We start from the raw sequence: 111,909 nt of genomic DNA, 5'->3' as shown, positions 1-111,909 counted from the left end.
AGGCCGAACAGCAAGGCGTGGGCATCGAAATAATAGTTGTAGTCCGCCACCAGCACGTCGACCCAGCGCGCCATTTCCTGGCCCAGGTAGTACGGGCACACCTGGTGCGCCAGGGCCACGTCACGCAGCCGTGCGCGGTCGAGCAACGGCAACGCGGCCGCTGCTTCGCGGGCGGCGGGCAGGCGGTCGTAGAAACCCGCCGCCAACGGGCAGGACTCGCCGTGGCAGGCCTTTTCCGGGTATTCGCAGGCCTTGTCGCGGGCGATCAGCTCCAGCGTGCGCAGGGCCGGTTGCGGCGTGGCATCGGTGATCTGCTGCAGGGCATCGAGGGCCAGGGCCCGGCCCGGCGTCTTGGCCGTGAGGAAGAACAGCTTGTCCAGCTGCTGCGGCGCCATGGCCTTGAGCAGTGGGAACAAGGTGCCGAGGGTCTTGCCGATGCCGGTGCTGGCCTGGGCCATCAGGCAACGGCCGGTGCTCACCGCCTTGTACAGGGTTTCTGCCAGTTGGCGCTGGCCCTGGCGAAACGCAGGAAAAGGAAAGCCCAAGGCCTGCAGGCTGCGGTTACGCTCGGCCAGGCGCTGTTCCTGCCGTTGTGCCCAGGCCAGGAAGCGTTGGCACTGGGTTTCGAAGAAGGCCTGCAGTTCGGCGGCAGTGCACTGCTCGCTGAGCAGCGTCTGGCCGTCGGTGTCCACGTCCAGGTACACCAGCGCCACTTCGATGGCCGGCAGTTGCCGTGCCTGGCACAGCAACCAGCCGTAGACCTTGGCCTGCGCCCAGTGCAACTGGCGATGGTTGGGCGGCTGGCGCGCCAGGTCGCCACGGTGGGTCTTGATCTCCTCGAGGCGATTGCTGGCAGGGTCATACCCATCGGCGCGGCCACGTACCTTCAGGGTTTCGAACTGCCCTTCCAGGGCGATTTCCGACTCGTAGCCTGCAGCGCGCCGTGCCACAACCCGCCGATGCCCCTCGATTCCCTCCTGGGCGGTGGGTGATGGTGTGAAGCGCAGGTCCAGGTCGCCGACCTTGGCGCTGAATTCGCACAAGGCGCGCACCGCCACGCTGTAGCTCACGGCGTATCGCTCCAGCGCACATGGCACACCGCGACAGGCAGGCCGTGGGCCCGGCAGAACGCCAGCCAGCGCAACTGGTTGTCCTGCAGGCGGTCGCCGGGCCCCTTGACCTCGACCATGCGGTAGCGGCCCTGCCCGGGCCAGAACTGGATCAGGTCGGGCATGCCGGCGCGGTTGTTACGGATGTCCTGCAACAGGCGCAGGAAACACTGCTTCAGATGCGCTGCGGGCAGGCAGGCCAGCGCCTGTTCAAGCAGCGTCTCGCTGAGCATGGACCAGAACACGAAGGGCGACTGCAGGCCCTGCTTGGTGGCATAGCAGTCGAGAATGGCCTGGTGATGGCTACCGTCGTCAAGACGCCCCAGGCAACGTTCGAACAGTGCGCTGCGCCGTTCCTGGAAGTCGCTGTCATGCAGGTCCTGGGGCGCGGCCTGGAACGGGTGGAAGAACGCGCCAGGCACCGGGGCGAAGATTGCCTCCCAGCACAGCAGGCCGAACAGGCTGTTGAACAGTGTGTTCTCCACGTAATGCACCGGCCCGCCGTCCTCGGCCAGGTGCTGGCGTACGGCCTCCTCCACCCCCAGTGCGGCGTGCTCGCGCGGCAGTTCCAGCTCGATCAGTTCCAGGGCGGCCGTACGCTGGCGCGGTTGTGGCGGGCCGCCGAGCTTGCGGGCCAGGCGGGGCAACATGCGCTCCAGCGCCTGCACTTCCAGTGCGTTGGCCGGCGTCGCCGCCATGTGCAGCGCCAAGGCATGCGCCTCGGGCCATTGCTCGCTGCGCTCCAGCACCCGCACCTGGCGGATGCGCGCCTGGGCATGCTGGCATTGCGCGTAGACCGCCATGGCCTGCGCCCAGTCACCCTGGCGCTCGCACTGCTGGCCCAGGGCGAATTGCAGGCGCGCCTGCCGCCGGGCCAGCCACGGGTTGTCGCTGTGCAGGCCCTGCAGAGCCGTGAGGATCGCCCCCGGGTCGTCGCCCTGCTCCAGACGCTCTGCGCACTGGTGCAAGGCCATGGCCAGATCGACCTCGGCGCGTTTCTGCAAGGCTCGCGAATCGTTGCTGAATGGCACCTGCTCATAGCGCAACAGGCCCAGGTCGGCGAGGACGAAGTCAGACCAGTCCTGATAAAGGTTGCCGAAAAACAGCAGACGCATGCGGTCACACAAGGGCTGCTGACACCACTGGAGGATGCGCAGGCCACTGTCGGGGAACCACTCGGCCAGTGCTCGGGCCTGCAGGCCCAGCGGTTGCAGCTGTGCCAGCAGGTCATGCTTGGCAGCACGCGGACGGCTCAGGTAGCGGGTAAAACAGCGGGCAAGCTCGTCCTTGCGCAACAGGGCGAACAGCTGTTCCAGCGCCAGTTGCCCGGGCTCCTGCACCCAGCCGAGGGCCAGCAGCGGTTGCAGTGCCTGCCAGGTGTCGCCGATTTCGGCGTAGTCGAGGCGGTCACTGCGAAACAGCTCGCCCTTGCGCATGACCATGCGCACCATCAGGGCCTGCGCCGGCACGGCCAGCTGGCTGAAGGCGCGGATGAAACCCAGTTCCTGGTCGTCGAGCAGGTCTGCGTAGCGTTGTTCAACCCACTGCATTACCTGGCGGAAGTTGTGCAGGTAGTAGAACGGGTCATCGACGGAATGGGCGATCACTGGGCTGGGTCAGGCGGTTGAAATGGATACTGGTTATACATACAGATGAGCTGACTGACAAGTGCCGCAGGTCGTACCACGCCCAACCCTCGACGCGGCGGCTGTGCAACGCCCCGCTTAGTTCCATCCCTGCTCCTGCGGCCCTCAACCGGTCATCCCGGCGGGCCGCCCGCAGCGTAGATCCAGCGCCTGGGCCAGGCGTTCCACGGCCTGTTGCAGGGCATCCGCCTGCTCGCCGACCCACGCCAGTGCCAGGTACTGCTGATACCGCCCGTGCAGGCTGAACTGCCCGCCAGGAAGCGCATGCAGTGCCGAGCCAGCCAAGGCCGCGACAATGCCCTCCCAGACCAGCGGCTGGCGAAAACGCACCCATAGGGCCTGCCCGCCTTCGGGCATTTCCAGCACCACGCGCTGGCCGAACTGCAGCTCCAGCGCACGCGCCAGGCATTGCGCGCGCCTTTGCAGGTCCGTTCGCAAGCGGACCAGTTGGGTCTCGACCTCACCCCTGCCCAGCATTTGGGCAAGCGCCTGCAGGCGCAGCGGCGCAAGCCGGAACCCGCGTTCGGCGAACGCCCCGGCCAGCACCGCCCCCTGCCCCAGTACATAGGCATAGGGTGCTTCGGGCCCTATTACAGCTTCGAACGCCCCCATGACCAGCAACCACCGCGGATCGGCCCAATCACGCAGGCGCCTGGCCGGCGGCCCGCAGTAACAATGGTCACTGTCCAGATCGTTTTCCAGCAGCCACACCGGGTGCCGGGCCAACAGTTCGCCCAACTGCTGCTGGTAGTGTGGCGTGACCAGACGCCCCTGTGGCATGCCAAGGCACGACGGCATGACCACCATGCACACTGGCTCGCTTTCCAGCAGCCGGGCCAAGCCACGCAGGTCCGGGTTACCGCGTGGGTCTGCCGGCACCTCCAGTACCCGCATGCCGGTGCGCTCCAGGGCGCGCAGCACTTGCGGACAGCAGGGCGAGTGGACCAGTACGGTCTTCCCCTGCAAGGCCAGCGCTGCCAGCAACGTTTCCAGCAGCGCGGAAACATCCGGGGCCAGCTGTACATCCTCGGCACGCCAGTACTGGCCGGAGGAACGGGTATAACGCGCTGCCAGCGCATTGCGCAGGCGGACGCTGCCGAGTTCTGCCCAGGCCGTGGCACTGTGCGCGCGCTGGCGCGCCAGGCGCCTTTCATGGCTGAACAGGGCACGTTCGAGCGTTGGTTGTGCCGGCAATGGCACCTGGCGCGACATGGCCACAGTTGCATGCGTGGCAGCATCTTGTATGTAATAACCGGATCTCGGCAGGCATTGTACCCGGCCCTCCTCTTCCAGCAGGTTGTAGGCGCTCTGCACGGTGGCCAGCGATACCCTCAGCCTGCTCGACAGCGCGCGCAGCGACGGTAAGCGGCATGTGCCCGCAGCCGGCGCCTCGTCGATCAGCGCTATCAGGTAACGGTAAACCTTGCGATAGGCAAACTCGCCGCGAACAGCCCGCGCCATCAGGGCTGCCTCGCCGCATCACGCCGCTGCCCTGGCGCGCAGCGCGGCATCCAGCGCAGGTGGATATCGCGTTGCGCCAGGTTGCTCATCAGGCGCCAGGTCGTCAGGCGCAAGCGCCCGCCATAGATCGCCCGCAGCTGCCCCAGCGGCAAGCCGCTGGTGTTGACCAGCCAGTCCTTGACCGCCTCCGGGCAGCTTTTGCCCTGCAGGGCCCGGTGCAGATAGGGCAAGGCCACCAGCATGTCGGCATGCCGGCACTGCAGGAACCGCTCGAGATTCCTCCCCTGCCTGGCAAACGGCCTGAACAGTACGCACACCAGTTGGGTCTGGTTGATACCGTAGGCTTTGCCAAACTGCATCGGCTGCACACCGCCGTGGCGGCTGCCGCCAGGCTTGCCAGCCAGGCGCAAGGCAGGTCGACCGGCCTGGGGTTCCAGGCTGTGGTCGTACAGTTCGTGCAATTGCAGCAACGCCGACGGCTCGGTGAACGCCGCCAATGGCCAGGCGTCCCGGGCGCCCTCGAAGCGACAGCCGAGCATCACGTCGAGCTGTTGCACATCCAGCAGGTGTGGCAGCAGGTCGTCGATGGCAAACACCCGCACCGGCGCCTCTTCCGTGACAACGCTTGCGGCCGCTTCGCCCTGCACGTCCAGCGCCCCGTCGACGGTACCTTGCAACCAGCCCAACCCCTGGGCCAGCGTCGCCAGGCACTGATGCACCTGCTGCGAACCGTGCGCGCCTGCCAGGCGCAGGCTGCGCCGGGCCCAGGCCAGGTACTTGCGCCGCAGCCGCGCGGGTACAGCGGTGACCAGCACGTCGGCAGGCGCCTGGTCGCGCAGTGCAAGGCCCACGGCTTCGGCCAACTCGAGATGCAGGCGGCTACCCAACAAGGCTTCGGGCCTGGCATCGACCAGGTGGCCAAACACCAGCATGGCATCCCGCGCTTGCCGCCAACGTTCGCGTACAGCCGCAGGCCGACAGCTGAACGGCACCACCTCGCGCCCCTCGATCATCTCCAGCTGCACCCGCTGGTCATCCTGCAGGAACAGGGCGCTGAAGCAGCGTTCATGGCCTTCGAGCGTAGCGCGGTCCGCGCTCGGCAAGCTGACCACCAGCACCCGCAACTGGAAGGTGACCGGCGCCCGCAGGGCAATGCTCAACTGCGCGGCACGCAGCATGGCCAACAGCCGCGTACTGCGGCGGTCGCTGCCCTGCAGCACCAGCAGGCGGAATGTACCGATGTATTCGGGCCCGCCTGCGGCAACCAGCAACCGTTGTATCAGCAACTGCAAGGAGGCACGCTGGGCCTGGGACATGTTACTCAGCAAGCGATCAAGCACCTGCTGGTAGATATAGTGCATTGCCTGGTCGTGAATAGCAGTCACGAAATCACCTCATCAACTTCAAGCACCTCAAGCAAGCCGAACAGAAGTTTGCTCGAGCCAATGCCTCGGTGGTTCCAGAAGAAATTTCCTACAACTAAAAGGAAGTAATGACGTAACCATTCACTGTCGCCAAGCCATCGAGAAGAACGCACCAGCACGCCAGTCCACTACTGCCAAATGCCGCCCTGGCTCGGGCATAGCACTGCTCATCCCACGCTCCTTGCGCAAACTATCATCGGGCCATTATCGAGGGATGGAAAGCGAATAGAAGATACAGATCAGGGTATAAAAACCATTCAGATAAAACGGAAAAACACATTGACCGCAAGGCAGCGACAGTGCAACCCCACAAAACCTGGCAAGATATTTCGGTATCCCGAGGTATTCAGTTTGCAAGTAATCCGATTCGCTGGTTGCTGTAGGCATTTTCTGTTTTTAATAGTTGAAGTATTCTCCAGGCACAAAAAAACCCGGGACATTGCCCGGGTTTCCTGACCGTTCGAACAACCCTCAGTGATGCGCCATATCCAGCACCACACGCCCGCCGCACGGGCATTGGTCCATGTAGCGGTGCGCCTCCACCACCTGCTCGAAGGGGTACACCTTGATGATCTGCGGTGTCAGCAACTGGTCGGCAGTGAACTGGTTGATATCGCGCAGGGCACGCTGCAACGCCACCTGGTCCTGGCTGATACCCAGCTCCGGCTTGCCGGTGAAGTTTCCGATGCAATGCACATAGAACTGGATGTTCTTCTGGAACGCCGCGCACGCCGGGAACGGTGTCTGGTTGCCACCTTGCAGGCCATACAGCACCAGGCTGCCACGCGGCGCCAGGACATCGCCCAGCAGCGACATCTGCGGCCCGCCCATGCCGTCGAGGACCATGTCCACGCCACGGCCGTCGGTGTACTTGCCAACCTGCAGCAGCAAATCCTGCTCTTCGGTGACGATCACCTTGTCAGCCCCCAGGCCCAGCAGGTATTCACGCTGTTCCGCTTCCTTGGTAGCGGCGAACACTTTCAGCCCGAGAGCCTTGCCCAGTTGCACGAACGCCGGGCCGGCGCAATGGCTGGCGTCGGTGACCAGCGCAGTCTGCCCGGCCTTGGCCCGGGCCAGGTCGACGTAGGCGAAATAGGCGATCAGCAGCGGCGTGTAGTGCACGCTGGCCTCGATCGGTGTGAGTACATCCGGGTAGCGGGTAATGGCGGTACGTGGCAGTACGATCACGTCGCCGTAAACCGGGTGCTGGTTGGCACTGGTGGCCGGGAAACTCGCCACCCGGTCGCCTACCGCGATGTCCTCGACACCTTCGCCAACCGCAGTCACCACCCCGGCCATTTCGTGGCCGATGCCTGCCGGCAGGCGTGCCTGGGAGGGGGCCAGGTTCTGCCGCCAGAGCACGTCATACCAGCTGACGCCAACCGCTTCGACGCGGATTTGCACCTCGTCGACAGCGGGTGACGGTTCGGCCTGCTCCTCGCAACGGAGCACATCGGCAGCGCCGAACTTGTGGAACCGGATCATGCGGGACATCGCATACCTCGCCTTTGTGAACCTCTAATTACCCTGAACTCTATCCGGGCTTTACCGGTTAGACCATCAGTGGTCATTAATAGTCGACATGCTTGTCATCGATTGGGCACCTGACTTTCCTTGCGATTGGTCCCCGTAAACCCGTGCAGGGTACCAGCCTTTGGCCTTAAGATTCACCCCTGCCCCCTTTCAGGCGAAGCGCCCCGATGAATCGAAACGACCTGCGTCGCGTAGACCTCAACCTGCTGATCGTGTTCGAAACGCTGATGCACGAGCGTAGCGTGACCCGTGCCGCGGAGAAACTGTTCCTCGGCCAGCCGGCCATCAGCGCAGCCCTGTCGCGTCTGCGCAACCTGTTCGACGACCCGCTGTTCGTGCGCACCGGGCGCAGCATGGAGCCCTCGGCCAGGGCACATGAGATCTTCGCCTTGCTGTCCCCCGCGCTGGACTCGATTTCCACCGCCGTCAGCCGCGCCGCCGAATTCGACCCGGCCACCAGCAATGCGGTGTTCCGCATCGGCCTGTCGGACGATGCCGAATTCGCCCTGTTGCCGCAGTTGCTCAAGCGTATCCGTGCCGAAGCGCCGGGCATCGTGCTGGTGGTGCGCCGGGTCAACTACCTGCTGATGCCGACGCTGCTGGCCTCGGGCGAGATCTCGGTGGGGGTCAGCTACACCAGCGAACTGCCAGCCAACGCCAAGCGCAAGGTGCTGCGCCGCAGCATGCCGAAGCTGCTGCGCGCCGACAGCGTGCCTGGCACCATCAGCCTGGATGACTTCTGTGCACGGCCGCATGCACTCGTGTCGTTCGCCGGTGACCTGTCGGGGTTCATCGACGAAGCCCTGGAGGAAATCGGCCGCAAGCGCCATGTGGTGCTGGCGGTGCCGCAGTTCAACGGGCTGGGGAGCTTGCTGGCGGGCACCGATATCGTGGCCACGGTGCCGGACTACACGGCCGATGCACTGACCGCAGCGGGTGGGTTGCGGGCCGAGGATCTCCCGCTGGATGTGCGCAGTTTCGAATTGCACATGGCTTGGCGCGGGGCGCAGGACAATGACCCGGCTGAGCGCTGGTTGCGGTCGCGGATACAGATGTTCTTCGGCGATCCTGACAGTCTTTAGGCGTCATCTGGCAGGCTGTTCGGTTGATCATTACTGCCGTTCCACAAACCATGGAGCTCCATTCACTTCCAGCGGATTGCTACATTGGGGGCGCATCTGAGGGCATGCATTGGATGGTTTGAAAAGGATGCCCCCAGCCTGAGGCCAAGCAGGCTATTGATGAGGATGGGCGGACTGAGGGCGATATGAAACCTCGTCCCTACGCCGTATCAATGGCCGAGCCGTAGTGAGCGCACCACCCACCACGCTGAACAAATGCATGCAAATGTAAAAAATGATGATGGCATAATGCCTCGGCAACCTGCAAAATCCACACGTTTCCAACGGATTTGAAGGAACGGTTCCGATGCCATGGCCAGTCACGCTGAAACTCGACAGCGCTGCCTACCCGCTCAGCGTGGTGCAACGCGCCGCTTACTCCTTGGCCGACACTGTCGCGATTCAGGTCGGTATTGAAATCGATCAGATAAGCCTCACGGCCCACCCCGCTGAAGCAAGGCTAACGCTTTCCCCGGAGCAGGCTCACTCGCTGATCCTCCAGCATCTGAACGACTTCGCCCTACGTGACCATATCAACCGCGAAACAGTAGGGTTGCGCGAAGTCCTGGCCCGAGCCGCGCTCGCTGGATGTGGGATTTCCCAGTGACACTGATTGCGACAGACGCCAAGCACTACCGCTTGCTGCCTTTTCGATTCATGCGCACGAACACGGGAAATGACCGTGACATCCTGCTCACCTCCGATACCGGTGAGTACATGCACGTGACCGACGCGCAATTACGAGCCCTCAGTTACTTTGACGTTCAAGCAAGTACGCCTTTTTACAAGGACCTGCTGGCCCGCCACTTCATCTACGAACCAGGCCGCCACGATCCGTTCCCGGAAATGGCCGCGCAATATCGGAGCCGTAAGGACTTCCTCTTCCAGGGCCCTGCACTGCACTTGTTCGTGGTTACATTGCGCTGCAACCACACCTGCCAGTACTGCCAGGTATCGAGGGCCCCTCTGGGAGGATCCGGCCACGATCTATCGGAAACAGATGCACAGGCGGCGGTCGATCGCCTGTTCGAATCGAACGCTCCCGCCTTGACTGTGGAGTTCCAGGGTGGCGAGCCGCTACTGGCCTTCGAGCGCGTCCGCCAGATTGTCGAATGGGTCGTTGAACGGAACGTGGTCGAACAAAGGGATATCCAGTTCGTCATCACCACCACGCTGCACCACCTGACGGAGGGAATAGTCGACTTCGCAGAACAAAATCGCATCCAGTTTTCGACTTCGCTCGATGGGCCGGCGCCCTTACACAATGCCAACCGCCCTACCCCGTCACGAGACTCCTACGAACGCACTGTAAAAGGTATCCAGTGGGTCCGTGAGCGCCTTGGCCATGATGCAGTTTCCGCGCTGGCCACGCTGACTTCAAGAAGCCTCGAACAACCTGAAGCGATCATCGATGAGTATGTAAGCCAGGGCTTCTCCAGCATTTCGCTTCGGCCTCTGAGCCCTTATGGGTTTGCCACCAAGAGTGCCCATCGACTTGATTACCCTATTGAGCGATACTTGGCCTTCTACAAGAAGGCACTGGCCTATTTGCTGCATATCAACCAACAGGGCGTATACCTCTCAGAGAGTTATACGAGCCTGTTGCTGAAGAATATCCTGACACCCTTCTCCTCTGGCTATGTAGACCTGCGCTCCCCTGCTGGCACAGGCACTGCGGCGCTGGTTTACAACTATGACGGTTACGTCTATCCCTCAGACGAAGCCCGAATGTTGCTGGAGATGGGTGAAGACGGCTTGAGGCTCGGCACCGTACAGCAACCCTTGTCTGAATTACTCGCATCGCCCGTTATGAATGCGTTGCTCGCCAGTGCTGTAGCAGAAGCGCTGCCGGGCTGCTCCGACTGCGCACTTGTCCCGTACTGTGGTGCTGACCCCGTCGAACACTATGCCCGCCAAGCTGACCCGATCGGACACCGAGTGTTCAGCAGCTTCTGCAAGAAGAACATGGGGCTGCTGAAGCATCTTTTCGGCCTGCTTTGCGATGGCGACGACAACGTGCAGAGGGTGCTGCTGTCTTGGTTGAACAGGCGCTCTTACAACGATGTCCGGTTCCCGGGTTACAGGGGCTGATGGTGATGCTGCGCAAAGATACCCACTTCGAAATCCATCACCTGGATGAGCCGAAGCTACTCAAGGTCATCACTCTGGATGAGTTCATCGAACAAGGCCTGGCTGTTTGTGCCGGAAGCGCTGAGTTCGGTGACCTGCTGCTTTGGTTGCCAAACGAAGAACGGCTACGGAGCCCGCATCTGCTCTCATTACCAGTGGGTGGATTCCTGATCCCGGAGCCATTGATCGGCGACCTCGACAGCGCGCGGCCACATCTGCACACTCCCAAAGATGCGGATGTCGTGCAGCCCGGCGATGTCATTGCCATCACACCAGGCAACGCGTTGGTGCGAGTGCTCTATCGACGAGGCTCAGACAGCAACCTGCTGTTCATGACCGATCGTTGCAACAGCGTCTGTCTGATGTGCTCGCAGCCGCCCAAAGATATCGATGACCGTTGGCACATCGAGGAGAACCTACGGTTGATCGACCTGATGGACCCGGTCGAGGAAAATCTGGGAATTAGCGGCGGAGAACCAACGCTTTATCGCGACGGCCTGCTCGAAATCCTGGCCAAGTGCAAAGCCGTTTTGCCGCAGAAATCCATTCATGTGCTCAGCAACGGGCGTCTGTTCCAAGACCCGAGCTGGATCGCAGCGCTCTCTACCATCGGCCATCCTCAGTTGAGTTGGGGCATCCCGCTGTATGCCGACAATGCCGAAGACCATGACCATGTGGTGCAGGCTCCAGGCGCGTTCAGCGAAACCCTGCAAGGTCTTTACAACCTGGCGCGCGCCAACCAGATCATCGAGATACGCGTGGTGCTCAATCGCCTGACCACGCCACGCTTGCCCGAGCTCGCCCACTACGTGTTCAGGAACCTGCCCTTCGTGCGGCATGTTGCGCTGATGGGTATCGAGAGTACCGGCCTGGCCAGGAAGAACTACGAAGAACTATGGGTTGACCCGCTGGACTATCAAGAGTCGTTGAGTCACGCCGTGTATTTCCTGTTTAACCGCGGCGTGCCGGTTTCGATCTACAACCTACCCCTGTGCCTGATCCCGGCCCACCTCTCGCGTTTCGCCCGCCAGAGCATCTCGGACTGGAAGAACTTGTTTATCGATACCTGCCAGCAATGCGCTGCCGTCAAGCATTGCTCTGGCTTCTTCAAATCCCACACCGACCGATGGCAGAGCCGCGGCGTACAACTATTATCGACCGAGGCCTTTAGCGCCTATGCAAGGAGTGCACAGTGAAATTGCTCGACCGCTGGAAAGTCCTGATCAGTGGGATCAGCTTGCTGCCAATGGCAGGTACCACCCTGGCACAGGAGGGCCATCTGTCGCTCGCCGATGCGAACTGGCAACCCAACGACAAGCTACAGCCCCCGGTATTTTCCGATACGCTCAATGCGCCAGACACCGTCAACATCTATGCGGCACATCGCTCGCACAGTTCACACCGGTCCCACAGTTCGCACAGTTCTCACTACAGCGGCTCGGGTGGCTATAGCACCCCTCGCTACTACAGCCCACCCGCTACCAGTACCCGAAGCTACAGCGCGCCGAGTGCTTCGAGCAGTACGTCAAGCAGCAACAGCCTTTATCAGTCGCCTGGCACTACCAGTGGGACAAGTTCGAGCACTTCAAAGAGCCGCGCGACCAATGAGCAGAAAAGCAACCTGGTGACCCGTGTGCAGACCGCGCTGATGGTGCGCCAGTATTACCAAGGCACCATTGATGGGGTGATGGGCAAGGCGACACGTGGTGCGTTGATGGCCTTTCAGATGGACAGTGGGCTGACCGTGAATGGCCGGATGGATACGGCATCGCTGAATGCGTTGGGTATCAAGATTCCATAAGTCGCTTCAGGCTAAAGCTAGCATCCGTTCAGCAACGAAGGAATTATCCCATGCAGCACATCACTCAAGTCGACAACACTCTCTGGGCATTGATCAGCCGCCTGCAAGGCACGGAACTGCAAACACCGTCGCGTAGCGCCCGCTTCCGTATCGCGACTTGAATCGCCCCTGGTTTCCTAGACACCTTTCTTGCAAACGTGCAGGATCAAATCTCTAAGCCATCGATGAGCGGGATCTGCACTAAATCGTGGATGCCAAAGCAATGAAACGGTGAACTCCGGCATATGGAATGGAAGCGGGAAGCTATACATACCGTCGCGCAAACTCGCGGTATGGCGCTCTGGCACGGTTGCGATGAGGTCTGAACCCCGAGCCAATCCCAACGCGGTCGAAAAACCACCGACTATCGTTACTACTCTTCGTTGCAGCCCGAGCAACAGCAGCGCGTCATCCAAGGGACCTTTTTCTTGCCCTTCTCGTGATACGGAGATATGCATGCCAGCCGCATAGTTTTCCGAAGTGATTGTGCCGCGGCTCAGTGGATGCGTGTCTCGTACCACGCCAATGTAATTGTCCCTGAACAATGCCTGGCCTCTGAGCTCGGGGGCAGAGGCCAGATCTATGACGCCGGTTTCTAGATCCACGATTCCATCGCGTAACGGTTTACTGTCTTTGTCCGGCTTCTGCATAAAGAACAGTCTTACTCCAGGTGCCTGTTGCGCAACATGTGCGATAAGTGCCGGACCAAAATTCTCAGCAAACCCCTCACTGGCCCTGACTGCGAAGGTCCGCTCCAGTGTTTCGAGATCAAGGAGCTCCGCTGGGCGCAAAACTTCCTGTGCATCACGCACAAGCTGAGCGACATGCTCACGCAGCTCGATCGCCCTGGGAGTTGGTACGAGTTCTCGTCCCGCCCTGACTAAAAGCGGATCTCCAGTGGTTTCTCTAAGCCGCGCAAGTGCCCGGCTCATGGCTGAGGGGCTGAGTCGTAGGCGTTTGGCTGCACGCGTGACACTGCCTTCAGCAAGAACTGCGTCGAGGGTAATGAGCAGATTAAGGTCTGGATTTGACATAGCCTCATCTTAGCCCAATCCGCTGACATATAGCGTCCGGCGCAACTATAAAGTGCAATTATTGCGCCTTCCGCCATACGTATACGCTGAATACAGTTCTCTCCGGCACAACCGTGCCGAACTGAGTGTGGAGAGAATCTATGAGCTCGTTGAACAGATTTGTTGAGCGTGTCCAAGCAATCTGGGGACCGCTAAGTTCTGCAGTGGTCGCCGGCTGCCAGCAGCAGTTGGATGAACTCCTGAAGACACCAGCCACCGAGCCCTGGCTGGCTGAATTGCACCAGCGAGCACCGGCTCAACAAGAGATGCACCGAGATCCCGACAACGGATTTGTACTGCTGGCACATACCGAGCCTGAAGGGCTCTACCGGCCACCTCATGATCACGGTCGGAGCTGGGTCATTTACGCAGTGCAGCAGGGTGAAATAGAAATGGGCAGCTATGCCAAGGTTCAGGACTCGGATGGCAAGGTGAAACTGGTGAAGCGCGGATCCACAACGGTGAGCGCCGGTCAAACACTGGTCTTCTTACCTGGCGATATCCACGATACGCAGTGCATCAGCGGACCCGCGTTGCTCTTTCGCTTCACCGAGCGAGACTTGAGGAAGGAAGACCAAGAGGCCCGCAAGCTAACAAGGTTCGTCGAGCAGGATGGTGATTGGGTCCCGGCTACCAGTGTACCCTCGGATGGCTGAAGTCGTGAAACGCGATCCTGCTCCCGAAACCGGCGTCCGCGCCCCACAACCTGAGCATGCTGCTGCAACGGAGCATGCTTTGGATGCACGCCTACTGGGACCCGCACCGCAGCACCTCGCTGCCATCGTCTCAGTGCTGGCAGCTCTGGCGCTCGTGGTACTCAACACCGCAATAACCAATACGGCTCTGCCAACGATTGCCCAATCGCTGCAAGTGCCTCCAGCGTTATCAATCTGGATCATCACGACTAACCAGGCGGCCCTTTTGACCACATTGCTGCCCTGTGCGGCACTGGGGGAAAGTCTTGGTTACCGCAAGGTATTTCGCTGGGGCGTTGCGATTTTTCTGGCTGGTACGCTGATGTGCGCTCTGGCCCCGACGCTCTCCTGGCTGATTGCTGCGCGGTTGCTCCAGGGGGTGGGAGGTGCGGCAATTATGGCTCTCGCCATTGCCCTGTTGCGCCAAGTTGTACCGAGCCATCAGCTAGGCGCAGCGATAGGCTGGAATGCACTTGTTGTTGCTCTGTCATCAGCAGCAGGGCCCGCCTTGGGAGCAGCGATTCTCGGCGTGGTCGCCTGGCCATGGCTGTTTGCTGTTCTGCTCCCTTTCGGGCTCTGGGTAATGCTAGCGGCTGGCGCGCTACCGGCAGTGGACGGTACCGCGCGTAAAGCCGATCTGTTGAGCATGGCATTGAATGCCGGAACATTTGCATCACTGGTCATAGCCGCTGGCGTCATCACGGAACACCCGGTACTGGCTGCTGCATTACTGACTATTTCTGCTATTCAACTGGCGCTATTGGTCAAGCGTGAACGGCAGAAGGAAGCACCACTGATTCCGCTAGATCTACTCAGTTCCAGTTCATTCCGTATTTCGGTTATTGCATCTGTACTCTCCTTTGCCGGGCTAACTGCAGGCTTGATTGCGCTGCCCTTCTACCTGCAGCACGGCCTTGGACAAGGGGTGCTGGAGACAGGCCTCTATATGATTCCCTGGCCTTTAACAGTCGCCCTGTTCGCTCCGCTAGCGAGCCGCCTAGCAAACCGATGGTCGACTGTCTGGCTCTGCTCCGTGGGTGGCGTTTGTCTCGCCACAGGATTAACAGGGGCTGCACTTTGCCCTCTGCGGGAAAATCTCGTCATCCTTGTGCCACTGACCATGCTCTGCGGTCTCGGGTTCGGCCTCTTCAACGTGGCCAACAACCGCAGCATGTTCCTCGCGGCGCCAAAGAGTCGGAGTGGTGCGGCTGGGGGCATGCAGGGTACCGCTCGCCTACTCGGGCAAACGGCTGGTGCTGTCATCATGACACTGCTCTTTAACCTGCTTCCCGCCGACTCTGTGCCTCAGTTCGCTCTCTGCGCGGGAGCCTCATTGAACTTACTCGCTGCCCTTATAAGCACGCTACAAGGCAGGCCTAAAGCACCGGTTTCTGATTAATGCACCCAATCCCAAAACATCGATTTTCACCGTTAGCGTGTCATAGATGTAGTTCGACCCCAGACAACCTCGCCCATGCAGATTGCCAAAGGTATATTCATTTCAGCAGCCCATATCACCTGGTTCGCTGGCGTTGCGACATAACGACCAAGCGTCGAAATGTGGTCAATGCACAGAGGGCCGGTCCATAGCTGGCAGCTTAGGGTCGATGGAGGCCGCTTGTGGCAGACAAGCCAATGTTAATACAGACCCGCACTGCTTCCAGCCTCACAGCCATGGCGGAACACCGAAGTCCAGAGTGTTCCACTTCAATTACCATTGAAAATGGTCATTCTCGATCCCGCATTCTCCTAGGGGTGTCGAGGTTATTTTTGGGGGTATATCTGTGATTTTTCGAACCAGAACTACTGTTCTAGAGCCATACCCAGATGTTCTTTGGCGATGCGGATAGTCCTGCTCAAGTTCCGCCAAGAAAAACCCTTTAAATACATCTACCATTGGCAAATAACAAAGCTCCGTTCAGCCCTCATGCTTTGGACAGCTCGCCAATCTTCTCCAGCCGCGCCCGCACGATATTGCGGCTGATGTTCAGCAAACGCCCCGTCTGTAGCTGGTTGCCGTGGCAATACCGATACGCCGCCCTGAACACCGTCTCCTCGATGTGCTCATACAGATTCGGGACATTCTGCTCAAACAGCGCCAGCAAGGCACTTTCGAGGTCTGCCGGTGGCGCGCTTGGTGTCGGCAAATACCCCTGTGCAACCGGCGCCGCCATCTGCGGCCGCATGTCGACCAGGTGCAGGTCCGCCGGCGCCACCACCTGATACCGGCACACCAGCAACGCATGGTGAATGGCATTTTCCAGCTCGCGGATGTTGCCCGGCCAGCTATGCGCCAGCAATTTGCGTTCGGCATCCGGGCTCAACGAAGCACGCTCGTAACCGAGGCGCCGGCTGTGTTCCTCGATGAAGAATTGCGCCAGCGGCAAGATGTCCCCCGGGCGCTCGCGCAGCGGTGGCAAACGAATCGTCGCGACGTGCAGGCGGTAGAACAGGTCTTCACGAAAGTGCCCCGCCACCACTGCATCGGCCAGGTTGACGTTGGTCGCCGCCACCAGCCGCACATTGATCGGGATCGGCGTACGCGAGCCCAGGCGCACCACTTCACGTTCCTGCAGCACCCGCAGCAGCTTCACCTGCATGTTCAGCGGCAAGTCGCCAATTTCATCAAGGAACAACGTGCCGCCATTGGCCGCTTCGAACCAGCCGGCCTTGTTGGAGGTGGCACCGGTGAACGCCCCTTTCTCGTGGCCGAACAGCTCGCTCTCCACCAGGGTTTCGGCAAAGGCACCGCAGTTTACCGCCACGAATGGCTCACGGCCCCGGCGGCTGAGGTGGTGGATATGACGGGCAACCAACTCCTTGCCGGTGCCGGTTTCACCGATGATCAGGGTATTGGCCTCGCTGGGCGCCAGGCGCTCGATGCGACTGAGCAGCTCCTGGGAGCGCGGGTCCTTGAACACAAGCACGGTGGCACGTACCGACTTGGTCAGCTCGCGGGCATTGGGGTGGGTGATGAGCGACATAGGCATTCCTGGCAGTTGACGCGCAGCCCCATAGTGCATGAAACAAATTAGATCAAAAAATTATTAATTAATATTTAGATATTCGAATTGGAAATATTCGAGTTTTCCAACAATCGACTGCTGCTACAGCAGCAATCCGTCAGCACTGCCCTGCCCGCGGAACAGCAGCCGGTGCCCTCCAGGCCCATTCGCCTATGGCTGGAGGCCTTGTAACTAAAGGGCTGCAGCCACTTCGCAGCAGGCTGGCATGTATTTCGCTCCTGGCCGCTAGACCCTTTGCCTGGAGCTGCACATGAATAATCCCTGGCGTCATGCCCTCGCCCTGCTGGGCGGCCTGTTCCTCAGCCTGGCTGCGCTGGCAGCCGAGCCACCGGCGGCGGTGCGCATCGCCATCGTCGCCTTCACCCAGGGCGGCGCGCCAGTGTTCGGCGGCATCCCTGGCCGGGTGATCGAAGAAGGCTGGCTGGAACAGCAACTGGCCGCCCGCGGCGTGGAACTGCAATGGACCGCCCTGCCCCATGCTGGCGCCGGGCCGCAGATCAACGAAGGCTTCAGCAATGACAGCCTGGACTTTGCCGTACGCGGCGACCTGCCCTCGGTCATCGCCGGTGCCGGCCAGGTGCCGGGCAAGTTGGTGGTGCCGGGCGGCAGCGGTAACAACATCTACCTGGTGGTGCCGAGCAATTCCACGGCACGCAGCATCCACGACCTCAAGGGCAAACGCCTGGCGCTGCACCGCGGCCGGCCATGGGAATTCGCTTTCAGCAATTTCCTGCAGAGCCAGGGCCTGCAGTTGAGCGACTTCAAGATCGCCAACCTCAACCCGCAGGTCGGTGCCGCTGCGGTGTCTGCCGGCAAGGTGGATGCCGCCGTGCTGCTCAACGAAGCCTACGCCCTGGAAGACAAGGGCGTGGCGCGCATCCTCTGGTCGACCAAGCAAGGCGCCAACGACTGGCGGCTGGTCTCGGACCTGTGGGGCACCGACCGCTTCGTGCAGCAGCATGCCGACCTGACGCAATTGGTGGCCACTGCCTGGGTGCGCGCGGCCTGGTGGATCTCCCAGGAGCAGAACCGCGACGCCTACTACGCGCTGTCTTCGCGCGCTGGCGTCAGCGAAAGCGTGCTGCGCCGTGACGACCAGGACGACCCGGTAGCCTGGAAGGCGCGGTGGGCACCGAAGAGCGATGCCCAGCTCAAGGCCCACTACGACGCCCTTGGCCAATACGCCCTGGCCAACCGGCTGATCCGCACCCCCTACGACATTACCGGCGACCTGGCCACGGGCTTTACCCGCCAGGCGCTGATCGACCTGCAACTGACCGACTACTGGCCATCCCTCGACGCCCAGATCAGCCAACAACCTTGAGAGTCTTGCCCATGAAACTGCCTGCTTCGCTCATCTTCGGTCTCAGCGCCCTGGCCCTGTCCATCGGCGCCATGGCCGCCGAAACCTACGCCCCCAAAGCAGACCCGCAACAGGGCGATGGCCGGGTGTCGGCCTTCTACACCTGGACCAAGGCGATCCCCGCTACCCCCGGCAAACTGCTGCGCAGCGAACCGCTGGAGCAGGCGCTCAGCCTGCCCAATGCCGCCAGCGCGCAACGCATCCTGTACACCTCGCTCGATGGTATCGACGGCAAGACCCCCATCGTGGTTTCCGGTGCGCTGTTCATCCCCAAGGGCAAGGCACCGGCGGGCGGCTGGCCGGTCGCCAGCTGGGGCCATGGCACCGTCGGCGTGGCGGATATCTGCGCACCGTCCTGGGCCGGCCGCAGCTACCGCGACGTGCAATACCTCAATCGCTGGCTCGACGAAGGCTATGCCATTGTCGCCACTGACTACCAGGGCCTCGGTGTGCCGGGCGGCCACCCGCTGCTGAACAACCGCATGGCCGCCTACGGCATCCTCGATGCAGCCAGGGCCGTGGTCGCCGGCGTACCGGGGCTGGCCGACAAGGTGTTGATCATTGGCCAGTCGCAAGGCGGGGCCGGGGCCTTTGCCGCCGGGGCCTATGCAGCCACTTACGCGCCCAGGCTGGGGGTCAAGGGCAGTATCGGCACGGGTGTGATCTACACCGTGGGCGCGAAGAATGTTGGCGAACAGGACCAGGACAAGGTCGACCCAGCCCTGGCCTACGGCTTCTACACCCTGCTCGCCGCACAGCAGTATGACCCGAGCATCGACCCGCGCGACTTCTACACCGACAAGGCCCTGCCGCTGTTCGAGCAAGCGCGCAGCAGTTGCCTGTCGGCATTGGTCAGCGATGTGGTCGGTGCCGGCCTGACTCCGGCCAACGCCAAGAAAGACTACCAGGGCGACCAGCTCAAGCCATGGCTGGCGCAGGTGTCGTACCCGACCCTGAAGCTTGCCCAGCCGATCTTCATTGGCACCGGCGCCGAGGACAAGACCCCCGCTGCCGCCACTCAGGTCGCGCTGATGCAGGATGCCTGCAAAGCCGGCTCGGTCGTGCAGGGCCACCTCTACAAGGGCCTGGGCCATAGCGAAACGGTGAACGCGTCGCTGAAGGACTCCATCCCGTTCGCCCGTCAGGTCATCAGCGACCAGCCGGTCACCGCCAATTGCAGCCCAAGCGTCCAGTAAGGAGGCCAGCCCATGAGCATCGAATTCTTTACCCGCCTGCCCTTGCATGGCGAAACCCAGTTTCTTCCCGGCGACCCGCGCAACCGCGGCGACTGGCATGCGGGCGGGCCCAGCACCGGTGCGGTGTCGGGGTTTGCCGTGGGGGACCACTTCACCTACATCGACTACCTCGGCCAAATCGCCCGCGCCGCTGAAATAAACGGCTTTGGCGGCGCGCTGATGGTCAATGCGCCCACTGGCGAAGAGCCGTGGACGGTGTGCTCGCTACTGGCCCGGGAAACCCGCACGCTGAAGTTCGTCACCGCGTTCCAGCCCTATCACTACACCCCCTGGGTGGCCGTGCAGCAGGCCGCGACCTACCAGCGCGCCACCGGCAACCGCCTGGTGTGGAACATCATCAACGGCGGCTCGGATGCCATCCAGCGCCAGGTCGGCGACTTCGAAGACCACGACCAGCGCTATGCCCGCGCCACCGAGTTCATGGACGTGGTGCGCGGCTACTGGCAGCACGAGCAGTTCCATTACCAAGGCAGCTACTACCGCGCCGAAGGCGGCGGCCTGCGCGGCCCGCTGAAAAAGGCCGAGCTGCCGCTGATCTGCACGGCCGGTTCGTCGCTGGCAGCACGCGAGTTCGCTGCCAAGCACGCCGACTTCTACCTGATGCGCGCTGAACACCCGGACGAGATTGCCGCGCTGATTGCGGATATCCGCGCCCGCGCGCTGAAGTGGGGCCGCAGCGATATTCGTTTCGGCCTGTCCATCGACGTGATCGCCCGCGCAACCGAAAACGCAGCACTGGCCGAGGCCAAGCGGTTCTTCGACGAAGGGGTGGCCAAGGGCACGGCCAAGGCCCGCGCCGCCCACGCCGGCCTGCGCACGGCGCGCAAGCTGAGCTACGAGCATGACTACCACGACAAGGACGGGCAACAGGCGTTCGACGACTTCTTCATCCACCCCAACGTGTGGACTGGTTTCGGCTACATCGGCATCCCGCCGGGCTGCGCGCTGGTGGGCAGCTACGCCAACGTGGTGGCGCGTATCCGCGAGTACCACGGCATCGGTATCGATCTGTTCTTCCTTGCCGGCTACCCGCACCTGGAAGAAGCCTACCGCATCGGTGAGCACATCCTGCCGCACTTCCGTGAGCAACGCGCAGCCCTTGCCCGCCCGCCGGCCGAACCCGTGCCACTGCACGCCAGCAACGGAGCCTGATGCCATGGCCAGGGACAGTTACCCACTGAGCCGGCGCAGCTTCCTCGGCCACGCCGGCGTACTGGCCGGCGGGTTGCTGGCCGGCTGCGGCCCCGCCGACAGCCCGAACCCCGGCGTGGCCGACGCGCCCCGGCATGGCGGGCGCCTGCGCCTGGGCATCATCGACGGCAGCCAGAGCGGCAACCTCGACGCCCACAAGCCTGTCGGCAGTGGCATCGTGCGTGGCTTCGCCCTGTACAGCAAGCTGTGGGAATGGGACGAGCAGATGCAGCCGCGCCTGGCCTTGGCCGAGTTCGCCGAGCCCAATGCCAATGCCAGCAACTGGACCTTGCGCCTGAAGCCGGGGCTGGAGTTCCACCACGGCAAGACCATCGACGCCGACGACCTGATCTTCTCCATCCGCCGCCTCACCGACCCGCAGCTGGCCTCGCCCTACGCGGCGCTGCTGCACTGGGTAGACCGCGACAACCTGGTCAAGCTGGATGAGCGGACCGTGCGCCTGGGCTTCCGCGAGGGGCGCAGCTACCTGCCACTGCCGGAAACCTGGGTCAACTTCGGCGGCATCGTGCCGGTGGACTACCACCCGGTCAGCAACCCGGTCGGCGCCGGGCCGTACAAACTGAAAAGCTTCACCCCAGGCCAGCGCTCACTGTTCACCCGCTTCGACAATTACTACAAGCCTGGCAAGCCGTACGCCGACGAACTGGAGATCATCGACTTCAAGGACCAGACCAGCCGCCTGGCGGCGCTGCGCGCCGGGCAGATCGACATGGCCAACGTCATGTCCACCGAACACCTGCAGGTCCTGCAAGGCGACCCACGGCTGCGCCTGCTGAAGTCGGTGAGCGGCAACTGGCTGTCGTTCGACATGAACACCACCAAGGCGCCGTTCGACGACCCACGGGTGCGCGAGGCGTTCCGCCTGCTGGCCGACCGTGAAGAGCTGGTGCGCCGTGCGCTGAATGGCCAGGGCCGGGTGGCCAGCGACCTGTATGCACCGTTCGACCCAACCTTCGACCACAGCATCGGCCCGCGCCCCCATGACCCGCAGCGCGCAGCGCAGTTGCTGCGCGAAGCCGGCCATGAACAGTTGCAAGTGGAGCTGGTCACCACCCCAGGGCCGGGGTTGGCTTCGGCCCTGGTACTGGCCGAACAGGCCCGGCGCGTCGGCGTGACACTCAACGTGCGCCAGGTCGACCTGGCCACCTTCCAGGGGCCGCAGCGAGACGAATGGACCTTGAGTACCGGTGGCAGCATCGGTGCACCGTTCCTGGCCAGCGCCATCCACACCGACGCGCCGTTCGCGGTGGCCAACAAGACCCACTTCCACGACCGAGAATTCAGCGAGGCCTTCCTCGCCGCCATGGCCCAACCGGACCTGGAGCGACGCAAGGCACTGGTGCACCGGGCGCAACGCGTCCAGTACGAGCGCGGCGGCATGCTGATCTGGGGCTTTGCCGACCTGCTCGACAGCGTCAGTACCCGTGTGGGTGGCGCGCAGGCGGAGCAGTCACTGTTCAGTACCTGGCGGTTCGAAAACGTGTGGCTCAGAAGCTGATCGCCAGGGCAGCACGGCCATCTGTGGCAGCGGGCTTGCCCGTTCCCACTCCGATCGATCACGCACCACACCCTCCATAACCGCAGGCGCGGCTGCGCCCTCGCTTCTCCCACATGCCCACTTTCGAACGAGGCCCAGCCAATGTCCCGCGTTACCTTGCTGCACCCAAAATTCCCGCCCAGCGCCCTGGCGCTGGCGCTCCTGGCCGCCAGCTCGCCGCTGGCCCACGCCGAAGACACCCAGCTACAAACCGTCACCGTGCAGGCCGAGCAGAGCGACGACGACGCCCTGCCCACCCGTCCGCCTGCCTCGATCTACGGTGGCCTGGAAGCCAAAGTGCTCGACACTCCGCGTTCGGTCACCCAGATCAACGCCGAGCAACTGGCCAACGACCCGATCCGTAGCTCCGACGACCTGGTCAAGTACGCCCCCGGCATCACCCGCGGCGGTGGTCAGAACGCCGGCATCGCCCCGCAGATGCGCGGGCAGAACACCGAGGTATTCCAGGATGGCCAACGCGCCTACGGCGTTCGCCACCCTGCCAACTTCAACGCCTACGAGGGCGCCGACATCGTCGCCGGGCCGTCTTCGGTGTCCTACGGTTCGGTCAGCGGCAGCGGCGGCTACGTCAACTACCTGAGCAAGAAGCCCGACTTCAACCGTTTCCGTACCAGGCTCAGCGGTGAGATCGGCAGCTGGATCCCCGACGGCGAATCACGCGATGCCAGCAAGTTCAGCATCGACAACACCGGCCCGCTGACCGATGACCTGGCCTACCGGGTAAGCATCACCCGCCAGCGCCAGGATGACTTCTACGACAACGTCGAGAACAACTTCGACGCCTTCTACGGTGCGCTGGCCTGGCGCAATGACAACCTGCGGGTGGACTGGAACGCCGCCTACGACGACTACTACGACTACAACATCACCCACGGCTGGAACCGAGCCAGCCAGAGCCTGGTCGACCACGGCAAGTACTACGCCGGCCGCGCCACGCCGATCATTCAGAATGGCAACACGTTGTGGTCACCCGTGTTGTCGTCCGGCGCTGCAGACGCCCAGGTGCTTGGCTGGGTGCAGCGACAGCGCAATGCCCAGGGCCAGTATCAGGTTGTCGACGGCAGCTTCCAGGGCGCGTCACCCAACACCCAGGCCAACCCCGGCTCCCTGCGGGGCTGGGTCTACGACCCGTCGCTTGCCGGTAATGGCCTGACATCGCTGTCATCGCAGACCGGCCAGCGCGCGCAGGATGAAAACCGCTCGCGGCGCTTTACCACGCAATTGCGTGTCGAAGGTGACCTGAGCGCTTCGATCACCCTGGCCAACAGTACGTTCTACCAACACTCCACCGACACCACCGACGCCGTGGGCGCGTTCCAGGTGCAGGGCAAGGACGACATCTTCGACAACCGCTTCGAGTTCCGCGCGCGGGGCCAATGGCAACTGGGCGACCTGACCCTGACCGACGACAGCAACAGCGGGCTGATCTACCGCCGCGAGCGCAACGAGTCGATCGCCGCCAACAACAGCTTCGGCAGCACCATCAACGCCTACGACCTGACCCTCGACCCGGCCTTGAAGAACCCCGGCGTCCTGCTCGGCCTGAGCGGCCGCAACCCCGCCGGTGGCAACGCGGCATGGATCGGCCAAGCGGGTGTGCCACAGTTCTCCAGCTACTACGGCTGGCTCAACCTGCCCGCAATGTACCCGGCCGGGCACGGCCTGTATGCCGAATCAGTGGCGCCGTACACCGCCGACAGCACCTGGTCCACCAGGACCCTGTTCAGCCAGCACAACCTGCGCCTGGGCGAGCGCCTGGGCCTGAACGTCGGCGCCAGCCGCAGCTGGATCGACGCGCGCATCGAAAACCCCTTCGTGCTGCCCGGCGGCAACCCGCGCAAGGACTCGAACAACTACCGGTTGTTCTCGGTGCAAGTCAGCCCCTACTTCAAACCCACGGAAAACAGCACGCTGTATTACACCTTCGACCGCTCGCTGGCGGTGAACACCGGCTTCTTCACCAACGGCCTGGGTTGGGGCAGTGGCAGCGGGGCCAACCGGCTCAACCCGCTGGCCTTCGAGAGCCTGAGCGTGTTGCACGAGGCAGGTTTGAAGGTGGAGGCGCTACCCGACCAGCTGTTCCTGACCCTGGCGGCCTACCGGCAGGCCCGCGACCAGTCGCCGGACAGCAACAACAACATTGCCCGGCTGATCGTCAAAGGCTGGGAAGCGACCCTGCGCTACCAGGACCCGCACCTGCGCGGCGGCCTCAACCTCAGCCGCATCAGCGCCTACAACGAGTTCACCAGCCAGGCCGGGTTTGCCTCGGCCGGGTTCATTCCCGACAACGGCACCGTATTCGGCGACAACAACAGCCTCAACCAGCGCCCGTCCGGCAAGTTCGATGCCGTGCAGATTCCTGAATACAACGCCGGTGGCTATATCGATTACCGCTTCGACTCGGGGTTTGGCGCCGAGCTTTCCGGCTGGTGGACCAGCAGCTGGTACCTGAACCTGAGCAAGACGGTGAAAGTGCCGGACGAATACAACCTCGACCTTGCCGTGTACTACCGCCAGCCGCAGTGGGGTGTGACGTTGCGCATGCTCAACGTTACCGACGAGCTGAATTTCGTCAGTGGCCTGGCCGGTTCGACCAACACCTTCCTGCAACCGATGCCGGGCCGCACGCTGCTGGCCCAGGTCGATTACCAGTTCTGATCACCCTCAACCTGAAAGGCCTCAGCCATGTCCATTGAATTTGTCGGCATGATCTTCCCCCGCCAGTGGTCCGAGACCCGCGGCATCCGAACAGCGGACTTCGACCTGCCGTTCATCCGCCACCACGCCCGCGCCCATGAGCATGCCGGGTTCGACCGGGTGCTGATCGCCAGCGGCCCAGGCAGCGCCGACAGCCTGCAGATTGCCGCCTATGCTGCCGCGCACACCGAACGCCTTGGTTTCATGATCGCCCACCGCCCGGCCCTGACCGCGCCGACGGTGGCTGCGCGGGCATTCGCCACCCTCGACCACACCACCGGCGGCGGGCGCATCCGCCTGCATGCAATCACCGGTATCACCGCCGAGCCGCAAGAGGGGGACACGCTGCTGGACAAGACCGAGCGCTACCGGCGTGCCGACGAATACCTCGAGATTGTCCGCCGCACCTGGACGGCCGAGGCGCCGTTCGACTACGAGGGCCGCTATTTCACCATCAAGGGTGGCTTCTCGCCGGTGAAACCGCTGCAGCAGCCACATATCCCGATTTCCTTCGGTGGCTCGTCCGACATCGCCTACCAGATCGCGGTCAAGCATGCCGACTTGTATGCCTTGTGGGGTGAGCCGCTGAGCGGAGTCGCCGAACAGATCGGCAAGCTCAAGGCTGCCGCGAACGCCGCAGGCGTGACGGCGCCAAGGGTGAGCCTGTCGGTGCGGCTGATCCTGGGTGCCACAGAGGAGCTGGCCTGGCAGCGTGCCGAACAGATCCTCGCACAGATCAAGGCCAACCCGCAGTTCGCGGCAGGCAGCCCATGGCAGAAGCGCATCAAGGGCACCGGTTCCGAACGCCTGCTCGCCGCCGCCGCCCGCGCCGACCGGCATGATCGGGCGTTGTGGATGCCGACGGCGACTGCGGTGGGTGCCTATGGCGATACCACCGCGCTGGTGGGCACGCCGGAAACCGTCGCCCAGGCCTTGCTCGACTATGTCGACCTTGGGGTGAGCACCTTTCTCAACCGAGGCTATGACCCTCTGTATGACACGGTGGACTATGGCCGTTGGGTGATCCCGGCAGTGCGCGAGGAGGTTCGCCGGCGCCAGGCACGGTTTGTAAGGTAATTGCGCTGCAGGGGCACGGGCATTGCCCAGGTTCGCGGCTTCAGCCGCAAACCCCGGCAATGCCGCTGCCCAGGCTCGGCGCATGCGCCAGCAGCCCTTGGGTGTAGGCATCAGCCGGCCGATCCAGGACCTGCTCGGCACTGCCCTGCTCCACCATTCGCCCCTGACGCAGCACCAGCACCCGATCGGCAATCGCCCGCACCACCCCCAGGTCATGGGTGACGAACAACAAAGTCAGCCCCTGCGCCTGCAAACGCTGCAGCAAGGCCAGAATCGACGCCTGCACCGACACATCCAGCGCGGAGGTGATCTCGTCACACACCAGCAGTTTCGGCTCGCAGATCAGCGCCCGGGCAATCGCCACCCGCTGGCGTTCGCCGCCAGACAAGCTGTGCGGGTACAAATCGGCCACGCGCGCCGGCAGCGACACCCGCTCCAGCACCGCCTCGACCCGACGACGCGCTTCACCCCCCCTAACCCGGAAAAAGTGCGCCAACGGCGCGCTGAGGGTTTGCGCGATCGTCTGCCTAGGGTTCAAGGCGCGATACGGGTTCTGGAACACATACTGGATCTGGTGGCGCAACCGGGCCGCACGATGGCGCGCGGTTGCCGCCAATGGCTCGCCGGCGTAACGCATTTGCCCCTGGATGTTCTCGCCCAGCCCGGCAATGGCCCTGGCCAGGCTGGTCTTGCCCGAGCCCGACTCCCCCACCAGTGCCAGGCACTCGCCTTGCTTCACAGACAATGAGACGTCGAACAGCACCTGGCGATCATAAGCGACATCCAGCCCGAGAACCTCCAGCAACACCGCTTCGTTCGGTACCGACACCGGCTCGACAGCCGCCCCCGCGAGGTGCCGCGGTTCCTGGTCCGGCAACAGGCAGGCGACCTGGTGCTTGCCGTCGAGCGTGAGCAACGGCAGCTCGATCACCGAACACTCGGCACGACGCCTGTCGCAGCGCGGCGCAAACGCACAGCCATGCGGGCGTTGCCCGGGTGCCGGCGCTTGCCCGGCGATGGCCTGCAGCGGCTGGCGGCTGGCAACATCCGGGATAGCCGCGAGCAAGGCACGGGTGTACGGGTGCGCGGGTTTGGCAAACAGCGCCTCGCGCCCGGCCAGTTCCACCAGCCGCCCGGCGTACATCACCATGACCCGGTCGACCAGTTCACGCACCACCGCCAGGTCGTGGGTGACGTACAGCGCCGCCACACCGTGTTCACGGCACAACCGCCTGAGCGTCTGCAACACATGGGCCTGGGTGGTAACGTCCAGTGCGGTGGTAGGCTCGTCGAGCACGATCAGCCTGGGCCGCAAGACAAACGCCAAGGCCAGCATTATCCGCTGTTGCTGCCCACCCGACAGCTGGTGCGGAAAACAGCGCAGGAAGGCATCGTCAGCAGGCAGGCCCACCTCCACCAGGGTTTCGCCGATGCGCTGGCGCAGCGCCTGACGCGACAGCCTGGGCTGGTGCGCCAGCAGGGTTTCACGCAGCAAGGTCCCCAGACGCAACGCCGGGTTCAGCGCCGTGGCCGGGTCCTGGGCCACGTAACCGACCAGCCCGCCACGGGCCAGGCGCAAGGCCTCGCCTTCCAGTTCCAGCAGCGATTGCCCGGCCACCCTCACGTGCCCGCCGACGATACGCGCGCCCTGTCGGGCATGGCGCAGCAAGGCAGTTGCCAAGGTGGTCTTGCCTGAACCGGACTCGCCCACCAGGCCCACGATCTCGCCCGCCGCCAGGCTGAAGGAAACCTCGGCCAGCACCTCCACCTGCCCGGCCAGCTCTACCCGCAGGTTGCTGACCTGCAATACCTCGTCCACAACATTCAGCGGCATGTTCATGGCTGTTTCTCCGCAACCCGTGCACTGGCCCGGCCTATGCCTTCGGCCAGGATGTTGGTGCCATAGGCAAACACCCCGATCAGCAGCGCCGGCGCCAGCACGGCCCAGGGCTGCACCAGCAGGCCGGCCTGGTTTTCGTTGATCATCAGGCCCCAGTCGGCAGCTGGCGGGGCTACCCCGTAACCGAGGAAGCTCAGGCCCGAAAGCATGCCCACCGCCCAGGTCAGCATGTTGCCGAAGTGCACCAGCAGCGGCGTGAGGATGTTTGGCAGGATTTCCTGGAAGAGGATGCGCCATCGTGGGTAGCCCATCATCTGCGCGGCCTCGACAAACTCCTGTCCGGCCACCGCCAGCGTGCTGCCACGGGCCAGGCGAACGACCCCGGGCGTGAAGGCAATGGCTACGGTCAGCACGATCAGCCATGGCGCCCGGCCAAGCATGGATACGATCAGCAGCACCAGGATCAGGTCCGGGAACGCCAGCGACACATCGGCCGCCCAGCTGATCGCCTGGTCCAGGCGCCTGCGCGAAAACCCGGCCAGCAGGCCCAGGCTGGCGCCGACCAGCAATGCCAGGGTGGCCGCAGCCACCGACATCCACAGTATCGACAGGCCGCCATTGAGCAACCGCGACAGCAAGTCGTGGCCAAGAAAGTCGTGCCCAAGCGGCGCACCAGCGGCCGGCGCGCCATACACCGGCCCGACCATGGCCGTGGGCGCATGCGGCGCCAGCCAGGGGCCGATCGCTGCCAGCAGCGTTATCAACAAGGTGATCACAGCGCCGCGGCGCACCTGCGGGTCGGCCAGCCAACGGGGATCAGTCATGGCTCGCCTCCTGGGCCGGGATGCTGCGCGCACGGCGCCACCACGGGCGGATGCCACGCCGTACCCGGCGGATCATCCGCACCCGGCGCGCGGTGCGCAGCTTGGGCGTGAGCAATACCGTCAACAGGTCGGCGAGCAGATTGATCAGCACGATCGCCAGGGTGATGACCAGCACCACGCCCTGGATCATCGGCAGGTCACGCAGCTGGATTGCCGCGTTCAGCGCGGTGCCGATGCCCGGGAAACTGAAGATCACTTCGGCCAGCAACGCACCACCGACCAGCGTACGCAAGGTCAGCGCCACTCCCTGGATCGCCGGTGTGAGGGCGTTGGGCAAGGTATGCCGCCAGACGATGCGCCGTTCGGCAATGCCACGCAGGCGTGCGGCGATCACATAGTCGGATTCCAGCGCCTCGATCATCGAAGCCCGCACCATCCGCGTCAGGTACGGCAGGGCCGTCAGGCTCAAGGCCAGCACCGGCAGCACCAGCGACGGCCACTGGCGCCACAACGGCAGTTGCGGGTCGAGGATCGACACCGCCGGCAACCAGCCCATGCCCGGCATGGAGAACAACAGCACCAGGCCGATAGCCAGCAGGAAACCCGGCGTGGCCTTGAGCAGGATCAACGCGGAAAGGCCCCAGCGGTCCACCCGGCTGTCGCGCCGCAGCGCCAGGCTCACGCCCAGCAGCAAGGCCACCGGCACCACCAGCGCCAGCACTCCGGCCAACAACGCCAGGGTGTGGCCCAGGCGGGCCAACAACAGCTGCGCCACCGGCACCTGGGAGTCCAGCGAAATGCCCAGGTCACCGCGTAGCGCCGCGCCCAGCCAGCGCAGGTACTGCACCAGGATCGGCTGGTCGAGCCCCAGTTGCCGTTGCAGCGTGAGGATGCTCTGCAGCGGCGCATCCGGGCCAAGAATCACCCGCGCCGGATCCGAGGGCAGAGCCTGGGTGGCAAGGAACACCACCAGGCTGATCACCCAGGCGGTCAGCAGCCCGTAACCGAGGCGGCCGATGAACCAGGCCAGCCAGGCCGGCGTGCGGGGCGTGTGTCGTGTATCAGGCATTGGGGTTCAACCAGAGTTCGTCGAAGCGCCAGGAGGCGAAAGTGGTCTGTTCCGGGGTGAGCCCGCCGACCTTGGCCGACGCGGCATCGAGCACGTCGCAGAAGCCCCAGACCAGCAAGCCGCCCCGTTCGTGCTGGATGGCCTGGGCTTCGTGCACCAGGGCTTTGCGCAGGGCCAGGTCGGGCTGCGCCAATGCCTGCCGGAACAGTTCGGTGAAGCGAGGGTCGTGGAAATTGCTGCGGTTATAGATGGCTTGCGGCGCATCGTTGTGCAGTGCCGAAGCAAGAAAGCCGCGCGCCGGGGTCGAGCCGGGCGACAATTGCCATTGCTCACGCTGCGGGCCGTTGAAGACTGCCGCGTCCACCTGCTTGACCTTCACCTGCACCCCGGCCTTCAAAGCCTGCTGGGCAAACACCAGCGCGGCGTTGACGCCAGGCCCTGGGGTGGTGGTCAGCTCGACGCGTAAATCGTCCTGCCCCGCCTGACGCAACAGCGAACGGGCCTGGTCCAGGTCGTATGGGCGCTGGGCAATGGCGTGGTTGTAGGTGGGGTCGTGGGGCGAATACAGGTCATTGGCCACGCGGCCAAAACCATTCAGGCCACGCGTTACCAGTTCCTGGCGGTCGGCCAGCAGGCGGAACGCCTGGCGCACGCGCACATCCTGGAACGGCGCCTTGGCCAGGTTCAGGTTGAAACCGCTGAACGAGGTGGTTGGCGAGGCATACAGGCGCAGCCGTGGGTCAGCCTTGAGCAACGCACTGTGCTCGGCCTGCACACCGCTGGCCACATCGATCTGCCCGGCGCGCAAGGCCGTGGCGCGCGACACCTGGTCCTTGAACTCGATGATCTCCAGCTCGTCCGCATAGGGGCGGTCGGGCTTGTAGTAGTTTTCGAAACGGGTGTAGAGCGAGCGCTGGCCGGGTATGAAGCTTTTCAGCCGGTACGGCCCCGCGCCCACCGGGTTGGTCAGCGGATGGTAGTCGGTGGGCACGATGCCACCGAAGCTGATCAGCGTTTCGTCCAGCGGGTAGAAGCTCTGCCCCTGCTTGAAACGGATCTCTATCGTGCGTTGGTCCAGCTTGCGCAGGGCCTGGCGGTCGATCGCACCGACCAGCCCGGCGAAGGGCGAGGCCAGTTGCGGGTCGGTCAGGCGCAGGATCGAGAACAGCATGTCGTCGGCAGTGATGCGCTTGCCGTGGTGGAACTCCAGCCCCGGCTTGAGGCGGATGGTCCAGGCACTGGCATCGGCATTCGGCTCGGCGAACTCGGCCAGCGCCAGGCGCGTGCTGACATCGGCGTTCCATTCCCACAACTTGGCGTACAGCGCCCAGCCACGGATGATGCCGCCACCTACCGGCTTGTGTGCATCGAGGTTACCGGCCTGGTCGCCGTCGATAATGCCCACCCGCAGGCGCCCGCCACGCACCGGAATACCCGGCAGCAGCGCCGTGGCGGCTGCCGGCGCGCCGCTGTCGCAGCCGCTGAGCAAACCGCCACCGAGCAGCAGGCCGCCACCGACGGCCAGGCTATTGCCGAGAAACACCCGGCGCGAAAACAGCTCGCTCATGACCCACTCCTCACGCCGGTAGCGCCACGCCGGGTTTGCTGGCCGCACCCAGGCGCGGTACGTCGAAGCCATGGTCCAGGTCCAGCAACGGGAACAACAGGTCGGCCACCCGGTGGGCCTCGTCGATCAGCGGGAAGCCCGAGAGGATGAAGGCCGATGTGCCCTGGGCTTCGTATTCGCGAATGCGCTCGGCCACCTGCTCGGCACTGCCGACCAGGTAGGTGCCGGCCGCCGGGCCGAGAATGTTGAAGCCGAACAGGCTGGGGCCCAGCCAGACGTTGGGGTAGATTTCCAGCTCACGGGCAGTGGGCAAGCGCCCGGCGCGGATGCTGTCGAGGTTGCGCTGGATACGCGGGTCGGCGCTGACGTAACTGTCGATGTCTTGCCCGGGAGGCAACTGGCGTTCGATGGCGGCCCGGGCAGTGGCCAGCGAGGTGCGCTGCAGCAAGCGCTCGGCATGGGCCCAGGCTTCTTCCTCGGTCTCGCGCACGATCACTTGCAGGCGTGTGCCGTAGGTCAGCTCGCGGCCGATCTTGGCCGCTTCGGCCGCCACACGACGGAACTTGTCACCGAGCTTTTGCGGGGTGTCGGCGAAGCTCAGGTAGACATCCAGCAACTGCACGGAATGGGCAACGCCCGGTGCCGAAGTGCCGGCGCCCCACAGCGGGATGCCAGGCTTCTGCTTCGGTGGGTGCCAGCCGCCCAGCGGGTGGGAGGCAGCCGCCGGCGAGCGCGGCGACAGCTTGACGTAGCGGCCGTCGTAGCCGGCGGTGTCGCCGGCGTAGAAGCGTTGGAAGGCGCGCCAGTATTCCAGGCTGAAGTCGTAGCGTTCATCGTGCGGGTAATGCACGCCCAAGGTGGCCAAGCCAGCGTCGTTGCCATTGACCACGTTGAACAGCAGGCGGCCGTTGGAGAACTGGTCGAAGGTGAGCGCCCATTTGGCCAACACGGCTGGCGACAGCTCGCCCGGGTGTTGGGCGACCAGGAAGCGCAGGCGCTTGGTCGCGTCGATCAGCGCCGCCGCCACGGCCAGGCTTTCATTGGGGCTGGAGCCGAGCAGCGAGCCGTAGAAGCCCAGGCGGTCAGCCGCGATGGCCAGTTGCTTGAGGTGCTCGAAGTCAGTGTGCCAGCGGCCTTCAGGCTCCCAGGGGTGCGGGCCGTCCGGCGTGGTGAGGTACCAGAGTATCTTTACTGCCATGGGGTGCGTCCTTTTCTGCAAGGGGGCGCGCAGCGCCCCAGCGTTGACATCAGCTACGCCGGTCAATACCCGGCACCAGGCCCAGCTCGTCAGCCCGCTCATACAACCCGCTCATTTTCCACTGCTGGGTCAGCACCCCCGGTCCATACGGCCGCGACCCACCCAGGGCATCGGCCAACAATTGAATCTGTGCGCCCTCCTCCAGCAACAGGATGAACTCCGCCGTGGCCCGCAGCCCCTGCTTGCCCCACACCGTGGCGCCGCCGTTGGCTTCCAGGATCGCCAGGTTGAACGGGTTCTCGGCGATCTTGTCGAGGATGAAGTCCACCTCGGCCTGGCGCCGGTCGATGTACACCGGCAGCTCGCGGGCCAGCTGGTAGCGCTGCACTGGCACATAGTGGAACGGCAAGGTCCGGTGGGTTTGCGCCCAGGCCCCCAGGTACGGGCTGTGCACATGTGACACGGTGGTGATGTCGGCGTGGGTCTGGAACAGCTTGGTGTAACGGCCCAGGCCTCCTTTGCCCTTGCCGACGATGACGTTGCCGGAAAAATCGCTCACCGTGGCCTGCAGCGGCTTGCGCTGGTTCCAGGGGCCGCCATAGTTGACCGCTACCAGCAGTTCTTCGCCGGGTACGCGTTCGATAAAGCCGACCGTGCCATTGGCCGTGATGGTGTTGGTTTCGCGGAATACGCCGAAGGCCGCTTCGGCTTCGGCCAGCACCTGGTCGATGAAGGCTTGCAGTTCGGCAGTGACGGGGCGTTCGTTGATCAGTACGGTCATGGTCAATCTCCAGTCAGGTCAGGCGCGGCGCTGGGCCAGCAGTTCATGGGCAGCTTGCAGGGGCCGCGGGTCGACCCAGTCGGCGATGGCGAAGTCGGCCTCGAGGAAGCCGTGCAGGTACAGGAAGTCCTTTTGCGTGCCGAGGAAGGCCAGGCGCTGCTCGGACAGGTCTGGCGCCAGGGTGGTGTGGAAGTCACCCCGGTAGGCCTCCGCCACGCCTTGGCTGCCGGCACGGGTTTCTTCTTCAAGGATGCGCTTGAGCGCGTCGCGGTTGTTGGCTGCCCAGTCCGCGGCACGCAAGGTCTGGGCGAGGAAGCGCACCACCAGATCGAAGTGCTCGTCGAGCAGGCGCTGGTGCACGGTGATCGGTCGCGGCGTGCCGTTGTTGATGCGGTGGCGCGGGTCGGCCAGCAGGTCGAGATCGACGCCGACCACCAGGCCCAGCCGACGTGCCGCATCAGCCGCTGCCGCGCCTTTCACGTACACCGCATCGACTTCACCGCGCGCCAGGTACTCCAGCCCCGACCACAGTCGTTGCAGGCCCAGCTGCGGGGTTGCAGCGTTGGCCTGGTCGAGCAGGGCCACTTCCACCAGTTGCACGTCACCCAGCTGCAGGCCAGCCGACGCCAGGGCGCCTTTGTAGCCGTGCAGGCTCATGGCCCGGGCGATGCTGCCGGGGCGGCTATCGCCCCAGGCTGGCAGGGCCAGGCGCTTGCCGCGCAGGTCGGCGGCGCTGCGGATGCCGGAGTCCGGGCGGACCAGAATGGTTTGCCATTCTTCGATCCAGGTCAGGCCGATCAGCCGGCTGGGCGAGCCGGCAGCGCGCGCGGCCAATGCCGGTACGTTGCCGCCTTCGCGGAACAGCCCGGGCAGCTGGTGATCGTAGTGGTGATGGCCAAGCTGGCGGGCCTCCTGCAGGGTCGAGACCGGCAAGCCGTCGACGGCGAACTCCTGCTCCAGCCAGCCAAGCTTGTAAGCGATGCCAGAGGCGGTCGGTACCGGGCAGCGGGTGAACCAGATGCGCTCCAGGGCAGGCAGGTCGTCTGCGGGGCGTATTGCGGTAGGGCTTGCGAGGGTCATGGGGTGGCTCCTTGGGCGTCGTGCAAGCACCATTGCAGTGTGCGTGCCAACCGCTGGAGGCCTTGATTTCACTGGGGATGGATGGTTTGACCGGGCGCTTGCTGCTGGAGGGGGAGCAGGATTGCGGGCGGGCTGCTGCCAGATCAGCAGAGTGGCTGCTGCTGTGCCAGCAAAAGGTTGCGCAAGCCGCGTAGCACGGGGCCTGAAGAGCGGTGGCAAAGATATTGCTCAAGCGCTTGAGGCCGCGCCGTGGCCAATCGCGGGTTCACCCGCGAAACAGGCGCACTGGCCCCTTCAGACCTAGCCGAGACCTCTCCATGAGTGCCATACAACCCTCCCCTGCCCGCCGCCTCACCAGCGAAGCCGAAGCCATCGAAACCGCCCGCCAGGTCGCGGTAAAAATCGCCGAGCTGGCCGCCGACCCGCGTAACAACGGCCAGCTCCCCCGCCGCCAGGCCGAGCTGTTGTCCAGTAGCGGCCTGACCGCCATCGCTGTGCCGGCCGAATTCGGCGGCCTTGGTGCCTCGGTGCAGACCGTGGTCGAAACCGTGCGCCTGGTGTCCACTGCCGATGGTGGCGTCGGCCAGTTGCTGCAGATTCACAACGTGATGCTGCGCGGTATCTTTAGCGGCTACCCGGATGAAGTGCGCGACCGGCTGATCGCCGATGTACTGGCCGGCAAGCGCTTCGGCAATGCCCTGGCCGAGGTCGGCGGCAAGAACAAGTTCGCCCTGAAGACCCGCGTCGAACGCAACGCCGATGGCCAGTGGCTGCTCAATGGCAGCAAGTTCTACTCCACGGGCTCGTACCTGGCCGAGTGGATCTCGCTCACCGCCGCCAGCGAAGACGGCGGTGTTGGCGTGCTGCTGCACCGTGACACCCCCGGGCTGACCCTGGTCGATGACTGGCAAGCCTTCGGCCAGCAGAACTCGGTGAGCGGTACGGTGAATTTCGACAATATCGTGCTCGACGAGCGCTACCTGACCCGGCGCAACGGGCCGCTGAAGCGCACCGGCCTGACCTTCCCGCAGATCCTTCATGCGGCCATCGACACCGGCATCGCCGCTGGCGCCTTGCAGGCCGCCATCGAGTACCTGCGCGAGCATGCCCGCGCCTGGGTAGAGAGCGGCGTCGAGCGCGCCAGTGACGAGCCCCATGTGATCCGCCAGGTTGGCGAGTATGCCGTGGCCCTGCGCGGTGCCGAGTCGGTGCTGCGCGAGGCCGCGCGGGTGTTTGACGATCACGAGCGCGACCCGGAAAACAAGGCTCTGCAGGATGAGCTGATTGTTTCGGTGGCCACCGCCCGTGCGCATTCCGATGCGGCGTCACTGAAGATTTCCAGCGACCTGTTCTCGCTGCTGGGCGCCAGCGCGTCGCTGAGCAAGTGGAACCTTGATCGCTTCTGGCGCAATGCCCGGGTGCACACCACCCACGACCCGATCCGCTGGCGGCTGCACAACGTCGGCAACTACTACCTCAATGGGGCCGACCCTGGGGAGTACACGGCGGTGCTCAATGCCAAGGAAAACCAGGGCGCTACCCGCCGTTGAAACCAGGTTTGCGGGGGGGGCGTTGCCCCCTGTCGCGACACCAGGCCGCTCCTGGCAGGGGCGGCGTCGAATTCTGATCGAGCATTTACATGAACCACCCTCTACTTCGGGCCTTGGCGATTTATCGCGAAATGCCCTGGCGCTTCGCCCTGGTCACAGCCTTGTACATGGCCGGCAATCTCGGCCTGGCCTGGCAACAGTGGCTGATCGGCCACGCGGTCGACGATGTCAGCGCCGGGCGCGCCGTGTTGCGCCTGGCTGATGGCAGCCTGGACGCCAGCATCGCCTGGCACTGGTTGTGGCTGCTGTTGGCCATCGCCTCGGGCCGCGGCCTGCTGCAATACGCTGCCGCCGTGCTGTCGCTGGTGCTCAGTCAGGCCCTGCTGACGCGCCTGCGCGAACGTATCCTCAACCAGGTGCAGCGCCTGCACCTTGGCTACCACTGGCGCCACGGCATGGGTGAACTGGTCACCCGCACCACACGCGACGCCGACAAGGTGCGCGATGCATTGATCACCTTCTGGCGGCAGATCATCGAAACACCGCTGGTGGTGATCGCCGCCGTCGGCCTGTTGAGCGGGTACGACCCGCTGCTGGGCCTGGTGCCCTTGCTGCTGACTGGCGCCGGGCTGTGGCTGTTGGTGCTACAGACCGATCGCCTGGTCACCCTGGACCGCGCCGTGGGCAGCGCCTATGACCAGGTCAGCCAGGACCTGGCCGAAGGCATCGGCGGCGTGCGGGTGATCAAGGCTTTCGGCCTGGAAAGCCAGCGTATCGCCCGATTCGCCAGCCAGGTCGAGGTGTTCACCCATCACGCCCGCGCTGCCCTCGCCTACGCCAGTTCGCGCATTCCGCTACCGCAGGCAGTGGTGGCGCTGGGGCATGTGTGGATCCTGGTCTACGGCGCCCATCGCGTGGCGGCCGGTGCACTGGGCATCGGCGAACTGGTCACCTCGCTGCTGGTGGCGACCACGCTGGTGTTCCGTATCGAAGGCATCGGCCGGGTAATGCAGACCTTCGCCGATGCCCGCGCCAGCGCCGAACGCATCTGGCAGTTGCTGGACGAACGCCCGGCCATCCTCGGCGGCCATGCCACGCTGCCTGCCGGGCCGCTGGGGCTGAAGCTCAACCAGGTACAGGCCAGTGCAGTGGAGGCGGGTCGGCCTGTCTTGCAGGACTGCTCGCTGACCCTGCTACCCGGTGAGGTAGTGGCGCTGGTCGGCGCCACCGGTACCGGCAAAAGCCTGCTGGCGAGCCTGCTGCCGCGCCTTGCCGATGTAGAGCACGGCAGCGTGCAGGTCGGCAGTGATGCCGGCGGTTGGCATGACGTACGCAACCTGGACCTGGCCGAGCTGCGCCGCCGCGTTCACGTACTGCCGCAGGAGAGCTTCCTGTTCTCCGACAGCCTGGCCGCCAACCTGCGCCTGGCGGCGCCGCAAGCCAGCCATGCCCAGTTGTGCGAAGCCTTGCGCCTGGCCGCCGCCGAGGATGTGCTGGCGCGCCTGCCCCACGGCCTGGATACGCCGCTGGGTGACCGTGGCGTTACCTTGTCTGGCGGCCAGCGGCAGCGTCTGTGCCTGGCGCGGGCACTGCTTGGCGCACCCGACATCCTCTGCCTGGACGACGCCACCAGCGCCCTGGATGCCCTGGGCGAACGCCAGGTGCTGCACAACATCCGCCACCGGCACGGTGTACACGGCCAACGCCCGACCTTGCTCCTGATCACCAGCCGCCTCTCCACCCTGCTGCAGGCCGACCGCGTGCTGATGCTGGAAAACGGCCGTATCAGCGCCAGCGGCAGCCATGCCGAACTGAGCGCGAACAATGCCCATTACCGCGATTTGCTGGGGGTCGAGCATGACTGACGTGCAACACACGCCCGCCAACGATATCGACATCGAGCAGCGCCTGGCCCGCCAGGCACTGGACCGGGGTATGTTCCACCGCCTGCTGCCCCTGTTGCAGCCCGTTCGGGGGCAGATCCTGGCGGTGATCGGCATCGAGCTGCTGCTGGTGTTCACCGTGTTCCTGCGCCCATGGTTCGTGCGCGAACTGCTGGACCAGGGCCTGGTACACAGCGCCGACCATTGGCTGCTCGATGAACGCCTGCTGCTGTGGCTGGGCCTCGGCCTGGCGGCGAGCTGGCTGGGGCGCTTTCTGCTGGCCGGGCTATCGCAGTTCATTGCCGGGCGCGCGGCGATCGGCGTGCTCAACGACCTGCGGGTCAAGGTGTTCGCCCATGTGCAGGCGCTGTCGCTGAACTACTTCGACCAGACCCGGGCCGGGCGCATCATGTCCCGCGTTGACCGTGATGTCGATGCACTGGAACCACTGCTGGTGCAAGGCCCACCAGAGCTCCTCGGCGCCCTGCTGCGCTGCGGGCTGGCTGCGGTGATGCTGTGGCGCATAGAGCCCAGCTTCTTCTACAGCCTGGCCGCCACCGTACCGTTGCTGGCCTTGGCCACCTGGCGCTTCAAGCGGGTGTCGCAGCGCAACTGGGCCAAGGTGGCCGAGCAACGCAGCCGCTTTACCGCACACCTGGTGGAAAGCGTGAGCGGGGTGCGGCTGATCCAGCAGTGCGGGCAAGCGCAGAGCAACCAGGCCCGCTACCGACGCCTGCTGGAAGACTTCAACCAGGCGCTGATCCGCGGCAGCCTGCGCGCTGGCTGGTTCGCCCCGTTCACCGCGTTGCTCAGCACCGCCGGCATGGCCGTGCTGTTGCTGGTCGGCGCCCACGGCCTGGCCGAGGGCAAGGTCAGCGTTGGCCAGGTGGCAGAAAGCCTGTTCTACGTGTTTCTGTTCCTCGGCCCGCTGCAGGAATTGTCGGACCTGTTCGAGCGTTATGCCACCGGCAGTGCCTCGGCCCAGCGCATCTTCCTGTTGCTCGACACCCGCCCGCAGGTACTCGACCCACCTGCGCCACAAGCGCTGGCCAGGGCACACGGCCAGGTGGATTTCGAAAAGGTCGGGTTTGCCTATCTGCCAAACAGCCCACGGCCAGTGATTGACCGGCTCGACCTGCATATTCGTGCGGGTGAAGTGATCGCCATCGTCGGCCCCTCGGGGCATGGCAAAAGCACCTTGGTACAGCTGCTGACGCGCTTCTACGAAGTGCAGGATGGCGCCGTGAAGCTGGATGGCATCGACCTGCGTGCCCTGGCCCAGCAGGACGTGCGGCGCAACGTGGGCGTGGTGCTGCAGGACAACGTGCTGTTCAGCGGCAGCATCCTCGACAACCTGCGCCTGGCTTCGCCAGCTGCCAGTGATGCGCAGCTGATTGCCGCCGCCCGCGAACTGGGCGCCGACGAAGTGCTGGAGCGCCTGCCGCAGCGCTACCACACCGAAGTCGGCCCGCTGGGCGCGCACCTGAGCCATGGCCAGCGCCAGTTGGTGTGCCTGGTGCGGGCCTACCTCGCCGACCCGGCGGTGCTGGTGCTGGACGAAGCCACCTCGGCGGTGGACGTGCACACCGAACGGCGCATCCAGCGCGCCCTACGCCGGCTGTGCCACGGGCGCACGGCGATCGTCATTGCCCACCGCTTGGCGACCATTCGTGATGCTGACCGGATTGCAGTGGTGAAGCATGGGCGGGTGGTTGAGCAAGGCGCGCATGCCGAGCTGATCAGGCGCAGGGGCGCCTATGCAGCGCTTCATGACGCGTATCTGCGCAGTGCCGGTGAAGTTGCCATGGGGGAAATCGAGGCCTGACGGGTCGGCCTGTTCGCGGGCAAACCCGCTCCCACAGGTTCGGCGCTGCCGGTAATCCCGGCGCTGTACCGGTGAGGACGGGTCTATCGAGGCGTCGAACCGCCGCGAAGGGGCCGAAACTGCCCATGCTGCTGCCTCAGCATTCACTGCTGCCCGGCTGCTGCCACAGCAGCAGCGCATCTCGTAGCAACCCCGCCAGGCCCCGCCCGACAAGCCCTGCAGCGCCCATGGCACAGCCGTTGCACCACCCTTCCCACTTGCACACCCTGCCCCTTCAGGAGTCCCCATGACCACCGAATTCTTCTGGCGCCTGCCCTTGGGTACCGATGGCCCGCAGCTGTCCACCGATCGCCATAACCGTGGCAACCCTGTACACCGCGCCGGCAACATCGCCCCCGGCCGCCTGCCCGATGGCCAGGCCGACGGTTTCACCTACATCGACTACATCGCCCAGGTGGCCAAGGCCGCCGAGCTGGCCGGCTTCGAGGGCGCGTTGCTGCCCACCGGCCCGGAGCCATGGATAGCCGCCGCCGCGCTCGCCCGCGAAACCCGGCGCATCCGCTTCCTGATCGCTTTCCAGGCCACCTGGACCCTGCCCGCCTATGCCGCCCAGCAGGCGGCAATCCTGCAGAATCTCAGCGGTGGCCGGCTGGACTGGAACATCATCACCGGAGGTAACCCGGCCAGCCAACGCGCCAATGGCGATTTCCTGGAACATGACCTGCGCTACAAGCGCACCGGCGAATTCCTCGACGTGATCCAGGGCCTGTGGGCGCAGGACCGGTTCTCCTACGACGGTGACATCTACCGCCTGGAAAACGGCAGCCTGCCGCCAGGCCTGCAGCACGAACGCAAACCGGGCGTGTACTTCTCCGGATTTTCCGATGCCGCGCTGGCGGTGGCCGCGCGCCATGCCGACGTCTACCTGAACTGGGCCGAGCCGCTCGACAAGCTCAAGCCGCATATCGAGCGGGTGCGCGAGCTGGCCGACAAGCAAGGCCGCACGGTGCGCTTCGGTCTGCGCGTCGACCTGTTCGCCCGCGAAACCGAAGAGCAGGCCTGGCGCGAGCTGCGCCAGCAGTTCGAGCGCCTGGAAGGCAAAGCCAGCGCCAGCGCCAAGGGCTTCGTGACCGGTTCGGACTCTGTCGGCGGCGCACGGCAAGCGGCCTATCACCAAGGCTTGCAGGGCTTCGACGAACTGATCCTGGCGCGCAACCTGTGGGCCGGCTTCGCCAAGGCCAAGCCCGGCCCTACCGTGGGCCTGGTGGGCAGCCACCAGCACATCGCCGAGCGCCTGGCCGAATACCGCGATGCCGGTTTCAGCACCTTCATCCTCGCCGCCAACCCGCACCTGGAAGAGGCCCTGCGCATCGGTCAGGAGGTGCTGCCGCTGGTGCAACAGGCGAGCACTCCCCCTTTGCAGGCCAGCGCCTGATCCCGAACGGAGGCCCGAACATGAGCCAACCCCTCGATACCCTGTGGTACACCCGCTGTCCGGTGCCTACCGGCCTGGGCATTGCCGTGCAGCAAGGCTGGTTGCAGGACGACCTGGCCAGCCTGGGCACCCAGGTGCAATCGCTGCGCGAGGCCGACCAGCAGGCGGTACGCGAATCGCACTTCGACCACAGCCTGCTCAACTCGGTGCGCCATGGCGGCAGCATCCCGGCCATCTGGGCCCGCGCCCAGGGCCGCGAAACCCGCGTGATCGGCCTGTCGTGGGCCGATGAGACGCAGTTGATCCTGACCCGGCCAGACAGCGGCATCCACGGCGTGAAAGGCCTCAAGGGCCGGCGCTTCGGCCTGCCTGACTGGGCTGCCGCGCAGATCGACTTCACCCGCGCCCAGGCCCTGCGCGGGCTGGAAAACGCCTTGAAGCTCGAAGGGCTGCAAGTGAGCGACGTGGCGCTGGTCAACTACCGATACGACGGCACCTTCAGCGACCGCCCGGTGCGCAACGTGGCTGGCACACCGGTGTCCAGTACCGAGAGCGAAGGCCGCAACCTGGAGCTGGCTGGCCTGCTGCGCGGCGAAGTGGACGCCATCTTCCTCAAGGGCGCCAGCGCCGTACAACTGGCCCACGCCTTTGCCCTGCGCACGGTGATCGACACCGGCAGCCACCCCGACCCACTGATCCGCAGCAACAACGGGACGCCACGCACCCTGGCGGTGGACAGCCACCTGCTGACGCAGCACCCGCAGGTGGTACGCACCCTGCTCGGTTCGGTGCTGCGTGCCGAGCGCTGGGCGCACCAGCACCCGGATGAAACCCGCCGCTACCTGGCGCGAGAAACCAACAGCAGCGAGTACTGGGTGCAAGTGGCCTACGGCAATGACGCCCACTTGCGCCTGCGCACCCGCCTGGACGAACAGGCCATCGTGGCCTTGCAGGATTTTGTCGAGTTCCTCGAACGCTGGCGCTTCATCCCGGCGCGCTTCGCGGTGCGCGATTGGATCGCTCGCCAACCCCTGGACCAGCTACTGGCCCCTACCCCCATGGACAGGAAACCCGTTGCCCCATGACCAAGCCCCTGGAAACCCTTTGGTACACCCACAGCCCGGTGCCCACCGGTCTCGGCATTGCCGTGCAGTCGGGGCGCCTGGCCGAGGCCTTTGCGCCATTCGGCACCAATATCCAGTCGCTGCGCGAGTCCAGCGAACGCGAGGTGCGCGAGGCCCACTACGACCACCACCTGCAGAACTCGGTGCGCCACGGCGGCAACATCCCGGCGATATGGGCCTACGCCAGCGGCGTCGAGACCCGCGTGCTGGGGCTGTCGTGGAGCGATGAGGTGCAGTTGATCCTCACCACCGAAGAAAGCGGTGTGCGCAGCATCCGCGACTTGAAGAACCGCCGCTTCGGCTTGCCCAAGTGGGCCAATGTGCAGATCGACTTCACCCGTGCCCAAGCCCTGCGCGGGCTGGAAAACGCCCTGAAGCTCGAAGGCCTGGCGGTGGCCGATGTGGAGCTGGTCGACTACCCCTACGGCGGCACTTACAGCGACGATGCCAAGCAGCACTTGTATGGCGCCGAAGTGAGCCTGGACACCAGCCGCTTCAGCCGCCGCAACAACGAGCTGATCGGCCTGCTGCGTGGCGACATCGACGCCATTTTCCTCAAGGGCGCCCATGCGGTCCACCTGGCCCATGAGTTCGGCCTGCGCGTGGTGGTGGACACCGGCAGCCACCCCGACCCGCTGATCCGCAGCAACAACGGCACGCCGCGCACGCTGACCGTCGACCGGCACTTGCTGGAGAACCACTTCGAGGCCAGCCGCACGCTGGTCGACACGGTGCTGCGCACTGAGCAATGGGCCTGGGCCAACCCCGAAGAAACTCGGCGCTTCCTCGCGCATGAGCTGAACACCAGCGAGTACTGGGTGGCGGCGGCCTATGGCGACGACGCGCACCGGCGGTTGCGGACGACGCTGGACAGCCGCTCGATCGAGGCACTGCAGGACTTTACCGAATTCCTGTTCAGGTGGGGGTTCATCCCACGGCGCTTCGATGTGCGGGAATGGATTGATTTTCGCGTGCTGGAGAGTGTGATCGGCTCGACTTCGCGCTTGGCTGTTTGAGAGCCTGGGGCTGCTGTGCAGCAGCCCCAGGCAATTTCTGCCACCCCATTGCTGCCCCAGCAGCACCCGCCCAGCACCCCACTGCTGCCCAACCTGCAAAACCTCCCCAGCACAGCATTAAAAACCTTATGAATCATTCAGTTACCAACATGGCACAGTCCCTGCTCTAGCCCTCCCCAACAACGCTTTACATACGGGGAGATCCACCATGCACCAACGTCATCCACTCGCCCGCCAGATCAGCCTTGCGCTGCTGCTGGCCGGCACCGGCAACCAGGCCATCGCCGCCAACGACGAGCAAAAGAACGAAGCGGCCCTGGAAACCGTTACCGTGACCGCCCAGCACCGCGAACAGACCTTGCAGGAAGTCCCGGTCGCCGTGTCGGCCATCAAGGGCACCAGCATCACCGCCGACGGTGTGCGCTCGATGGGCGACATCACCACCTTCGTGCCCAACGCCGCGGCCAAGAACCCCGACGGCGACGGCCGCCCGCGCTGGTACATCCGCGGCCTGGGTACCGGCGACACCGGCGCGGCGACGGTCTACCCGGTGGGCATCTACGCCGATGACGTGTACCTCAACGCGCCCATCGCCGGTGGTGGGCCGCTGTTCGACCTGGAACGCATCGAAATCCTGCGTGGGCCGCAAGGCACCTTGTATGGCAAGAACACCACGGCCGGCGCGGTCAACGTGATCTCGAAAAAGCCGACCTTCGACACCGACGGCTACGGCACGGTCGGATTCGGTACCAAGAACGAGCGGATTGTCACCGGCGCCGTCGGGGGTGCGCTGGTGGATGAAAAACTGGCTGGGCGGGTAGCGCTGTACTCCGAGGAGCGCGACGGTTTCCAGAACAACGACTTCGATGGCAACAGTTACGGCGACGTGAATAAGAAGGCCATCCGCCTGCAGTTCCTGGCTCAGCTCAACCCCGACCTGGACGCCCTGCTCAAGCTGCACAGCCGCCAGTTCAAGGGCGACGGCAGCAACGGCTCGCTACCGGTAGGCCGCTACTACAACGTCGGCTACGAACGCCCGCACGGGCGCGATATCTCGTTGAACGTCAATGAAGACTATCGCCTGGACCACGACGGAGCCTCGCTGACCTTCAACTGGTACCTGGGCGACTACACCTTGACCTCGATCAGCGCCTACGACTACATCCGCAACCGCTCGACCACCGATGCCGACTACACCCCCTACGAGGTCAACGGCGCGGCCATCACCGACAACAGCTACCGCCAGTGGTCGCAGGAGCTGCGCCTGGCCTCGCCGGAAGACCGCCCATTGCATTGGCTGGTAGGCACCCACTACTTCCATGAAGACCTCGACAGCTCTGCGCAGCGTATCGTCACCCCCGGGCCGACCCCCAACGGTACCGGCTCGAACCAGGTGGGCACCACCGCGTTCCGCGACCTGGGCTACGATCACCGCACCGACAGCTACGCCCTGTTCGGCAACCTGACATACGACTTCACCGATGACTTCAGCGTCACCGGCGGCCTGCGCTGGACCCAGGAGGAAAAGGACATCGACCTGGACCTGGTGCAGCTGACCCGTGCCACGGCCAGTGGCCCGCTGATCCCGTTGGCCGGAGCAGGCACCAACGGCAACCGCCAGGAAGACAAGACCTGGGAAGCCTGGACTTACGACCTGACACCTGAATACCGCATCAACGACAACCTGCGGGTGTTCTTCCGCTACGCCCATGGCTTCCGCTCGGGCGGCTTCAACACCGGGCTGTCGACCAGCCTCGCGCAGTTGACCACGGTCGACCCGGAAGAGCTGGACGCCTACGAGCTGGGGCTGAAGTCGGAATGGTTCGACCGCCGCCTGACGGTCAACGCCAACATCTTCTACTACGACTACTCCGACATCCAGGTGAACCTGCTGACGGTGAACAACGGCGTGCTCACCACCGCACTGACCAACGGCGCCAAAGGCAAGGTCAAGGGCGCGGAACTGGAGATCGAGGGCCAGCCGACCGACCGCCTGCACCTGCGCGCGGCGGTATCGTTCCTGGACACCGAGTACACCGACTTCAAGAACACCAACCCCACCACCGGCGCAGTGACCGGCGACTACAGCGGCAACAGCTTCGTGCGTTCGCCGCGCAACGTGGTGTCGCTGGGTGCGGACTACACCATCCCGCTGGAAGTGGGCGGCAGGCTGGTGGCTGGCGGCGACGTGAGCTTCCGCGACAAAGAGTACTTCCTGGCCGACCGTCAGAGCAGCGTCGACGCCACCCTCAGCCAACCCCACTACACCTTGGCCAACGCCCGCCTGAGCTGGTTCAGCCATGACGACAAGCTGAGCGTGACGGGCTTCGTCAACAACCTCACCGACCGCCGCTACCAGGTGCACGGCCGGCCCAACGGCACCGCCGGGCAGTACGTGATCACCTACGGCGACCCGCGCACCGTCGGGCTCAGCGTTACCAGCCGGTTCTGATTCTCAAGCCATTGGGGCTGCTGTGCTGCAGCCCCAAAGCATCACGCTGCACAAAAGGATTACGCCATGCCCCACCCCACCGCCTTGGCCAGCGCCATCGCCCTGGCCATCGCCGGCCTTGCCGTGCCCGCATTCGCCGCCGAACCCGACGACCGCCTCGACACCGTTGTCGTGGTCGGCACCCATCGCAGCGACGTCACCGCCCTGCAAAGCGCCGCCCCGGTCGATGTACTGAGCAGCGAAGAACTCCAGCAAACCGGTGCCAGCGACCTGTCTGCCGCGCTCACCGCGCTGTCGCCCTCATTCAGCTTCCCGCAGTCGCCGCAAGGTGCGTTTGCCGGCTCCATCGCCCAGGGCGCCTCGCTGCGCGGCCTGGCTTCGGACCAGGTACTGGTGCTGGTCAACGGCAAACGCCGCCATACCAGCGCCAACGTCACCCGCCAGGGCCTGGTCAACGCCAGGGGCGCGGCCGCAGTGGACCTCAGCCTGATCCCGCTGTCGGCCATCGAACGGGTGGAGATCCTGCGCGATGGCGCCGCCGCCCAGTACGGCTCGGACGCCATTGCCGGGGTGATCAACATCGTGCTCAAGGAGCGCGACGAAGGCGGCAACGCCGGCTACCGCTTCGGAGGCTACACGAAAGGTGATGGCCTGCAGCGCAAGCTCAGCGGCTGGAAGGGCTTTGCCCTGCCCAACGACGGCTTCCTGACCCTGGCTTTCGATGCCGGCAGCCAGGACCCCGCCAGCGATACCCGCGACGACAACCGCCTCTTCTACCCCGGCTCCACCAGCATCGACACACCGCGCGAGCAGAACAACCGCTACCGCAACTGGCGCTGGGGCTCGGGCAATGTCTCGGACCAGTACAACTTCACCGCCAACGCCGAAATGGGCTTGAGCGAGGGCCTGAGCGCCTATGGTTTCGCGACCTACGCCCACAAGAACACCGACGCCGAGAACTTCTTCGACCCACCCACCACCCTGCGCAGCAACTATGGCAGCGTAGCCCTGGCGCGCTACCCGGGCGGCCGCCTGCCGGTCACCCGCTATGGCCTGGAAGACTACGCCGTCACCGGTGGCCTGCGCTTTGAACACGACACCCTGGGCAACTTCGACCTGGCACTGAACTACGGTAACAACCGCGTCGACTCCACCGACCGTAACGCCATCAACCCCAGCTGGGGCTCCAGCAGCCCGTCGACCATCTACACCGGCCGCCGCGAAGCAGACCAGACCAACCTGACCTTGGACTGGACCCGCGACTTCGCCAACGCCTGGCTGTTCAAGCCATTGACCGTGTCCGCCGGGCTGGCCTGGCGCCAGGAAAACTACGACCTCAGCGAGGGCGACGCTGCCGGCTGGTCCAACGGGCCGCTGTTCAACACGATCGACCCCATTACCGGCCGACGTATTCCGGGCTACTACTCGGGGATCACCCAGGTCGATGCGGTGTCGCTGGACCGCCGCGTGATCGGTGCCTACTTCGATGTCGAAGCCCAGCTGACCGAGAAATTCCAGGCCGGCGTGGCGGTGCGCAGCGAGCATTACTCGGACTTTGGCGACACCACCAACGGCAAGCTGTCGCTGCGTTACGACTTCACCCCGCAAATTGCCGCGCGGGCCAGCGCCAGCACCGGCTACCGCGCGCCCTCACTGGTGCAGAGCGGGTTGTCGTCGTTCAGCGTGCAGGTGGTGGAGCAGCCGCCGGGCAGTGGCAACTGGGTCGAGGTGCAGCAGCGCACCCTGCGCGCCGACAGCCCGGAAGCAGCCTTGCTGGGCGGCAAGGCGCTGAAACCGGAAGAGTCGACCAACTTCTCCGTGGGCCTGGTCTGGCAGCCACTGCCTAACGCCTCGCTCACACTCGACGCCTACCGCATCGATATCGACAACCGCATCACCCTGTCCGACCAGTTGCCCGCGGCGGTGGTCGGCCCGATCTTCGCCGGCACGCCCTACGCCAACATCCAGAGCGCGGCGTTCTACACCAACATCGCCGACACCCGCACCGACGGCTTCGAACTGGCCGGCCATTACCAGCTGGAGGTGGGCCGCTGGGGCCGTGTGGACTTCAATGGCGGCTATGCACGCAACAACACCCGCATTACCGGCCTGGACGACGTGGGCAAGATTCCCGGCAACCAGATCATAGGCCGCAACACCCAGGGCCTGATCGAAGACGGCACGCCCAAGGACAAGCTGACCCTCAGCGCCAACTGGCTGTATGACGGCTGGAGCGTCACCGTGGCCCAGCGCCGCTATGGCGAATGGCAGAACCGCAACGCCGCCAACCCCACCCTGGACCAGACCTTCAGCCCGCAGTGGGTAACCGACCTGGACGTGTCGTACCGCTTCGACCTGGGCCTGACCTTGTCGGCGGGCGCGATCAACCTGTTCGACAACCACCCGGACAAGCTCAAGGGCGCGCAGCTGTATGGCGTGCCGAAGTACTCCATTACCAGCCCGGAGGGGGCGCAGGGGGCGTTCTACTACACCAGCGTGAGTTACGATTTCTGATCTGCAACCGAGTGGGCGGCTTCTCGGGCAACTCCGCGCAGCCGCCAACACCGCTGCTGCTGACCGACTGCTGCTGCAGCAACACCGCGCTGCTTCCCCAGCACCATCCGCCGCCGTGCAGCCCCGTAATCCAGGGCCTGCGCTGCCTGGCACAGCTCTTGCGACAAGCCGTTACCCTCTGCTCTCCCAAGGCCAGCCATGCGCGTGCTCTCGTCCCTTACCTGGTTCATCTCACCCCTGGCCCTGCTCACGCTCTGGGCCGTGGTGGCCAATGCCGGACTGTTTCCGGCCAACCTGCTGGTCCCGCCGCTGGAAGTGTGGCGCAGCCTCACCGACCTGCTGGCCAGCGGCGAGCTGCAAGAGCACCTGGCCGGCAGCCTGTCGCGGCTGGCCCTGGGCTTTACCGGTGGCGCACTGGCCGGCCTGGCCTTTGGCGCAGCGCTGGCCCTGTCGAAAACCGTGGCGGCTTACTGCGCCCCGCTGTTCCACACCCTGCGCCAGGTGCCGAGCATCGCGCTGATCCCAATGTTCGTGCTGCTGTTCGGCGTCGACGAAACCTTCAAGGTGGTCATCGTCGCCAAGACCGCGTTCTTCCCGGTGGCGCTGGCCACCTGCGAAGGCATCCGCGCCATCCCGCGCAGCCATTTCGAAGTGGCAGCGGTGTACCGCCTGCGCTGGCCCACGCTGGTAGGCCGGGTGGCCCTGCCCGCCGCAGTCCCGGCCATTGTCACCGGGATCCGCGTGGCCCTCACCCGCGCCTGGGTGGTGCTGGTGGCCTGCGAACTGCTGGCAGCCGACAGCGGCCTGGGACAGATGATCGAGATGGGCCGGCAGATGCTGCGCATCGATGTCGTGATGGTTGGCGTGGTGCTGACCGGGCTGATCGGTTTTTGCCTGGATTTCACCCTGCGCCGTGTCGAACGGCGCCTGTCTGCCTGGCAAAGCCGCTGAGGAGAATGCGATGAAACTGCAGAATGTGCGTGCCCTGGTGTTACCGCTGTTGCTGCTCGGTGCCTGGGAATACGCCTCGCGCCAGGGTGCGACTGGCGCCTATGCCTTCGTACCGCTGGCGCAGGTCGGTAGCGCACTGGCCGAACTGCTGGTAAGCGGCGAGTTGCTGGTCAACCTGTGGGCAAGCCTGTTGCGCACCTGCAGCGGCCTCGCCATCGGCATCATCGGCGGTGTCGGCCTGGGGGCACTGATGGCCCTGTGCGTGCCGGCCAACCGCCTGATCGCGCCGCTGTTCCATGCCCTGCGCCAGGTGCCGATGCTGGGCTGGATCCCGTTGATTGCCCTGTGGCTGGGTAACGGTGAAGGCGCCAAGCTGCTGATCGTCAGCCTGGCGGCATTGTACCCGATGGTGCTGAACACCTTTGAAAGCCTGCACCAGGTCGCCGGCCCGCACCGTGAAGCGGCGCGGGTATTGATGCTCGGCCGTTGGCAGCAACTGTGGCTGATCCTGCTGCCGGCAGCCTTGCCAGGCATTGCCGCCGGCGTCTTGCAAGCGCTGGCCATCGCCTGGGTGACCTCGGTAGGCAGCGAGTTGTTTCTCTCCGCCGGGGCTGGCCTGGGCAGCCTGATGATGAACGCCGAGGCTGCGGCGCGCATGGAGATCATCGTGGTCTGCGTGCTGTGTATCGGCCTGTGCGGCTACCTGATGTCCTGGCTGTGTTCCCTGCTTGCCCGCCGCCTGCTGCGCTGGCAGCCCACCCGTTGAAAGGTCCTATCATGAACGCTATCGCCCATGCCTTACCCACCAGCGCCAGCCCTGGCGCCCTCCACATCCGCGGCCTGAGCAAGGCCTACCCGCTCAAGGGCAAGGCGGTGCCGGTACTCGAAGGCATCGACCTGGACATCCGCCCCGGCGAGTTCGTCAGCATCCTCGGCGCCAGCGGCTGCGGCAAGTCGACCCTGCTACGACTGATTGTCGGCCTTGATCAGGATTACCAGGGGCAGATCCTGCTGGACCAGCAGGCGGTTCACGGGCCGGGCCTGGAGCGCGGCATCGTGTTCCAGGACCACCGCCTGTTCCCGTGGATGACCCTGCAGCAGAACATAGCCCTGGCCTTGAAGAACCACAGGTTACCGGCAGCTGAAAAGCATCGGCTGGTGGCCGAGCACATCGAACGGGTGGGCCTGGGCGGTTACGAGCAGGCCTACCCGCACCAGCTGTCCGGCGGCATGGCCCAGCGCGCGGCGATTGCCCGGGCACTGGTGAACAAACCCAAGGTGTTGTTGCTGGACGAACCGCTCGGTGCACTGGATGCCTTGACCCGGGTGCGTTTGCAAGAGGAGCTGCAACGCATCTGGGTGCAGGAGCGCTGCACCGTGATCATGGTGACCCACGACATCGAAGAGGCTCTGTACCTGGGCGACCGGGTGATCGTGATGGATGCGCAGCCTGGCAGGATAAAGGAAGACATCAGCATCGCCCTGCCCCATCCACGCCGACGAGACAGCGCACGCCTGCACGATCTCAAACAGCGTTTGTTGCAGGAATTGGCCGGTGCTTGAGCCCAGCGTTACACCGCATGCCGCATAGTCTGCTGACACTGGCGGCACGAATGCTCATCGAGCAGCGTCGCACACCGTGTTGACGGTGTTCGCCTACAGCATGATGGCGACCGTTCAAGCCGCCTACCCTGCCACCCTGTCAAAGGCGTAATCCTTGAACACCCATCACCCGATCCCATGGAAACACTGTACATGCCTATCGACTTCAGGCCCGCCCAAGCCTCGGACGCGCACGATATCGCGCGCTTCTTTCAACTGACATCGGAGGGCATGGCCGATTACATATGGAGCAAGCTTGCCGCACCTGGAGAAGCTTTGCTGAGTGTCGGTGCGTCTCGCTATGCCAGGGAACAGGGCGACTTTTCCTACAAGAACTGCCTGATGGCGACTTTCGAAGGGCGCGTCATCGGCATGATGCATAGCTATGCCTTGCGCGAGCCCCCTGACAGGCCTGTCGAGACAGACCCGGTCCTCGCACCTTATTCCGACATGGAAATACCCGACACCCTGTACATATCCAGCCTGGCTCTGGATGAGGCCTGGCGCAGCCAGGGGCTGGGCGCCGAGTTTCTGCGCCTCGCCCAGCAGCGCGCCGAGGACTCTGGCCTGGGTGGGCTATGCCTGATCGACTATGCAGAAAACCACGGTGCCCGCCGCTTCTACGAACGTCACGGCTTTCAGATCGTGAAAACCTGCCAGATCGTTCCGCACCCGATGCTGGGCGTAACCGGTGAAGCCTATTTGATGTATCGCCCTACCCACAACGTGCTCGAGAAATAACCATGACCCAGAAACTGACCGTGTTCCGCGAACTGGATATCCAACCGGTGCGCGACCTCCCCTTCTTTGAAGAGGTCGTGGAAGGCACCCCGCACACGCTGACGTCGAAGTACTATCACGATGAACAGCAAGGCCGCATTTCCGGCGAATGGGAAGCCAGCAGCGGAGCGTGGCGCATCGACTACAAGGTCTGGGAGTTCTGCCATGTCCTGAGTGGACGCTGCGTCATCGAGCTCGAGGGTAGCGCCCCCATTACCCTGGCTGCTGGCGACACGTTCATCATCGAACCGGGCGCCAAGGGCAAATGGACGGTGCTGGAGGACATGAAAAAGAACTTCGTGATCCTGTTGCCCGCAAACTAGGCACGAGGTCGCGTTTCATCGAGCGCAGCGCAAGGAGTGATAGCTGCGCTGTCGCGCATGGAGCCGAGCCTTGGTGGGAGCCGCCTGATGTCGCGAAAGCGGCGCAGCACGACTCTACGATCTTGAAGCCGCCTGGTCAGGCTGTGTGCCCACACTTGCCAGAAAAATCTCGGTATCCCGATTGCTCCGCAGGCAGACCACGCGACAACCCGACGGGGCCATCGCCACCAATCGCTTCATGGCCTCCCGAGACGAGATTCTCGTTTGCCACATGAACCTGAAAAACGCTGGCAGGTTGGCCAGCAGTTCCGGGCAGTTGTGCGGCAAGTCCGGTCGGGTTCGACCGCGGTTCAGCACCGTCCTGAGGAGCACGCGCCAGAATCGAAGCGGCGCCAGGCGATCAATCCAGATCAACATGTCGGCACGCGCCAGGCGGTTGTGCCACGTGGTCGAATGCCCGCCTTCGAAGATCCAGCGCTCACCGGCCTCGACCTCATGGCAAAGACGCGTCTTCTCCTCCCGGCTGCGTTCGACCCAGCCGGGCTGCCAATGAATCGTGTCGATATGCACGACCGGCAAGCCCGTGCGCTCGCCAAGCCTGCGTGCCAGGGTACTTTTCCCGGACCCTGGCTGACCAATGACCATCACCCGCTGCATGAAACGCCCTCTCGACATGCCTGCTGAATATCGGGCCAGCGATTGTACGCAACAGGTTACCGAGCCGCTTGCTGATCCGGCGATGAAGCCTTGAAACCCAGGCTTCGCATCAGGTCGCGCGCCGCTTCGAAGAACATCTCCCTCAGGCTTTCCGCATACTCTTCGGTCAGACGGCTCACGGGCCCTGAAATGACCAGGGCGCCCATCAGTTCCTGCTGTGCCCCGTAGATAGGCAATGCCAGCGAAGCGGCGTGCGGGTCGGTGGCGCCTTTGGAATAGTAAGGTTTCTGCAACGCGATGCCGACCTGGTAAGGCGCCCGCAGCGCCTGAGCACTCGCCGCTTCGTCCATTGGCCGCATGTCGCCGGGTTGCAGGTTCATGCGCAGCCGATGGGAAGAGTTGACCCGGTACTGACACATCCGGTACGCGCCATGGCGCACGTAGAATGAAGCGGTCTCACCGGACTGTTCGGCCAGATGATGCAGCCGTGGCATCACATGCTTTTCCAGGTCGAGCGCCTCTTGATACACGGCATTCAAGCGCATGACTTCGCTGGCCAGCTGATAGCGCCCATCGGCCATGCGGGTGATGAAGCCGTAATTTTCCAGGGATACCATCAAGCGCATGATCGTGCTCTTGATCAGCCCGGTACGTTCAACCAGTTCGACAAGGCTCAGCGCAGTATCGCCTATCTGGAACGCGGTCAGCACGGTCAGGACACGATCCGCCGATGCCACACCATTCACCGCTGGACGCGGCCGCGCTTTCACCATTTGCAAAACCTCATAGGATTGATGCCCTCCAGCGTGCGCAGGGACGGAAAACCCGCATTATCCGCCAACCTTCGGTCCTCGCCAACGGCGCATGTGCATCGCCTGGCAAAAAAGCGGCGCTCAGGTTGCACCTGGGTTCTTATAGAATGCCGTTTCCTTTTTACAACAATCAAAGCGAAGACAAGCCGCATCCAAGCGATCAATCTGCAAAAAATCGGTCGCGTTTCTTCACGTCATGATTTATTTTGAAACGGCATTGCAATAACAACCATAACGGACGCCTACGCGTCCCATTGCCGCCTGGAGCGTCCATGAGTTATTTCGCTGCCCCGCCGACCGTTGAAACCACGGTCTTCACGCGCCTGCCTGATCACTTCCGTGACCCGCGACCCACTGCCTGGGCCAACGCCAATCGCCAAGGCCGGGCAATCGATTCGTTCCTCGAAGGCCCGTCGTTCGATCGCCAAGGGCGCCTGTATGTAACCGACATCCCCAATGGGCGGATCTTCCGCATCTCGCCTCAAGGCGAATGGGAGCTGGTGTGCCAGTACGATGGCTGGCCCAACGGCCTGAAGATTCACCAGGACGGGCGTATCTTCATCACTGACTACAAGCGCGGGCTGATGCTGCTCGACCCGCACACCGGCGCCATCGAAGCGCTGCTCGATTCGGCCGGCTCGGAAGGTTTCAAAGGCGTCAACGACCTGGTCTTCGCGCCCAATGGTGACCTGTACTTCACCGACCAGGGCCAGACCGGACTGCAGGATCCCAGCGGCCGCGTATACAAGCTCGACACCGGCGGCAACCTCACCTGCCTGCTGGCCACCATTCCCAGCCCCAACGGCATCGTCTACGACCCGCATCTCAACCACCTGCTGGTGGCAGTGACCCGCGCGCAACAGGTCTGGCGCATCCCGTTGGGCAATGGCGCAATCGTCGGCAAGGTCGGCGTGTTCGCTCAATTGCATGGCGGCCTTGGCGGGCCAGACGGCCTGGCCCTCGACGCGCAGAGCAACCTGTACATCGCCCATACCGGTTTCGGCTCGGTCTGGAAACTGTCGAAGGTCGCCGAACCGCTGCAGCGTATCGTCTCCTGCGCGGGCATCAGCAACACCAACCTGGCGTTCGGTGGCGAAGACGGCCAGACCTTGTTCATCACCGAATCCGAAACCGCCAGCATCCTGCAGGTACGCACCACCACACCCGGGCTGCAACTGTATTCCCACAGCTGAAACAGCCCTGTCAGGGCACACAACAATTACAACAGAGTGACGACATGACCCACGACCCCCTCACCGCCCAGGCGCCGCTCAGCGATGCCGAGGGCGAACGGCTGATGCGCCGCGTTCTCTGGCGCCTGGTACCGTTCATCTTCATCTGCTATGTGATCAGCTACCTGGACCGCACCAATGTCGGCTTTGCAGCCATCAGCATGAACCAGGACCTGGGGCTGACCGCCACGATGTTCGGCTGGGCGGCCGGCCTGTTCTTCTTTGGCTATTTCCTCTTCGAGATCCCCAGCAACCTGCTGATGCAACGCTTCGGCGCCCGCGTGTGGATTGCGCGGATCATGATCACCTGGGGGCTGATTTCCATGGCCACGGCATTCGCCACCGGGCCGATCAGCTTCAGCATTGCGCGCTTCCTGCTAGGGCTTGCCGAAGCAGGTTTCACCCCCGGGGTGTACCTGTACTTCACCTACTGGTTCCCCGGTAAATGGCGGGCGAAAGCCACCGCCGCCTTCCTGCTGGGCATTCCGGTGGCCAACATCGTCGGCTCGCCCCTGTCCGGCTGGCTCATGGAGCAGCATGGTGTGTGGGGCCTGAAGAACTGGCAGCTGTTACTGGTCACCGAATCGATGCCGGCCGTGCTGCTGGGCATCGCCTGCCTGTTCATCCTGGTCGACTCCCCGGCGAAGGCAAAATGGCTCGATCCGCGAGAGAAAGCCTGGCTGACCCAGCGCCTGGCCGCGGAACAACAAGCCATTGGTGCCTCCCACGGCAATACCCTGCGCGCCGCATTGACCAACCCCAAGGTGTTCACCCTGGCCGCCATCAACTTCTGCTGCATCGTCGGCTCGATCGGCATTGGCATGTGGCTGCCGCAGATCATCAAGGGCCTGGGCATCGACAGTGGCGTGGTCGGGTTCGTGGTAGCCATGCCGTACCTGCTGGGCGCGCTTGCCATGACGCTGTGGGCACGCCTGGCCAACCGCAGCCGCCAGCGCCTGCCCTATGTGGTCAGCGCGCTGGCATTGGCTGCAATGGCGCTGGTGGCGGCTGCCCTGACAGACCAGCCAATGCTGAAGATCGCCAGCCTGTGCGTGGCGGTGGCGAGCATTCTGTCATTCCAGGCCACCTTCTGGGCGATCCCGTCGACCTTCCTGACAGGACGCGCCGCCGCAGGTGGCCTGGCGATGATCGTCTCGATCGGCAACCTGGGCGGGTTCACCGGCCCGTTCCTGATCGGCCTGATCAAGGATGCTACGCAGAGTTTCAGCATGCCGTTCTTTGCCGTTGCGTCGGTCCTGCTGATCGGCACCTGCCTGATGCTGTGGCTTGGCGACCCAGCCAAACAGCAGGCGCCTGGCCATCAAGGCCAAACTGCCTGACAGATCAGCCGCAGCGGCGCATGCCGTGTTGACCCAGCAGCCCGATCACCAGGATCACGCCGGCGATCCCCAAGGTCGCCGGCGCCCCCCAGCGGGCCGCGATCAGGCCAGCCGCCATACCGCCCAGTGCCTCGAAACCGAAGCGCATGGCGATATAGAAGGCAATCACCCGGCCACGCAAATGGCTGGGTGCAGCGCTTTGCAGCTGCATGTTGGTGCTCACATTGCTGAGCGTGATGCCGAAACCGAGAACCCCCAGCGCCACGAGCGCCAGTGGCAGTGCCCCCGCCCCCCACAGGCCGACCAGGGCAGCCGCGCACAGCAGTGCACCGGCATCGGTGAACTGGCGCAGCCGTGGTAATGCACCGCCCACTGCCAGCACCAGGGTTGCCACGAACGCGCCCGCGCCCGCCGCCCCCCACAACCAGCCAAGCAGGCGCGCGTCGCCGGCGAACACCGACTTGGCGAGGATCGGCAGCAGTGCTGCATAACAGGATGCCAGCAGGTTGACCATGATCACGTTGACCAGCAACTGGCGCATATTGCGCGTCTGCCACATGTACGCCAGGCCCTCGCGGAACACCTGGGCGGTTGAGCCACTGGCCTTTGGCCCAGCGCTGCCAGGCACCTTGAGCAGGCCACCGAGCAAAGCCAGGAAGGCCACTGCAGTCAGGGCGAAACAGGCTGCCTCGCCGGCCAGGGCGATCAGCCCACCGGCCAACGGCGGGCCGACGAATCTGGCGGCATTGATCAACATGGCATTGAGCGCCAGCGCATTCGGCAGGTCTGCCGGGTCGTCGACGAAACTGCCGATCAGCGCTTGGCGCAGAGGCGTCTCCAAGGCATTGAGCAAGCCAAGCAGCAACGCCATCACGGCGATGAACGGGCCATCGACCCAGTCCTGCCAGGTCGCCAGCGCCAGCACCAGCGACTGCACGATCAGCAGCAGTTGCACGTGGATCAGCAAGCGGCGCTTGTCGTGCCGGTCGATCCAGGCGCCTGCCAATGGACCGATGAACAGTTGCGGCGCCAGCGAAAGAAAGGTGATCAGCCCCAGCAGCACGGCGGAGCCGGTCAAGTGGTAGGCCAGCCAGGCCAGTGCAACCTGCTGTACCCATTTGCCTAGCGTGGAGACACCCTGGCCAGCGAAATAGATCTGGAAATTGCGGTGGGCAAGTGCGCGCACGGCGGTTGGCCAGCGCCTGCGATGGGGTGATGACGAATCGGACAAGTCTGTGAACTCTCAATAGGCCTACGGCCGACACCGATCCATCAGCCGCTGCGCACCCCATCGCAAGGTGCGCAGCTGGTGCTGGATCAGGCTGGCAGCAGGCAGCCTTTGTTCTTCAAGGACTCCAGGACCCAGGAGCGGTCATTGGTGCCTTGGGCAATTTTTTCCATCTGCGCGGTTTCGGCAGCGTGCTTGGCCGTCGCGCGCGCATAGACCTCGGCGACGTGCTCGTAAGGCACGCACAACAGGCCATCGTCATCACCCATCACCAGGTCGCCTGGCTCGATCACCATACCATCGATGGCGATCGGCACGTTGATCTCGCCCGGGCCGTCCTTGTATGGGCCACGGTGCGAAACACCGGCAGCGAACAGCGGGAAGTCGCCCGAGCCGATGTTGGCCGCATCGCGAATCGCGCCGTTGATGACGATACCGGCCACGCCGCGCTTGACCGCGTAGGCCACCATCATTTCGCCGATCAGGGCGTTGGTCAGGTCGCCGCCGGCGTCGACCACGATCACATCGCCCGGCTGCGCGATGTCGATCGCGTAGTGCAGCATGAGGTTGTCACCTGGGCGCGCCTTGACCGTCAGGGCCGGGCCGCACAGCCCGCCTTCGCGGTGCATGGGGCGCAGACGGGCACCACCCGCAGTCATGCGGTTCATCGAGTCACTGACATTGGCCACCGGAACCTCACGGTAACGTGCAACCCACTCATCCCCGACTTTACGTGCGCGCTCAAGCACTTGGAAGCCAATGCTCATGTGACATACCTCTCTTGGTGTTATTCGATGTCATCGGTTGTAGCCGAATCTGTTTTTAGAATGTCATTTCATCTTAGGCGATGCAATCCCTATTTACACGCAAAGAATGCGCTTCAAGCGGGACTGTTTTTATTTTCTTGCAACGTCGTTTCATTATGATAGGGTTTAGACCTGTGCCGCAGATGAGCGGCAGACTGCCCTGAAACGCATCCGACAAGAACAAGGTATCCATGATGTCCCGAACCCTCCTGCTGACCGGCCCCGAGCTTGCCGCCGAGGCCATGCACCTTGCCGCCGAACAGGGCGTCAGAGTCGTCCCCACCACGCCTTACCTGCCGGCCGAAGAGCTGGAAGCCATCATTCGCAAGGAACAGCCCGACGCCATCGTGGTGCGCCAGGGCAGCCTGACCCGCGCCATGATCGAGGCATCGCCGAAGCTGAAAGTGATCGCCAAGCACGGCGTGGGCTACAACACCATCGATATCCAGGCCGCCGCGGACCGCGGCATCCCGGTATCGATCGCCGTGGGCGCAAATGCCCAGTCAGTGGCCGAGCTGGCCTTCGCCCTGATGTTCAGCGTGGCTCGGCAAACGGCCTTGCTGGATGCGCGCATGCGTGACGGGCATTGGGACAAGGCCTCGGCCAACGGCATCGAGCTGGCGGGCAAGACCCTGGGCCTGGTTGGCCTGGGCTCGATCGGCGGTATCCTGATGGACCTGGTGGCGCCGTTGCGCATGCAGGTCAAGGTGTACGACCCCTATCTCAAGCAGTTGCCGACGCGCCCGCACGTCGAACGTGAAGAAGACTTCGATCGCCTGCTGGCGGAAAGCGATATCATCAGCCTGCATTGCCCACTGACCGAGACCAACCGCAACCTGATCGGCGCTGCGCAGTTCGCGCGCATGCGCCCAGGCGCGATCCTGATCAACACCGCCCGGGGCGAGCTGATCGACACCCAGGCACTGGTCGCGGCGCTCAGCGAAAGGCGAATCGCCGGTGCCGGCCTGGACACCTTCAGCCCCGAGCCGCCGCCCGCCGACAGCCCGCTGTGGGGTCTGCCGACCCTTGTCGCCACGCCGCATGTCGGCGCCAACACCGCCGAAGCCCGTGACCGCGTAGGCCAGGTAGCGCTGCAACAGGTTCTCGATGTCTGGGCGGGCAAGGCGCTGGATCCGCGCTGCGTGGTCAACCGTCACCTGTTCGCCAGCTGATCGCGAGCCCCGCGCGCTGCTTCGCAGGAAGGGGCGCGCTCACCACGCATCACTCCAGAAAAAAAACAATCGGAGAGCACCATGACTTCAGCACCATCCCGCCCGGATGAACTCGAACGCAGCACCATGCGGCGTGTCGCCTGGCGCCTGCTGCCCTTCCTGATCGTCTGCTACCTGATCGCAATCATCGATCGGGGCAACATCGGCATGGCTTCCCTGCAGATGAACGAAGACCTGCAGCTCACGGCCAAGGTGTTCGGCTTCGCCAGCAGCCTGTTCTTCTTTGCCTACTTCCTGGTCGAAGTGCCCAGCAACCTGGCCATGCAACGCTACGGCGCACGCATCTGGATCGCCCGCATCATGATCACCTGGGGCCTGATCTCGGCTGGCACGGCGTTCGTCCAGGGCGCCAACTCGCTGTACGTGATGCGTTTCCTGCTCGGTGCTGCCGAGGCCGGGTTCTTCCCGGGCGTGTTGCTGTACCTCACCTACTGGCTGCCCTCGGCCTACCGTGCGCGCATGGTAGCGCTGTTCATGGTGGCGATCCCTGCCGCCAATTTCATCGGTTCGCCGCTGTCGGGCCTGCTGTTGAGCCTGGATGGCTGGCTGGGCATGCGTGGCTGGCACTGGCTGTTCATTCTCGAGGGCATCCCCGCCGTACTGCTGGGCATTGCCTGCCTGTTCGTGCTAACCGACCGCCCCGAACAGGCCTCGTGGCTCAATGACGAGCAGCGTGGCTGGCTCACCGGCCGCCTGGCTGCAGAAGCCGCGAAAAAGACTGCCATCGGCCATATCTCGTTGTGGAAGCTGCTGCGCCACCAAGACATCTGGCTGCTGGCGCTGATCTACTCGGGCGCCTCCGCCGCGGGCAGCACCATGAGTGTGTGGGCCCCGCAGCTGCTGAAAACCTTCGGCCTCAGCGCCATGGAAATCGGCCTGGTCAATGCCATCCCTTATGGCATTGCCTCGGTGCTGATGATCATCTGGGGGCGCAGCTCCGACCGCACCGGCGAGCGCCGCTGGCATACCGCGATGACCATGCTGCTGATCGCGGCGGGCCTGCTGATGACGCTGTTCACCTCGTCCCTGCCGGCGACCGTGGTGATGCTGACCATGGTCCTGGTGGGCGCCTACTCGATGAAGGGGCCGTTCTGGGCACTGGTCTCGGGCTGGTTGTCCTCGTCGACCGCTGCGGCGGGGCTGGCAGCCGTGGGCGCCATGGCCAACCTGATCGGCGGAGGCCTGATGGTCAATGCCTACGGTGCCATCCACGATGCCACCGGCAGCTACTCACTGGCCCTGATGCCGTTGGCCGCGCTGTGCACCGTGGCCGGTATCGCGGTGCTGGTCATCGGCCGCAAGCGCCAGCGCGAGCAAGCCGAGGCAGCCAGCGCCATCAGCGTCAAGTAAGCCACACCTGGGCGACGAGTTGTACCTGAGGACAGGGTCGACAGTGGCCTTGAGCGCATCCGTGCCGCGCAAGGCTTCGTCGATCACCGCAGTAGCAACAGCAGGCAGAAAAGGCGCCTCGACATGAAATGCCTGGCCCCCCTGTGACCAATGGCATGCGCACATCGGCCGCCAGCCCGCGTCGCGCAAAGATGCTGACGAGTCCGATCTTGCACCTCGGCGCAGCTACTGCATTTCAAACTCCCCCACGGTATGATTGGCCCACGCCAGGATTGGCGATGTGCCATGGCCTTCAGCAGGATCGCCAGCGCGGAAAATCGGATTTTCATCAAGTTCTATCGTGAAACGTGACATTTTCCTCGTTGTCCCACTGCCCTCGGCCATCCATCGTTCACCCGCTTCGCTACCCCATCGCGAAACGCCCCTGCCGTTCGGCTGAATCCGGCACGCGCAGCTACCGCTAGCGCTCCCCCATGGCTTTCACGAGACCACCTCCTTGGCAAATTCAAGGCCCCTCGCTTCCCATCACCGTGCCCTCGACTGGCTGAACTTCTTCCTCGCCGACGTACGCGATGGCCTCGGCCCCTACCTGGCCATCTACCTGCTCGCCGTGCACCAGTGGCAGCCGGCCAACATCGGCCTGCTGATGAGCCTGGCCGGTATCGTCGCGCTGCTGGCGCAGACGCCGGCCGGGGCCTTGATCGACCGTACCCCGGCCAAGCGCGCGGTGCTGGTGCTTGCTGCCGTGCTGGTGACCGGCAGTTGCCTGTTGCTGCCGCTGCTATCGTCGTTCGGCTGGGTGGCCTTGACCCAGACGATCAGTGCCCTGGCAGGCTCGGTGTTCGCCCCGGCGATTGCCGCGATTTCGCTGGGTATCACCGGCCCTCGGGCGTTCACCCGGCGGGTCGGGCGCAACGAAACCTTCAACCACGCCGGCAACGCCTGCTCGGCGCTGCTGGCCGGCGGCCTGGCCTACCTGTTCGGCCCGGTGGTGGTGTTCTACCTGATGGCGGTCATGACCGTGGCCAGCATCGTCGCCGTCGCGCGCGTGCCCGCCGCAGCGATCGACCACCAGCTGGCGCGCGGCCTGGCCCATGGCCCAGGCGGTGATGACCACCCTGCCGGGTTCAAGCTGCTGCTGCACAACCGCACCCTGCTGGTCTTCGCGGTGTGCTGCGCGTTGTTCCACCTGGCCAATGCGGCGATGCTGCCGCTGGTGAGCCAGAAGCTGTCGCAGGTCGACCTGCGCCTGGCCACCCCGCTGACCTCCGCCTGCATCGTCGCGGCGCAACTGGTGATGGTCCCCATGGCGCTGCTGGTGGGGGCCAAGGCCGAGCACTGGGGGCGCAAGCCGTTCCTGCTGGCCGGTTTTCTCATCCTGCCCCTGCGCGGGGCCTTGTATGTGGTGTCCGACAACCCGTTCTGGCTGGTGGCCGTGCAACTGCTCGACGGTGTCGGCGCGGGTATCTTCGGCGCGCTGTTCCCGATCGTGGTCAAGGACTTGACCGACGGCACCGGGCGCTTCAATGTCAGCCTCGGTGCGCTGGCGGCGGTATTCGGCCTGGGTGCCGCGCTCAGCCCGGGCATCGCCGGGCTGGTGCTGCAGGCCGCTGGCTATGATGCGGCATTCCTGACCTTGGCCGCGATTGCCCTCGCCGCCTTCGTGCTGGTGCTGGTCGCGCTGCCCGAGACCCAGCCCGACGCTTCGCGATCACCCTCCTTGACTACCCTTGCCGGAAACTGAACAGCCCATGCCCGTCAGCGAACACGCATCGATCATCTGGGCGATAGCCGCCCTGGCCACCGCTGGCGTCATCTTGCGCCCGTGGCGCATCCCGGAATACGTCTGGGCCATGGGCGGCGCCTTGCTGCTGGTCGGCCTGGGCCTGATCACAGCGCACAGCGCCCTGGCCGCGGTGGCCGAGGGCAGCGACGTCTACCTGTTCCTGGTCGGCATGATGGTGCTGGCCGAGCTGGCCCGCCAGGAGGGGCTGTTCGACTGGCTGGCGCGCTACGCCGTGCAGCACGCGCAAGGCTCAGGGCAACGGCTGTTCGACCTGGTGTTCCTGGTCGGTACGCTGGTCACCGTGTTCCTCTCCAACGATGCCACGGCGGTGGTCCTCACGCCGGCAGTGTATGCGGCGTGCAAGGCGGCCAAAGCCGAGCCTTTGCCGTACCTGTTCATCTGCGCGTTCATCGCCAACGCGGCCAGCTTCGTGCTGCCGATTTCCAACCCGGCCAACCTGGTGGTGTTCGGCAGCCACATGCCACCGCTGCCAGACTGGCTCCGGCAGTTCACCCTGCCATCGCTGGCAGCCATCGCCCTGACCTACCTGACGCTGCGCCTGGCCCAGCGCCGCAAGATCAACCAGCCGCTGGCCTTGAGCGTGCACACCCAGCCGCTGTCGGCTGGCGCCCGCCTGTGCGCGCTGGGCATCGTGCTGACTGCCGCCTTGCTGCTGGGCGCCTCGGCACTGGACATGGCGCTGGGCCTGCCGACATTCGCTGCCGGCGTGGCGATCACAGCGTTGATCCACCTGCGCCAGCGGCGCAGCCCGATGCCGGTGCTGCGGCATGTCGCGTGGGGTGTACTGCCGCTGGTGGCGGGCTTGTTCGTGCTGGTCGAAGCGGTCGCCCAGACCGGCTTGGTCGTGCGCCTGGCCCAGGCGCTGGCCACGCTGGCAGAGGCTGCGCCGGGCCAGGCCAGCTGGCTGGCGGGCGTGGCTGTGGCCATTGCCAGCAACCTGATGAACAACCTGCCCACCGGGTTGATGGCCGGGTCCATGGGTTCCCTGGTGCAACTGCCGCAACAGACCACGGCTGCGCTGCTGATCGGTGTCGACTTGGGGCCGAACCTGTCGATTACCGGCTCGCTGGCGACGCTGCTGTGGCTGGTCGCGATCCGTCGCGAAGGCGAGCATGTCAGTGCCTGGCAGTTCCTGCGCCTGGGGCTGCTGGTGATGCCCCCGGCCCTGGTGGCGGCGCTGCTGGCGTTGCAGGTGTGATCGGCGGCGTCATGGCAGCCAGGCTGCAGCCGCGCTAGCGCTTACACATCCAGAGCGCCTCTGAGCAAGGCGTTGAGCACCGTTGCCACGTCACCGCCCTGGGTATCGAGCAGGCACACGGGCGCGCCGTCGAGTAGCGCCTGCGACAGCACCGGCCCCTCGCCGGCCAGGGCCAGCGGGCAGGCGATCTCCATCTGCAGCCAGCGCAGGCGCTTGGCCAGCGCGGCATTCAGCGGCCCTTGCATCGCCATCACGAGCGCCGCAGGTTGCACCGCCGCACACACCAGCGCCAGCTCCTCCAATGGTAGCGACCCACCCAGCACCTCGATGCGTTGCTGCTCGCCACTGAGCAGCAGCGCAGTGCCCAGCAATGCCAGCTCAGGCTGTTCATCGCCAGCCACCAGCAGCACCCGCGGGGCATCGGCCTGGTTCAGCTGCAGGCGCAGCAGTAGCCGCGCGCGCAGGAAATAATCGAGAAACAGCCATTGGCTGCGCGCTCCCAGCGCGTCGCTGCCGCGCAGTTCCTGCCACACCGGCAGCAACACTTGCCAGAACACCACCGCTTTCGGCAACAGGGTGAACAGCTGCCCGTGCAACGCCTCCAGCGCCTGCACATCGTAGCTTGCAGCCGCCCGTGCCAGCGATGCCCGCCAATCGGCAAAGTGTGCGTCGCCCTGCCGTTGCTCGACAGGCTGCCGGTTCAGCAACGGGCCGACCTTGCTGATCGGCAGGCCATTGGCGGTCCAGCGCAGGATGTCGCGGATACGCTGTACGTCGCTGGCCGTGTACAGGCGATGCCCGCCTTCGGTGCGATGCGGCTGGATCAGGCCATGGCGGCGCTCCCAGGCACGCAGGGTAACCGGGTTGATGCCGGTGAGGCTGACCACGTCGCGCATGGGCAGCAAATCGGTGGGGGTCGTTTCAGTCATACCGGGATTCGTCCGCAAGGTGCGCTCATTCTAGCCCCATCCACCCCTTCTGCGGCGAGCCGGTATGGGCCATCATGGGCAAAACGCGTCGCCTGGCCTGGTCGGCCAGGCTGCGCATACGACAGACAGACTCCCGGGTGGGCTTGAATGATCAACGCAAAGCTCCTGCAACTGATGGTCGACAACTCCAACGACGGCATCGTCGTGGCCGAACAGGAAGGCACCGACAGCATTCTCATCTATGCCAACCCCGCGTTCGAACGCCTGACCGGTTATCGCAGCGATGACATCCTGTACCAGGATTGCCGCTTTCTCCAAGGCGATGACCACGATCAGGTGGCGCTGGAACGCATCCGCGAAGCAATCCGTGAGGGCCGCCCTTGCTGCCAGGTGCTGCGCAATTATCGCAAGGACGGCAGCCTGTTCTGGAACGAGCTGTCCATCACACCGGTGCACAACGACGCCGACGAACTCACGTATTACATCGGCATCCAGCGTGATGTCACGGCGCAGGTGCATGCCGAACAGCGGGTACGCGAGCTGGAGGCGGAAGTCGCGGAGTTGCGTCGGCAGCTCGCCGTACAGAAATCCTGAAGAAATAATTGTACAAGACCGTTGCGCTTGTACAATTTTCGCCATAGGCTTCAGTCATACCTGTACAAGTTATGTGACTTGTACAGATTTAACTGGAGCTGCACATGTCCGTCTACCTTCAGCAGTTCGCCGAGCGGTTTGCCTGCCTTCAGCGCGACAACCTGCACCTTCTCGGCGAGTTATATGACGATTCGGTCACCTTTCGCGATCCCCTGCACCATATCGAGGGGCTCGAAGCGTTGCACAGTTATTTCAGCCAGCTGTACGCCAACGCCCGCAATATCAGCTACAACTTCGCCGGCCACGACGAGGTGCGCCCAGGCCAGGGCTACCTGCGCTGGCACTTGCGCTTCTGCCACCCGCGGCTGAAAGGCGGCGAGCCGGTCAGCCTGCAAGGTTGCAGCTTCCTGCAATGGCGCGAACGGGTGTTCAGCCACCAGGACTACTTCGACGCCGGCGCGCTGTTGTATGAACACGTTCCGGTCCTCGGCGGCGCAGTGCGCTGGCTCAAGGGGCGGCTGGCGTGAGCCGCTGCTGGTTGACCGGCGCAAGCAGCGGTATCGGCGCCGCGCTTGCCGAGCAACTGCTCGAACAGGGCCACCAGGTAGCCGTGGGCGGGCGCCAGGCCGAGCGCCTGGCGCCCTTGGCGCAACGCTTCCCCGACCAGGTACTGCTGGCCGTCGGCGATCTCGACGACCCGCACCAGGTCAAGCAGATCGCCGCCCTCATCAGGCAGGCCTGGGGCGGCCTCGACATCGCCATCCTCAATGCCGGCACCTGCGAATACCTGGAGCCGGGGCATTTCGACCCGGCGCTGGTCGAGCGGGTGCTGCGCACCAATCTGCTGGCCACCAGCCAATGCCTGGCGGCCGCCCTGCCCCTGCTACGCGCCGGCAGCCGTCCCCATCTGGTGGTGGTGGGCAGCTCGGTCACCTGGCTGGCGCTGCCCCGGGCCGGTGCCTATGGTGCGTCCAAGGCGGCCGTGCGCTACCTGGTGGAATCACTGCGTATCGACCTGCTCAATGAAGGCATCGACGTCACCCTGGTCAGCCCGGGGTTCGTCGATACGCCATTGACCCGGCGCAACGACTTCCCGATGCCGCAAATGTGGACAGCCTCCCGCGCGGCACGCTTCATCGTCAGCCGCCTGCCGCAGCGGCCGTTGGAAATCAGTTTCCCGTGCGCCTTCATCCTGGTGCTGCGGTTGCTCGGCAGTTTGCCGGCGCGCCTGCGCCTGGCCATCGGGCTGCGCCTGGCACGCAGGCAGGAAGGGTGAGCCTATGCGTATCGCGATCATTGGCAGCGGCATTTCCGGCCTGACCTGCGCCTACCTGCTGTCGCGCCGGCATCAGGTCACGGTGTTCGAGGCCGACAGCTGGATCGGCGGGCATACCCACACGGTCGATGTCAGCTGTGGCGGTAGAACCTATGCCATCGACACCGGTTTCATCGTCTTCAATGACTGGACCTACCCGCAGTTCATCCGCCTGCTCGACCGGCTCGGGGTCGCCTCGCAGCCAACCGAAATGAGCTTCTCGGTGCACGACCCGGCGAGCGGCCTGGCCTACAACGGGCACAACCTGAACACCTTGTTCGCGCAACGGCGCAACCTGCTGTCGGTGGGCTTCTGGGGCATGCTGAGGGATATCCTGCGCTTCAACCGCGAAGCACTGGCCGACCTCGACAGCCAGCGCCAGCAGGCAGACACCACCCTCGGCGAGTACCTGCGCGCCGGGGGCTACGGCCAGCGCTTCATCGACCACTACATCATTCCCATGGGCTCAGCGATCTGGTCGATGTCGCGCGCCGACATGCTCGCTTTTCCGCTGGCGTTTTTCGTGCGCTTCTGCCGCAACCACGGGTTGCTGTCGATCAACCAGCGCCCGCAGTGGCGGGTCATCCAAGGGGGCTCGCGCAGTTACGTGGAACCGCTGTGCAAACCCTTCGCCGACCAGCTACGCCTGGCGTGCAAGGTCTACCGGGTGGTACGCGACGACGGCGGGGTCACCCTGCACAGTGCCGCCGGCACCGAGCGCTTCGACAGTGTCGTGTTCGCCTGCCACAGCGACCAGGCGCTGGCTTTGCTGGAAGCACCAAGCATCGTCGAGCGCAAGGTGCTCTCGGCTATCGGCTATGCCAGCAACGACGTGGTGCTGCATACCGACACTCGCCTGTTGCCACCCATCAAGGCAGCCTGGGCCAGTTGGAACTATCGCCTCGGCGGGCCCGCCCAGGCGCCGGCGGCGCTGACCTACAACATGAACATCCTGCAAGGCCTGCAGGCGCCGGAAACCTTCTGCGTCAGCCTCAACCAGACCGCGCTGATAGACCCCATGCAGATCCTTGCGCGCTTCCAGTATGCCCACCCGCAATACAGCCTGGCGGCGACCGCGGCGCAGGCACGCCACGCCGAGCTGCAGGGCCATCTGCACAGCTACTACTGCGGCGCCTACTGGGGCAACGGCTTCCACGAAGACGGCGTGGCCAGCGCCTTGGCAGTCGCCGAACGGTTCGGAGAAACATTGTGAACAGCAGGCTTTGCCAGGGCTGGGTCAGCCATCGCCGGTTGCTGCCACGCGCGCATGCGTTTCGCTACCGCATCGGCATGTTCGACCTCGACCTCGACGACAGCGCCAGGCTGCCGGCCCTCTCGCCCTGGCTCGGGCGCTGGCGCCTGGCCCCGCTGTGCTGGCGCGAGACCGATTACCTGCCAAGCCTGACCCGCCAGGGGCTGAGCCTGGCCGATGCCGCCCGCTACCTGGTCGGCCAGGCCACCGGGCAGGCACCAACCGGCCCGGTTCGCCTGCTGACCCAGCTGCGCTGCTGGGGGCTGTCGTTCAACCCGGTGAGTTTCTACTTCTGCCACGATGCCGAGGCACACCTCGCGGCCATCCTGCTGGAAGTGCGCAACACGCCCTGGCGCGAACGCTTCCATTACGTACTGCCGGTGCAGGCTGGCCTCGACCGGCCCTACCGCATGGCCAAGGCGTTCCACGTATCACCGTTCATGCCGCTGGCCATGGACTACCGCCTGCGCTTCCACCTGGATGCCGAACGGGTACGCCTGCACATGGAGAACTGGCACGCCGGGCACAAGGTGTTCGAGGCCGACCTGGCGCTGCGACGGCAGCCACTCGAAAGCCGGGCGTTGCACCGGCACATCCTGGCATTCCCGTGGATGAGCCTGCGCACCCTGTCGGCCATCTACTGGCAGGCATTGCGCCTGCTGTTCAAGCGGACCCCTGTCCATGACCACGCTGCCAGCCAGGGCAACCTGGCGGTCGGCCAACCTTGTGAGGATACTGAGCATGCACAATCCCAGCGTGAGCGTTAGCAAGTCCGCCGGACAGGTCCCGTGGCTGGGCGGCCTGGTGCTCGCTCAGCTCGGCAAGCTGCGCCACGGCTACCTGCGGGTGAGCCACGGTGGCCAGCAGTGGTGTTTCGGCAATGCCGACAGCCCCCTGCAGGCCGAACTGGAAATTGTCGACGACAAAGCCTGGCGCCTGATCGCCTGCAATGGCTCGATCGGTGCCGGCGAGGCTTACATCCACGGCTACTGGCGCAGCCCTGACCTGGCCGCCGTGACGCGCCTGTTCGTGGCCAACCTCGAGGTCCTCGACGCCATGGAAAGCGGGCTGGCCCGCTTGGGGCGGCCGGCGCTGAGGCTGCTGCATTGGTTGAACCGCAACAGCCGACGCGGGGCCAGGCGCAATATCCTGGCGCATTACGACCTGGGCAACGCTCTGTTCGAACAGCTGCTCGACCCGACCATGATGTACTCGGCAGCGATGTTCGAGCACGACGGGCAAAGCCTCGAACAGGCCCAGCTGAACAAGCTGGAGCACATCTGCCAGAAGCTCCGCCTGCACCCCGGCGACCACCTGCTCGAGATCGGTTGTGGCTGGGGCAGCCTGGCCATTCATGCCGCCACCCGGCATGGCTGCCGGGTGACCACCACGACGCTGTCGGAAGCCCAGTATGCACATACCTGCCAGCGCGTGGAGGCGCTGGGCCTGGCGCAGCGCGTGACCGTGCTGCGCGAAGACTACCGCGACCTGCGCGGCACGTTCGACAAACTGGTGTCGATCGAAATGATCGAGGCCGTCGGCCACCGCTACCTGCCCGACTACTTCAACCAATGTGCCCGGCTGCTCAAGCCGGACGGCCTGATGCTGCTGCAGGCCATCACCATCCGCGATCAACGCTACCACCAGGCCCGCCGCTCGGTGGACTTCATCCAGCGCTATATCTTCCCCGGCGGTGCCTTGCCCTCGTTGACCGTGCTGCTGCAAAACGTCACCCGGCATACACCGCTGAACCTGGTGCACCTGCAGGATTTCGGCCTGGACTACGCGCGCACGCTACGGCATTGGCACGACAACCTGCGCCAGTCCCGCAACGCTCTGAGTGCGCTGGGCTATGACGACGCGTTCCAGCGGCTCTGGGAGTTCTACCTGTGTTATTGCCAGGGCGGTTTCGAGGAGCGTGCGATCGGCGTGGCGCAACTGTTGCTGGCCGCGCCCCAAGCATTGCGCGCCCCGCTGCCCGAGCGTTGAGCATGACCAGGCGCGGGCTGCTGGCCAACGCCGTGTGGCTGCAGGCAGGCTGGTGGCTATGTGTGTACGGGGCCCATCAGCCCTGGTTGCTTTGGCTGATCCCCATCGGCCTGGCCTGGCACTTCGGCTGCTGCCCGGACCGCCAGGGCGAGTTGCACGCGGTGTTGCGCTGCACACTCGCCGGCTGCGTGCTCGACAGCCTGCTGGGTATGTTGGGGGTGTTTCGCTTCGACAGCTGGCCGCTGCCTGTGTGGCTGGCATTGCTGTGGACCGTGCTGTGCTGTGGCCTGCGCCACAGCCTGGCATGGCTGGGCCGGCACACCTGGCGCGCTGCCCTGTTCGGCGCGGCAGGTGGCCCGCTGGCTTATGTGGGCGGGGCCAGGCTGGCCCAGGTCGAACTACCGCTGGGTACGCTGGCCACCGCTACGCTGCTGGCGGCAGTCTGGGCACTGGCCCTGCCCTTGCTATTGCGCCTTGCCACGTGGCGCTGAACCTCGGCAGCGCTCCGAACAGTAGCGCACCTGCTCCCAGCAACGCGCCCAGCGCTTGCGCCAGCTGAAGGGCCGGTTGCACACCACGCAGAGCTTGCTTGGCAGGTGCTGCTTGTTCACAGCGTCGCCCCTGCATCGAGCTGCGCCAGCAACTGCTCACCACGCGCCCACACCGCTTCCCGGCGCGCCGCCGGCATACCGTCGAGGCTGCGGTACACCAGCTGCAGCCGCGGGTTGCCGGCCAATTGCCGGCGATGGCGGATCAGGAAGTGCCAGTACAGCGCGTTGAACGGGCATGCCTGCGCTTCCGTCACCTGCTTGACGTTGTAGGCGCAGGCCTTGCAATGATCGGACATGCGCTGGATATAGCGGCCACTGGCGCAGTACGGTTTGGAGCCGAGAAAACCCCCGTCGGCGTGCATGACCATGCCCAGGGTATTGGGCAGTTCCACCCAGTCGAACGCATCCAGGTACACCGCCAGGTACCATTCGCAGATGGCTGCGGGCAGCACCCCGGCGAGCAAGGCGAAGTTGCCAGTCACCATCAGCCGCTGGATATGGTGGGCATATCCCAGGCGCAGCGTCTGGCCGATGGCTTGCGCCATGCAGCGCATGCGCGTGCGCCCGGTCCAGTAGAACGCCGGCAGCGCGCGCTGGTTGCCCAGATGGTTGAGCGCGGCATATTCAGGCATGCGCAGCCAGTAGATACCGTGGACGTACTCGCGCCAGCCGATCAGCTGGCGGATGAACCCTTCGGCGGCATTGAGCGGCACCCGGCCGTCGCGCCAGGCGTGTTCGACATCCTGGCACAGGCGGCGCACGTCCAGCAGGCCGATGTTCAGGGCGGCGCTGATACGCGCATGAAACAGGTACGGTTCGTCTTCGGCCATGGCGTCCTGATAGTCACCGAACGCAGCCAGGCCAAAGTCCAGGAAATGCTGCCACAGCAGTTCGGCCTGGGCGTGGGTAACGGGGTAGGAAAAGCCTTCCAGCGCACCGTAGTGGCCAGTGAAGCGCCGGCTTACCAGGCTGATCACCGCCGCCGTGATGTCATCCACGGCAAACTGCAGCGCAAACGGCCCGCGCAGCCCACGTGGCAGGGCCTTGCGGTTGTCGCTGTCGAAGTTCCAGGCACCACCGGCAGGGCCGCCATCGGCTGCCAGCAACAGCCCGCAGCGTTTGCGCATGCCGCGGTAGAAATGCTCCATGCGCAGCTGCCTGCGCCCCTGCGCCCAGCGGGCGAAGGCCGCACGCGAGCACAGGAAGCGCGTGTCCGGGTGCCATACCAGCGGCAGCCCGGCCTCGCGCAAGGCCTGTTCCAGCCGCCACTCGCCACATTCGGTCAGGTGGATCTCGGCGCAGCCCAGCGCCTGCTGCCAGCGGCGCAGTTCGCCGACGATAGAGCCGCTATTGCCGGGCGCCTCCAGCTCGACGTACTGCACCCGCCAGCCCTGCTCGCGCAGGGCCTGGGCAAAGTGGCGCATGGCACTGAAGATCAGCACGATCTTCTGCGGATGGTGCGGCACGTAGGTGGCCTCGTCGTGCACCTCGGCCATCAGCAGCGTGTCGCGGGCCGGGTCCAGCGCTGCCAGGCTGGCCAGGTCGAACGATAGCTGGTCGCCCAGCACCAGGCCCAGGCGTGGCGGGCGCGCTACCATTGCGTACCCAGCGACACGGGCACCCGCAGCGGCGCGATGGGGCCGTCGCGCTGGCCACACATTTCGTCATGCACCACTTGCTGCACCAGCATGCAGGGCACTGCCGGCCAGCCGGCGAGCAGCTGGCGCACCTCGGTTGTCGAGCGCAGGCGCGTGGCCTGCCCGTGCTCATCGCTCAGGGTCACCGGGCCAGCACCGGTCAGGGCCCGCAGCACGTAGAAACCACCCTCCAGGGACAGCAGCTCGAGTTCGTTGACGGCGCCGGCGGCGGCCAGCTCGGTAAGGCGTTGCAGGTTCATGGTGTGACCTCCGGCATGCGGCGAAAGAACAAGGTAACCTGGCCAACCTCCACACCCAGCTTGCTCATGCTGGAGCGGTTGATCAGCGTGTCTTCATCCATCAGGTACATCCAGTCGTCCAGCTCCACTTCCCAGTGCCTGCCGTCTACCGGCAGGTCCAGGCGGTAGCGCCAGCGCAACGCGTTGCCCGCCACCTGCCCGCGAGCCTCACCGATCACGTCGCCCGCCGTGCCCCTCCAGTGGCCGCGGCCGTCCGGCACCAAGGTCCAGGTGCGCTGCTGCCGGGTGCCATCGCTGTAGGTGAAGTGCTCGTCGAGGATCAGCCGCTCACCGTCGCGTCGGCTGTCGATACGCACATGAAAGCGCTTGACCACTTCGCCGGAACGCTTCTGGAACATGCCCCAGGCTTGTACCGGCCGCGAGAAGAAGGCCGCCAGGTCGAGGGCCGGCGATTCCCGGGCGTAGTGATCCACGTCGACATTGCCGCAGCTGGCCAGCAGCAGGCAGGCGGTCATCAGCAGCACCTTGTACATGTTCACCCCCATGGTCAACGGCCCAGCAGGCGGGCGCGCAATTGCTGGTCCCTGGCACCCTCGCCCAGCCAGATGGCGAAAAATGCCTTGGCGAAGGCGATATCGCTGATGTCGCGGCGCAACTGGTCATCCACGTAGAAGCGGCAGCCCACGCCCGGCAGATACACACCGGTGATCCGTTGGCCTGGCCCCACATCGACAAAGGTCGCTTCCATCAAGCCGCGCCAGGCAGCCAGTTGTTGCGGCGCGGCGCCGAGCCTGCGCATTTCCTTCAGGCTGGCCTGAACCAGGGTGTCGCGGGACAGTGCGACGTGGTAGCGCAGTTCGAGCGCGAACGGTACCTGCCAACCCTGCACAGGCCCGCCGGACCAGAGCCGGGCCGTGTACAGGCGCAGCCCGAACCACGTGAAATCACCGCTGCCGGACAGCTGCGCCGCAGGCATTGCCGAACGCCAGTCGGCGGGGGCCGGCCCGGCGAGCAGGAGCAACAGGGCCAGCCAGGCCCAACGCGCTGCAGTTGACGTCGCCATCGCTTCGACTCAAATACTATACAAAATAAACTTATTGTACAGGTATAGTCGAATTTCTATACAGCGCGAGTGCCATCGGTCCCAATTGCTGCGCTTGACGAGTAGCGTCACCAGTTGTGCGTATAGCTGGCGGTCACCACCGCGCCTGGGGCTGGCAAGTGGCTGGTATTGTTGTTGTTGCGCAACAACTGGCTGTAGAGCGGGTAGTAGTCCCGGTTGAACAGGTTCTGGATGCCGACGCTGACCTTGTCGTCAGCAGAGAGCTGATACTGGCTGATCAGATCGACGGTCGTATAGCTGCTCACCTGATGTCGGCCAAAGCTGTCCAGCCCATCGAGCCGGTAGTCCTTGCCGTCGAAGAACGTGGCTTGCAGGCGGTTGCTCCAGTCCAGGGTCGGCTTGTACTGCACATAGGCGGTCAGTTTCAGCGGTGGCACTCGGTAGCCCGTCATGTCCTGCCAGCCTTTGCCGTCCGGCTTCTCGCGCCCGCGCATCCAGCTGGCACTGCTGCCGGCCCCCCACACGGCATCGTCCGACAGCCAGTCGGCGCTGGCTTCGACACCGTAGATGCGCTCCTTGGTGCGGGTGAGGATCAGGCCATTGTTGAAGCTCTGCACGTCGCCCAGCTTGGAGGTGGTATAGAACAGTGCCAGAGTGCCGAGCGTGTTGCCGCCCAGCTCACCGCGCCAGCCGAGTTCGTAGTTGTTGGTCTTGACCGGCTCCAGGTTCGAGGCGCCGAGGTCGAAGCCACGCCGTGCATTGCGCAACTGGATGCCCACGTCTGGCAGCTGGAAGCCCTGGCTGAAGGAGGCGTAGAGCTCCTGGCCAAGCACCGGCGAATAGACGATGCCGAGGTTCGACAGCAGTGCATCGTAATGGACCTGTCCGCCCTCCACCGCCACCGGCGAAGCCGCCCTGGATTCGGACAACGGCACGAAGTCATCGAATTCGGCAGTGGAATATTCGTAGCGCAAGCCGCCGTCCACCGACCAATGCTCGTCGAAGCGATGCTGCAGCTGGGCGAACGCACCGGCGCTGTGGGTCTTGAGCGGTGGCATGTAGGTGAGCCTGCCGATCTTGTCGAAGACCAGGCCGCCGCTGGCATCGTAGGCCGCCGGGTCGAACACATCGATCGGCATGTCGCTGCGTTCCTGGTTGTAGTCGCCGCCCCATACCAGTTCGGTATTGCCGCTGTTGCCAAGCGGTGTGCGCACGGTCAGGCGGCTGCCGAACACTTCGCTGTTCTGCATGATCTGGTCGACATTGCCGCCACGGGTGGCGACGGCGCGGGCATCAAAGGGCGTGAAGCGGGTGAAGTAGTCCCGGTAGTACAGCTGGGCAGACAGTTTGCTGCCGAGGATGTCGAGGTGCTCGTACTCGAGGTTCAGCAGGGTGTTGCGAATATGGTTCTGCTCGTCCAGGTCCAGGCCTTTGATCGCGTTGGCCGGCAGCGAACCGGCCGGGTACCTGGCGACGCTGGGGTCGGTGGCGTAATCGGTATCCTGGCGTGCCTCGTAGTGGCTGGCCGCGAGCTGGATACGCTGGTTGTCGTCGAGGTGCAGCCCCAGCTTGCCGCCGACGTTGTAGATGTTCGAATCGAACAGGTCGCCCTGGCTGGGCTCCGGGGCGATGCGCTCGCCGTGTGCGTCGTACGAGGCACCGATATGCCGGGTACCGAAATCGAAGGCATAGTCCACCGCGCCCTGCGAGCCTGCGAAGTACTGCTGGAATTGCCCGCCCAGTCCATCACTGCCCAGGCGGGTCAACGGCGAGGTGGCGCTGAGGCTGGTTTCGGCCCGGTTTTCACCACCGGCAGGCCGGGTGGTGATGGAGATGATGCCCCCCGTGGCGCCGCTGCCATAGATAGCGCTGCTGCCACGGATGACCTCAACCCGTTCGATCAGTGCCGGGTCGATGTTGGCCAGGTTGCGCGACGAGTCGCGGTTGGTATTGAGCGGCACGCCGTCGACCATGACCAACAGGCTGCGCCCGCGCAGAGTCTGCCCGTACTCGGTGACGGTGCGGCTGGAGTCGGACATGCCCGGCACCGCCTTGGCCAGTACCGTGGCGAGGCTCTCCGAGCCCTGGCGCAGCGCCTGCAATTGCTCATGCTCGATGACGGTAGACTGCCGCGTGGCGGAAACCAGGCTGCTGCTGGTACGCGAAGCGGTGATTTCCATCTGCGCCATTTCCACCGGCGCAACCTGGGCTGCCGGCTCGGCTGTGGGTGCCCGCTGCGCAACGACGACGAAGGTGCGGTCATCCCTGGCCTGGGCTTGCAAGCCGCTGCCCTCGAGCAGGGTCTGAAGTGCTTCCTCGGCGGTGAAGCGGCCCTTCAGCGCCGGGGTCTGGCGCCCGGCACCGAGGTCGCTGGCGAACAGGATCTGTACCGAAGACTGCTGCGCCAGGGCATTGATGGCCTCACCCAATGGGGCAGCAGGCAGGTCGACGTTGACTCTTTCCCGGCCTTCGGCCGAGATGGCGACAAGCAAGCTGCTGGCCAGCAGTGACAGGCGGAGTTGACGACTGCGGAGCGGAAAATGCACTTCTCGAATTCCTTTGTGGCTGGGCTTTTTTCAGTAGCCGCCACGGGCATCGAGAAACCCTACCTGCGCCTGGGAATTATTTTCGCAGCGGTTTGCGCCGGATCTGCACGCTGCCATCCGCCTGCTGTTGCACGGCAACGGGCAGGATGCTGGGTAACAGCGCCAGCAGCCGGTCGACATTGTGCGCGTCGAACACCCCGTTCAGCTTGAGCGCGGCCAGGCTTGGGTCGTCCAGGCGAATGGCTGCCTTGCGATAGTGGCGCAACAGGGAAACCGCTTCATCCAGCGGCGTCTGCTCGAACACGATGCGGTCCTCCTTCCAGGCCATCGCCCTGGCGACGTCGACCTTGGCCACCGGCTGCAGTTGCCCGCCAATCGCATCGACCTGCTGCCCTGGCCTGAGGCTGACAGGCGCATGCCCCGCAGCGGCGACCTGCACGCGCCCGCGCGCCAAGGTCACACGCACCCTGTCGTCATCCAGACGGCGCACATTGAACAGCGTGCCAAGCACCTCGACGTGCGTCTGCCCCGCCGATACCACGAACGGCCGGTACACCGCCGGGGACACATCAAACAGGACCTGCCCGGCGTGCAGGCCGGCTTCGCGGCTGCGCAGCCGCCAGCGGACATCGACACGGGTGCCGCTGTCGAGCAGCAGCTGGCTGCCGTCGCCCAGCAGCACAGTGCGTCGCTCGCCAATGGCGGTGGCGAACCGCTCGGTCTTGTACACGGGGTTCCACCAGGCCAGGGCCGCGAAGGCAAGCGCCACAACTAGCGCGATACCTGCCGACCTTGCCGGTTTCGAAGGCGCGGGCCTGGAAGGCGGCACCGGGAACAGCTGCTTGAGCTGATCACGATGTCGCCCCAAGGCATCGTCCAGCGGCGCCGGTTCGGGCCTGTTGCTCATGCAGGCACCTCGTCCCGCCCAAGCCGCTCCCTGCAGGCCGCCACGCCCAGGCGCAGGTGCTTCTCTACGGTCTTGATGGAAATACCAAGGTGTTCGGCGACTTCGGCCTGGGGCATCTGGTGAACCTTGTGCATGATGAAAACGGCCTGGCAGCGAGGCGGAAGGCTTGCGATGGCAGTGGCCAGCAGCCGCAATTCGCGCTCGGCATCATACCGGCTGGCTGGCGTCGGGGCCGGGCAAGCCGCCTCTGGCAGCTCGGCGAACGCCTGCACCCAGGCGCCGCGACGACGCTCGCTGCGGTAGCGACTGACAGCGGTGTCGCTGGAGATCTTGCGCAGCAGCGCCAGTGGCGCCCGCACGTGGTCTTTCTCGCCGCGCTCGAGCAGCTGCACGCACACGTCGTGTACCACGTCGCGGGCCATGCCTCGGTCGCCGAAGCGTCGGCGGATGTGGTCCACCAGTTCGTCGTAGTGACGGACCAAGGTAGACAGCAGCGTCGGTTTGGCGGGCTCGAACGACACGATACATCCTGCATGAGCGCTAGGCTGCGAAGAGAGGCGCCAAGTGTAAATGAGAAATAATCGCGAATAAACACCCGCCGCGCTTTTGCCAACCTAGGCAGGCGGCCCAGGCCGATTGCGCGCGGCCAACTGCTGGATGACCAGGCACGCGCAAGCGCCGACCAGCGCCAGGGCCATGTCCTTTTGCGCCTCCCAAGGGTCTTTCTGAGTTGCCAGGAATGCTTGCGCCCGGTCGTCGCCCAAGTACTGGCCACCTACCCATTCGAACAGTTCATACAGGGCCGACGTCGCCAGTACCATCGCCACCGCGCACAGCGCCAGCCAAGCGCCGTTCAGGCGTGCCCGGCGTTGCAGCAGTTCCCTGATCGGCCAGACGAACAGCAGGCCATAACTCAGGTGTACCAGGCGATCGAACTGGTTGCGTTGCCAGCCCATCGCGGTATTCAGCGAATGGCCGGTAAGCGCACCCAGCCAAGCGTCGTAAGGCACCTTGGCGTAAGTGAAGTGCGCCCCCAGTTCATGAATCGCCAACAACATGACGATGGCCAGATAGGCCAGTGGCGAAAACCGCCAGCGGCGACCGGTCAACGCCAGTGTCAGTAACAACGCTACCGGTAGGACGTTTTCCACCAGCCAGTCTGCCCGGTCCAGCGGCGCCAGCCCGGAGGCCAGCACCATCATCGTGGCCAGGGCCAGAAAAGCTGCGGTCTGCCGGGGTGTGCTCACCTTCTCGTGCATGCCGATCACCCGTGCGCCACGGCCATCGCAAGATCAGCCCTTGGTGCGCCTCGGGTCGGCGGCACGCGGATAGGTACGCTCTTCTTCAATGCTGCCGTCGGCCTTGTGGATCTTTACCGAGGCGGTCTTGCCGGCAAAGTAATCCGGCAGCAGACCCAGCATCTCGGCTTTGCTCGCACTGCGCCTGGAAGCGCGGTCGGCCCCCGTCTTCCTGAGCTCCCAGCCGTCACCCGCCCGGCTCACATGGTAAGTGTCCATCGCGCTGCTCCTGTTCAAAGTGCCTCGCCGTCATCATCGATGTCCTGCTCGGACTCGGCTGCGTCCGTGGCATCGGCATCGTTCAGCGGTGGGGAGGTGGGCTTGAGTGGGTCGTTGATGAACGGGACCTTGCCCGGCCCCTGCTGTTCAAGTCCTTCGGTTTCTGGCTGCATTGAGAATCCTCCAGGTCACCTGCCATTGGAGGATGCACGCGCGGCAATGTTCAGTTTTACCCGCTTCACCTCGGCCGCTGTGCCGCCCGCGCCCGGCACGCTGCGCCGAATGCCTGGAAAATCGCCAGGTACTGCGGGTAGAACAGCACCTGCCATTCCGGGTGCCATTGCACGCCCAGGGCAAACGCCCGGCTGCCTTCCACGGAAAGCGCCTCGACCAGCCCGTCCTCGGCCACGGCTTCGATACGCAGGCCTTGGCCGACCCGCTCGATCCCTTGGCCGTGCACCGAATTCACTTCGATCTGCTCCGGGAACCCCAGCCGTTGCAGCATGCCGCCAGGCCGGACCGCCAGCCGATGGGCCGGTGCGTACTGGTCTTCGACCGGCTCATTGGCGGGCGGCTCGTGTTCAGCACCGGGCTGATGAAGTTGTTGCACCAGGCTACCGCCAAAGGCCACGTTCATTTCCTGGAAACCCCGGCAGATACCCAGCACCGGCAAGCCCGCCGCGACGGCTGCCCGCCACAGGGGCAGCGCAAGGTGGTCACGTGCGGCGTCGTGCTGGGTTCCGGGTGGGCTGGGCGGCCCATCGTAGTGGTGCGGTTCGATGTTCGAAGGCGAGCCGGTGAACAACAACCCGTCCAGGCTAGCGATGATGTCGGCGGGGTCGAGCAGTTCCGGGAACATCGGCACGATCACGGGCAACCCCTTGGCCGCAGAGGCCACCGCCCGCGCGTTCTTGTCGTCATTCAGTTGCACCGCATGCGGGCCTACCGTGTAGGAACAGGCCGTTACCCCAATGATCGGAAGACGTGACATTGCAACCCCCCGGCAGACGTTCACGGTACATTCGGCAATGCCGTGGGCGCTGCGGTTCCGGGAAAGTCATGGAACGCTTTGCTGCGCCAACCCTCCCACAGTAATGCAGGGCGAGCCGCGCACTGCCCATTGACGTTCGGAGGACATGCTTGCATGAAAAACATTTTGATGGTCCTGACCTCGCATGACCAGTTGGGCGACACCGGCAAGAAAACCGGTTTCTGGCTGGAGGAATTCGCCGCGCCTTACTATGTGTTCATCGATGCCGGTGTCGATGTCACCCTCGCCTCGCCCAAGGGCGGCCAGCCGCCGCTGGACCCGAAAAGCGATGAGGCCGACGCCCAGACCGAGGCAACCCGGCGCTTCGCCCACGACACCGAAGGGCAGATGGCCCTGGCCGACAGCGTACCGCTCGCGGAAATAGACCCCTACCATTTCGATGCGGTGTTCTACCCCGGCGGGCACGGGCCGTTGTGGGACCTGGCCGAGGACGCCAGCTCCCGGACCTTGCTCGAAGCGTTCTATGCCTCGAACAAACCGATTGCAGCGGTGTGCCATGCACCCGGTGTGCTGAAGGAGGTGAAGGCACCCGACGGGCACCCAGTGGTCAAGGGCAAGCGGGTGACCGGCTTCGCCAACAGCGAAGAACAGGCGGTCGGGCTGAGCGAGGTGGTGCCGTTCCTGGTGGAGGACATGCTCAAGGCCAACGGTGGTGAATACTCCAAGGCTGCCGACTGGGCCAGCCATGTGGTCGAGGACGGCCATTTGATCACTGGCCAGAACCCCGCGTCTTCCGAGGCGGTGGCCAGGGCCCTGCTCAAGCGCCTGGGCCAGGAACCCGGCGCCTGAGCTGGCCGGTAACGCCGGGCACCCCCAACGTGTGGCGCTGCCCGGTCTGCATCACTGCACAAAACCTGTCAGCAAAAATGAATTTTTGGCAACCAGCCGCTGTCGCAGTGATAGCGCACTGCCACCGTCTGAATTGATCATCGCAAGCTGATCCGGACGTCCCTTCTTTCCACCCGTGCGCGATGTTTGAGTATTGCCATGAACACCTACGAGCCATCCGCTGTTCACCCAACCATCCTGCTGGTGGAGGACGAGCCGATCCTGCGTGAACTGCTGACCTGCGCACTGGAAGACCTGGGTGCCGCAGTCTTCCCGGTGGGTACCGCCGAAGAAGGCCGGCGCCTCTCGCTGCAGCAGAGGTTTTCGCTGCTGCTGACCGACGTCAGAACGCCCGGCCCGTTGAACGGGCTGGCGCTTGCGCAGGAAATTCATGAGCGTCAACCGGCGACTCGGATCATCGTCATGAGTGGTTACCACGACGCGGCCAGCAACCGGTTACCGCCGGGTGCAGTGTTCTTGCCCAAGCCCTGGGCGCTTGACCAGTTGCTCGCGGTCATTGGCGAGCAGTTGGGGGAGATCAAACCGCCGGTCGTCAGGCCTGCGGCCTGACCCCGGCAGCTGCCCCTCCAGCGCATGCCGGAGGGGTGGTGCTGGAAACACAACAGGTTCAGGAATTGAAGCCCAGGCCTGATGACAGGTCAGAGCCGTCCGCGTTGCGGCCTGGCTGCACCGGCGGTGTGTCGGCGCCTTGGGCAAGGGTCTGCGTGACCGTGGCCTTCACCTCGCTGCCTTTGCTCTTGAGCGTGTCTGCCAGCCGATCACTGCTGGCGCCCATGAGCTGATCCTCCTTGTGGGTACCAGGTAGCGCCGCGCCCAATGCAGCCCCCAGGGCAATGCCCAGCGCGGCCAACACCAGCGGCTGCTCTTGCAATAGATGGTCGAACTGGCCTTTCAATGCCGTTGCCTGGTCGCCAACCTTGTGTGCGGAACCGCGCAGGGTATCGGCAGATGCACCCATCGATTCACGCGCACCGCTGCCCAGCTCACTGGCGCGGTCGCGCATGTCGTGCGCTTTCATGCGGACTTTCTGGCTGGCGTCGTGCATCGTCTCGCCTGCCGAGGCGAAGGCGCCCTTCACGGTGTCCACCGCCTCGCCAAGCTTTTCGCCAAGCCCTGGCCCATGGTGCGCCGGCCCCGGGTTGAACGGCCGGTTCTGGTTGAGCCCGAGCCACGCCAGGCCCAACACGGTCAGGGTGGCCGGCACGGGGTTGTTCTTCAGGGTGGTGCCCAGGTTGGTGAAAAACTCACCGCCATTGCCCTTGGCGTAGGCCAGCACCCGGTCCACCATCTGCCCCGGGCTCAGCCGCTGCTCCAAGGCATCGACCAGGTCGCTGATATGCTCGCGCTTGGCATTGATTTCCTGCTCGAGTTGCTCCGGGTCCTTGTGCGCCTCGTGTTCGAAGGAAGTGGTCATGGCAGTTTCCTCGTCAGCGTGTCCTTGTCCTGTTGCATGGCATGCAAGGTACGGTCAGGGGCCAGGTGGCCAGGCTCGAACTGCTTCTTGCCCGACTGCAGCATGATGAAGCCGATCACCAGCGTGACCGCACCCACGATCAGCGCCGCCAGCCATGGCTGGACCACCAGGGCCAGTGCGTAGACCGCGGCCAGCAACAGCATGATGAACCCCGCCAGGATCACGATCGCCCCGGCCGCCACGGCTGCAGTGCCAGCCTTCAGGGTGGCCAGGTTGTGCTGCAGCTCGGCCTTGGCCAGGGCCAGTTCCTTGGTGAACAGCTCAGGCACCTCACGCATCAGCTGACGCAGCAAGCCACCGATGCCGACAGGGTCGTCAGCCGCTGCATGCAACCCAGGGGTAGTGTGTAAAGAGTCCTTGTTCATCATTCGCCTCCTTTGAGCGGGTCACGTTCGAACGGGCTGCCACTGACCGGCGTGCCGGCACCGGGCCCGATCGGGTCGACCGGTGTATAGGGTTCACGGGTGGATACGTCACTGCCCCGGTCGGGCATGACTGGCTGCGCTGGCCGCGGCTCGGTGAAGCCATGCTCTGCTACCGAAGGTGTACCCGCATGGGAATCGCTGGCACGCATGAAGCGTGAAATGGCAAAGCCGACGGCCACGCTGCCGGCGAGGAACAAGGCCGGGTTGCTCCGCGCCAGCTGCGCACCGCGTTGCAACAGGCTTTCGGCGCTTTCGTGGCGCACCTGTTCGGCAAAGTCGCCCATGCACTCCGCTGCCTGAGTCAGGTACCGCGACAGGCCAAGGCTGTCATTGCCTTCCAGGGCCGCTGCGGCCGACCGTGCGCCTTCCTGCAGGGAGTCGAGCTGGTCGGCTGCACTGTCGCGGTAGTGCTCCAGCTGCTCGCTGCCTTTCTGCCTGGCCTCACCCAGCAAGGCCCCGGCTTCTTCGCCAATGGCATGTACGTGGTCCGCGTTGCGGTCGGGCGGAGAGGTCGAGCTTTGATCGGTCTTTTCCATCATTACGTCCTCGAAGCGGATTGTTGGACAAATGCCGGATTTGTGCAGGCATTCCATTCGAGGGACGTAGCCATGCGTCGATGAGTTCACTCGTGATGATCTGTGACATTTGCCCGGCGGACCAATGAACCGCGCGCCTGTAATCCGGGGCCCGTGCATTGGTGCAAGCGCTTCATTGGCCGTGGTAATCAGCGCCGGCGATAGCCTTGAGGAAGGCACGGTCCGCCAGCCGCCGCAGGTCACGGCACTGCTCCCAGGACACCAGGCCAAGGCGGTCCATCTCTTCGGCCTGACGGAGCAGTTCCTCGTGATGGCTGCTGGGGCAGTCACGCCTTCGCTCGACATCGTCGAACAGGCAGAACCAGCGGTTGATCGCCTCGAGCCGGCGCTGCTCCACGCTGATCTGCCCGCTAAGCGCATTCATGTCGGCCGCCCTCCACTGTTTGTCAGTCGAGCCCTGACGACGAAACAAGGTTCATTCGAACGCGCTCACCGAGGCGCCGGGTTCGCCACTGAATGATCCCACCTGAACTTTCCCTCTCCCCCTGGCTTCCCCTGCATAGAGCAGCCTCAACACCACCCGCCATTGCAGGAGCTGAACCCATGAGAGCATTGACATACCACGGGGCCCAGGACGTCCGGGTCGACAATGTCCCTGACCCGGCCATCCAGGACGAGGACGACATCATCCTGCGGGTCACCGCCACCGCCATCTGCGGCTCCGACCTGCACCTGTACCACGGCAAGATTCCGCAGACCGAGCCCGGCGATATCTTCGGTCACGAGTTCATGGGCATCGTCGAGGAGACCGGCCGCGGCGTCACCAACCTGCAGGTTGGCGACCGTGTGGTGATCCCCTTCGTGATTGCCTGTGGCAGTTGCTTTTTCTGCCAGCTCGAGCAGTTCGCCGCTTGCGAAACCACCAACACCGGGCGTGGCGCGATCCTCAACAAGAAGAGCATCCCGCCAGGTGCGGCGCTGTTCGGCTACAGCCACCTGTACGGCGGCGTACCCGGCGGCCAGGCCGATTTCGTGCGGGTACCCAAGGCCAACGTCGGCCCGTTCAAGGTGCCCAGCGCCCTGCCCGACGACAAGGTGCTGTTCCTCTCGGACATCCTGCCGACGGCGTGGCAGGCCGTGACCAATGCCCAGGTCGGCCAAGGTTCGAGCGTGGCGATTTATGGCGCCGGGCCGGTCGGCCTGCTGAGCGCGGCCTGCGCACGCATGCTCGGCGCCCAGACGATCTTCATGGTCGATGACAACGACTACCGCCTGGCATTCGCCCGCGACGCCTACGGTGTGGTACCGATCAACTTCGAGCAGGATGACGATCCGGCCGACAGCATCATCCGCCTGACCCCGGGCATGCGCGGCGTGGATGCAGTGATCGATGCGGTCGGCTTCGAGGCCAAGGGCAGCACCACCGAAACGGTGCTGACTACGCTGAAGCTCGAGGGCAGCAGTGGCAAGGCGTTGCGCCAGAGCATCGCCGCCGTGCGCCGTGGCGGTGTGGTCAGCGTGCCGGGGGTGTACGCCGGTTTCATCCACGCCTTCATGTTTGGCGATGCTTTCGACAAGGGCCTGACCTTCAAGATGGGCCAGACCCATGTGCAGAAGTTTCTACCCGAACTGCTCGAACATATCGAGGCCGGGCGCCTGTCGCCTGAGCTGATCGTCACCCATCGCCTGGCCCTGGAAGAAGCGGCCATGGGCTACCGGATGTTCGACCAGAAGCAGGACGACTGCCGCAAGGTCATCCTCGTGCCGGGCGCTGCTGCCGGCACTTTGGGGCCTGACCATGCATTCGCCGGGAGCCAGCCATGATCGATCCGGTAACCGGCATGCGGCCGGGCGAGCGGTACAGTGTGGAAAGCCTGGAGCGGGCGCATCAGTTTCCCGGGTTCTTCCTTGACGGCAAATACTACCTGGGGCCCGAACTGCTGACCGCGGTCGGCTGGCTCGAAGGGCAACGGTTCATCTACGACGCACTCGATGCCACCGGCGAACCGGTGTTCCCGGGGCGTGCGGCTGGCGATATCAAGGACCTGACCTTGACCCTGGTCGACGGCACGCGTCTGCAGTTGACCCCCATCGAGGCCTGGGCAACCGAGGGCGATCGGCGCAGCCTGCCGGGCGGGCGCCCCAAGCGGCCCGACAAACCAGGCTTGCTGGCGATTACGGCCATGCTGCTGTTGGCTGGCTGCGCACTGGCCGCACTGCGCCGTAGCCGGCACTGAGCCAATACGGGGCCTTCTCGCCCAAGGCCCCTGCGCCCAGAGCGGGCAGCTCCTCAAGCCAGCTGAATGAACACCGCGTAACCACCCAGCACGATCCAGAACACCAGGAATATCCACGGTGTGCGCAGCGAAAACAGCAATGACTTGCGGTGCCCCGCCTGCGAGGTTTCGGCCTCGCTGAACAGTGGCGACTCATCATAGGCCAGGCCCATCAACGGCTCGCTGCGCAGCAAGTGGCTCTGTTTCAGTTGCCAGTGCTCGATGATCTTGTAGGCGGCCCGGATGCCCGGCCAGGCATTGAGAGAACTGAGCACCCCGAGCAAGGCGAGAAACGGCGGCACGATCAGGGTGAACATCTCGCCCCAGCTCTGGTTCAGGTTGCCCATCGACGATACGAAGGCAATCACCAGAAAGGACTGTGCCGTGAGGTAGGCATCGGTACGATTGGCAAGGATGCTGGTTTCGTACTGGATCTCATGGCGGTAGAAATCCAGCCGCTCCTTTGGCGAGCCGAACATGCGCGCGTTGTGTTCGTCGATTTCGTGCTCGGGGGTAGCGGGGGTGATGATGCGTGGCACAGTGGCTCCTGGTAGGTAAGCGTGACGTGGACTGCACAGGATTCATTGATCGGGTACGCCCGTGTGGGGGCAGGTTGACCCCGCGAACACCGGCACAGCCGGTGCCATGCAGCACCTCCCCACTACGAGCGTATTGCCGCCCCGCCGTCCTATCCCTTGCTGTGTTCAGGTGAAGATGGCCCAGTGCCGCGCTTGATGCCGCGTGGCCCGAGTACCCCCCAGATGGCCAGGCCGACAACCGGCAGGGCCAGCAACAGCAGTGCCCACATGGCCTTGGTTACGTCGCGCTTGTCGCTACGGAACACGCTGACGATGGCCCACAGGTCGACCAACAGAATGATCGCCGCCACGGCGATCCAGAAATACGTTACAGGCTCGGTCATGATCGCCTCTCCTCTGGTTAGACCGGCAGCGGTGCCATGCTGCGCACCACCACCCTCCTATTAAGAGGAAGCCACCAGGCCGGGCAAAGTTCAGCAGGCTTTACCCCGCGTTGATGGGCGGCTTACCTGCACTGAACCAACCGTGCAGGAAACACGTCCACCACAAAACAACGCATGAGTGACCTGCCATGGCGACCGACCCCGTACTCGAGGCCATCGATTACCTGAAAACCCACAAGCTGGTGCTGACCACTGCAGAATCCTGCACCGCCGGCGCCATGGTTGCGCTGCTGGCGGCAGTCCCCGGCACCGGCGAGGTGCTGGAAAGCGGCTACGTGGTATACGCGCCCAGCGCCAAGAAACGCCTGCTCGGCGTCAACCCACAAACCATCGAACGCTACGGCCTGACCAGCGAAGCAGTGGCCTGGGAGATGGCACTGGGCGCCCTCAAAGACAGCGATGCCACGGTGGCCATCGCCTGCACCGGTGTCGCCGGGCCAGAGCCGCAGGACGCCATCGCCCCTGGCACCCTGTGTTTCGCCTGGGCATTCACCGGTGAACCGTTGGCCGTGTTCACGCGTACCCAGCGCTTTTTTGGCGAGCGGGCAGATGTCATGCGCCAGGGTGCGCTGTATGGCTTGTCGCACCTGGCCCATTACCACCAGCGCTGGTTGCGCGGCGAGCGCGCCTGAGGGCTACGTACATGAGCGACGACGAGCTGGTTTCAAGACATCACCCGGTCGAGGAAGACATGCGCATGCAGCAGCGGGTATGGCGCTTCGAACGGGTGGGCTGGTACGTGCTGGTAGCGATCGTGCTGCTGGCCCTGGCCGGGCTGTTTGGCAACGGCCCGCTCAGTGACGCCCAGGTGGTCAGTGACGATGGTCGCGTGCAGGTCGAATATCAGCGGCTCAGCCGCAGCGGCACCACCGACAACCTGCGCATCACGGTACGCGGCAAGCCAGCGGAGCCGGTGGTGGTGGTGCTCGGTGGCAGCCTGCTGCGCGAAGCCAGCATCGAAACCATGCAGCCCGAGCCGCAAGTGTCACGATCCCATGGCCAGTCGCTGCAGTTGCAGCTTGGCACCAGCGAAGACGGCGTCGCCACCCTGTACCTGACCTTGCGCAGCGAACATGTCGGCAGGCTCGAAGGTGTGGTCAGGGCCGAGCCGGGCAGCGCCGTGCATTTAGCCACCTTCCTCTACCCCTAGGAGCTCGACGACATGGATTCGATCCTGCGCGCCGCCGCCATGTACATCGCCCTGATGCTGCTGTTTCGCGTGGCCGGCAGGCGCTCGCTGGCCGACCTGACCACCTTCGACTTCGTCCTCCTGCTGATCATCGGCGAGGCAACCCAGCAGGCCTTGCTCGGCGAGGATTTCTCCTTCGTCAACGCCATCCTGGTGATCGCCACGCTGATCGTGCTGGATGTCGGCCTGTCACTGGCCAAGCTCAATTCGCGGCGCCTGGCACGCCTGCTCGACGGCCACGCCACCCTGGTGGTGGAACAGGGGCGTTTCCTCCATCAGCGCATGCGGCGGGCGCGGCTGACCGAAGACGACATCCTCGAGTCGGCCCGCGACAGCCAGGGCCTCGAACGCGTCGAGCAGATCAAGTTCGCCATCGTCGAACGCAACGGCAAGATCTCGATCATTGCGCAGGAGTGACCGCGCCGTCCGGTTGCAGCACATATTCCAGCAGGCTGGCAGCACAGGCGCTGATGCCCTCGCGCAGTACCATCTCGAAACCGTGGGTGTTCTCGGTCGGGATGGCAATGCACCCGGCGCGGGCATCGGTCCCGGTGCTGAGCACTGCGCTCGCGTCCGAGGCGAAATCCACCAGCAGGGCCGGCTGCGGCGTGTACCCTGCCCTGCGCGTGGCGGCCATCAGGGCCTGCACCACGCTGCGGCTGTAATAGCCTTTCTGGTCGCCGGTATTGATGATCGGGTCGGCTGACAGGCGGGTGCCATATTCCTCCAGCACCGGCCCGACCTCCACCGCAATCGTCGTGTCGCCCGGCAGCCTGGAGGCGGCATACATGGCGCCGGCATTGGACTCTTCTTCATGGGTAGTCAGCACGAACCAGACATCCTGGCGCAGTTCGCTGCGCCGTTGTTGCAGCAGGTGCGCGCAATGAATCACCGCCGCCAGCGGTGCGCGGTCATCGAGAAAATGCGCGGCAATGCAGTCCTCGACCTGGTACGGCTGCCGCCAATGCTGGCTCAGCACCACTCGCGTGCCCGGACGCACACCGGCCTGCTCGAGTGCCTGTGGGGTCAAGCGGGTGACCACATAGACATCCTTCCATTGCACGGCGCCGGACAACACGTCGCGCCCGCTCCCCGACTGCCCGCTGTTGTGCATCGACCCATAGGACAGGACCCCGGGAAGCACCTGCTGATCGGCCATGATGTCGACCGGGCACACGCCGAAACTGATGGGCTGCGCGCCACCAAGCGCCAGCACCTCGAGGTTGCCGTCGGGCCTGACTTTCTTGACGATCATGGCGATTTCATCGAGGTGGGCCATGACCCGTATCGCCGCTGCGGGGTCGGCGGGGCCCGCCGAGCGGATCACACCGATAACGTTGCCGGCGCTGTCGTCATGCACCTCCTCGCAACAGGCGACCAGCGCTTGCCGGGCTACGGCCCGGACCTCATCTTCCTGGCCGCCCGGGCCACGCGCCAGCAACAAGGTATTGAGTAACGGCAGAATCTCCACAAACCTTCCTCTCCGATCAAGGGCCGCGGCTGCGGCCCTGATTTACAACGCAATGGCCAGCAAAGCACTTCACGCCCCGCCGGAAGATCCGCTCGAGAACTTCTTCACATCGATGGGCGGTGCGACGAACTCAGGCCCCTGGCCCGACGGCCGCCAACGCACATTGGCCAACCCGTAACGTTCGGCCATCGGCCGGCTGACCTTCTTGATCTTGTGCTGGCCAAACCTGGGGATGATCCCCACGCCAGCATCGCAACTTGCCCAGTGCCAGGCTTCGGCATTGTCCATGCGTTCCTGACGGATGATGAACGTCCGAAATTCCCCATGAAGCTCGTACTCGATCACAAACAACTGCTGTCCTGCCATTGGGCTCTCCTCCGTTGATTCAGGCTAATTGAGCCCGCGACTGACAAAAAGATTCATTTATTCTGACTCGCTGGTCATCGCCCCCCGTGCCGCTGCGCCCCGGTGCGTTGATCAACCGCTTTGAACCTTGCACCCAGCGCTTCACTCCATCGAAGGCAACCGTGATTTTTTCCGAGCCCGAAGAGGTGATTCATGAACGCAATCGATCTGCTGGTCCAGGACCATGAACTGGTGAAGAAGCTGCTGGAGGAGCTGTCCTCCACCACCGAGCGTGCAGTGAAAAAACGCAGCGAGCTGCTCGAACGCATCAAGCAGGAGGTGACCATCCATACGGCCCTTGAAGAGGAAATCCTCTACCCGGCGATCAAGCAGGCCGGTGGCAAGGAAGAGGCGAAGATGTACTACGAGGCCAAGGAAGAGCACCGTGCCGTCGACTCCCTGGTGCTGCCGGACCTGCTGCAGACCGACACCGGCACGCTCGAGTTCGCCGGCCGGGTCAAGGTCATGAAAGAGCTGCTGGAGCACCATATCGAAGAAGAGGAAAGCGAGCTGTTCCCGACCGCGCGCAAGCTGCTGGGCAACCAGGCGCTGGAAGAGATGGGCCAGGCCATGCAAGCCCAGAAGAAACTGCTCAAGGGCGAGCAGAACGCCGCCTGATAACGGCCTGCGCGCCCCGCCGGGCGCGCAGGCGCGCCGTGGAAGCGTGTGATGGAATATTGGATCGACTTGTTGCAATGGCCCGCCATGGCCCTGACCGTGCTGGCCGCCTGGTGCATTGGCTCGCGCCGCCCTGGCCGGCGCAAGCTGGGTTTCTGCTGTTTCATTGCCAGTAACCTGCTGTGGGCGATCTGGGGCTGGCAAGTCCAGGCCTGGGCCCTGATCACGCTGCAGGTTTGCCTGTGCGCAATGAACCTGCGTGGCTGGAAAAAGAACACCGCCATGGAAGCGGGCTGAACGCCCGCTTTGCCGCTTCGCCTGATTCAGCGCAAGTAGCGCTGCAACCGCAAGGCATCCCCCACTGCAGCACCGGAGGCCGTGTTGTCGAAGATGCACCAGGTCGGCACGCCAGCGGCATGGCTGCGCTGCAGCTGCTCGGCCAGGCATCGAAGATAGGCGTCGGTGTAGGCGCTGTGATAGATGCGCGGTTCGCCATGCAAGCGCCAGTAGACCAGGCCGGGCCAGCCACCTGGCTGGGCATCGGTGTCGAAGCGCGACGGGCTGGCTGCCACCTGGGCGATCTGCAAGTCGGTCAGCATCGACTGTGCGGCCTGCCAGCTGTCATGCCTGGGCTCCAACGCTACCGGCCCGGCATAGCGGGCACGCAAGTCGGCAAAGAATGGCCAGGCGGTCTCTCGGTGGTAATCCAGCGAAGGGGGCAATTGCACCAGCAGGCAGCCCAGGTGCTCGCCCAACCGGCCGCACTGGGCAAGGAATGTTTCCAACGCTGGCATGGCCCCGCGCAGGCGCAGCTCGTGGGTGATGTGCTTCGGCAACTTCACGGCAAAGCGAAAATCCGCCGTCACCGACGCTGCCCAGCGGGCATAGGTTTCGGGCCGATGCGGCCGGTAGAACGAACTGTTGATCTCGACCGCGTTCAAGCCCGTGGCGTAGCGCTGCAGGTGGCTGCCGGGCGCTGGAAACGCATCGGCGTACTGGCGAGGCAGGCTCCAACCTGCGCAACCCAGATGAATCATTACCTATCACTCCCTGATCGTTCCCCGGTGACGGGCTTCCTCAATGGAACGCCCCTGAGGCGCGACGTTCCATTGGCGACATCCAGTTGAACAGCTGGCGAACCAGGGCGACCTAAGCCAGGTAACCAACCTGCAAGGAGACACGCCATGATCGACCCCAACCACCCCGACCCGTATGTCGACGAGGTGCCGCACAATCCCGGCGAGCCTGTTCCCAAGCCTGAACCGGAACAGGAAGCCCCCGACTGGCCGGACGGCCAGGTGCCACCCGAGGAACAGTCCGACGGTTGAGCTTTAGCCGCCAAGTGACTCGACACTGGACGCCCGGCGCTCGGCCGCCATCCGCCGGGCGCGCCCCACCCCCCACACCAGAGCCCGGCTCATGGTTTCGCCGGGTCGTCGGGCATAGGCCCGTTCGTACAAGGCCGTGCCATCGGCCAGATACACCCCGATGAACAGCTGGGTTGCCCCAGTGCGTGACAGGCGCGTCTGCACCTCCAGGCTGGTGCCGTCGTCGAGGGTTTCCTCGTGGACCTGATGGTGCAGGATCGGATCGCACCAGTTGCGATACGTCTCGCCTCTCTTTTTCATGGGACAGCCCTCGTTGGTGTTGTCTTCCGTAGATCGCGGGGTTGAACCGCCCGCTGCAAAACAATCTGAACCATCGGACAGCCGGGCTAGCTGGACACTCGACAACCCCTGCACATCACCACTCGTCGCCTATGCGCAGATTCCATACAACCTTCCCCCACCTGCCCTTCTTCTAACTCAACAAGCCTGAACATTCGGTAACACAATACGGGACTAGAACATGGCAAAGGCATATACGGAAGCCGCCAGGCTGCTCGGCCTGCTGGTGCTGGGGGGCATCGCGCTGCAGTTGTCCGGGTGCGACATGGTGCTGTTCAACCCCAAGGGCCAGGTCGGCCTGGAGCAGCGCAACCTGATCATCCTCGCCACGTTGCTGATGCTGATCGTGGTGCTGCCGGTGATGGTCATGGCGCTGGTGTTCTCGGTGCATTACCGGGCCTCCAACGTCAAAGCGCGGTACACACCGGAGTGGAGCCACTCGCGGGCCATCGAGCTGGTGGTCTGGGGCGTGCCGCTGGTCATCATCATCGTCCTCGGCATCGTCACCTGGCGCTCCACCCATGCGCTGGACCCCTACCGCCCGCTGCAATCCGACGCCCGCCCGATCAAGGTGCAGGTGATTGCCACCGACTGGAAGTGGCTGTTCGTCTACCCCGAGCTGGGCATTGCCTCGGTCAACGAACTGGCCATGCCGGTGGATACGCCGGTGGACTTCCGGGTGACCTCGGACGGGGCCATCACCTCGTTCTTCATCCCCGCCCTGGGCGGGCAGATCTACGCCATGGCCGGCATGCAGACGCAGCTGCACCTGATCGCCAACCATGCCGGCAGCTATACCGGCATCGCCGCCAACTACAACGGCCCCGGTTTTTCCGACATGCACTTCAAGGTCCTCGCCCTCGACCCGGCCGGCTTCGACGCCTGGGTGGCCAAGGTCCGTGGTTCGCAGCGGCGCCTCGACCAGGCCAGCTACACGCAGCTGGCCAAGCCCAGCGTCGCCCACCCGGTGGTGCACTACGCCGCGGTCGATGCACACCTGTTCCAGTCACTGATCGACAAGTACCAGGGCGTCAAGCGCTCGCGCGAGGTCGAGCGGCGCCTGAGCGACCCACAAGCTGATGCAGCGCAACCCGGCAAGGAGTAACGCACATGTTCGGAAAACTGACCTGGGATGCCATCCCCCTCGGCGAGCCCATCATCATGTACACGCTGGCGGTGGTCGGGCTGATCGGCATCGGCGGCGTTGGCGCGATCAGCTACAAGCGCAAGTGGACGTACCTGTGGCAGGAATGGTTCACCTCGGTCGACCACAAGCGCATCGGTGTGATGTACATCGTGGTCGCCTTGGTGATGCTGCTGCGCGGCTTCGCCGATGCGCTGATGATGCGCACCCAGCAGGCCATGGCCGCCGATGGCTCGCCGGGCTACCTGCCACCGGAGCATTACGACCAGATCTTCACCGCCCACGGGGTGATCATGATCTTCTTCATGGCCATGCCGTTCGTGGTCGGCCTGATGAACATCGTGGTGCCGTTGCAGATCGGCGCCCGCGACGTGGCTTATCCGTTCCTCAACGCAGTCAGCTTCTGGCTGTTCGTTGCCGGTGCCCTGCTAGTCAACATTTCCCTCGGCATCGGCGAGTTCGCCCGTACCGGCTGGGTCGCCTACCCGCCGTTGTCCGGCATCGGCTACAGCCCGGGCGTCGGCGTGGACTACTACATCTGGTCGCTACAGATATCCGGCATCGGCACCTTGCTCACCGGCCTGAACTTCTTCGTCACCATCCTCAAGATGCGCACCACCGGCATGACCCTGTTCCGCATGCCGGTGTTCACCTGGACCGTGCTGTGCACCTCGATCCTGATCCTGGCGGCCTTCCCCATCCTCACCGCGACGTTGTTCATGCTCACCCTGGACCGCTACCTGGGCATGCACTTCTTTACCAACGAGCTGGGCGGCAACCCGATGATGTACATCAACCTCATCTGGGCCTGGGGCCACCCGGAGGTGTACATCCTGATCCTGCCGGCCTTCGGCATCTTTTCCGAAGTGGCATCGACCTTCTCGCGCAAGCGCCTGTTCGGCTACTACTCGCTGGTGTGGGCGACCATCGTCATTACCGTGCTGTCGTTCATCGTCTGGGTGCACCACTTCTTCACCATGGGCGCCGGGCCCAATGTCAACGCGTTCTTCGGCATCATGACCATGATCATCGCCGTGCCGACCGGGGTGAAGATCTTCACCTGGCTGTTCACCATGTACCGGGGGCGGGTGCGCTTCGAAACGCCGATGCTGTGGACCGTGGGTTTCATCGTCACCTTCAGCATCGGCGGCATGACCGGCGTACTGCTCGCCGTGCCGGGTGCCGACTTCCTGCTGCACAACAGCCTGTTCCTGATCGCGCACTTCCATAACGTGATCATTGGCGGCGCAGTGTTCGGCTACCTGTGCGGCCTCACCTACTGGTTCCCCAAGGCCTTCGGCTTCAAGCTCTACGACCCGCTGGGCCGCGCTGCGTTCTGGTGCTGGCTGGTCGGCTTCTATTGCGCCTTCATGCCGTCCTACTTCCTTGGCTTCATGGGCATGACCCGGCGCCTGAACCACTTCGACGTACCGGAGTGGCGGCCGTTGCTGCTGCTGGAGATGCTCGGCGTGCTGATCATCCTGTGCGGCGTGGCCTGCCAGGTCATGCAGCTGGTGGTAAGCATCCGCAAGCGCCACGAAAACCGCGACCACACCGGCGACCCGTGGGACGGGCGGACCCTGGAATGGGCCACCGCCTCGCCGCCGCCGTTCTACAACTTCGCCGAGCAGCCCGTGGTACATGGTATCGATGCCTACTGGGGGATGAAGGAAAAAGGCGTGAAGACCCTGGTGGAGGCGGACTTCCGCAAGATCCACATGCCTTGCAACACCAGCCTGGGTGTGGTGCTTGGGGCACTCTCCACGGTGATGGGCTTTGCCCTGGTCTGGCACATCTGGTGGCTGGTGATCGCCAGCCTGCTGGCCACGGTGGCGACGCTGGTGGTGCGCAGCTATGACCAGCACACCGAGTACTACGTGTCGGCCGAGGAAGTCGAGCGCGTGGAAACCGAACGGCGCCAACTGCTGGCGGAGGCCTGAGCCATGTCCCATATCGTGCTGAACGAAACCGCCCATCAGCAAGAGCAAGGCTACGAGGATGCTGGTTCCCTGAGCCTGTTCGGCTTCTGGATCTACCTGATGACCGACTGCATCCTCTTCGCCACGCTGTTCGCCACCTATGCCGTGCTGGGCCAGGCGGTGGCCGGCGGACCAAGCGCAGCGGACATCTTCGAGCTGCCGTATGTACTGGTCGAAACCTTCCTGCTGCTGTTCAGCAGCATCAGCTACGGCTACGCCATGCTGGCCAACCACCGCAAGGACAAACGCCGCGTGCTGCAGTGGCTGGGAGTGACCTTCCTGCTCGGCCTGGGCTTCATCGCCATGGAGTTCAACGAGTTCCACCACCTGATCGCCGAAGGCGCCGGTCCGCAGCGTAGTGCATTCCTGACCGGCTTCTTCACCCTGGTTGGCACCCATGGCCTGCATGTGCTGGTCGGCCTGGTGTGGATGGCCTTGCTGATGATCCAGGTGCAGCAACGCGGCCTGTGCTGCGTCAATTCCACACGCCTGAGCTGCCTGAGCCTGTTCTGGCACTTCCTCGACATCGTGTGGGTGTGCGTGTTTACCGTCGTCTACCTGTTCGGGGTGATCTGATGTCCAGTGAAAGCCAGGTCCACAGCAGTGCCGGTGCCAGCCAGAGCAGCCACCAATCCTACAACGTGGGTTTCCTGCTGGCCGCCATCCTCACCCTCGTGCCCTTCGGGCTGGCCATGTACCCGAGCCTGCCGCGCCACCTCACCTTTCTCCTGGTGCTGGTCTGCGCCGTGGTGCAGATCCTCGTGCACATGCTGTTCTTCCTGCACCTGACCACGGCACGGGAACAACGCTGGAGCCTGGTGGCGCTGGTGTTCACGGTGGTGATCATCGTGCTGCTGGTGGGGCTGTCGTTGTGGATCATGTACTACGTGCACGCCAACATGCTGGGCCTGTAGGCCCGGCCCCTGTCACCCGACCCTGACGGAAGGAGGCAAGCCCTCATGAATGATCGCATCATCGCATTGTTCGCCGAGACCACGCTGTTCGGCATTTCCATCCTCAACCTGTTGCTGGCATTGACCGTTTCCATCGTCACCTTCCTGGTCGCGCGGGCGGCCATCAGCTTCGTGCTGCGCCGTGTCAGGCGCTGGTCCGAACACGACGGCGTGCTGAGTCAGGTGCTGGCCAAGGTGCTCGCGGGCACCAGCAATTTCCTCCTGTTGCTGGCCTCGCTGCTGGTCGGCCTGAGCATGCTCGACCTGCCCGAGCGTTGGCTGACGCGGGTCGGCAGCCTGTGGTTCGTGGTCGCGGCGTTGCAGATCGGGTTGTGGGCCAACCGCGCCATTGGCCTGGGCCTGAGCCGCTACTTCGCGCGACACAGCAGCAGTGGGCTGAACCAGGGCAGCGCGCTGGCCACGTTGTCGGCCTGGGGCGCGCGAGTATTGCTGTGGTCCGTGGTACTGCTGGCAATGCTGTCCAACCTGGGCGTGAACATCACCGCCTTCGTCGCCAGCCTGGGTGTCGGCGGCATCGCCGTCGCGCTGGCGGTACAGAATATCCTCGGTGACCTGTTCGCCTCGTTGTCGATCGCCGTGGACAAGCCCTTCGAAGTGGGCGACTTCATCGTCATCGGCCCGCTGGCCGGCACGGTGGAACACGTCGGGCTGAAGACCACGCGCATTCGCAGCCTGGGTGGCGAGCAGATCGTGATGGCCAACGCCAGCATGATCAGCAGCACCATCCAGAACTACAAGCGCCTGCAGGAGCGACGCATCGTGTTCGAGTTCGGCCTGTCGTACGACACGCCCACCGAGGCGGTGAAGAAAGCGCCGGCGATCGTCGAGGAAGCTATCAAGGCGCAGGACCAGGTGCGCTTCGATCGCGCTCACCTGCGCGGTTTCGGCAAGGAAGCGCTGGAGTTCGAGTGCGTGTACATCGTCGAGGACCCGGGCTACAACCTGTACATGGACATCCAGCAGGCCATCAATTTCCGCCTGCTCGAGCGCTTCTCGAAGATCGGCGCCCAGTTTGCCGTACCGGTGCGCGCCATCAAGGTCACTGCCCTGCCGGAAGAAGCCCGTGCCCAGGGGCAAGGCCGCGGCAGCCTGGGTATCCGTGGCGCATGAAGGGGCGTCCTGCCCCGTTCATGCAGTTGGAGGTTCAGGGCTGCTGGTAATGGCCCGGCGAGGTGCCGGGCTGGTGCTCGTGTTCCAGGCGCTGGACCTGCACATCGGTGAAAGAAGTCGCCTCGTTGCGGTGCAGGCCTTGCAGGTAATCACGCGCAGCCTCCCTGCTCAGGTCTTCTTCGTCACTGCGCAACTCGCAGGTGCCCGGTTGGTTGTCGAGAATGTAGCTGATCAGGTACAGGTACTTGGCCATCGAAAAGCTCCTACTTGGCTGAATGGAAACGGACGACGCAGTGGGTTGATCCGGGTGCGGGCGATTCCGTTCAACAGCGATGACGGCTGGCTGCAGAGCATCCATTGCGGTGGAGAAAGGCACCGGCTGCGCCGGTGATCGCGGCTGAAGCCGCTCCTACCCGTGCAGCGTCAACCCGAAGCCGACGCGGCTCATACCTGTGGGAGCGGATTTATCCGCGATGCAGGCGACGCGGTAAATATCACGGTCATGCCAGCTGCCATCCGTCGAGTGGTTCGACCGTTCCAGCCCTTACGGGCCTCACAACAGTACCCATCACTGGAACGGAGAGGTACTTGAAATGGCAACCGTACAAGACAACCTGCTGGACTGGCTGCGCGACGCCCATGCCATGGAGCAACAGGCCGAAAGCATGCTCAAGGGCCAGGCCGAGCGCCTCGAGCACTACCCGCAGCTCAAGGGCCGTATCGTCCAGCACATCGAAGAAACCCAGGGCCAGCAACGCCTGCTGCTGGAATGCATCGAACGGCTGGGCGGCAGCACCTCCACCCTCAAGGACCTGGCCGGCAAGCTCATGGCGTTCGGCCAGGCTGTCGGGGGCATGGTCATGAGTGATGAAGTGGTCAAGGGCGCCATGTCCGGCTACGTGTTCGAGAACATGGAGATTGCCTCGTACACGGTACTGATCGAAGCCGCCGAGGCGGCTGGCGACAGCGCCACGGCCGAGGCGTGCAGGTCAATTCTGAAGGAAGAGGAAGCCATGGCCCAGTGGCTGAAGGAGCACCTGCCGGAAATCACCCGGGCGTTCCTGGCTCGCTCCGCTGACCCGGATGCCGAAGCCAAACGCTAAAAAGGGCCCGCAGCGGATCGCCTGATCCGTTGCGGGGTTTCATTACAGCGGCTCGTCGCCGTTGACCTTGCCCAGTTCTGCCCCGGTCAGGGGCTGCAACTCGGGGTTGGACAGGGTCCTGGCCTTCATCGCTTCGGCCGCAGCCGCCGACTGCTCGTCGAGCTGCACCGTCGCCATGCCGTCACCACCGTCTACCGCTGGTTCAGGCTGGTCGACATAGATCCAATCCTGGCCCTCGTTCCAGGAGCCACGCATCTCGCCGCCATGGGACATGTTGAAGTAGGTACGGTTGACTTCCGGGTCGCCCGGCAGCTTGCCTTGCGGGAAGTTCGGCTGAATCGAGTGCAAGGCTTTTTCGAACGACAGCTGGTGAGCGATTTCACGGCTCATCAGGAACCCCAGCGCATCCTTGATACCCGGGTCGTCGGTGACGTTGATCAAGCGTTCATAGACGATCTTCGCCCTGGCCTCTGCGGCAATATTCGAACGCAGGTCCGCCGTCGGCTCGCCGATGGTGTCGATATAGGCTGCGGTCCAGGGTATGCCACCGGAATTGACCAGCGCTGCACCACCGCCATACAACAGGCTGGTGACATGCGAATCGTTGCCGGCCCCAGTCAACGACCGGTACAACTCGCCTTCGGCCTCTACCCCTTCGGCCAGGCGCCCCTTGGCGCCCTTGTTCAGCATCACCACGATCGAGCCGATGATCTCCAGGTGGCTCAGTTCTTCGGTGGCAATGTCGAACAGCATGTCCTTGCGCCCCGGGTCATCCTCGGTCACTGCCTGGGTGAAGTAGCGCATCGCTGCGGCCAGTTCGCCCTGCGGGCCGCCGAACTGTTCCAGCAGCAGGTTCGCCAGGCCGGGGTTCGGCTGGGCGACGCGCACCGTATACTGCAGTCGCTTGTTGTGCATGAACATTGGCAAATCCTCATCAGCGTGCCGAGGCGGCCATGGCCGCCCCGGTCGGTTCAACGGTGATCAGCGGTTGTCATCGCTGTTGCGGCCACCGCCATGGCTGTGCTGGCCGCCTTTGCGACCGGCTTCGGAGGCTTTCTCGCGGTCGTTGGCAAAGTTGCCGCCGGAGGCCTGCCCGCCCTTCTGGCCTGCCTCGGAGGCACGTTCAGGATCGTTCTTGAAATTGCCGCCGGACATCTGCCCGCCTTTGTGGCCGGCCTCCGAAGCGCGCTCAGGATCGTTCTTGAAATTGCCACCGGACATCTGCCCGCCTTTGTGGCCGGCTTCAGCCGCGCGTTCAGGGTCGTTCTTGAAATTGCCACCCGACGCCTGTCCGCCCTTGTGACCCGCTTCCGATGCCTTCTCGCGGTCGTTGGCGAAATTGCCAGGGTTGGTGTTGGCGCTACCGCCCTGGTTGCTGCGTTTGTCGTCGTTGCTAGCCATGATGGTTCACCTCATGTGGTTAACACAGGTTGGTCTGTGTTCACTAATGACCGAAGGCAAACGCTGCAGGCTGAAAGTGTTTTCGCTATCGCTGACGAAATGCTTTAAGCACTTGGACACAAGATATTCGGGTTAACAAACCCCCTGCGAGGTATTGCTGCGGGTCTGCATCCGAGGTGCCAATTGCCTGCAAGCGGCCTTGCCTTGCACAAGGCCGCCGTGGGTTCAAGCCTGCCCGATACGGCAAACCGCTTCGATGGCTTCGACCAGCTCGTCGTACTGCACGGGTTTGGTCAGCCGCCGATCGAACAGCGTAACCTCGTTCGGCCGCTTGGCCTGGTTGCTACCGTAGCCGCTCAGGGCGATGGTGGGCGTGAGCTGGTGCTGCTTTTTCTCACGCAATGCACTGACGAACTCATGCCCGTCCATTTCCGGCATGCCGATATCCGTCAGGATGACATCGAAGCGTTTTTCACCGGCCTCCTGCAGCGCCTGACGTGGGTCGAGGTAACTGCTGACCAGCGCGTCTTCCATTTCCAGCAACATGCGCATCACATCGACCACTTCCGGCGAATCATCCACCAGCAGCACTCTCAGCCCTTTCAATCGGCCGTCAGCCTCCTTTGATGCGTCAGCCTGTGGCAGCTCGGGCTTGTCCCGGTTCGACAGCGGCAACTCGACGCTGAACGTCGAGCCATGCCCCAACCCGGCCGACCGGGCCACCACGCTACCGCCGTGGGCTTCGACCAACTGCCTGACCAAGGCCAGGCCAATACCCAGGCCGTCGCGGCGGTGGCTGGCATGTCTGGCCTGTTTGAACAGGTCGAAGATGCTGGACAGATCGGCAGCGGACAACCCCGGCCCGTTGTCGCTTATGTCCAGACGCGCGCAGTTTTCCGTGCGGCTCAGCATCACCCGTACCCGGGCTCTCTCGCCACTGAACTTCAAGGCATTGTTGAGCAGGTTCCACACCACCTGTTCGATCCGCGTCGGGTCAACATCGACAATCAGCGAGGAGCCCGGCTCGGGCAGTTCGAGGGTGATACGCGCCGACGGGTACTCCTCTGCAGCGATGGCGTGAATCGACTTGACCAGGCCGGCCAGGTCCAGCAACTGCTTTTTCAGTTTCAGCTTGCCAGTGCGCAGCCGGGCCGTGTCCAGCAGGTCGTCGATGATACGCGCCTGGCTGGTTACCGCGTCATTGATGGTAGCGATGGCCTTGCTCGCCTGAACGGTGTTGCGAACCGCCGGTAGCCGACGAAGGATTTCGGCGTTGAGCTGAATCAGGTTGAGCGGATGCTTCAGTTCATGCGACATCACTGCGAAGAACTCGTCCTTGAGCATGCTGTCGCTCTGCGTCTCGGCCAGCTGTTTGCTTTGCTCGTCCTGCAGGCGCTTGTGCCCGGTCAGGTCGCGGGCAATCTTGACGAAGCCTGCGGTTTCGCCGCGCAAGCGGGCTGTTTCGCCACTGCAATAGAAGCGGCTGCCATCCTTGTGCACATGCCAGCGCTCATCCTCCGCCCGGCCATGCTCCTGGGCGCGGCGCAATTCTGCTTCGGGCACGTCGGCGGCCTGGTCCTCGGCGGTGAACAGCAGGCTGAAGTGGCTGCCGGCAACCTCCTCGGCGCTGTAGCCGAAAATGTACTCGGCGCCCCGGTTCCAGTCAGTGATCAGGCCGTTGCCATCGAGGATGATGATGGCGAAATCCTGCGTGCTCTCTGCCACCAGGCGCATGCGTTCCTGGCCCAGGCGCAGGTCTTCTTCCGCTTCACGGCGCTTGGTGATGTCGATGAAGGTCAACACCGTGCCGTCGATATGGTCTTCGCTGGAGCGGTAAGGCAGCAGCCGGGCAATGTACCAGCGCTGGTCGCTGCTGCTGACCTCGCGTTCCATCATGGTCAGCGACTCGTAGACGGCGGTGGCATCGTCAGCCAGTTGCGGGTAGTCGAGCCGGTGCGTGATGTCCAGCAGCGAACGGCCGGTGTCCACCGGCAGCATGCTGAAAATATCCTTGGCCCGCGGAGTGAACCAGCGGATGTGCATGTTGCGGTCGACGAACACCGTGGCGATATCGGTGGAGGCGATCAGGTTGGCCAGGTAATCGTTGATCTTGTCGGTTTCCTCGACCTTGCTCTTGAGTTCGTAGTTGACCGTCAGCAGCTCTTCGTTGATCGACTGCAGTTCTTCCTTGCTGGTTTCCAGCTCTTCGGTGGCGGAACGCAGCTCTTCGTTGATCGCCTGCATCTCTTCGTTCGAAGCCTTCAGCTCTTCGCTGGAAACCTCCGACTGCTCGATGGTTTCCTGCAAGTGCAGTTTGGTCCGCTGCAGCTCGTTCTCGAGGCTGGCCATCACCTTGTTCTCGGTGAGCTGGTCGAACTCCAGCATCTGCTCACCGACACTCACCGGCGCCGCGTTGAACACGATGGTGCAGACTTCCTGCGCCGTCACATCGTCCTTGTAGGGCCGTGCGGCGATGTCGAGCCAGTAGTCGACATCACCCTCACTGAAACGCACCTTGCGCGACAGGGTGGCCTTGCCGCTCTGCTGCGCCTGGAACAGCGTGGTGCGCAACTCGAGCCGCAACTCGGGCATGATCAGGACCATCACGTTGCGCGCGACTTCGCCGGTCACGTAGCGCAGGAAACGCCCTGCCCCTTCGTTCATGTGCAGGATGTCGCCGTTGCTGTCGACAATCATGCTGGGTGGCATCTGCTGGGCCATGGCCCGGTTATGGATATCGGCGTAGGAAAACTTGCGCTGCACCTGCACCAGCGGTGCGGGCATGGCCAGGTTGGACAGGGTGAAACCGCCGCGGGGCATGGTCGGGGTGCGGCGGTTCACGCTGGCGCCGACCTTGGCGCGGAAGATGCGGTTACGCTTGTCTACCGGCGTGAACAGCTCGGGACAGGCATCGGCGGACTCCGACGAGCCCATGAACAGGTAGCCACCAGGCCGCAGGGCGAAGTGGAACATCTGCAGCATTTCCTTCTGGATTTCACGGTCCAGGTAGATGAGCAGGTTGCGGCAGACGATCAGGTCGATCTGCGAGAAAGGCGGGTCGGACAACAGGCTGTGCTTGGCGAACAACACCTTTTCGCGAACTTCCTTGCGCACCCGGTAATGCTCGTTTTCCTTGACGAAATACTGGCGCAGGCGCATCGGCGGCACGTCGGTGACGATGGCTTCCGAATAGAGCCCTGCGCGGCCAACGGCAATCGCGCGTTCATCGATGTCGGTGGCAAACACTTGCAGCTTCAACGGGTGGGACTCGAGCTTCTGGTGTTCCGCGCTCAGGATCGCCAGGCTGTAGGCCTCTTCACCGGTCGAGCAGCCAGCGGACCAGATGCGTACCTCTTCACGGTTATCTTCCTCGTCCCTGGTGCTGAGCAGCGAACCCAGCACATGGCGTTCGAGGGCTTCGAAGGCTTCGCGGTCGCGGAAGAAGTTGGTGACCCCGATCAGCATGTCGCCAAGCAGCTTCTTGGCTTCGTCCGGAGTGTCTTCCAGGTAACGCAGGTAGCTGGACAGATCCGGCTGGGTGGTCACCTGCAGCCTGCGCTCGATGCGGCGCAGCACGGTCGCGCGCTTGTAATGCTTGAAGTCGTGCCCGGTGCGGGTACGCAAGGTGCGCAGAATGTCCTGAATGACCCGCTCCGCGTCCTCGCGCTCGTGCTCTTCGCTCTGCGCGGACACTTTCAGGTCATGCGGCGCGGGCAACTTGATGGTCTGCGTGTTACGCCACAGCTCCAGCAATTTGTGCGGTATTTCAGCCACTGGCAATACGGCATCGACCATGCCGGTGGCGATCGCCGCCAGCGGCATGCCGTCGAACTCGGCATCGTCCGGGCTCTGCACGATGGTGATGCCGCCCTGTTCCTTGATTCGCGACAGGCCCACCGCGCCGTCACTGCCAGTACCGGACAGCACCAGGCAGAAGCTGTATTCCTTGTGCACGTCGGCCAGGTCGCGGAAGAACAGGTCGATGGCAATATGCTTGCCCAACGGCCGGGCCGACGGCACCACTTTCAGGTAGCCATCATTCATTGCCAATTGACTGGCGGGCGATATCACGTAGATATGATTCGGCTCGATGCGCGAGGTGCCTGTTACCTGAATGACCGGCATGGCAGTGGAGCCCTGCAGGATCTTGTCCGCCACGCTTTCGTGGTCTGGCGACAGATGCAGGACAATGACGAACGCCATGTCACTGTTTGCCGGCATGTGTTCGAGAAATACTTTCAGGGCGGCAAGCCCGCCCGCGGAGGCGCCGATGCCAACCACCGGGAAATTGAGATGACTTGGCACCATCCCGTCCCGCTCTGGGTGCGAGCTGGAAGAAGGTTTGATCGTCCTTTTCATTGTTTGCACTCGTATTCGATGAAACCCTGACGAGACAGCATGTTCTCGTGGGACTGGCGCAGGTGCGTGAAGCATCAATGATAACAAGTATTGATCTGCCGGGCGGTCATGGATTGCTGACTTGCCGGTTGCGATAGAAGGAACTTCAAGCGGCGTTAGTTGCGCTTGAAGTTCTACATAGCCAAATAAGTTGTACAGGTTTTCATGCGTTCGCACGCGGATTGCGCGGCAGCCAGGGAGGCAGGCAACAGCTGTGCAGGTGGGCGTGTGGACGCCCGCTGCCACAGGGGCGTGCACGCTGGAGCCGCTACGTTTGCCGGCGTCGCGTGCTCAGTTCGATCCAGGTTGGCGCATGGTCGCTGGCCTTGGCTTCGTTACGCACCCAGGCATCGACGCCCGCCCGTTTCAGGTAGGGTGCCAGATCAGGGTTGAGCAACAGATGGTCGATACGAAGGCCGGCGTTGCGCGCCCAGTGGTTGCGGAAATAATCCCAGAAGGTGTAGATCCGCTCGTCCGGATACAGCTGGCGGATGGCATCGACCCAGCCCTGCCCAAGCAAGCGGGCGAAGCACGCCCGCGATTCCGGCTGCAGTAACGCATCCTTCAGCCAGGAGCGCGGATTGTAGATATCCATGTCGGTGGGGACGACATTGAAATCACCGGCCAGCACCGTAGGGTGGCCACTGCCGTACAAACCCTGGGCGTGCTGGATCAGGCATTCGAACCAACGCAGTTTGTACTCGAATTTCGGCCCCGGTTGCGGGTTGCCGTTCGGCAGGTAGAGGCATGCCACCAGCACGCCATGCACTGCCGCTTCCAGATAGCGGCTTTGCGTGTCGTCCTCCATGCCTGGCAGGCCACGACGCACCTCCAGCGGCTCGCTGCCCCGCGCCAGAATGGCCACGCCGTTCCACGACGGCTGCCCCTGGTAGATACAGCCATAACCCGCTGCCTCTAGCGCCTGCCGCGGAAACTGCTGATCCGCCGCCTTGAGCTCCTGCAGGCAGGCGATGTCCGGCTGTTCCCGTTCCAGCCAGGCGAGCAGTGCCGGCAGGCGGCTGCGAATGCCGTTGATGTTGAAGGTGGCGATCTTCAGCGCTTTCATGCGTCGGGGTCGCTGACATGGGCCTGCACGGCATCTTCCAGGGCGTGCACGTGGGCATCGTCGGCCAGTGCCTTGAGCGCCAGCCAGTCGTCCCAGTCAATCGCGCCGTCGTCGCGCAGGGCTTCGGCGGTGCGTACCAGTTCATGGTGGTAGGCATCCGGTGACTCGCGCCGGTAGCTGATGTCGTCGTACTGGGCGTACCAGGCCGCAAGCTCGGGGATGCTGCGTTCAATGCTCATCAGGGGAACCCTCACTGTACCCTTTGCATGTAAGAGCACCCTCGTCGCGCGACGTTCAACTTCAGCGCGGCCCACCACGCGTGCCAGCCCAGATGAAAAAAACAACTTCCCGGTTGCTGTCATGGTCCCAAGCTAAAGGCGCACCTGGAGACGAGATCATGAAATTCGCCCAATTCTGCCAATGGTTGTCCAACCACGCCGGACGCCCTCAGACCTTCCTCATCGCGCTCCTGCTCATCGTGATATGGGGCCTCACCGGGCCCTGGTTTCACTACAACGATACCTGGCAGCTGATCATCAACACCTCCACCACGATCATCACCTTCCTGATGGTGTTCCTGATCCAGAACACCCAGAACCGCGACAATGACATCATCCACGTCAAGCTCGACGAGCTGATTCGGGCGACCAAGCACACGGAAATGTCGGTACTCGACCTGGAAGACATGGACAGCAAGAAGTTGCAGGCACTGCGCAAGGAGTACCGGGCCCTGGCGGAAGGCGGCCAGGGCGAAGGCCGGCAAACCGACGCCGAGGAGAAGGCACAACGGGAACAGCAGCTGCGTGACCAACAACGCTAGGGCATGGTCATGCGGGTGAAACTTTCCTCCGGCACGCCAAGTCCAGACCCCTATCGATGACAGCCCGGGAGACGAGCATGACTGGCACGGTAGGCGATTTTCTGGTGGAGCGCCTGTATCAATGGGGCGTAAGACGCATCTTCGGTTACCCCGGCGATGGTATCAATGGCGTGTTCGGCGCGCTGGCCAGGGCCAATGGCAAGATCCAGTTCATCCAGGCCCGGCATGAGGAAATGGCCGCCTTCATGGCCAGCGCGCATGCCAAGTTCACCGGCGAACTTGGCGTGTGCATGGCCACCTCCGGCCCCGGCGCTTCGCACCTGCTGACCGGCCTGTACGACGCCCGCATGGACCACCAGCCGGTGCTGGCCATCGTCGGCCAGCAGGCACGCGCAGCACTCGGCGGGCACTACCAGCAGGAGCTGGACCTGCTGTCGATGTTCAAGGATGTGGCCGGTGCCTTCGTCCAGCAGGCCTCGACCCCGGCACAAGTGCGCCACCTGCTCGACCGCGCGGTGCGCACCGCCATCGGCGAGCGCCGGGTCACCGCCATCATCCTGCCCAACGACCTGCAGGACCTGCCCTACCACGAACCGGCCAGGGCACACGGCACCGTGCATTCCGGCGTCGGCTACAGCAGGCCCAGGGTGCTGCCTTTCGCGGCGGACCTGCAGCGCGCCGCCGACGTGCTGAATGCCGGACGCAAGGTGGCGATACTGGTCGGCGCCGGTGCCCTGCAGGCTAGCGAACAGGTGATTGCGGTGGCAGAGCGTCTGGGTGCCGGTGTGGCCAAGGCGCTGCTGGGCAAGGCCGTGCTGCCCGACGACCTGCCGTGGGTCACCGGTGCCATCGGGCTGCTCGGCACCGAACCCAGTTACCGGCTGATGAGCGAATGCGACACCTTGCTGATGATCGGTTCCGGCTTCCCTTATGCTGAGTTCCTGCCCAAGGAAGGCCAGGCCCGCGGCGTACAGATCGACCTGCAGCCGGACATGCTCAGCTTGCGCTACCCGATGGAGGTGAACCTGGTCGGTGATGCCGGTGAAACCCTGGCGGCGCTATTGCCGCTGCTCGAGCACAAACCTGAACGGGGCTGGCGCGACGCGATCGAAAGCTGGCGTGCGCAGTGGGACCAGACCCTGGCCAAACGCGCCCACGCCAAGGCTGAGCCGCTGAACCCGCAGCGCGTGGTGTACGAACTTTCCCCGCGCCTGCCGGACCAGGCCATTGTCACCAGTGATTCCGGCTCCTGCGCCAACTGGTTCGCCCGCGACCTGCAGATTCGCAGGGGCATGCAGTGCTCGCTGTCCGGCGGCCTGGCCAGCATGGGCGCCGCCGTGCCCTACGCCATCGCCGCCAAGCTCGCCCACCCGCAGCGCTGTGTGGTGGCGCTGGTCGGTGACGGCGCGATGCAGATGAACAACCTGGCTGAATTGATCACCGTGGCAAAGTACTGGCGGCAATGGGAGAACCCGCAATGGATCTGCGCGGTGTTCAACAACGAAGACCTCAACCAGGTTACCTGGGAGCAACGCGTAATGGAGGGCGACCCGAAGTTCGAGGCGTCGCAGTCGATCCCCGACGTGCCCTATCACCTGTTCGCCATATCCATTGGCCTGGAGGGCATCCATGTGGACCGCGAGGAAGACATCGGCCCTGCCTGGGAGCGTGCGTTGGCGGCTGATCGGCCGGTGCTGATCGAATTCAAGACCGACCCGGACGTGCCTCCGCTGCCGCCGCATATCAAGCTGGAGCAAGCGAAGAAGTTCGCCAGCGCCTTGCTCAAGGGCGACCCTGACCAGGCCGGTATCATCGTGCAGACGGCCAGGCAAGTACTCAGCTCGGTGTTGCCGGGCAAGAAATGAGCGATTGGGTGGCCGCAACACGCTCGCCGCGAACCGGTTTCCCGGTTCGCGGCGCAATCGACGGGTTGCTCAAGCGATCAGGATGTAATGCCGGCAAACTGCCAGACAGGCATCTGAGCCGGTTCAGCCTCGCTGCGTTTGCGCGCCCACTGGGTCAAGGCAGCCATCAAGGCAAAGCCGAGCAGGATCATTACCGGGTAGGCCAGCAGCAACTCGGTCAGCGAGTACTTCCAGGCCAGTGGCCGGCCGACACCGAGCATGGCCGCATACAGCCAGGACACACCGGACAGCGCACCGGAGAACAACGCAAACATGCGCATGCTGAAATTCAGTTCGAGCAAAGAACCCGCTTTGAGCAGAGCAGGCAAAACATAGCGATGCAAGAGCATGCCATTGAAAGTCAACAACAGGACGATAATGAGCTTTGCCTGAAGTTTGGGGTTGGCAAAATAATTCATGCCTTTATCAAGGTAGTCGATACCCACTACGGCGGCCCCGGTCAGCCATAAAAAAATGAGCGCGTTGGCTACAGAGCGCTGCAAACTGGCCATATGTTTGCCGTCTTGCCCGGTATTCGTATGCCCCTTCAACAAGTTTCTGACCATTTCCACATCGCTGGCGAAGACCAGACCGATGGCAATGCAACAGGCCAGCAAATGAACGTAAATCACTGACAACCGCACCAGCTCCATGGATTCTTTTTGCCCGAACAGGCTAATAATTGTATTGATCTCCACGACGTATTCTCCACGTAATGCGTTAGCGCTAGATGATCTTGCCATAGGCGTGCGAAAGGAGTGCTCGCAGCGGCAAGAACAAATTCATATCGGTTCAAGTGCAACAGCAGATAGTTATTTCAGGTGCACAAATATGTACCCGAAGAGCCTCGGTAAGGCATGGCGTTACTCCACTATTCAAAAAAAAGAAAAGCCCCCACAAACATCCCTGCGATGCCGATGAGGTTGAACGTCCATAAGTTCCGGGGCGAGCGCGCAAGGGCGAGATCCGGCAAGGAATGCCCTGCTGGCAAATAGGAGTCACACACATCCAAATCGTTCATTTCTCAAGCGAAACGACCGACAGGCGGCACACTTTGTTACATTAGTTAGTTTGCTAAGTTATTGCAATTTGACCGCTTGGAAAGTTTTTCCAACAACTGGATCCAAACTTGGCGAGGGACATTGGATTGCTCTATTCCGCTGTTTCTCGGTAAGCAGTTTGCCCAATGCCCTGGCCTGTAGTGCCATCAGTTTGGCCTAATTACCCCTGTTGCGTGAACTCGAGCTGTAGCTGCGCAAGCGGCTTCCGCCGCGACCACCGGTACAGCCGCTGCCATCGAAGCAGCTGCGCGTGCCTGGGTCGAAGGTGGCCTAGCCCAGCAACTGGCTCAATACCGCACGCAATTTCCCCGGCTTGACCGGTTTGTTCAGCAATGGCGCGCCGAGCTTGTGCAAGGACCGGCGGCACTGATCGCTACGGTCGGCGGTGATGATCACCGCAGGAATGGCATGGCCGAAATGTTCGCGCAAGTGCCTGATCACCTCGCAGCCGACCACACCGTGATCGAGGTGAAAATCGGCCAGGATCAATTCCGGCGCCCGGCCTTCCAGGGCCAGCAATGCCCCTGCCTGGTCGGTGGCAGTCACCACTTCGCAGCCCCACTGCCCAAGCAGCGCCCCCATGCTCTCGAGGATGCTCAGCTCGTTGTCCACCACCAGCAGCCGGCGGCCCGGCAACGGGTTGCCGGTGCCCGGTTGCGGCGTGGCCGGATGCACCGGCAGCGGTACCGCTTGGCCAAGCGGCACTGCAATGCTGAACACCGAGCCACGCCCCGGCCACGAGCGCACCTCGACCCGGTAGCCAAGGATCTTGGCAATCCGTTCGACAATCGCCAGCCCAAGCCCCACGCCCTTGCGATCGGCGGCACGGCCCACGTCCAGCTGGTTGAACTCGAGGAATATCGCTTGCAGCCGGTCCTGTGCGATACCCCGCCCGGTGTCCCAGACCTCCAGGCGCAAGTACCTGCCCCGGCGCCTGGCACCCAACAGGATCCGGCCATGCTCGGTATAGCGGCAGGCGTTGCTGAGCAAGTTGCGCAGGATGCGCGTCATCAGCCGCAGGTCGGTGCTGATGGCATAGTCGCCAATCCGCGCGCGCAGCTTCAGGCCCGCTGCGTCGGCCACCGTGCGGAATTCCGAAACCAGCGGCGCGAACAGCTCGTCGAGACGGTACAGCGCCACATCCGGCTTGACCGCGGCCTGGTCGAGCCGAGAAATGTCGAGCAAGTCGGTGAGCAGGTCTTCGGCACCTTCGAGGGCTTGATGGGTACGCTCCACCAGCACTTTCTCGGCTTCCGGCAAGGGCCGTTCGCGCAACGTCGAAATCAGCAGCCGCGCCGCATTCAGCGGCTGCAACAGGTCATGGCTGGCTGCCGCGAGGTACTTGTCCTTGCTGCGGTTGGCGGTTTCCGCAGCATCGCGGGCAACCCGCAGGGCACGGGCGATCTGTTTGCGTTCGGCGATCTGCTGTTGCAGGTTGCGGTTGGCCTCCAGCAGTTCATCGGTGCGCGCGGCCACCCGTTGCTCAAGCTCGTCGTTGAGTTGCTGCAGGCGCTGCTGGGCCAGCTTGCGTTCGGTGATATCGGCGACGAACCCTTCCACCAGGCCCTCGTGGCCAGGCTTGAGCAGCAGGTTCATCAGCACATCGAGGTGGCTGCCATCCTTGCGCCGCAAGCGGGTTTCGTAACCGTGCAGGCTGCGTTCACGGGCCAGGGTCGCGGTGATGGCGTGCAATTCGTCGGCCTCGACGAACAGGTCGCTGGCAAAGTCCGTCAGGCATTGCAGCAATGCTTGCGGGCTGTCGTAACCGAGCATGCGCGCCAACGCCGGGTTGGCCGCACGCATGCCGTCTTGCAGGCTGGCCTGGAAAATCCCGTGCACGGCATTTTCGAACAACCATTTGTAGCGGTTGCGTTCGGCCTCCAGCTCGTCCAGGCGCGCCGCCAGCTCCGGGTAATGGCTCTTGCGTGCCGAGTGGTCGCCCAGCCCCAGCAGCCCGGCCAGCGCCCGCTGCTGGTCGTCAGAGGGCCTCGCCATACACCACCTCGACATCACGCTGGCTCGACGCGCGCGGGTTGGTAAGAATGCACGGATCGTCCATCGCGTGTTGCGACAGGAACGGAATGTCGGTTGTGCGCACGCCGTGCAGGCCCAGGGTTTCATGGAAGCCGATGGCATGCTTCAAGGCGATCAGGTGTTCCACCAGGCGCGCACAGATCTGCCGGTGATTGAGCCCACGGCAGTCGATGCCCAGCACTTCGGCTATCACCTTGAAGCGCTCCGGCGCCGAGCTGTAGTTGAACGCCACCACGTGCTCCACCAGCACCGCATTGCACAAGCCATGAGGCAGGTCGAGGAACCCGCCCAGGCTGTGCGACATGGCGTGCACCGCCCCGAGGATCGCGTTGGAAAACGCCAAACCGGCCTGCATGCTGCCCAGCATGATCTTCTCGCGCAGGGCGATGTCGCCGGGGTTGGCGATCATCTCCACCAGGTTGCCGTTGATCAGGCGCATGGCTTCCAGCGCATGGGGGTCGGTCAGCGGGCCGTGGCCAGTGGACACAAAGGCCTCGATGGCATGCACCAGCGCGTCGATGCCGGTGCAGGCCGACAGGAACGGGTCCATGCTCAGGGTGGTTTGCGGGTCGATCAGCGACACGTCCGGTACCACCGCCTTGCTGACGATGGAGAACTTCATGCGCTCCTGCTGGTTGGAAATGATCACGAACTGCGAGACATCGGCCGAGGTACCGGCGGTGGTCGGGATCAGGATCAGCGGCGGGCTGGGCACGCGGATCGTGTCCACGCCTTCGAATTCGAGGATGCTGCGCCCGTGGGCGACCACGATGCCGATAGCCTTGCCGCAATCCATCGGGCTGCCGCCACCGACCGCGACAATCACGTCACAGTGGTTCTGCCGGTAGATCTCGGCGCCGAGCATCACTTCCTCGACCCGTGGGTTGGGCGATACGCCGCTGTACAGGCAGTAGTCGATGCCCTGCGCCTGCAGGCTGGCCTCGACGTCGGCGACCCAACCGGCGGCGATCACACCCGGATCGCTGACCACCAGGACCTTGCGCGCGCCGAAGGTCTTGGCGTAATTGGCCACGTTATGCCGGCAACCGGCACCGAAAATGATTTCAGGCGAAACGAACTTGCGAAGCGGGCTGAAACTCTGGCTCATCGGAAAGCCTGTTCTTATTGTTCTGGAAGGTAACCGCCAGCGTAAAGCATCCCGTGGCGAAAGCAACCAGACCAAAGCCTGGCCACGGCTCATTCGACCCAGCACTTGGCGCGGGCCACCTCCAGGAACGCCAGCACATCCTCGTCGAGCCCGGTCACCCCGGGGAAACGCTGCGCCAGCCGGGCGATGACTGCCGCCACGCTACGCTGGCCATCGAGCAGTTCAAGCACCCAGCCGGCACTGGCGTTGAGCTCGATGACGCCCCCCGCATGCTGCAACACCGGGCATGCCAGGTGCGGCTCCCAACGCAGGCGGAAGCCGCGGGCCAGGGCCAGGGTCTGCTCGGGATCGATCAATTCCACAGGGGCTTCGTACACAAGGTCCGGCCATCGCAACGATGGCCGGCCAGGCATCAACGATTGGCGAAATACATCGTTACTTCGAAGCCAATGCGCAGGTCGGTAAAGGCGGGTTTAGTCCACATGGGGCGGTCCTGTTGTTGTGCCGGGCGATTCCGGTAGAGGCATTAATGCATGCTGGGCGCCAGGACCGAATGCTACTTTGGAACGAGCTTGCGAGGTGCGTTGGTAGGAGGATCGGTTGCGCG

General features: G+C 64.1%; 108 protein-coding genes and 1 pseudogene (1 of these 109 only partly in view). 57 read left to right on the top strand and 52 right to left on the bottom strand.

Annotated elements, in window-relative coordinates:
• The 5 genes from QSV36_RS09600 to QSV36_RS09580 all read right to left on the bottom strand — a co-directional run.
• Positions 1-1,070, bottom strand: partial view of an ATP-dependent DNA helicase gene (locus tag QSV36_RS09600; protein WP_289131358.1) — the beginning only. The gene continues 1,204 nt to the left of window position 1, outside the view; the window shows 1,070 of its 2,274 coding nt (coding positions 1-1,070); it begins with the start codon at positions 1,068-1,070; the stop codon falls past the left edge of the window.
• Positions 1,067-2,716, bottom strand: a complete 1,650-nt coding sequence (locus QSV36_RS09595; RefSeq protein WP_289131357.1) for a VRR-NUC domain-containing protein — start codon at positions 2,714-2,716, stop codon at positions 1,067-1,069. Before QSV36_RS09595 ends, QSV36_RS09600 begins: the two co-directional genes overlap by 4 nt.
• Before the next feature lie 144 nt (positions 2,717-2,860).
• On the bottom strand, positions 2,861-4,216 hold the full coding sequence (locus tag QSV36_RS09590; protein ID WP_289131356.1) for a GntR family transcriptional regulator: 1,356 nt from the start codon (positions 4,214-4,216) through the stop codon (positions 2,861-2,863).
• A complete protein-coding gene (locus tag QSV36_RS09585; protein ID WP_289131355.1) occupies positions 4,216-5,601 on the bottom strand; it encodes a hypothetical protein in 1,386 nt (461 codons plus the stop codon). Before QSV36_RS09585 ends, QSV36_RS09590 begins: the two co-directional genes overlap by 1 nt.
• A 510-nt stretch (positions 5,602-6,111) precedes the next feature.
• The gene (locus tag QSV36_RS09580; RefSeq protein ID WP_289131354.1) at positions 6,112-7,134 is read right to left on the bottom strand and encodes a zinc-dependent alcohol dehydrogenase family protein; all 1,023 of its coding nucleotides are present in this window, start codon (positions 7,132-7,134) and stop codon (positions 6,112-6,114) included.
• A 206-nt stretch (positions 7,135-7,340) separates the two neighbouring features.
• Between QSV36_RS09580 and QSV36_RS09575 the strand changes: the two genes are divergently transcribed.
• From QSV36_RS09575 to hxsA, 5 genes are all read left to right on the top strand, one after another.
• Positions 7,341-8,255 carry a LysR family transcriptional regulator gene (locus QSV36_RS09575; RefSeq protein WP_289131353.1) on the top strand — a complete coding sequence of 305 codons (915 nt, stop codon included), beginning with the start codon at positions 7,341-7,343 and terminating at the stop codon, positions 8,253-8,255.
• 346 nt (positions 8,256-8,601) lie between these two features.
• Positions 8,602-8,901, top strand: a complete 300-nt coding sequence (gene hxsD, locus QSV36_RS09570) for a His-Xaa-Ser system protein HxsD (protein ID WP_289131352.1) — start codon at positions 8,602-8,604, stop codon at positions 8,899-8,901.
• The gene (hxsB, locus tag QSV36_RS09565) at positions 8,898-10,385 is read left to right on the top strand and encodes a His-Xaa-Ser system radical SAM maturase HxsB (protein WP_289131351.1); all 1,488 of its coding nucleotides are present in this window, start codon (positions 8,898-8,900) and stop codon (positions 10,383-10,385) included. The genes hxsD and hxsB overlap by 4 nt, the downstream gene beginning before the upstream one ends.
• Entirely contained in the window at positions 10,385-11,620 is a 1,236-nt protein-coding gene (hxsC, locus tag QSV36_RS09560) for a His-Xaa-Ser system radical SAM maturase HxsC (RefSeq protein ID WP_289131350.1), read from the top strand. Before hxsB ends, hxsC begins: the two co-directional genes overlap by 1 nt.
• Complete coding sequence (gene hxsA, locus QSV36_RS09555) at positions 11,617-12,225, top strand: His-Xaa-Ser repeat protein HxsA (RefSeq protein WP_289131349.1); 609 nt, start codon at positions 11,617-11,619, stop codon at positions 12,223-12,225. Before hxsC ends, hxsA begins: the two co-directional genes overlap by 4 nt.
• A 176-nt stretch (positions 12,226-12,401) precedes the next feature.
• Here hxsA and QSV36_RS09550 read toward each other — a convergent pair whose 3' ends face one another.
• On the bottom strand, positions 12,402-13,298 hold the full coding sequence (locus QSV36_RS09550) for a LysR family transcriptional regulator (protein ID WP_289131348.1): 897 nt from the start codon (positions 13,296-13,298) through the stop codon (positions 12,402-12,404).
• 140 nt (positions 13,299-13,438) lie between these two features.
• Here QSV36_RS09550 and QSV36_RS09545 point away from each other — a divergent pair, with 140 nt between their 5' ends.
• On the top strand, positions 13,439-13,993 hold the full coding sequence (locus QSV36_RS09545) for a cupin domain-containing protein (protein WP_289131347.1): 555 nt from the start codon (positions 13,439-13,441) through the stop codon (positions 13,991-13,993).
• Positions 13,986-15,431 (top strand): MFS transporter, encoded by a 1,446-nt coding sequence (locus QSV36_RS09540; RefSeq protein ID WP_289131346.1) that lies wholly within the window; start codon positions 13,986-13,988, stop codon positions 15,429-15,431. Before QSV36_RS09545 ends, QSV36_RS09540 begins: the two co-directional genes overlap by 8 nt.
• A 526-nt stretch (positions 15,432-15,957) precedes the next feature.
• Here QSV36_RS09540 and QSV36_RS09535 read toward each other — a convergent pair.
• Positions 15,958-17,016: a sigma-54 interaction domain-containing protein gene (locus QSV36_RS09535; RefSeq protein ID WP_289131345.1), complete on the bottom strand. Its 1,059-nt coding sequence runs from the start codon at positions 17,014-17,016 to the stop codon at positions 15,958-15,960.
• A 292-nt stretch (positions 17,017-17,308) separates the two neighbouring features.
• On the opposite strand from QSV36_RS09535, the gene QSV36_RS09530 reads away from it, so the two are divergent.
• From QSV36_RS09530 to QSV36_RS09505, 6 genes are all read left to right on the top strand, one after another.
• On the top strand, positions 17,309-18,382 hold the full coding sequence (locus tag QSV36_RS09530; RefSeq protein ID WP_289131344.1) for an ABC transporter substrate-binding protein: 1,074 nt from the start codon (positions 17,309-17,311) through the stop codon (positions 18,380-18,382).
• 11 nt (positions 18,383-18,393) lie between these two features.
• Entirely contained in the window at positions 18,394-19,617 is a 1,224-nt protein-coding gene (locus QSV36_RS09525; RefSeq protein ID WP_289131343.1) for a lipase family protein, read from the top strand.
• A gap of 12 nt (positions 19,618-19,629) precedes the next feature.
• Complete coding sequence (locus QSV36_RS09520) at positions 19,630-20,829, top strand: LLM class flavin-dependent oxidoreductase (protein WP_289131342.1); 1,200 nt, start codon at positions 19,630-19,632, stop codon at positions 20,827-20,829.
• A gap of 4 nt (positions 20,830-20,833) precedes the next feature.
• Positions 20,834-22,387: an ABC transporter substrate-binding protein gene (locus tag QSV36_RS09515; RefSeq protein ID WP_289131341.1), complete on the top strand. Its 1,554-nt coding sequence runs from the start codon at positions 20,834-20,836 to the stop codon at positions 22,385-22,387.
• A gap of 141 nt (positions 22,388-22,528) precedes the next feature.
• Positions 22,529-25,105, top strand: coding sequence for a TonB-dependent receptor plug domain-containing protein (locus QSV36_RS09510; protein ID WP_289131340.1), 2,577 nt, complete (start codon positions 22,529-22,531; stop codon positions 25,103-25,105).
• Positions 25,106-25,132: 27 nt separating this feature from the next.
• Positions 25,133-26,221, top strand: coding sequence for an LLM class flavin-dependent oxidoreductase (locus QSV36_RS09505; protein WP_289131339.1), 1,089 nt, complete (start codon positions 25,133-25,135; stop codon positions 26,219-26,221).
• A 40-nt stretch (positions 26,222-26,261) separates the two neighbouring features.
• Here QSV36_RS09505 and QSV36_RS09500 read toward each other — a convergent pair whose 3' ends face one another.
• The 7 genes from QSV36_RS09500 to QSV36_RS09470 are packed head-to-tail and all read right to left on the bottom strand — an operon-like array spanning position 26,262 to position 34,580.
• Positions 26,262-28,061 (bottom strand): dipeptide ABC transporter ATP-binding protein, encoded by a 1,800-nt coding sequence (locus tag QSV36_RS09500; RefSeq protein WP_289131338.1) that lies wholly within the window; start codon positions 28,059-28,061, stop codon positions 26,262-26,264.
• The gene (locus QSV36_RS09495; RefSeq protein WP_289131337.1) at positions 28,058-28,885 is read right to left on the bottom strand and encodes an ABC transporter permease; all 828 of its coding nucleotides are present in this window, start codon (positions 28,883-28,885) and stop codon (positions 28,058-28,060) included. The genes QSV36_RS09500 and QSV36_RS09495 overlap by 4 nt, the downstream gene beginning before the upstream one ends.
• On the bottom strand, positions 28,878-29,954 hold the full coding sequence (locus tag QSV36_RS09490) for an ABC transporter permease (RefSeq protein ID WP_289131336.1): 1,077 nt from the start codon (positions 29,952-29,954) through the stop codon (positions 28,878-28,880). Before QSV36_RS09490 ends, QSV36_RS09495 begins: the two co-directional genes overlap by 8 nt.
• Entirely contained in the window at positions 29,947-31,521 is a 1,575-nt protein-coding gene (locus QSV36_RS09485) for an ABC transporter substrate-binding protein (protein ID WP_289131335.1), read from the bottom strand. Before QSV36_RS09485 ends, QSV36_RS09490 begins: the two co-directional genes overlap by 8 nt.
• A gap of 10 nt (positions 31,522-31,531) precedes the next feature.
• Positions 31,532-32,719 (bottom strand): LLM class flavin-dependent oxidoreductase, encoded by a 1,188-nt coding sequence (locus QSV36_RS09480; RefSeq protein ID WP_289131334.1) that lies wholly within the window; start codon positions 32,717-32,719, stop codon positions 31,532-31,534.
• Positions 32,720-32,768: 49 nt separating this feature from the next.
• Positions 32,769-33,500 carry a class II aldolase/adducin family protein gene (locus QSV36_RS09475; RefSeq protein WP_289131333.1) on the bottom strand — a complete coding sequence of 244 codons (732 nt, stop codon included), beginning with the start codon at positions 33,498-33,500 and terminating at the stop codon, positions 32,769-32,771.
• An 18-nt stretch (positions 33,501-33,518) separates the two neighbouring features.
• Positions 33,519-34,580, bottom strand: coding sequence for an ABC transporter substrate-binding protein (locus QSV36_RS09470; RefSeq protein ID WP_289131332.1), 1,062 nt, complete (start codon positions 34,578-34,580; stop codon positions 33,519-33,521).
• Positions 34,581-34,897: 317 nt separating this feature from the next.
• Here QSV36_RS09470 and QSV36_RS09465 point away from each other — a divergent pair, with 317 nt between their 5' ends.
• The 13 genes from QSV36_RS09465 to QSV36_RS09405 all read left to right on the top strand — a co-directional run bounded on the left by QSV36_RS09465 (position 34,898) and on the right by QSV36_RS09405 (position 52,035).
• Positions 34,898-36,130 carry an acyl-CoA dehydrogenase family protein gene (locus QSV36_RS09465; RefSeq protein WP_289131331.1) on the top strand — a complete coding sequence of 411 codons (1,233 nt, stop codon included), beginning with the start codon at positions 34,898-34,900 and terminating at the stop codon, positions 36,128-36,130.
• Between the two features lie 89 nt (positions 36,131-36,219).
• Complete coding sequence (locus QSV36_RS09460; protein WP_289131330.1) at positions 36,220-37,995, top strand: ABC transporter ATP-binding protein; 1,776 nt, start codon at positions 36,220-36,222, stop codon at positions 37,993-37,995.
• On the top strand, positions 37,988-39,838 hold the full coding sequence (locus tag QSV36_RS09455; RefSeq protein ID WP_289131329.1) for an ABC transporter ATP-binding protein: 1,851 nt from the start codon (positions 37,988-37,990) through the stop codon (positions 39,836-39,838). The genes QSV36_RS09460 and QSV36_RS09455 overlap by 8 nt, the downstream gene beginning before the upstream one ends.
• A 286-nt stretch (positions 39,839-40,124) precedes the next feature.
• Positions 40,125-41,273 carry an LLM class flavin-dependent oxidoreductase gene (locus tag QSV36_RS09450; RefSeq protein ID WP_289131328.1) on the top strand — a complete coding sequence of 383 codons (1,149 nt, stop codon included), beginning with the start codon at positions 40,125-40,127 and terminating at the stop codon, positions 41,271-41,273.
• A 20-nt stretch (positions 41,274-41,293) separates the two neighbouring features.
• Positions 41,294-42,358 (top strand): ABC transporter substrate-binding protein, encoded by a 1,065-nt coding sequence (locus tag QSV36_RS09445; protein WP_289131327.1) that lies wholly within the window; start codon positions 41,294-41,296, stop codon positions 42,356-42,358.
• The gene (locus QSV36_RS09440; RefSeq protein ID WP_289131326.1) at positions 42,355-43,413 is read left to right on the top strand and encodes an ABC transporter substrate-binding protein; all 1,059 of its coding nucleotides are present in this window, start codon (positions 42,355-42,357) and stop codon (positions 43,411-43,413) included. Before QSV36_RS09445 ends, QSV36_RS09440 begins: the two co-directional genes overlap by 4 nt.
• A 208-nt stretch (positions 43,414-43,621) precedes the next feature.
• Positions 43,622-45,865, top strand: a complete 2,244-nt coding sequence (locus QSV36_RS09435; protein ID WP_289131325.1) for a TonB-dependent receptor — start codon at positions 43,622-43,624, stop codon at positions 45,863-45,865.
• A 66-nt stretch (positions 45,866-45,931) separates the two neighbouring features.
• Positions 45,932-48,379 (top strand): TonB-dependent receptor plug domain-containing protein, encoded by a 2,448-nt coding sequence (locus QSV36_RS09430; protein ID WP_289131324.1) that lies wholly within the window; start codon positions 45,932-45,934, stop codon positions 48,377-48,379.
• Between the two features lie 198 nt (positions 48,380-48,577).
• Positions 48,578-49,330: an ABC transporter permease gene (locus tag QSV36_RS09425; protein WP_289131323.1), complete on the top strand. Its 753-nt coding sequence runs from the start codon at positions 48,578-48,580 to the stop codon at positions 49,328-49,330.
• Positions 49,331-49,340: 10 nt separating this feature from the next.
• Positions 49,341-50,096 carry an ABC transporter permease gene (locus tag QSV36_RS09420; RefSeq protein ID WP_289131322.1) on the top strand — a complete coding sequence of 252 codons (756 nt, stop codon included), beginning with the start codon at positions 49,341-49,343 and terminating at the stop codon, positions 50,094-50,096.
• Positions 50,097-50,107: 11 nt separating this feature from the next.
• Positions 50,108-50,893: an ABC transporter ATP-binding protein gene (locus QSV36_RS09415; RefSeq protein WP_289131321.1), complete on the top strand. Its 786-nt coding sequence runs from the start codon at positions 50,108-50,110 to the stop codon at positions 50,891-50,893.
• A gap of 192 nt (positions 50,894-51,085) precedes the next feature.
• Positions 51,086-51,673, top strand: a complete 588-nt coding sequence (locus QSV36_RS09410; protein ID WP_289131320.1) for a GNAT family N-acetyltransferase — start codon at positions 51,086-51,088, stop codon at positions 51,671-51,673.
• Positions 51,674-51,675: 2 nt separating this feature from the next.
• Positions 51,676-52,035: a cupin domain-containing protein gene (locus tag QSV36_RS09405; protein WP_289131319.1), complete on the top strand. Its 360-nt coding sequence runs from the start codon at positions 51,676-51,678 to the stop codon at positions 52,033-52,035.
• 114 nt (positions 52,036-52,149) lie between these two features.
• Here QSV36_RS09405 and QSV36_RS09400 read toward each other — a convergent pair whose 3' ends face one another.
• Positions 52,150-52,692 (bottom strand): AAA family ATPase, encoded by a 543-nt coding sequence (locus tag QSV36_RS09400; RefSeq protein WP_289131318.1) that lies wholly within the window; start codon positions 52,690-52,692, stop codon positions 52,150-52,152.
• Positions 52,693-52,748: 56 nt separating this feature from the next.
• The gene (locus QSV36_RS09395) at positions 52,749-53,465 is read right to left on the bottom strand and encodes an IclR family transcriptional regulator (RefSeq protein ID WP_289131317.1); all 717 of its coding nucleotides are present in this window, start codon (positions 53,463-53,465) and stop codon (positions 52,749-52,751) included.
• Between the two features lie 311 nt (positions 53,466-53,776).
• On the opposite strand from QSV36_RS09395, the gene QSV36_RS09390 reads away from it, so the two are divergent.
• Together QSV36_RS09390 and QSV36_RS09385 are read left to right on the top strand one after the other, a co-directional pair.
• On the top strand, positions 53,777-54,697 hold the full coding sequence (locus tag QSV36_RS09390; protein WP_289131316.1) for an SMP-30/gluconolactonase/LRE family protein: 921 nt from the start codon (positions 53,777-53,779) through the stop codon (positions 54,695-54,697).
• A 44-nt stretch (positions 54,698-54,741) separates the two neighbouring features.
• The gene (locus QSV36_RS09385; RefSeq protein WP_289131315.1) at positions 54,742-56,076 is read left to right on the top strand and encodes an MFS transporter; all 1,335 of its coding nucleotides are present in this window, start codon (positions 54,742-54,744) and stop codon (positions 56,074-56,076) included.
• A 4-nt stretch (positions 56,077-56,080) separates the two neighbouring features.
• On the opposite strand, the gene QSV36_RS09380 is transcribed toward QSV36_RS09385, so the two are convergent.
• Positions 56,081-57,262: an MFS transporter gene (locus QSV36_RS09380; protein ID WP_289131314.1), complete on the bottom strand. Its 1,182-nt coding sequence runs from the start codon at positions 57,260-57,262 to the stop codon at positions 56,081-56,083.
• A gap of 131 nt (positions 57,263-57,393) precedes the next feature.
• Positions 57,394-58,071: an RraA family protein gene (locus tag QSV36_RS09375; protein WP_289131313.1), complete on the bottom strand. Its 678-nt coding sequence runs from the start codon at positions 58,069-58,071 to the stop codon at positions 57,394-57,396.
• 233 nt (positions 58,072-58,304) lie between these two features.
• On the opposite strand from QSV36_RS09375, the gene QSV36_RS09370 reads away from it, so the two are divergent.
• The 4 genes from QSV36_RS09370 to QSV36_RS09355 all read left to right on the top strand — a co-directional run bounded on the left by QSV36_RS09370 (position 58,305) and on the right by QSV36_RS09355 (position 63,697).
• Entirely contained in the window at positions 58,305-59,282 is a 978-nt protein-coding gene (locus QSV36_RS09370; protein WP_289131312.1) for a hydroxyacid dehydrogenase, read from the top strand.
• A gap of 81 nt (positions 59,283-59,363) precedes the next feature.
• Entirely contained in the window at positions 59,364-60,692 is a 1,329-nt protein-coding gene (locus QSV36_RS09365; RefSeq protein WP_289131311.1) for an MFS transporter, read from the top strand.
• A 496-nt stretch (positions 60,693-61,188) separates the two neighbouring features.
• Positions 61,189-62,436 carry an MFS transporter gene (locus tag QSV36_RS09360; protein ID WP_289131310.1) on the top strand — a complete coding sequence of 416 codons (1,248 nt, stop codon included), beginning with the start codon at positions 61,189-61,191 and terminating at the stop codon, positions 62,434-62,436.
• Positions 62,437-62,443: 7 nt separating this feature from the next.
• Complete coding sequence (locus QSV36_RS09355) at positions 62,444-63,697, top strand: arsenic transporter (protein WP_289131309.1); 1,254 nt, start codon at positions 62,444-62,446, stop codon at positions 63,695-63,697.
• A 41-nt stretch (positions 63,698-63,738) separates the two neighbouring features.
• Here the strand turns inward: QSV36_RS09355 and QSV36_RS09350 are convergent, their stop codons facing one another.
• Positions 63,739-64,626, bottom strand: a complete 888-nt coding sequence (locus tag QSV36_RS09350) for a MerR family transcriptional regulator (protein ID WP_289131308.1) — start codon at positions 64,624-64,626, stop codon at positions 63,739-63,741.
• Positions 64,627-64,773: 147 nt separating this feature from the next.
• Here QSV36_RS09350 and QSV36_RS09345 point away from each other — a divergent pair, with 147 nt between their 5' ends.
• From QSV36_RS09345 to QSV36_RS09315, 7 genes are all read left to right on the top strand, one after another.
• Positions 64,774-65,220: a PAS domain S-box protein gene (locus QSV36_RS09345; RefSeq protein WP_289131307.1), complete on the top strand. Its 447-nt coding sequence runs from the start codon at positions 64,774-64,776 to the stop codon at positions 65,218-65,220.
• Between the two features lie 104 nt (positions 65,221-65,324).
• On the top strand, positions 65,325-65,747 hold the full coding sequence (locus QSV36_RS09340) for a nuclear transport factor 2 family protein (RefSeq protein ID WP_289131306.1): 423 nt from the start codon (positions 65,325-65,327) through the stop codon (positions 65,745-65,747).
• Positions 65,744-66,496, top strand: a complete 753-nt coding sequence (locus tag QSV36_RS09335; RefSeq protein WP_289131305.1) for an SDR family NAD(P)-dependent oxidoreductase — start codon at positions 65,744-65,746, stop codon at positions 66,494-66,496. The genes QSV36_RS09340 and QSV36_RS09335 overlap by 4 nt, the downstream gene beginning before the upstream one ends.
• Positions 66,497-66,500: 4 nt before the next feature.
• Positions 66,501-67,748, top strand: a complete 1,248-nt coding sequence (locus QSV36_RS09330) for an NAD(P)/FAD-dependent oxidoreductase (protein ID WP_289131304.1) — start codon at positions 66,501-66,503, stop codon at positions 67,746-67,748.
• Entirely contained in the window at positions 67,745-68,554 is an 810-nt protein-coding gene (locus QSV36_RS09325) for a DUF1365 domain-containing protein (RefSeq protein WP_289131303.1), read from the top strand. Before QSV36_RS09330 ends, QSV36_RS09325 begins: the two co-directional genes overlap by 4 nt.
• Positions 68,529-69,776: an SAM-dependent methyltransferase gene (locus QSV36_RS09320; protein ID WP_289131302.1), complete on the top strand. Its 1,248-nt coding sequence runs from the start codon at positions 68,529-68,531 to the stop codon at positions 69,774-69,776. The genes QSV36_RS09325 and QSV36_RS09320 overlap by 26 nt, the downstream gene beginning before the upstream one ends.
• A gap of 2 nt (positions 69,777-69,778) precedes the next feature.
• Positions 69,779-70,267 (top strand): DUF2878 domain-containing protein, encoded by a 489-nt coding sequence (locus QSV36_RS09315; RefSeq protein ID WP_289131301.1) that lies wholly within the window; start codon positions 69,779-69,781, stop codon positions 70,265-70,267.
• On the opposite strand, the gene QSV36_RS09310 is transcribed toward QSV36_RS09315, so the two are convergent.
• From QSV36_RS09310 to QSV36_RS09255, 12 genes are all read right to left on the bottom strand, one after another.
• A complete protein-coding gene (locus QSV36_RS09310) occupies positions 70,241-70,387 on the bottom strand; it encodes a DUF2256 domain-containing protein (protein ID WP_289131300.1) in 147 nt (48 codons plus the stop codon). The two genes, QSV36_RS09315 and QSV36_RS09310, sit on opposite strands and share 27 nt — an antisense overlap.
• Positions 70,384-71,925 (bottom strand): cryptochrome/photolyase family protein, encoded by a 1,542-nt coding sequence (locus tag QSV36_RS09305; RefSeq protein WP_289131299.1) that lies wholly within the window; start codon positions 71,923-71,925, stop codon positions 70,384-70,386. The genes QSV36_RS09310 and QSV36_RS09305 overlap by 4 nt, the downstream gene beginning before the upstream one ends.
• Positions 71,919-72,224, bottom strand: coding sequence for a DUF6482 family protein (locus tag QSV36_RS09300; RefSeq protein ID WP_289131298.1), 306 nt, complete (start codon positions 72,222-72,224; stop codon positions 71,919-71,921). The genes QSV36_RS09305 and QSV36_RS09300 overlap by 7 nt, the downstream gene beginning before the upstream one ends.
• Positions 72,221-72,757 (bottom strand): DUF3833 domain-containing protein, encoded by a 537-nt coding sequence (locus QSV36_RS09295; protein WP_289131297.1) that lies wholly within the window; start codon positions 72,755-72,757, stop codon positions 72,221-72,223. The genes QSV36_RS09300 and QSV36_RS09295 overlap by 4 nt, the downstream gene beginning before the upstream one ends.
• A 14-nt stretch (positions 72,758-72,771) precedes the next feature.
• Entirely contained in the window at positions 72,772-73,287 is a 516-nt protein-coding gene (locus QSV36_RS09290; protein WP_502945653.1) for a chalcone isomerase family protein, read from the bottom strand.
• A 107-nt stretch (positions 73,288-73,394) separates the two neighbouring features.
• Complete coding sequence (locus QSV36_RS09285; RefSeq protein WP_289131296.1) at positions 73,395-75,833, bottom strand: TonB-dependent receptor; 2,439 nt, start codon at positions 75,831-75,833, stop codon at positions 73,395-73,397.
• A 76-nt stretch (positions 75,834-75,909) separates the two neighbouring features.
• On the bottom strand, positions 75,910-76,740 hold the full coding sequence (locus QSV36_RS09280; protein WP_289131295.1) for a FecR family protein: 831 nt from the start codon (positions 76,738-76,740) through the stop codon (positions 75,910-75,912).
• Positions 76,737-77,261 carry an RNA polymerase sigma factor gene (locus QSV36_RS09275; RefSeq protein WP_289131294.1) on the bottom strand — a complete coding sequence of 175 codons (525 nt, stop codon included), beginning with the start codon at positions 77,259-77,261 and terminating at the stop codon, positions 76,737-76,739. Before QSV36_RS09275 ends, QSV36_RS09280 begins: the two co-directional genes overlap by 4 nt.
• A 93-nt stretch (positions 77,262-77,354) precedes the next feature.
• Positions 77,355-77,999, bottom strand: a complete 645-nt coding sequence (locus tag QSV36_RS09270) for a DUF2238 domain-containing protein (RefSeq protein WP_289131293.1) — start codon at positions 77,997-77,999, stop codon at positions 77,355-77,357.
• A 33-nt stretch (positions 78,000-78,032) separates the two neighbouring features.
• On the bottom strand, positions 78,033-78,257 hold the full coding sequence (locus tag QSV36_RS09265) for a DUF2188 domain-containing protein (protein ID WP_289131292.1): 225 nt from the start codon (positions 78,255-78,257) through the stop codon (positions 78,033-78,035).
• A 14-nt stretch (positions 78,258-78,271) separates the two neighbouring features.
• Entirely contained in the window at positions 78,272-78,430 is a 159-nt protein-coding gene (locus QSV36_RS09260; protein ID WP_225778124.1) for a hypothetical protein, read from the bottom strand.
• 65 nt (positions 78,431-78,495) lie between these two features.
• Positions 78,496-79,248: a gamma-glutamyl-gamma-aminobutyrate hydrolase family protein gene (locus QSV36_RS09255; protein ID WP_289131291.1), complete on the bottom strand. Its 753-nt coding sequence runs from the start codon at positions 79,246-79,248 to the stop codon at positions 78,496-78,498.
• 153 nt (positions 79,249-79,401) lie between these two features.
• Here QSV36_RS09255 and QSV36_RS09250 point away from each other — a divergent pair, with 153 nt between their 5' ends.
• Positions 79,402-80,097 carry a type 1 glutamine amidotransferase domain-containing protein gene (locus QSV36_RS09250; protein ID WP_289131290.1) on the top strand — a complete coding sequence of 232 codons (696 nt, stop codon included), beginning with the start codon at positions 79,402-79,404 and terminating at the stop codon, positions 80,095-80,097.
• Positions 80,098-80,295: 198 nt separating this feature from the next.
• Entirely contained in the window at positions 80,296-80,706 is a 411-nt protein-coding gene (locus tag QSV36_RS09245) for a response regulator (RefSeq protein ID WP_289131289.1), read from the top strand.
• Between the two features lie 58 nt (positions 80,707-80,764).
• Here QSV36_RS09245 and QSV36_RS09240 read toward each other — a convergent pair whose 3' ends face one another.
• The 4 genes from QSV36_RS09240 to QSV36_RS09225 form a co-directional block, all read right to left on the bottom strand.
• On the bottom strand, positions 80,765-81,571 hold the full coding sequence (locus QSV36_RS09240; RefSeq protein WP_289131288.1) for a DUF3618 domain-containing protein: 807 nt from the start codon (positions 81,569-81,571) through the stop codon (positions 80,765-80,767).
• Positions 81,568-81,996: a phage holin family protein gene (locus tag QSV36_RS09235; protein WP_289131287.1), complete on the bottom strand. Its 429-nt coding sequence runs from the start codon at positions 81,994-81,996 to the stop codon at positions 81,568-81,570. Before QSV36_RS09235 ends, QSV36_RS09240 begins: the two co-directional genes overlap by 4 nt.
• Positions 81,996-82,592 (bottom strand): hypothetical protein, encoded by a 597-nt coding sequence (locus QSV36_RS09230; RefSeq protein WP_289131286.1) that lies wholly within the window; start codon positions 82,590-82,592, stop codon positions 81,996-81,998. The genes QSV36_RS09235 and QSV36_RS09230 overlap by 1 nt, the downstream gene beginning before the upstream one ends.
• Positions 82,593-82,764: 172 nt before the next feature.
• Positions 82,765-83,016, bottom strand: coding sequence for a hypothetical protein (locus QSV36_RS09225; protein ID WP_289131285.1), 252 nt, complete (start codon positions 83,014-83,016; stop codon positions 82,765-82,767).
• 179 nt (positions 83,017-83,195) lie between these two features.
• Here QSV36_RS09225 and QSV36_RS09220 point away from each other — a divergent pair, with 179 nt between their 5' ends.
• Both QSV36_RS09220 and QSV36_RS09215 read left to right on the top strand, forming a co-directional pair.
• Positions 83,196-84,416 carry a zinc-dependent alcohol dehydrogenase gene (locus QSV36_RS09220; protein WP_289131284.1) on the top strand — a complete coding sequence of 407 codons (1,221 nt, stop codon included), beginning with the start codon at positions 83,196-83,198 and terminating at the stop codon, positions 84,414-84,416.
• A pseudogene (locus QSV36_RS09215) lies at positions 84,413-84,697 on the top strand (short chain dehydrogenase); the annotation flags it as partial. The gene QSV36_RS09220 and the pseudogene QSV36_RS09215, both read left to right, overlap by 4 nt.
• Positions 84,698-84,882: 185 nt before the next feature.
• On the opposite strand, the gene QSV36_RS09210 reads toward QSV36_RS09215, so the two are convergent.
• Positions 84,883-85,407 (bottom strand): hypothetical protein, encoded by a 525-nt coding sequence (locus tag QSV36_RS09210; protein ID WP_289131282.1) that lies wholly within the window; start codon positions 85,405-85,407, stop codon positions 84,883-84,885.
• A 149-nt stretch (positions 85,408-85,556) separates the two neighbouring features.
• Complete coding sequence (locus QSV36_RS09205; RefSeq protein ID WP_289131281.1) at positions 85,557-85,790, bottom strand: PLDc N-terminal domain-containing protein; 234 nt, start codon at positions 85,788-85,790, stop codon at positions 85,557-85,559.
• Positions 85,791-85,978: 188 nt separating this feature from the next.
• Here QSV36_RS09205 and QSV36_RS09200 point away from each other — a divergent pair, with 188 nt between their 5' ends.
• From QSV36_RS09200 to QSV36_RS09190, 3 genes are read left to right on the top strand one after another with little or no spacing between them, the layout of a single operon-like run.
• Positions 85,979-86,482 (top strand): CinA family protein, encoded by a 504-nt coding sequence (locus QSV36_RS09200; RefSeq protein ID WP_170029578.1) that lies wholly within the window; start codon positions 85,979-85,981, stop codon positions 86,480-86,482.
• 11 nt (positions 86,483-86,493) lie between these two features.
• Complete coding sequence (locus QSV36_RS09195; protein ID WP_289131280.1) at positions 86,494-87,000, top strand: hypothetical protein; 507 nt, start codon at positions 86,494-86,496, stop codon at positions 86,998-87,000.
• A 12-nt stretch (positions 87,001-87,012) separates the two neighbouring features.
• On the top strand, positions 87,013-87,456 hold the full coding sequence (locus tag QSV36_RS09190) for a DUF421 domain-containing protein (RefSeq protein WP_289131279.1): 444 nt from the start codon (positions 87,013-87,015) through the stop codon (positions 87,454-87,456).
• On the opposite strand, the gene QSV36_RS09185 is transcribed toward QSV36_RS09190, so the two are convergent.
• Both QSV36_RS09185 and QSV36_RS09180 read right to left on the bottom strand, forming a co-directional pair.
• Positions 87,440-88,510 (bottom strand): M28 family peptidase, encoded by a 1,071-nt coding sequence (locus QSV36_RS09185; RefSeq protein ID WP_289131278.1) that lies wholly within the window; start codon positions 88,508-88,510, stop codon positions 87,440-87,442. The two genes, QSV36_RS09190 and QSV36_RS09185, sit on opposite strands and share 17 nt — an antisense overlap.
• Before the next feature lie 69 nt (positions 88,511-88,579).
• On the bottom strand, positions 88,580-88,876 hold the full coding sequence (locus QSV36_RS09180; protein WP_289131277.1) for a DUF6555 family protein: 297 nt from the start codon (positions 88,874-88,876) through the stop codon (positions 88,580-88,582).
• A 192-nt stretch (positions 88,877-89,068) separates the two neighbouring features.
• On the opposite strand from QSV36_RS09180, the gene QSV36_RS09175 reads away from it, so the two are divergent.
• Both QSV36_RS09175 and QSV36_RS09170 read left to right on the top strand, forming a co-directional pair.
• Positions 89,069-89,533, top strand: coding sequence for a PA2171 family ribosome-binding persister protein (locus tag QSV36_RS09175; RefSeq protein WP_289131276.1), 465 nt, complete (start codon positions 89,069-89,071; stop codon positions 89,531-89,533).
• A 51-nt stretch (positions 89,534-89,584) separates the two neighbouring features.
• On the top strand, positions 89,585-89,830 hold the full coding sequence (locus tag QSV36_RS09170) for a hypothetical protein (protein WP_289131275.1): 246 nt from the start codon (positions 89,585-89,587) through the stop codon (positions 89,828-89,830).
• Between the two features lie 26 nt (positions 89,831-89,856).
• On the opposite strand, the gene QSV36_RS09165 is transcribed toward QSV36_RS09170, so the two are convergent.
• A complete protein-coding gene (locus QSV36_RS09165; protein ID WP_289131274.1) occupies positions 89,857-90,570 on the bottom strand; it encodes a DUF72 domain-containing protein in 714 nt (237 codons plus the stop codon).
• Positions 90,571-90,717: 147 nt separating this feature from the next.
• Between QSV36_RS09165 and QSV36_RS09160 the strand changes: the two genes are divergently transcribed.
• Positions 90,718-90,861, top strand: coding sequence for a hypothetical protein (locus QSV36_RS09160; RefSeq protein ID WP_289131273.1), 144 nt, complete (start codon positions 90,718-90,720; stop codon positions 90,859-90,861).
• A gap of 3 nt (positions 90,862-90,864) precedes the next feature.
• On the opposite strand, the gene QSV36_RS09155 is transcribed toward QSV36_RS09160, so the two are convergent.
• On the bottom strand, positions 90,865-91,161 hold the full coding sequence (locus QSV36_RS09155) for a hypothetical protein (protein WP_289131272.1): 297 nt from the start codon (positions 91,159-91,161) through the stop codon (positions 90,865-90,867).
• A gap of 220 nt (positions 91,162-91,381) precedes the next feature.
• Between QSV36_RS09155 and cyoA the strand changes: the two genes are divergently transcribed.
• Genes cyoA through QSV36_RS09130 form a run of 5 tightly spaced genes read left to right on the top strand, consistent with a single transcriptional unit; the run spans position 91,382 to position 96,407 of the window.
• Positions 91,382-92,305 (top strand): ubiquinol oxidase subunit II, encoded by a 924-nt coding sequence (gene cyoA, locus QSV36_RS09150; RefSeq protein WP_289131271.1) that lies wholly within the window; start codon positions 91,382-91,384, stop codon positions 92,303-92,305.
• Between the two features lie 5 nt (positions 92,306-92,310).
• Positions 92,311-94,284, top strand: coding sequence for a cytochrome o ubiquinol oxidase subunit I (cyoB, locus tag QSV36_RS09145; RefSeq protein WP_289131270.1), 1,974 nt, complete (start codon positions 92,311-92,313; stop codon positions 94,282-94,284).
• Positions 94,285-94,287: 3 nt separating this feature from the next.
• Positions 94,288-94,899 (top strand): cytochrome o ubiquinol oxidase subunit III, encoded by a 612-nt coding sequence (cyoC, locus tag QSV36_RS09140; RefSeq protein WP_289131269.1) that lies wholly within the window; start codon positions 94,288-94,290, stop codon positions 94,897-94,899.
• Positions 94,899-95,237 carry a cytochrome o ubiquinol oxidase subunit IV gene (gene cyoD, locus QSV36_RS09135; protein ID WP_170029565.1) on the top strand — a complete coding sequence of 113 codons (339 nt, stop codon included), beginning with the start codon at positions 94,899-94,901 and terminating at the stop codon, positions 95,235-95,237. Before cyoC ends, cyoD begins: the two co-directional genes overlap by 1 nt.
• Positions 95,238-95,282: 45 nt before the next feature.
• A complete protein-coding gene (locus QSV36_RS09130; protein WP_289131268.1) occupies positions 95,283-96,407 on the top strand; it encodes a mechanosensitive ion channel family protein in 1,125 nt (374 codons plus the stop codon).
• A 34-nt stretch (positions 96,408-96,441) separates the two neighbouring features.
• On the opposite strand, the gene QSV36_RS09125 is transcribed toward QSV36_RS09130, so the two are convergent.
• Positions 96,442-96,660, bottom strand: coding sequence for a hypothetical protein (locus QSV36_RS09125; protein WP_225778150.1), 219 nt, complete (start codon positions 96,658-96,660; stop codon positions 96,442-96,444).
• A gap of 340 nt (positions 96,661-97,000) precedes the next feature.
• On the opposite strand from QSV36_RS09125, the gene QSV36_RS09120 reads away from it, so the two are divergent.
• Positions 97,001-97,510 (top strand): ferritin-like domain-containing protein, encoded by a 510-nt coding sequence (locus tag QSV36_RS09120; protein ID WP_170029562.1) that lies wholly within the window; start codon positions 97,001-97,003, stop codon positions 97,508-97,510.
• 42 nt (positions 97,511-97,552) lie between these two features.
• Here the strand turns inward: QSV36_RS09120 and QSV36_RS09115 are convergent, their stop codons facing one another.
• The 5 genes from QSV36_RS09115 to QSV36_RS09095 form a co-directional block, all read right to left on the bottom strand.
• Positions 97,553-98,431: a manganese catalase family protein gene (locus tag QSV36_RS09115; RefSeq protein ID WP_289131267.1), complete on the bottom strand. Its 879-nt coding sequence runs from the start codon at positions 98,429-98,431 to the stop codon at positions 97,553-97,555.
• Between the two features lie 60 nt (positions 98,432-98,491).
• Positions 98,492-98,911 carry a con-10 family general stress protein gene (locus tag QSV36_RS09110; RefSeq protein WP_186674445.1) on the bottom strand — a complete coding sequence of 140 codons (420 nt, stop codon included), beginning with the start codon at positions 98,909-98,911 and terminating at the stop codon, positions 98,492-98,494.
• A 225-nt stretch (positions 98,912-99,136) separates the two neighbouring features.
• Entirely contained in the window at positions 99,137-103,270 is a 4,134-nt protein-coding gene (locus tag QSV36_RS09105) for a CheR family methyltransferase (protein WP_289131266.1), read from the bottom strand.
• Between the two features lie 307 nt (positions 103,271-103,577).
• Positions 103,578-104,375, bottom strand: a complete 798-nt coding sequence (xth, locus tag QSV36_RS09100) for an exodeoxyribonuclease III (protein WP_289131265.1) — start codon at positions 104,373-104,375, stop codon at positions 103,578-103,580.
• Positions 104,372-104,614, bottom strand: a complete 243-nt coding sequence (locus tag QSV36_RS09095) for a hypothetical protein (protein WP_186674449.1) — start codon at positions 104,612-104,614, stop codon at positions 104,372-104,374. The genes xth and QSV36_RS09095 overlap by 4 nt, the downstream gene beginning before the upstream one ends.
• A 158-nt stretch (positions 104,615-104,772) precedes the next feature.
• Between QSV36_RS09095 and QSV36_RS09090 the strand changes: the two genes are divergently transcribed.
• Positions 104,773-105,195: a low affinity iron permease family protein gene (locus QSV36_RS09090; protein ID WP_289131264.1), complete on the top strand. Its 423-nt coding sequence runs from the start codon at positions 104,773-104,775 to the stop codon at positions 105,193-105,195.
• A gap of 77 nt (positions 105,196-105,272) precedes the next feature.
• Positions 105,273-107,060 carry a thiamine pyrophosphate-requiring protein gene (locus QSV36_RS09085; RefSeq protein ID WP_289131263.1) on the top strand — a complete coding sequence of 596 codons (1,788 nt, stop codon included), beginning with the start codon at positions 105,273-105,275 and terminating at the stop codon, positions 107,058-107,060.
• Between the two features lie 77 nt (positions 107,061-107,137).
• On the opposite strand, the gene QSV36_RS09080 is transcribed toward QSV36_RS09085, so the two are convergent.
• The 5 genes from QSV36_RS09080 to pqqA form a co-directional block, all read right to left on the bottom strand.
• On the bottom strand, positions 107,138-107,752 hold the full coding sequence (locus tag QSV36_RS09080) for a hypothetical protein (RefSeq protein ID WP_289131537.1): 615 nt from the start codon (positions 107,750-107,752) through the stop codon (positions 107,138-107,140).
• A 678-nt stretch (positions 107,753-108,430) separates the two neighbouring features.
• Positions 108,431-110,155: a PAS domain-containing hybrid sensor histidine kinase/response regulator gene (locus tag QSV36_RS09075; RefSeq protein WP_289131262.1), complete on the bottom strand. Its 1,725-nt coding sequence runs from the start codon at positions 110,153-110,155 to the stop codon at positions 108,431-108,433.
• Positions 110,139-111,302 (bottom strand): alcohol dehydrogenase-like regulatory protein ErcA, encoded by a 1,164-nt coding sequence (ercA, locus tag QSV36_RS09070; protein ID WP_289131261.1) that lies wholly within the window; start codon positions 111,300-111,302, stop codon positions 110,139-110,141. The genes QSV36_RS09075 and ercA overlap by 17 nt, the downstream gene beginning before the upstream one ends.
• Before the next feature lie 89 nt (positions 111,303-111,391).
• A complete protein-coding gene (pqqD, locus tag QSV36_RS09065; protein ID WP_289131260.1) occupies positions 111,392-111,664 on the bottom strand; it encodes a pyrroloquinoline quinone biosynthesis peptide chaperone PqqD in 273 nt (90 codons plus the stop codon).
• Between the two features lie 50 nt (positions 111,665-111,714).
• Positions 111,715-111,786, bottom strand: a complete 72-nt coding sequence (gene pqqA, locus QSV36_RS09060; protein ID WP_003253598.1) for a pyrroloquinoline quinone precursor peptide PqqA — start codon at positions 111,784-111,786, stop codon at positions 111,715-111,717.
• Between the last annotated feature and the right edge of the window lie 123 nt (positions 111,787-111,909).

This window comes from Pseudomonas sp. BCRC 81390, assembly GCF_030341915.1.
Classification (GTDB): Bacteria; Pseudomonadota; Gammaproteobacteria; order Pseudomonadales; family Pseudomonadaceae; genus Aquipseudomonas.
The sequence above is the reverse complement of the archived record's forward strand: the minus strand, read 5'-3'. Positions and strand labels throughout refer to the sequence as shown.

What these genes read in the sequence shown, in the direction of transcription:
- QSV36_RS09485 (WP_289131335.1), bottom strand. Translation starts at nt 31,521, where the DNA reads ATGAGCGAGCTGTTTTCGCGCCGGGTGTTTCTCGGCAATAGCCTGGCC.
- QSV36_RS09330 (WP_289131304.1), top strand. Translation starts at nt 66,501, where the DNA reads ATGCGTATCGCGATCATTGGCAGCGGCATTTCCGGCCTGACCTGCGCC.
- QSV36_RS09300 (WP_289131298.1), bottom strand. Translation starts at nt 72,224, where the DNA reads ATGAACCTGCAACGCCTTACCGAGCTGGCCGCCGCCGGCGCCGTCAAC.
- QSV36_RS09090 (WP_289131264.1), top strand. Translation starts at nt 104,773, where the DNA reads ATGAAATTCGCCCAATTCTGCCAATGGTTGTCCAACCACGCCGGACGC.
- hxsD (WP_289131352.1), top strand. Translation starts at nt 8,602, where the DNA reads ATGCCATGGCCAGTCACGCTGAAACTCGACAGCGCTGCCTACCCGCTC.
- QSV36_RS09295 (WP_289131297.1), bottom strand. Translation starts at nt 72,757, where the DNA reads ATGTACAAGGTGCTGCTGATGACCGCCTGCCTGCTGCTGGCCAGCTGC.
- QSV36_RS09390 (WP_289131316.1), top strand. Translation starts at nt 53,777, where the DNA reads ATGAGTTATTTCGCTGCCCCGCCGACCGTTGAAACCACGGTCTTCACG.
- QSV36_RS09590 (WP_289131356.1), bottom strand. Translation starts at nt 4,216, where the DNA reads ATGGCGCGGGCTGTTCGCGGCGAGTTTGCCTATCGCAAGGTTTACCGT.
- QSV36_RS09470 (WP_289131332.1), bottom strand. Translation starts at nt 34,580, where the DNA reads ATGACCCTCGCAAGCCCTACCGCAATACGCCCCGCAGACGACCTGCCT.
- QSV36_RS09350 (WP_289131308.1), bottom strand. Translation starts at nt 64,626, where the DNA reads ATGACTGAAACGACCCCCACCGATTTGCTGCCCATGCGCGACGTGGTC.
- QSV36_RS09475 (WP_289131333.1), bottom strand. Translation starts at nt 33,500, where the DNA reads ATGACCGTACTGATCAACGAACGCCCCGTCACTGCCGAACTGCAAGCC.
- QSV36_RS09080 (WP_289131537.1), bottom strand. Translation starts at nt 107,752, where the DNA reads ATGGAGCTGGTGCGGTTGTCAGTGATTTACGTTCATTTGCTGGCCTGT.
- QSV36_RS09400 (WP_289131318.1), bottom strand. Translation starts at nt 52,692, where the DNA reads ATGCAGCGGGTGATGGTCATTGGTCAGCCAGGGTCCGGGAAAAGTACC.
- QSV36_RS09460 (WP_289131330.1), top strand. Translation starts at nt 36,220, where the DNA reads ATGAACCACCCTCTACTTCGGGCCTTGGCGATTTATCGCGAAATGCCC.
- QSV36_RS09110 (WP_186674445.1), bottom strand. Translation starts at nt 98,911, where the DNA reads ATGGCTAGCAACGACGACAAACGCAGCAACCAGGGCGGTAGCGCCAAC.
- QSV36_RS09575 (WP_289131353.1), top strand. Translation starts at nt 7,341, where the DNA reads ATGAATCGAAACGACCTGCGTCGCGTAGACCTCAACCTGCTGATCGTG.
- QSV36_RS09495 (WP_289131337.1), bottom strand. Translation starts at nt 28,885, where the DNA reads ATGACTGATCCCCGTTGGCTGGCCGACCCGCAGGTGCGCCGCGGCGCT.
- QSV36_RS09105 (WP_289131266.1), bottom strand. Translation starts at nt 103,270, where the DNA reads ATGAAAAGGACGATCAAACCTTCTTCCAGCTCGCACCCAGAGCGGGAC.
- QSV36_RS09345 (WP_289131307.1), top strand. Translation starts at nt 64,774, where the DNA reads ATGATCAACGCAAAGCTCCTGCAACTGATGGTCGACAACTCCAACGAC.
- QSV36_RS09375 (WP_289131313.1), bottom strand. Translation starts at nt 58,071, where the DNA reads ATGAGCATTGGCTTCCAAGTGCTTGAGCGCGCACGTAAAGTCGGGGAT.
- QSV36_RS09115 (WP_289131267.1), bottom strand. Translation starts at nt 98,431, where the DNA reads ATGTTCATGCACAACAAGCGACTGCAGTATACGGTGCGCGTCGCCCAG.
- QSV36_RS09320 (WP_289131302.1), top strand. Translation starts at nt 68,529, where the DNA reads ATGCACAATCCCAGCGTGAGCGTTAGCAAGTCCGCCGGACAGGTCCCG.
- QSV36_RS09385 (WP_289131315.1), top strand. Translation starts at nt 54,742, where the DNA reads ATGACCCACGACCCCCTCACCGCCCAGGCGCCGCTCAGCGATGCCGAG.
- QSV36_RS09490 (WP_289131336.1), bottom strand. Translation starts at nt 29,954, where the DNA reads ATGCCTGATACACGACACACGCCCCGCACGCCGGCCTGGCTGGCCTGG.
- QSV36_RS09370 (WP_289131312.1), top strand. Translation starts at nt 58,305, where the DNA reads ATGTCCCGAACCCTCCTGCTGACCGGCCCCGAGCTTGCCGCCGAGGCC.
- QSV36_RS09420 (WP_289131322.1), top strand. Translation starts at nt 49,341, where the DNA reads ATGAAACTGCAGAATGTGCGTGCCCTGGTGTTACCGCTGTTGCTGCTC.
- QSV36_RS09130 (WP_289131268.1), top strand. Translation starts at nt 95,283, where the DNA reads ATGAATGATCGCATCATCGCATTGTTCGCCGAGACCACGCTGTTCGGC.
- QSV36_RS09265 (WP_289131292.1), bottom strand. Translation starts at nt 78,257, where the DNA reads ATGGACACTTACCATGTGAGCCGGGCGGGTGACGGCTGGGAGCTCAGG.
- QSV36_RS09125 (WP_225778150.1), bottom strand. Translation starts at nt 96,660, where the DNA reads ATGGCCAAGTACCTGTACCTGATCAGCTACATTCTCGACAACCAACCG.
- QSV36_RS09395 (WP_289131317.1), bottom strand. Translation starts at nt 53,465, where the DNA reads ATGGTGAAAGCGCGGCCGCGTCCAGCGGTGAATGGTGTGGCATCGGCG.
- cyoA (WP_289131271.1), top strand. Translation starts at nt 91,382, where the DNA reads ATGGCAAAGGCATATACGGAAGCCGCCAGGCTGCTCGGCCTGCTGGTG.
- QSV36_RS09365 (WP_289131311.1), top strand. Translation starts at nt 59,364, where the DNA reads ATGACTTCAGCACCATCCCGCCCGGATGAACTCGAACGCAGCACCATG.
- QSV36_RS09410 (WP_289131320.1), top strand. Translation starts at nt 51,086, where the DNA reads ATGCCTATCGACTTCAGGCCCGCCCAAGCCTCGGACGCGCACGATATC.
- QSV36_RS09120 (WP_170029562.1), top strand. Translation starts at nt 97,001, where the DNA reads ATGGCAACCGTACAAGACAACCTGCTGGACTGGCTGCGCGACGCCCAT.
- QSV36_RS09465 (WP_289131331.1), top strand. Translation starts at nt 34,898, where the DNA reads ATGAGTGCCATACAACCCTCCCCTGCCCGCCGCCTCACCAGCGAAGCC.
- QSV36_RS09430 (WP_289131324.1), top strand. Translation starts at nt 45,932, where the DNA reads ATGCCCCACCCCACCGCCTTGGCCAGCGCCATCGCCCTGGCCATCGCC.
- QSV36_RS09200 (WP_170029578.1), top strand. Translation starts at nt 85,979, where the DNA reads ATGGCGACCGACCCCGTACTCGAGGCCATCGATTACCTGAAAACCCAC.
- QSV36_RS09355 (WP_289131309.1), top strand. Translation starts at nt 62,444, where the DNA reads ATGCCCGTCAGCGAACACGCATCGATCATCTGGGCGATAGCCGCCCTG.
- QSV36_RS09290 (WP_502945653.1), bottom strand. Translation starts at nt 73,287, where the DNA reads ATGGCGACGTCAACTGCAGCGCGTTGGGCCTGGCTGGCCCTGTTGCTC.
- QSV36_RS09425 (WP_289131323.1), top strand. Translation starts at nt 48,578, where the DNA reads ATGCGCGTGCTCTCGTCCCTTACCTGGTTCATCTCACCCCTGGCCCTG.
- QSV36_RS09455 (WP_289131329.1), top strand. Translation starts at nt 37,988, where the DNA reads ATGACTGACGTGCAACACACGCCCGCCAACGATATCGACATCGAGCAG.
- cyoB (WP_289131270.1), top strand. Translation starts at nt 92,311, where the DNA reads ATGTTCGGAAAACTGACCTGGGATGCCATCCCCCTCGGCGAGCCCATC.
- QSV36_RS09270 (WP_289131293.1), bottom strand. Translation starts at nt 77,999, where the DNA reads ATGCACGAGAAGGTGAGCACACCCCGGCAGACCGCAGCTTTTCTGGCC.
- QSV36_RS09220 (WP_289131284.1), top strand. Translation starts at nt 83,196, where the DNA reads ATGAGAGCATTGACATACCACGGGGCCCAGGACGTCCGGGTCGACAAT.
- QSV36_RS09445 (WP_289131327.1), top strand. Translation starts at nt 41,294, where the DNA reads ATGAGCCAACCCCTCGATACCCTGTGGTACACCCGCTGTCCGGTGCCT.
- QSV36_RS09280 (WP_289131295.1), bottom strand. Translation starts at nt 76,740, where the DNA reads ATGAGCAACAGGCCCGAACCGGCGCCGCTGGACGATGCCTTGGGGCGA.
- QSV36_RS09195 (WP_289131280.1), top strand. Translation starts at nt 86,494, where the DNA reads ATGAGCGACGACGAGCTGGTTTCAAGACATCACCCGGTCGAGGAAGAC.
- QSV36_RS09545 (WP_289131347.1), top strand. Translation starts at nt 13,439, where the DNA reads ATGAGCTCGTTGAACAGATTTGTTGAGCGTGTCCAAGCAATCTGGGGA.
- QSV36_RS09075 (WP_289131262.1), bottom strand. Translation starts at nt 110,155, where the DNA reads ATGGCGAGGCCCTCTGACGACCAGCAGCGGGCGCTGGCCGGGCTGCTG.
- QSV36_RS09255 (WP_289131291.1), bottom strand. Translation starts at nt 79,248, where the DNA reads ATGTCACGTCTTCCGATCATTGGGGTAACGGCCTGTTCCTACACGGTA.
- QSV36_RS09085 (WP_289131263.1), top strand. Translation starts at nt 105,273, where the DNA reads ATGACTGGCACGGTAGGCGATTTTCTGGTGGAGCGCCTGTATCAATGG.
- QSV36_RS09225 (WP_289131285.1), bottom strand. Translation starts at nt 83,016, where the DNA reads ATGAATGCGCTTAGCGGGCAGATCAGCGTGGAGCAGCGCCGGCTCGAG.
- QSV36_RS09405 (WP_289131319.1), top strand. Translation starts at nt 51,676, where the DNA reads ATGACCCAGAAACTGACCGTGTTCCGCGAACTGGATATCCAACCGGTG.
- QSV36_RS09435 (WP_289131325.1), top strand. Translation starts at nt 43,622, where the DNA reads ATGCACCAACGTCATCCACTCGCCCGCCAGATCAGCCTTGCGCTGCTG.
- QSV36_RS09180 (WP_289131277.1), bottom strand. Translation starts at nt 88,876, where the DNA reads ATGGCAGGACAGCAGTTGTTTGTGATCGAGTACGAGCTTCATGGGGAA.
- QSV36_RS09095 (WP_186674449.1), bottom strand. Translation starts at nt 104,614, where the DNA reads ATGAGCATTGAACGCAGCATCCCCGAGCTTGCGGCCTGGTACGCCCAG.
- QSV36_RS09440 (WP_289131326.1), top strand. Translation starts at nt 42,355, where the DNA reads ATGACCAAGCCCCTGGAAACCCTTTGGTACACCCACAGCCCGGTGCCC.
- QSV36_RS09250 (WP_289131290.1), top strand. Translation starts at nt 79,402, where the DNA reads ATGAAAAACATTTTGATGGTCCTGACCTCGCATGACCAGTTGGGCGAC.
- QSV36_RS09165 (WP_289131274.1), bottom strand. Translation starts at nt 90,570, where the DNA reads ATGATTCATCTGGGTTGCGCAGGTTGGAGCCTGCCTCGCCAGTACGCC.
- hxsC (WP_289131350.1), top strand. Translation starts at nt 10,385, where the DNA reads ATGGTGATGCTGCGCAAAGATACCCACTTCGAAATCCATCACCTGGAT.
- QSV36_RS09510 (WP_289131340.1), top strand. Translation starts at nt 22,529, where the DNA reads ATGTCCCGCGTTACCTTGCTGCACCCAAAATTCCCGCCCAGCGCCCTG.
- xth (WP_289131265.1), bottom strand. Translation starts at nt 104,375, where the DNA reads ATGAAAGCGCTGAAGATCGCCACCTTCAACATCAACGGCATTCGCAGC.
- cyoC (WP_289131269.1), top strand. Translation starts at nt 94,288, where the DNA reads ATGTCCCATATCGTGCTGAACGAAACCGCCCATCAGCAAGAGCAAGGC.
- cyoD (WP_170029565.1), top strand. Translation starts at nt 94,899, where the DNA reads ATGTCCAGTGAAAGCCAGGTCCACAGCAGTGCCGGTGCCAGCCAGAGC.
- QSV36_RS09235 (WP_289131287.1), bottom strand. Translation starts at nt 81,996, where the DNA reads ATGAACAAGGACTCTTTACACACTACCCCTGGGTTGCATGCAGCGGCT.
- QSV36_RS09190 (WP_289131279.1), top strand. Translation starts at nt 87,013, where the DNA reads ATGGATTCGATCCTGCGCGCCGCCGCCATGTACATCGCCCTGATGCTG.
- QSV36_RS09540 (WP_289131346.1), top strand. Translation starts at nt 13,986, where the DNA reads ATGGCTGAAGTCGTGAAACGCGATCCTGCTCCCGAAACCGGCGTCCGC.
- QSV36_RS09205 (WP_289131281.1), bottom strand. Translation starts at nt 85,790, where the DNA reads ATGACCGAGCCTGTAACGTATTTCTGGATCGCCGTGGCGGCGATCATT.
- QSV36_RS09515 (WP_289131341.1), top strand. Translation starts at nt 20,834, where the DNA reads ATGGCCAGGGACAGTTACCCACTGAGCCGGCGCAGCTTCCTCGGCCAC.
- QSV36_RS09340 (WP_289131306.1), top strand. Translation starts at nt 65,325, where the DNA reads ATGTCCGTCTACCTTCAGCAGTTCGCCGAGCGGTTTGCCTGCCTTCAG.
- QSV36_RS09240 (WP_289131288.1), bottom strand. Translation starts at nt 81,571, where the DNA reads ATGACCACTTCCTTCGAACACGAGGCGCACAAGGACCCGGAGCAACTC.
- QSV36_RS09550 (WP_289131348.1), bottom strand. Translation starts at nt 13,298, where the DNA reads ATGTCAAATCCAGACCTTAATCTGCTCATTACCCTCGACGCAGTTCTT.
- QSV36_RS09505 (WP_289131339.1), top strand. Translation starts at nt 25,133, where the DNA reads ATGTCCATTGAATTTGTCGGCATGATCTTCCCCCGCCAGTGGTCCGAG.
- QSV36_RS09415 (WP_289131321.1), top strand. Translation starts at nt 50,108, where the DNA reads ATGAACGCTATCGCCCATGCCTTACCCACCAGCGCCAGCCCTGGCGCC.
- QSV36_RS09170 (WP_289131275.1), top strand. Translation starts at nt 89,585, where the DNA reads ATGGAATATTGGATCGACTTGTTGCAATGGCCCGCCATGGCCCTGACC.
- QSV36_RS09260 (WP_225778124.1), bottom strand. Translation starts at nt 78,430, where the DNA reads ATGCAGCCAGAAACCGAAGGACTTGAACAGCAGGGGCCGGGCAAGGTC.
- QSV36_RS09305 (WP_289131299.1), bottom strand. Translation starts at nt 71,925, where the DNA reads ATGGTAGCGCGCCCGCCACGCCTGGGCCTGGTGCTGGGCGACCAGCTA.
- QSV36_RS09175 (WP_289131276.1), top strand. Translation starts at nt 89,069, where the DNA reads ATGAACGCAATCGATCTGCTGGTCCAGGACCATGAACTGGTGAAGAAG.
- QSV36_RS09245 (WP_289131289.1), top strand. Translation starts at nt 80,296, where the DNA reads ATGAACACCTACGAGCCATCCGCTGTTCACCCAACCATCCTGCTGGTG.
- QSV36_RS09480 (WP_289131334.1), bottom strand. Translation starts at nt 32,719, where the DNA reads ATGGCAGTAAAGATACTCTGGTACCTCACCACGCCGGACGGCCCGCAC.
- QSV36_RS09160 (WP_289131273.1), top strand. Translation starts at nt 90,718, where the DNA reads ATGATCGACCCCAACCACCCCGACCCGTATGTCGACGAGGTGCCGCAC.
- QSV36_RS09155 (WP_289131272.1), bottom strand. Translation starts at nt 91,161, where the DNA reads ATGAAAAAGAGAGGCGAGACGTATCGCAACTGGTGCGATCCGATCCTG.
- QSV36_RS09530 (WP_289131344.1), top strand. Translation starts at nt 17,309, where the DNA reads ATGAATAATCCCTGGCGTCATGCCCTCGCCCTGCTGGGCGGCCTGTTC.
- QSV36_RS09535 (WP_289131345.1), bottom strand. Translation starts at nt 17,016, where the DNA reads ATGTCGCTCATCACCCACCCCAATGCCCGCGAGCTGACCAAGTCGGTA.
- QSV36_RS09500 (WP_289131338.1), bottom strand. Translation starts at nt 28,061, where the DNA reads ATGAACATGCCGCTGAATGTTGTGGACGAGGTATTGCAGGTCAGCAAC.
- QSV36_RS09230 (WP_289131286.1), bottom strand. Translation starts at nt 82,592, where the DNA reads ATGGAAAAGACCGATCAAAGCTCGACCTCTCCGCCCGACCGCAACGCG.
- QSV36_RS09520 (WP_289131342.1), top strand. Translation starts at nt 19,630, where the DNA reads ATGAGCATCGAATTCTTTACCCGCCTGCCCTTGCATGGCGAAACCCAG.
- QSV36_RS09315 (WP_289131301.1), top strand. Translation starts at nt 69,779, where the DNA reads ATGACCAGGCGCGGGCTGCTGGCCAACGCCGTGTGGCTGCAGGCAGGC.
- QSV36_RS09525 (WP_289131343.1), top strand. Translation starts at nt 18,394, where the DNA reads ATGAAACTGCCTGCTTCGCTCATCTTCGGTCTCAGCGCCCTGGCCCTG.
- QSV36_RS09580 (WP_289131354.1), bottom strand. Translation starts at nt 7,134, where the DNA reads ATGTCCCGCATGATCCGGTTCCACAAGTTCGGCGCTGCCGATGTGCTC.
- ercA (WP_289131261.1), bottom strand. Translation starts at nt 111,302, where the DNA reads ATGAGCCAGAGTTTCAGCCCGCTTCGCAAGTTCGTTTCGCCTGAAATC.
- QSV36_RS09450 (WP_289131328.1), top strand. Translation starts at nt 40,125, where the DNA reads ATGACCACCGAATTCTTCTGGCGCCTGCCCTTGGGTACCGATGGCCCG.